102 protein-coding genes, 1 tRNA gene and 1 riboswitch are annotated in these 115,343 nt (G+C 39.9%); of the genes, 46 read left to right on the forward strand and 57 right to left on the reverse strand.

From position 1 onward, the window contains the following. Positions 1-109 precede the first annotated feature (109 nt). From B3394_RS15880 to B3394_RS15895, 4 genes are all read left to right on the forward strand, one after another. Positions 110-337, forward strand: coding sequence for a helix-turn-helix domain-containing protein (locus B3394_RS15880; RefSeq protein WP_273246975.1), 228 nt, complete (start codon positions 110-112; stop codon positions 335-337). A gap of 415 nt (positions 338-752) precedes the next feature. Further along, on the forward strand, positions 753-1,304 hold the full coding sequence (locus B3394_RS15885) for a hypothetical protein (RefSeq protein WP_286926952.1): 552 nt from the start codon (positions 753-755) through the stop codon (positions 1,302-1,304). Positions 1,305-1,366: 62 nt separating this feature from the next. Further along, positions 1,367-2,251, forward strand: coding sequence for a carboxypeptidase-like regulatory domain-containing protein (locus tag B3394_RS15890; RefSeq protein WP_286926954.1), 885 nt, complete (start codon positions 1,367-1,369; stop codon positions 2,249-2,251). A 44-nt stretch (positions 2,252-2,295) separates the two neighbouring features. Beyond that, a complete protein-coding gene (locus tag B3394_RS15895; RefSeq protein WP_286926956.1) occupies positions 2,296-2,562 on the forward strand; it encodes a hypothetical protein in 267 nt (88 codons plus the stop codon). Positions 2,563-2,597: 35 nt separating this feature from the next. Here the strand turns inward: B3394_RS15895 and B3394_RS15900 are convergent, their stop codons facing one another. Beyond that, entirely contained in the window at positions 2,598-3,773 is a 1,176-nt protein-coding gene (locus tag B3394_RS15900; RefSeq protein ID WP_177734537.1) for a proline dehydrogenase family protein, read from the reverse strand. Between the two features lie 97 nt (positions 3,774-3,870). On the opposite strand from B3394_RS15900, the gene aroB reads away from it, so the two are divergent. The 5 genes from aroB (at position 3,871) to B3394_RS15925 (ending at position 9,213) form a co-directional block, all read left to right on the forward strand. After that, the gene (gene aroB / locus B3394_RS15905) at positions 3,871-4,938 is read left to right on the forward strand and encodes a 3-dehydroquinate synthase (RefSeq protein ID WP_286926959.1); all 1,068 of its coding nucleotides are present in this window, start codon (positions 3,871-3,873) and stop codon (positions 4,936-4,938) included. Between the two features lie 302 nt (positions 4,939-5,240). Next, complete coding sequence (locus B3394_RS15910; protein WP_177734539.1) at positions 5,241-6,647, forward strand: arginine decarboxylase; 1,407 nt, start codon at positions 5,241-5,243, stop codon at positions 6,645-6,647. A 61-nt stretch (positions 6,648-6,708) separates the two neighbouring features. Further along, a complete protein-coding gene (locus tag B3394_RS15915; RefSeq protein ID WP_177734540.1) occupies positions 6,709-7,680 on the forward strand; it encodes a deoxyhypusine synthase family protein in 972 nt (323 codons plus the stop codon). 99 nt (positions 7,681-7,779) lie between these two features. Beyond that, on the forward strand, positions 7,780-8,217 hold the full coding sequence (locus tag B3394_RS15920) for a DNA primase (RefSeq protein WP_177734541.1): 438 nt from the start codon (positions 7,780-7,782) through the stop codon (positions 8,215-8,217). A 126-nt stretch (positions 8,218-8,343) separates the two neighbouring features. Beyond that, a complete protein-coding gene (locus B3394_RS15925; protein ID WP_286926963.1) occupies positions 8,344-9,213 on the forward strand; it encodes a tetratricopeptide repeat protein in 870 nt (289 codons plus the stop codon). Between the two features lie 77 nt (positions 9,214-9,290). On the opposite strand, the gene B3394_RS15930 is transcribed toward B3394_RS15925, so the two are convergent. From B3394_RS15930 to B3394_RS15940, 3 genes are all read right to left on the reverse strand, one after another. Next, complete coding sequence (locus B3394_RS15930; RefSeq protein ID WP_286926965.1) at positions 9,291-11,318, reverse strand: hypothetical protein; 2,028 nt, start codon at positions 11,316-11,318, stop codon at positions 9,291-9,293. Positions 11,319-11,377: 59 nt separating this feature from the next. After that, a complete protein-coding gene (gene fabG, locus B3394_RS15935; protein WP_177734544.1) occupies positions 11,378-12,124 on the reverse strand; it encodes a 3-oxoacyl-[acyl-carrier-protein] reductase in 747 nt (248 codons plus the stop codon). Between the two features lie 75 nt (positions 12,125-12,199). Further along, positions 12,200-13,522: a Na+/H+ antiporter NhaC family protein gene (locus tag B3394_RS15940; protein WP_286926967.1), complete on the reverse strand. Its 1,323-nt coding sequence runs from the start codon at positions 13,520-13,522 to the stop codon at positions 12,200-12,202. Positions 13,523-13,586: 64 nt separating this feature from the next. Beyond that, positions 13,587-13,684: riboswitch (SAM-I-IV-variant riboswitch) on the reverse strand. 141 nt (positions 13,685-13,825) lie between these two features. Here B3394_RS15940 and B3394_RS15945 point away from each other — a divergent pair. Both B3394_RS15945 and B3394_RS15950 read left to right on the forward strand, forming a co-directional pair. Further along, the gene (locus B3394_RS15945; protein WP_177734546.1) at positions 13,826-14,362 is read left to right on the forward strand and encodes a Crp/Fnr family transcriptional regulator; all 537 of its coding nucleotides are present in this window, start codon (positions 13,826-13,828) and stop codon (positions 14,360-14,362) included. A gap of 57 nt (positions 14,363-14,419) precedes the next feature. Then, the gene (locus B3394_RS15950) at positions 14,420-15,019 is read left to right on the forward strand and encodes a DinB family protein (RefSeq protein WP_286926972.1); all 600 of its coding nucleotides are present in this window, start codon (positions 14,420-14,422) and stop codon (positions 15,017-15,019) included. 52 nt (positions 15,020-15,071) lie between these two features. Here the strand turns inward: B3394_RS15950 and sucD are convergent, their stop codons facing one another. The 8 genes from sucD to B3394_RS15990 all read right to left on the reverse strand — a co-directional run bounded on the left by sucD (position 15,072) and on the right by B3394_RS15990 (position 22,518). Further along, positions 15,072-15,944 carry a succinate--CoA ligase subunit alpha gene (gene sucD / locus B3394_RS15955; protein WP_177734548.1) on the reverse strand — a complete coding sequence of 291 codons (873 nt, stop codon included), beginning with the start codon at positions 15,942-15,944 and terminating at the stop codon, positions 15,072-15,074. Positions 15,945-16,056: 112 nt separating this feature from the next. Beyond that, on the reverse strand, positions 16,057-16,356 hold the full coding sequence (locus B3394_RS15960) for a nuclear transport factor 2 family protein (protein WP_273246962.1): 300 nt from the start codon (positions 16,354-16,356) through the stop codon (positions 16,057-16,059). Positions 16,357-16,408: 52 nt separating this feature from the next. Then, positions 16,409-17,350 (reverse strand): UDP-3-O-(3-hydroxymyristoyl)glucosamine N-acyltransferase, encoded by a 942-nt coding sequence (locus B3394_RS15965; RefSeq protein WP_273246961.1) that lies wholly within the window; start codon positions 17,348-17,350, stop codon positions 16,409-16,411. Positions 17,351-17,414: 64 nt separating this feature from the next. Continuing rightward, a complete protein-coding gene (efp, locus tag B3394_RS15970) occupies positions 17,415-17,981 on the reverse strand; it encodes an elongation factor P (RefSeq protein ID WP_177734551.1) in 567 nt (188 codons plus the stop codon). Positions 17,982-18,020: 39 nt separating this feature from the next. Then, entirely contained in the window at positions 18,021-18,806 is a 786-nt protein-coding gene (lpxA, locus tag B3394_RS15975) for an acyl-ACP--UDP-N-acetylglucosamine O-acyltransferase (RefSeq protein ID WP_177734552.1), read from the reverse strand. 11 nt (positions 18,807-18,817) lie between these two features. Then, a complete protein-coding gene (locus tag B3394_RS15980; protein WP_177734553.1) occupies positions 18,818-20,206 on the reverse strand; it encodes a bifunctional UDP-3-O-[3-hydroxymyristoyl] N-acetylglucosamine deacetylase/3-hydroxyacyl-ACP dehydratase in 1,389 nt (462 codons plus the stop codon). 29 nt (positions 20,207-20,235) lie between these two features. Further along, positions 20,236-21,252 (reverse strand): UDP-3-O-(3-hydroxymyristoyl)glucosamine N-acyltransferase, encoded by a 1,017-nt coding sequence (gene lpxD / locus B3394_RS15985; protein ID WP_177734554.1) that lies wholly within the window; start codon positions 21,250-21,252, stop codon positions 20,236-20,238. Between the two features lie 30 nt (positions 21,253-21,282). Beyond that, complete coding sequence (locus B3394_RS15990) at positions 21,283-22,518, reverse strand: HD domain-containing protein (RefSeq protein WP_273246959.1); 1,236 nt, start codon at positions 22,516-22,518, stop codon at positions 21,283-21,285. A 279-nt stretch (positions 22,519-22,797) separates the two neighbouring features. On the opposite strand from B3394_RS15990, the gene B3394_RS15995 reads away from it, so the two are divergent. After that, positions 22,798-23,928, forward strand: coding sequence for a hypothetical protein (locus B3394_RS15995; protein WP_177734556.1), 1,131 nt, complete (start codon positions 22,798-22,800; stop codon positions 23,926-23,928). A 356-nt stretch (positions 23,929-24,284) separates the two neighbouring features. Then, complete coding sequence (locus B3394_RS16000; protein ID WP_273246958.1) at positions 24,285-24,923, forward strand: helix-turn-helix domain-containing protein; 639 nt, start codon at positions 24,285-24,287, stop codon at positions 24,921-24,923. Positions 24,924-24,980: 57 nt separating this feature from the next. Here the strand turns inward: B3394_RS16000 and B3394_RS16005 are convergent, their stop codons facing one another. From B3394_RS16005 to B3394_RS16015, 3 genes are read right to left on the reverse strand one after another with little or no spacing between them, the layout of a single operon-like run. After that, complete coding sequence (locus tag B3394_RS16005; RefSeq protein WP_273246957.1) at positions 24,981-26,918, reverse strand: OmpA family protein; 1,938 nt, start codon at positions 26,916-26,918, stop codon at positions 24,981-24,983. A gap of 12 nt (positions 26,919-26,930) precedes the next feature. Further along, positions 26,931-27,863, reverse strand: coding sequence for a PorP/SprF family type IX secretion system membrane protein (locus B3394_RS16010; RefSeq protein ID WP_177734559.1), 933 nt, complete (start codon positions 27,861-27,863; stop codon positions 26,931-26,933). Positions 27,864-27,912: 49 nt separating this feature from the next. Next, positions 27,913-35,721 carry a gliding motility-associated C-terminal domain-containing protein gene (locus B3394_RS16015; protein ID WP_286927006.1) on the reverse strand — a complete coding sequence of 2,603 codons (7,809 nt, stop codon included), beginning with the start codon at positions 35,719-35,721 and terminating at the stop codon, positions 27,913-27,915. Between the two features lie 644 nt (positions 35,722-36,365). Between B3394_RS16015 and B3394_RS16020 the strand changes: the two genes are divergently transcribed. From B3394_RS16020 to B3394_RS16055, 8 genes are all read left to right on the forward strand, one after another. Continuing rightward, positions 36,366-37,124: a Rossmann-like and DUF2520 domain-containing protein gene (locus tag B3394_RS16020; protein ID WP_286927008.1), complete on the forward strand. Its 759-nt coding sequence runs from the start codon at positions 36,366-36,368 to the stop codon at positions 37,122-37,124. Beyond that, positions 37,117-37,644 carry a KdsC family phosphatase gene (locus B3394_RS16025; protein WP_177734562.1) on the forward strand — a complete coding sequence of 176 codons (528 nt, stop codon included), beginning with the start codon at positions 37,117-37,119 and terminating at the stop codon, positions 37,642-37,644. Before B3394_RS16020 ends, B3394_RS16025 begins: the two co-directional genes overlap by 8 nt. 41 nt (positions 37,645-37,685) lie before the next feature. Then, on the forward strand, positions 37,686-38,612 hold the full coding sequence (locus tag B3394_RS16030) for a geranylgeranylglycerol-phosphate geranylgeranyltransferase (protein ID WP_286927010.1): 927 nt from the start codon (positions 37,686-37,688) through the stop codon (positions 38,610-38,612). Then, positions 38,605-39,192, forward strand: coding sequence for a Maf-like protein (locus B3394_RS16035; protein WP_273246953.1), 588 nt, complete (start codon positions 38,605-38,607; stop codon positions 39,190-39,192). Before B3394_RS16030 ends, B3394_RS16035 begins: the two co-directional genes overlap by 8 nt. Before the next feature lie 11 nt (positions 39,193-39,203). Further along, complete coding sequence (locus tag B3394_RS16040) at positions 39,204-39,731, forward strand: mechanosensitive ion channel domain-containing protein (protein ID WP_177734565.1); 528 nt, start codon at positions 39,204-39,206, stop codon at positions 39,729-39,731. Between the two features lie 153 nt (positions 39,732-39,884). Then, positions 39,885-40,550, forward strand: a complete 666-nt coding sequence (locus tag B3394_RS16045) for a hypothetical protein (protein ID WP_177734566.1) — start codon at positions 39,885-39,887, stop codon at positions 40,548-40,550. A 90-nt stretch (positions 40,551-40,640) separates the two neighbouring features. Beyond that, positions 40,641-43,139, forward strand: coding sequence for a PIG-L family deacetylase (locus B3394_RS16050; protein WP_286927011.1), 2,499 nt, complete (start codon positions 40,641-40,643; stop codon positions 43,137-43,139). Positions 43,140-43,344: 205 nt separating this feature from the next. Further along, positions 43,345-45,045: a sodium:solute symporter family transporter gene (locus tag B3394_RS16055; protein ID WP_286927013.1), complete on the forward strand. Its 1,701-nt coding sequence runs from the start codon at positions 43,345-43,347 to the stop codon at positions 45,043-45,045. Positions 45,046-45,051: 6 nt separating this feature from the next. Here B3394_RS16055 and B3394_RS16060 read toward each other — a convergent pair whose 3' ends face one another. Further along, positions 45,052-45,822, reverse strand: coding sequence for an alpha/beta fold hydrolase (locus B3394_RS16060; protein ID WP_286927015.1), 771 nt, complete (start codon positions 45,820-45,822; stop codon positions 45,052-45,054). 69 nt (positions 45,823-45,891) lie between these two features. Beyond that, positions 45,892-49,197, reverse strand: coding sequence for a T9SS type B sorting domain-containing protein (locus B3394_RS16065; RefSeq protein ID WP_286927017.1), 3,306 nt, complete (start codon positions 49,195-49,197; stop codon positions 45,892-45,894). Between the two features lie 223 nt (positions 49,198-49,420). Here B3394_RS16065 and B3394_RS16070 point away from each other — a divergent pair, with 223 nt between their 5' ends. Further along, entirely contained in the window at positions 49,421-49,630 is a 210-nt protein-coding gene (locus B3394_RS16070) for a hypothetical protein (RefSeq protein WP_177734571.1), read from the forward strand. Here the strand turns inward: B3394_RS16070 and B3394_RS16075 are convergent. The 6 genes from B3394_RS16075 to B3394_RS16100 all read right to left on the reverse strand — a co-directional run bounded on the left by B3394_RS16075 (position 49,617) and on the right by B3394_RS16100 (position 55,570). After that, a complete protein-coding gene (locus B3394_RS16075; RefSeq protein ID WP_286927020.1) occupies positions 49,617-50,669 on the reverse strand; it encodes an o-succinylbenzoate synthase in 1,053 nt (350 codons plus the stop codon). The two genes, B3394_RS16070 and B3394_RS16075, sit on opposite strands and share 14 nt — an antisense overlap. 297 nt (positions 50,670-50,966) lie before the next feature. After that, a complete protein-coding gene (locus B3394_RS16080) occupies positions 50,967-51,644 on the reverse strand; it encodes a metal-dependent hydrolase (protein ID WP_286927022.1) in 678 nt (225 codons plus the stop codon). Between the two features lie 10 nt (positions 51,645-51,654). Then, positions 51,655-52,563 carry a 1,4-dihydroxy-2-naphthoate octaprenyltransferase gene (gene menA, locus B3394_RS16085; RefSeq protein WP_286927023.1) on the reverse strand — a complete coding sequence of 303 codons (909 nt, stop codon included), beginning with the start codon at positions 52,561-52,563 and terminating at the stop codon, positions 51,655-51,657. A 34-nt stretch (positions 52,564-52,597) separates the two neighbouring features. Next, positions 52,598-54,100 (reverse strand): PH domain-containing protein, encoded by a 1,503-nt coding sequence (locus B3394_RS16090; RefSeq protein WP_286927026.1) that lies wholly within the window; start codon positions 54,098-54,100, stop codon positions 52,598-52,600. Further along, positions 54,090-54,650 (reverse strand): PH domain-containing protein, encoded by a 561-nt coding sequence (locus tag B3394_RS16095; protein WP_286927028.1) that lies wholly within the window; start codon positions 54,648-54,650, stop codon positions 54,090-54,092. Before B3394_RS16095 ends, B3394_RS16090 begins: the two co-directional genes overlap by 11 nt. An 80-nt stretch (positions 54,651-54,730) precedes the next feature. After that, positions 54,731-55,570, reverse strand: a complete 840-nt coding sequence (locus B3394_RS16100; RefSeq protein ID WP_177734576.1) for a 1,4-dihydroxy-2-naphthoyl-CoA synthase — start codon at positions 55,568-55,570, stop codon at positions 54,731-54,733. A gap of 70 nt (positions 55,571-55,640) precedes the next feature. On the opposite strand from B3394_RS16100, the gene B3394_RS16105 reads away from it, so the two are divergent. Then, entirely contained in the window at positions 55,641-56,759 is a 1,119-nt protein-coding gene (locus B3394_RS16105; protein ID WP_286927030.1) for a C1 family peptidase, read from the forward strand. A gap of 158 nt (positions 56,760-56,917) precedes the next feature. Next, on the forward strand, positions 56,918-58,108 hold the full coding sequence (locus tag B3394_RS16110; protein WP_177734578.1) for a serine hydrolase domain-containing protein: 1,191 nt from the start codon (positions 56,918-56,920) through the stop codon (positions 58,106-58,108). Positions 58,109-58,217: 109 nt separating this feature from the next. On the opposite strand, the gene ygiD is transcribed toward B3394_RS16110, so the two are convergent. Next, complete coding sequence (ygiD, locus tag B3394_RS16115) at positions 58,218-59,096, reverse strand: 4,5-DOPA dioxygenase extradiol (RefSeq protein ID WP_177734579.1); 879 nt, start codon at positions 59,094-59,096, stop codon at positions 58,218-58,220. 291 nt (positions 59,097-59,387) lie between these two features. On the opposite strand from ygiD, the gene B3394_RS16120 reads away from it, so the two are divergent. The 4 genes from B3394_RS16120 (at position 59,388) to B3394_RS16135 (ending at position 66,264) form a co-directional block, all read left to right on the forward strand. Further along, positions 59,388-62,117: a TonB-dependent receptor gene (locus B3394_RS16120; protein ID WP_286927032.1), complete on the forward strand. Its 2,730-nt coding sequence runs from the start codon at positions 59,388-59,390 to the stop codon at positions 62,115-62,117. A gap of 22 nt (positions 62,118-62,139) precedes the next feature. Continuing rightward, positions 62,140-63,489: a DUF4876 domain-containing protein gene (locus B3394_RS16125; RefSeq protein WP_177734581.1), complete on the forward strand. Its 1,350-nt coding sequence runs from the start codon at positions 62,140-62,142 to the stop codon at positions 63,487-63,489. 64 nt (positions 63,490-63,553) lie between these two features. Continuing rightward, a complete protein-coding gene (locus B3394_RS16130) occupies positions 63,554-65,116 on the forward strand; it encodes a DUF6850 family outer membrane beta-barrel protein (protein WP_177734582.1) in 1,563 nt (520 codons plus the stop codon). A 2-nt stretch (positions 65,117-65,118) separates the two neighbouring features. Continuing rightward, on the forward strand, positions 65,119-66,264 hold the full coding sequence (locus B3394_RS16135; protein WP_286927070.1) for a cytochrome-c peroxidase: 1,146 nt from the start codon (positions 65,119-65,121) through the stop codon (positions 66,262-66,264). A gap of 29 nt (positions 66,265-66,293) precedes the next feature. Here the strand turns inward: B3394_RS16135 and B3394_RS16140 are convergent, their stop codons facing one another. From B3394_RS16140 to B3394_RS16150, 3 genes are all read right to left on the reverse strand, one after another. Continuing rightward, positions 66,294-67,124 (reverse strand): CvfB family protein, encoded by an 831-nt coding sequence (locus tag B3394_RS16140; protein ID WP_177734584.1) that lies wholly within the window; start codon positions 67,122-67,124, stop codon positions 66,294-66,296. A gap of 149 nt (positions 67,125-67,273) precedes the next feature. After that, entirely contained in the window at positions 67,274-68,314 is a 1,041-nt protein-coding gene (locus tag B3394_RS16145; protein WP_286927073.1) for a PLP-dependent cysteine synthase family protein, read from the reverse strand. Positions 68,315-68,396: 82 nt separating this feature from the next. Next, positions 68,397-70,457 (reverse strand): S9 family peptidase, encoded by a 2,061-nt coding sequence (locus B3394_RS16150; RefSeq protein WP_414654276.1) that lies wholly within the window; start codon positions 70,455-70,457, stop codon positions 68,397-68,399. A gap of 145 nt (positions 70,458-70,602) precedes the next feature. On the opposite strand from B3394_RS16150, the gene B3394_RS16155 reads away from it, so the two are divergent. Continuing rightward, positions 70,603-70,926 (forward strand): YbaB/EbfC family nucleoid-associated protein, encoded by a 324-nt coding sequence (locus B3394_RS16155; protein ID WP_177734587.1) that lies wholly within the window; start codon positions 70,603-70,605, stop codon positions 70,924-70,926. Positions 70,927-71,003: 77 nt separating this feature from the next. Here B3394_RS16155 and B3394_RS16160 read toward each other — a convergent pair whose 3' ends face one another. Both B3394_RS16160 and menD read right to left on the reverse strand, forming a co-directional pair. Next, positions 71,004-71,345 carry a DUF2853 family protein gene (locus B3394_RS16160; protein WP_286927077.1) on the reverse strand — a complete coding sequence of 114 codons (342 nt, stop codon included), beginning with the start codon at positions 71,343-71,345 and terminating at the stop codon, positions 71,004-71,006. Positions 71,346-71,444: 99 nt separating this feature from the next. Then, entirely contained in the window at positions 71,445-73,100 is a 1,656-nt protein-coding gene (gene menD, locus B3394_RS16165; RefSeq protein ID WP_286927118.1) for a 2-succinyl-5-enolpyruvyl-6-hydroxy-3-cyclohexene-1-carboxylic-acid synthase, read from the reverse strand. 118 nt (positions 73,101-73,218) lie between these two features. Here menD and B3394_RS16170 point away from each other — a divergent pair, with 118 nt between their 5' ends. Further along, complete coding sequence (locus B3394_RS16170; RefSeq protein WP_273246610.1) at positions 73,219-73,713, forward strand: GNAT family N-acetyltransferase; 495 nt, start codon at positions 73,219-73,221, stop codon at positions 73,711-73,713. A gap of 46 nt (positions 73,714-73,759) precedes the next feature. Here the strand turns inward: B3394_RS16170 and B3394_RS16175 are convergent, their stop codons facing one another. The 5 genes from B3394_RS16175 to B3394_RS16195 all read right to left on the reverse strand — a co-directional run bounded on the left by B3394_RS16175 (position 73,760) and on the right by B3394_RS16195 (position 77,806). Then, positions 73,760-74,347: a glutathione peroxidase gene (locus tag B3394_RS16175; protein ID WP_177734591.1), complete on the reverse strand. Its 588-nt coding sequence runs from the start codon at positions 74,345-74,347 to the stop codon at positions 73,760-73,762. 131 nt (positions 74,348-74,478) lie between these two features. Continuing rightward, complete coding sequence (gene lpxD, locus B3394_RS16180) at positions 74,479-75,474, reverse strand: UDP-3-O-(3-hydroxymyristoyl)glucosamine N-acyltransferase (protein ID WP_286927120.1); 996 nt, start codon at positions 75,472-75,474, stop codon at positions 74,479-74,481. 410 nt (positions 75,475-75,884) lie between these two features. After that, the gene (locus B3394_RS16185; protein WP_286927122.1) at positions 75,885-76,256 is read right to left on the reverse strand and encodes a VOC family protein; all 372 of its coding nucleotides are present in this window, start codon (positions 76,254-76,256) and stop codon (positions 75,885-75,887) included. A 71-nt stretch (positions 76,257-76,327) separates the two neighbouring features. Next, the gene (locus B3394_RS16190; RefSeq protein WP_286927124.1) at positions 76,328-77,191 is read right to left on the reverse strand and encodes a WG repeat-containing protein; all 864 of its coding nucleotides are present in this window, start codon (positions 77,189-77,191) and stop codon (positions 76,328-76,330) included. 54 nt (positions 77,192-77,245) lie between these two features. Beyond that, on the reverse strand, positions 77,246-77,806 hold the full coding sequence (locus B3394_RS16195; RefSeq protein WP_177734596.1) for a DUF6642 family protein: 561 nt from the start codon (positions 77,804-77,806) through the stop codon (positions 77,246-77,248). Positions 77,807-78,069: 263 nt separating this feature from the next. Between B3394_RS16195 and B3394_RS16200 the strand changes: the two genes are divergently transcribed. Both B3394_RS16200 and B3394_RS16205 read left to right on the forward strand, forming a co-directional pair. After that, positions 78,070-78,927 (forward strand): helix-turn-helix domain-containing protein, encoded by an 858-nt coding sequence (locus tag B3394_RS16200; protein WP_286927126.1) that lies wholly within the window; start codon positions 78,070-78,072, stop codon positions 78,925-78,927. A gap of 151 nt (positions 78,928-79,078) precedes the next feature. Then, the gene (locus B3394_RS16205) at positions 79,079-79,594 is read left to right on the forward strand and encodes a hypothetical protein (RefSeq protein ID WP_286927127.1); all 516 of its coding nucleotides are present in this window, start codon (positions 79,079-79,081) and stop codon (positions 79,592-79,594) included. Between the two features lie 110 nt (positions 79,595-79,704). On the opposite strand, the gene B3394_RS16210 is transcribed toward B3394_RS16205, so the two are convergent. From B3394_RS16210 to B3394_RS16240, 7 genes are all read right to left on the reverse strand, one after another. Beyond that, positions 79,705-80,475, reverse strand: a complete 771-nt coding sequence (locus B3394_RS16210) for a T9SS type A sorting domain-containing protein (RefSeq protein WP_286927129.1) — start codon at positions 80,473-80,475, stop codon at positions 79,705-79,707. A gap of 9 nt (positions 80,476-80,484) precedes the next feature. Continuing rightward, the gene (locus B3394_RS16215; protein WP_286927131.1) at positions 80,485-81,009 is read right to left on the reverse strand and encodes an ankyrin repeat domain-containing protein; all 525 of its coding nucleotides are present in this window, start codon (positions 81,007-81,009) and stop codon (positions 80,485-80,487) included. Positions 81,010-81,011: 2 nt separating this feature from the next. Continuing rightward, positions 81,012-81,554 carry a YceI family protein gene (locus B3394_RS16220; protein ID WP_286927133.1) on the reverse strand — a complete coding sequence of 181 codons (543 nt, stop codon included), beginning with the start codon at positions 81,552-81,554 and terminating at the stop codon, positions 81,012-81,014. A 12-nt stretch (positions 81,555-81,566) separates the two neighbouring features. Then, a complete protein-coding gene (locus B3394_RS16225; RefSeq protein WP_286927135.1) occupies positions 81,567-81,926 on the reverse strand; it encodes a cytochrome c in 360 nt (119 codons plus the stop codon). 1 nt (position 81,927) lies between these two features. After that, on the reverse strand, positions 81,928-82,773 hold the full coding sequence (locus tag B3394_RS16230) for a DUF5777 family beta-barrel protein (RefSeq protein ID WP_286927459.1): 846 nt from the start codon (positions 82,771-82,773) through the stop codon (positions 81,928-81,930). A gap of 2 nt (positions 82,774-82,775) precedes the next feature. Continuing rightward, positions 82,776-83,168: an OB-fold protein gene (locus B3394_RS16235; protein WP_286927136.1), complete on the reverse strand. Its 393-nt coding sequence runs from the start codon at positions 83,166-83,168 to the stop codon at positions 82,776-82,778. 240 nt (positions 83,169-83,408) lie between these two features. After that, positions 83,409-85,016 (reverse strand): tetratricopeptide repeat protein, encoded by a 1,608-nt coding sequence (locus B3394_RS16240; RefSeq protein WP_177734604.1) that lies wholly within the window; start codon positions 85,014-85,016, stop codon positions 83,409-83,411. A gap of 356 nt (positions 85,017-85,372) precedes the next feature. Here B3394_RS16240 and B3394_RS16245 point away from each other — a divergent pair, with 356 nt between their 5' ends. Continuing rightward, on the forward strand, positions 85,373-86,458 hold the full coding sequence (locus B3394_RS16245; protein ID WP_286927139.1) for a serine hydrolase domain-containing protein: 1,086 nt from the start codon (positions 85,373-85,375) through the stop codon (positions 86,456-86,458). 154 nt (positions 86,459-86,612) lie between these two features. Here B3394_RS16245 and B3394_RS16250 read toward each other — a convergent pair whose 3' ends face one another. From B3394_RS16250 to B3394_RS16315, 14 genes are all read right to left on the reverse strand, one after another. Further along, positions 86,613-87,671, reverse strand: coding sequence for an alpha/beta hydrolase (locus B3394_RS16250; protein WP_286927141.1), 1,059 nt, complete (start codon positions 87,669-87,671; stop codon positions 86,613-86,615). A gap of 14 nt (positions 87,672-87,685) precedes the next feature. Next, a complete protein-coding gene (locus B3394_RS16255; protein ID WP_177734607.1) occupies positions 87,686-88,255 on the reverse strand; it encodes a sugar O-acetyltransferase in 570 nt (189 codons plus the stop codon). 100 nt (positions 88,256-88,355) lie between these two features. Next, positions 88,356-89,174, reverse strand: a complete 819-nt coding sequence (locus B3394_RS16260; protein ID WP_286927143.1) for an AraC family transcriptional regulator — start codon at positions 89,172-89,174, stop codon at positions 88,356-88,358. A gap of 343 nt (positions 89,175-89,517) precedes the next feature. Further along, entirely contained in the window at positions 89,518-89,964 is a 447-nt protein-coding gene (locus B3394_RS16265) for a hypothetical protein (protein WP_286927145.1), read from the reverse strand. 33 nt (positions 89,965-89,997) lie between these two features. Continuing rightward, on the reverse strand, positions 89,998-90,438 hold the full coding sequence (locus B3394_RS16270) for a carboxypeptidase-like regulatory domain-containing protein (RefSeq protein WP_177734610.1): 441 nt from the start codon (positions 90,436-90,438) through the stop codon (positions 89,998-90,000). Positions 90,439-90,573: 135 nt separating this feature from the next. Then, positions 90,574-91,029, reverse strand: coding sequence for a hypothetical protein (locus B3394_RS16275; RefSeq protein WP_286927151.1), 456 nt, complete (start codon positions 91,027-91,029; stop codon positions 90,574-90,576). A 377-nt stretch (positions 91,030-91,406) separates the two neighbouring features. Beyond that, a complete protein-coding gene (locus tag B3394_RS16280; protein WP_286927152.1) occupies positions 91,407-91,805 on the reverse strand; it encodes a carboxypeptidase-like regulatory domain-containing protein in 399 nt (132 codons plus the stop codon). Then, positions 91,805-92,182 (reverse strand): hypothetical protein, encoded by a 378-nt coding sequence (locus B3394_RS16285; RefSeq protein WP_286927154.1) that lies wholly within the window; start codon positions 92,180-92,182, stop codon positions 91,805-91,807. The genes B3394_RS16280 and B3394_RS16285 overlap by 1 nt, the downstream gene beginning before the upstream one ends. Positions 92,183-92,318: 136 nt before the next feature. Further along, positions 92,319-92,393, reverse strand: a tRNA-Val gene (locus B3394_RS16290). A 93-nt stretch (positions 92,394-92,486) separates the two neighbouring features. Further along, positions 92,487-92,861: a DUF4258 domain-containing protein gene (locus B3394_RS16295; RefSeq protein ID WP_177734614.1), complete on the reverse strand. Its 375-nt coding sequence runs from the start codon at positions 92,859-92,861 to the stop codon at positions 92,487-92,489. A gap of 59 nt (positions 92,862-92,920) precedes the next feature. Then, the gene (locus B3394_RS16300) at positions 92,921-94,114 is read right to left on the reverse strand and encodes an alanine dehydrogenase (RefSeq protein ID WP_177734615.1); all 1,194 of its coding nucleotides are present in this window, start codon (positions 94,112-94,114) and stop codon (positions 92,921-92,923) included. Positions 94,115-94,199: 85 nt separating this feature from the next. After that, on the reverse strand, positions 94,200-94,610 hold the full coding sequence (tsaE, locus tag B3394_RS16305) for a tRNA (adenosine(37)-N6)-threonylcarbamoyltransferase complex ATPase subunit type 1 TsaE (protein WP_177734616.1): 411 nt from the start codon (positions 94,608-94,610) through the stop codon (positions 94,200-94,202). A gap of 109 nt (positions 94,611-94,719) precedes the next feature. Next, entirely contained in the window at positions 94,720-96,273 is a 1,554-nt protein-coding gene (locus tag B3394_RS16310; RefSeq protein ID WP_177734617.1) for a bifunctional response regulator/alkaline phosphatase family protein, read from the reverse strand. Positions 96,274-96,405: 132 nt separating this feature from the next. Further along, on the reverse strand, positions 96,406-97,314 hold the full coding sequence (locus B3394_RS16315) for a phytanoyl-CoA dioxygenase family protein (RefSeq protein WP_286927157.1): 909 nt from the start codon (positions 97,312-97,314) through the stop codon (positions 96,406-96,408). A gap of 202 nt (positions 97,315-97,516) precedes the next feature. On the opposite strand from B3394_RS16315, the gene B3394_RS16320 reads away from it, so the two are divergent. The 12 genes from B3394_RS16320 (at position 97,517) to B3394_RS16375 (ending at position 110,060) form a co-directional block, all read left to right on the forward strand. Further along, positions 97,517-97,894 carry a hypothetical protein gene (locus tag B3394_RS16320; RefSeq protein WP_286927159.1) on the forward strand — a complete coding sequence of 126 codons (378 nt, stop codon included), beginning with the start codon at positions 97,517-97,519 and terminating at the stop codon, positions 97,892-97,894. 183 nt (positions 97,895-98,077) lie between these two features. Next, positions 98,078-98,470 carry a DoxX family membrane protein gene (locus B3394_RS16325; RefSeq protein ID WP_286927161.1) on the forward strand — a complete coding sequence of 131 codons (393 nt, stop codon included), beginning with the start codon at positions 98,078-98,080 and terminating at the stop codon, positions 98,468-98,470. Positions 98,471-98,475: 5 nt separating this feature from the next. Further along, complete coding sequence (locus tag B3394_RS16330; protein ID WP_286927163.1) at positions 98,476-99,429, forward strand: polysaccharide deacetylase family protein; 954 nt, start codon at positions 98,476-98,478, stop codon at positions 99,427-99,429. 95 nt (positions 99,430-99,524) lie between these two features. Continuing rightward, the gene (locus tag B3394_RS16335; RefSeq protein ID WP_273246633.1) at positions 99,525-99,854 is read left to right on the forward strand and encodes a DUF6660 family protein; all 330 of its coding nucleotides are present in this window, start codon (positions 99,525-99,527) and stop codon (positions 99,852-99,854) included. 96 nt (positions 99,855-99,950) lie between these two features. Continuing rightward, positions 99,951-103,094, forward strand: a complete 3,144-nt coding sequence (locus B3394_RS16340; RefSeq protein WP_286927165.1) for an efflux RND transporter permease subunit — start codon at positions 99,951-99,953, stop codon at positions 103,092-103,094. A gap of 100 nt (positions 103,095-103,194) precedes the next feature. Continuing rightward, complete coding sequence (locus B3394_RS16345; protein WP_286927167.1) at positions 103,195-103,560, forward strand: four helix bundle protein; 366 nt, start codon at positions 103,195-103,197, stop codon at positions 103,558-103,560. Positions 103,561-103,563: 3 nt separating this feature from the next. Continuing rightward, positions 103,564-104,964 carry a TolC family protein gene (locus B3394_RS16350; RefSeq protein WP_286927169.1) on the forward strand — a complete coding sequence of 467 codons (1,401 nt, stop codon included), beginning with the start codon at positions 103,564-103,566 and terminating at the stop codon, positions 104,962-104,964. A gap of 4 nt (positions 104,965-104,968) precedes the next feature. Beyond that, the gene (locus tag B3394_RS16355; protein WP_286927171.1) at positions 104,969-106,243 is read left to right on the forward strand and encodes an efflux RND transporter periplasmic adaptor subunit; all 1,275 of its coding nucleotides are present in this window, start codon (positions 104,969-104,971) and stop codon (positions 106,241-106,243) included. A 12-nt stretch (positions 106,244-106,255) separates the two neighbouring features. Beyond that, on the forward strand, positions 106,256-106,858 hold the full coding sequence (locus B3394_RS16360) for a methyltransferase family protein (protein ID WP_286927173.1): 603 nt from the start codon (positions 106,256-106,258) through the stop codon (positions 106,856-106,858). A 24-nt stretch (positions 106,859-106,882) separates the two neighbouring features. Continuing rightward, entirely contained in the window at positions 106,883-107,230 is a 348-nt protein-coding gene (locus B3394_RS16365; RefSeq protein ID WP_273246638.1) for a heavy-metal-associated domain-containing protein, read from the forward strand. Positions 107,231-107,290: 60 nt separating this feature from the next. Further along, positions 107,291-109,276 carry a heavy metal translocating P-type ATPase gene (locus B3394_RS16370; RefSeq protein WP_273246639.1) on the forward strand — a complete coding sequence of 662 codons (1,986 nt, stop codon included), beginning with the start codon at positions 107,291-107,293 and terminating at the stop codon, positions 109,274-109,276. A gap of 121 nt (positions 109,277-109,397) precedes the next feature. Then, the gene (locus B3394_RS16375) at positions 109,398-110,060 is read left to right on the forward strand and encodes a class I SAM-dependent methyltransferase (RefSeq protein WP_286927185.1); all 663 of its coding nucleotides are present in this window, start codon (positions 109,398-109,400) and stop codon (positions 110,058-110,060) included. A gap of 16 nt (positions 110,061-110,076) precedes the next feature. Here the strand turns inward: B3394_RS16375 and ettA are convergent, their stop codons facing one another. Beyond that, positions 110,077-111,771: an energy-dependent translational throttle protein EttA gene (gene ettA, locus B3394_RS16380; RefSeq protein ID WP_177734629.1), complete on the reverse strand. Its 1,695-nt coding sequence runs from the start codon at positions 111,769-111,771 to the stop codon at positions 110,077-110,079. A gap of 490 nt (positions 111,772-112,261) precedes the next feature. Between ettA and B3394_RS16385 the strand changes: the two genes are divergently transcribed. Further along, a complete protein-coding gene (locus B3394_RS16385) occupies positions 112,262-112,477 on the forward strand; it encodes a class I lanthipeptide (RefSeq protein ID WP_286927187.1) in 216 nt (71 codons plus the stop codon). A 281-nt stretch (positions 112,478-112,758) separates the two neighbouring features. Here B3394_RS16385 and B3394_RS16390 read toward each other — a convergent pair whose 3' ends face one another. Further along, complete coding sequence (locus tag B3394_RS16390; protein WP_286927188.1) at positions 112,759-115,041, reverse strand: cation:proton antiporter; 2,283 nt, start codon at positions 115,039-115,041, stop codon at positions 112,759-112,761. Between the last annotated feature and the right edge of the window lie 302 nt (positions 115,042-115,343).

Below are 115,343 nucleotides of genomic sequence, written 5' to 3' on the forward strand. Positions count from 1 at the left end.
AAATAATACCTATTTGGTATAAAATAAATTAGAATATTATTTATATTTTGATATTTTCTTTATATTGCTGTTTCCCCGCCACCATTTATTTTAAATAAAAACGATTATTATGGTTAACAGGGTACTGCTTAAAATCCGGCTGTTGCGACTTGAAAAAAAGTATTCGCAGGAATATATTGCTTTGCGGATGAATATTTCACAAAGCTATTACGGACGCATTGAAAATGGAAAAACCACACTTTCCATAAAACGATTGTTACAGTTGCTCGTTATATTAGAAACCGATTGTGCTGCCTTTTTTAATGACCTTGAGGAAGTGAATATATTTGAGGTTTGATACCTGAAAAAATGCTATTTAAAAGCCATACACTGAGTGGCTTTTTTGGTTTTATTGACAACGAAATACAGTATAATCTGACTCTATATACGCAATTATACTCAAAATAAGAATTATTGTTATTTTGGCATCCGGATGTTCCAGAATTATACTTTATTTACCACACAATTATTTTTCAAAAACGTAAAAATCAACGTAAAACAAGGCATGCAGTATTTTTATTAAGGTTGACCTTAATTTTTAAAGAACTACTAAACGGATGGATTTTTTGAACTACAATTACTTCTGAATCCAATATAGAAATGTTAGCAGATCCATGAAAATTGAAGTTGACAGGGCGGTATCGTAACCATAAAAAGTACCTGAAATTATCGTCCTTAATGGCAGCAATCTGCAAAGGGAAGTTTTAGCTATTATGAAAAATTTATTTTTAAAAGTAGCACTATTGCTGTTTTTATTAAGTGCAGGCCTATTTTTAGGCAATGAAAAAAATGAAGTAGCGGTTATAAAAAATAAGACTACTGATTTTTTAGACAATTACTACCCAAACAGGTATAACCTGGGAAAATCTCTTGAAACTACGGTCAATAAACAAACGCTTATTATTTCAGAAATTTTAAATGAATCCGGCAAAAGTATTTCCGGCTATATTGTTACCAGTAAAGATTATCAGGAACTTTTATACTTTGCTGATTATAAAAGAGAATTATTTGAAATCGTATGCTATGATTTTATACAGCATGCTACTGATCTGATTAATTTTACAACAAACAATCACTTTGAATCATTTGTCAAAACTGACTTAATTAACGAAATTGAAAAGGGAAATTCATCCCCAGCTACCGCAATGAAATTTTGGGGAACATCCTGTGGTCCTCCTTTTTCACTTGAGGAAAATTCCTGTTACAGAAACTGTTGTTACTATGTATTATGGGTCAATACCGGTTGTGATGTTGTTGGATGCTAATCCAATATTTGATATTCGAAGTTTGAGGTTTGATTTATTGTGGGTACCAACTTTAACCTAATATGATGAAAAAACATATCCTATTTCTATTCCTGTTTATGTTTACCGCAATACAATTGCATTCCCAAAAGATACTGGTTATTGACTCCTTAACCCAAAAACCAATTCCGTATATAACTGTCCGGTACAATAAAAATGACGGAACCTATACCGATGAAAAAGGATATTTTACCGTAAATAATAAATCCAATGATAGCGTAATGCTATCCCATATTGCTTATAACAATTATTCGATTAAAGCAGCTCTCATAAAGGACACCATGATGATGTCGCCAAAAACAAAGCCGCTACATGAAATAATAATTACAAACGCCAATAGTGTCAAACATATTGATTTTTTGAAAAAGAGCTTTAATCACGGTAGTTTTCCAATATCCTCACGGGTAGAACTGGTCACTTTAATAATTCCAGGTACTGAAAACGCGAATGCAATGATAACCAAACTGGAATTGCGTTTTGAAAAAAAACGCTTTGAAAAAACAGAAAAAGACATCAAAACGTTGTTCCGGATTAATTTATATACGGTGCAGCAGGAGCAGATTCATGATAAAATATTTACCAGCGCCGTTTATAACCGTAATTCTTTAAAGCAGGAAAAAGTTGAACTTGATCTGACAGATTCCGATATTCAACTACCGGAAAACGGGCTGTTTATTGGTATTGAAGTAATCGGCGATGTTGCTGTAAATGGAACTTTAACAGCCAATAACAATTCCGTAAGACCTCTATTAACCGATAAGGCAACAAACGATTATACCGCCAAAACCTTTTTAAGATACACTTTTGACGGAAGAAAAAAGCTCCAGCCCTTAAATACCGTATTGGAGAACAATGTTGATCCCAAAACAAAACGAAACCTTTCTTTTGGACTAACGCTCACTAAGTAAATCAAGGATTAAAAACACAATCATAAACCGTAAAAAACTAAAATATGAGAACATTTATATTCATCGCAAGCATCGTGTGTTGCCTGTATTTTTCAGCTTTAATTTTATACAGCTATACCGACACAACGATCCAGGCAGTAACTATTTTAGGAGAAATCATCACCATTCCTTTACTTATTGCCAACCAGGCTGTTCTAATCGTAGCTGCTCTAAAATGGATTGCCGTTGATAAACTCGTCTTTAAGTCGACTTACCTGTTTTCCTTTTTACTGTCGGTTAGCAGTAGCCTATTGCTTATTCTTGCGGATTGAAATATAAAAAAAGCCTCCAATTGGAGGCTTTTTTTTTAATTATCTTCTATTTTTCGACGTTGTCTTTCTGTTTTCAGTAAGGTTAACTCTCTGCTGGTTTGTCCGGCCACAGAAGTGTTTTCTTCTGCACGACGGATTAAGTACGGCATCACATCACGAACCGGTCCGAATGGTAAATATTTCGATACGTTATAGTCGTTTGCAGCAAGGTTATAACTGATGTTATCACTCATACCGTATAACTGTCCGAAATAAACGCGGCTGTCATGTTTCGGGATATTGTGCTCCTCCATTAACTGCATCAGGCGGTACGAACTGTTTTCGTTATGCGTTCCGGCAAAGATCGCCATTGTATCGATATGCTCGATCATGTACTGGATTGCGCTGTCATAATTAATGTCGGTTGCCTCTTTAGAAGCACAGATCGGGGTTTTATAACCTTTCTCTTCTGCTCTTTTATGCTCTTTTTCCATATACGCCCCACGAACGATTTTCATACCGATATGGAAACCTTCCGCTTTTGCTTCCGCATGCAGTTTCTTTAAGTAATCCAAACGATCCCAACGGTACATTTGCAGCGTATTGTAAATAATTGCTTTTTCCTTGTTGTATTTGCGCATCATGTTTGCTACCAACTCATCTGCAGCATCCTGCATCCAGCTTTCTTCCCCGTCAATTAGCAATACAACATCTTTTTCATAAGCCGTTTTACACACTTTTTCAAAACGTGCCACTACTCTGTCCCACTCCTGTTGCTCATCGGCTGTCAGCGTTTGTTTTTCACCCAATTTCTCATACAGGTAAAAACGTCCCAATCCGGTTGGTTTAAACACTGCAAAAGGAATCGCCTGACGTTCTTTGGCAAATTCAATCGTTTTTAAGGTCATTTCCAAAGCGGCATCAAACTGAGCTTCGTCTTCTTTTCCTTCAACAGAATAGTCCAGTACCGAAGTCACACCTTTGGTAAACATTCTGTCCACCACTTTCAGACAGTCATCCTCACTCACTCCACCGCAAAAATGGTCAAATACCGTAGCCCGGATTAATCCTTCTACCGGTAGATGTGCCTTTAAAGCAAAATTGGTAACGGCTGTTCCTATTTTAACCAACGGTTCATTGTCGATCATTTTAAAAAGAAAATAAGCTCTGTCAAGCTCTGTATCGCTTTTAAGTGCAAAAGCAACCTGCGTATTGTTGAATATCTTTTCCATTAGTAGTATTGAAAATATACATGCAAATATAACTACAGTTTAAGAATATTTCATAAAAAATCACGAATTTTGCCGTTCGATTATCAATATTTCAGCGATGCACACAATACAAGCAAATGGTTATGCCATTCATTTTAACGAAAACAGTTATGAATATTTAACGGAAACCCTTTTAAAGGAGGTGTATTCCAAAATTTTTATAATAGTTGACAGTGAAACGGCTCAATATTGCCTGCCGGACTTTTTAGCCAATCTGGCTACAGAAGTACCTATTGAAATCATCGAATTTGATGCTGGAGAGGCTTTTAAGACCATCGAAACCTGTGTGGAGATCTGGCATGCCCTCACAGAACTGGGTGCCGACAGAAAAAGCATCATCCTGAATGTGGGCGGCGGTGTCGTAACCGACCTGGGCGGATTTGTTGCCTGTACCTATAAAAGAGGTGTCGATTTTATCAATGTCCCAACAACCCTGTTAGCCATGGTGGATGCTTCCGTGGGCGGTAAAAACGGTGTGGATCTGGGCAGTCTTAAAAACCAGGTGGGCGTTATCCAAAACCCGAAAGCGGTACTGGTCGATACCCATTTCCTGGAAACTTTACCCCAGACACAAATGCGTTCCGGACTGGCAGAAATGCTGAAACACGGTTTGATTCAGGATAAAAACTACTGGGAACAATTTAAAGACTTAAGCAGCTTGGATACAGATGATTTGAATAACTTAATTCATCAATCGGTTGCGATTAAAAATAATGTGGTAGCGCAGGATCCTACCGAAAAAGGCATCCGCAAAGCGTTGAATTTCGGGCATACTTTAGGACATGCCATTGAAAGTTATTTCCTGGAAAGCGACGACAAAACCACTTTATTACATGGCGAAGCAATTGCCGTTGGTATGATACTGGAAGCCTTTTTATCACTTGAAAAAGGTTTTATAAACACGGCAGCATACCAGGAAATCAAAGCAGTAATTTCCGATATTTACCCTGCTGTAGTGTTTACCGAAAACGATATAAATGCGATCCTGAATTTACTTATCCACGATAAGAAAAATGAGTTCGGCAGCGTTCGTTTTGTATTGCTAAACGGTATTGGTGATGTAAAAATCAATCAGGAGGTCGAAAACCCCTTGATTTACAAGGCTTTTGAAGATTATAAAAACTAATATTTTTTTAATAAAATTGTTTTTAAATACGCTGTAATATTTTTTACATTTGTCGCGATGAAAAACGGTCAAAATACACACATCCCTAACAATGGTAACACCAGAAAAAACAAGTCCTTGTCAAAAATGCAGCGGATTGTTTTTTCGATTAAAAGTGTTAGAAATTTTGATATTTTCCTTTTTACCAATCCCCTGCATGAAAAACTGCAGATAATGTACGCTAATATTAGAGTTTGAAAATCAGGTTGTATTACAAATACTGTCACAGAATTTATTAATATAACTTAACGATTTACACAAAAATGAACACTAAATATTACGACTTAATCAATCAGACATTCTATTTCCCGCAAGAGGAATTCACCTTAAATAAAGACAACCTTCAATTTCACAACATCGATTTGATGAAATTGGTAGAACAATACGGTACTCCTTTAAAATTTACCTACTTACCGCAGATTTCCAACAACATCAACAAAGCCAAAGGCTGGTTTAGAAAAGCGATGGAAAAACACAAGTATGAAGGGAAATACTACTATTGCTACTGTACTAAAAGTTCCCACTTTGAATTCATTATGAATGAAGCGTTTAAAAACAACATTCACATTGAAACTTCTTCGGCTTTCGACGTTAACATCGTAGAAAACCTTATGGAGCAAGGGAAAATCAACAAAAACACCTATGTTGTCTGCAACGGTTTTAAACGCGAACAATATATTGACAATATCGCCAAGCTGATCAACAACGGTCATGCGCGCACCATTCCGGTAATTGACAACTATGAAGAGTTGGATTTATTACAGGAAAAAATCAACGGAAAATTCAAAATCGGTATCCGTATTGCTGCGGAAGAAGAGCCGAAATTTGAGTTCTACACCTCCCGTTTAGGAATCGGTTATAAAAACATCGTTCCTTTTTACAGAAAACAAATTCAGGAAAACAAGAATGTGGAGCTAAAAATGTTACACTTCTTTATCAATACCGGAATTCGTGATACGGCCTATTACTGGAATGAGCTTTTAAAATGTATGAAGGTATATATCGCCCTGAAAAAAGAATGCCCTACTCTGGACAGTCTTAACATTGGCGGCGGTTTCCCTATTAAAAACTCACTGGCATTCGAATATGATTACGAATATATGATTAGTGAGATCTTAAACCAGATCAAAATTGCCTGTGATGATGCCGATGTTCCGGTACCACACATCTTTACCGAGTTCGGTTCTTTCACAGTAGGAGAATCCGGAGGAGCAATTTATCAGGTATTGTATCAGAAACAGCAAAACGACAGAGAGAAATGGAACATGATCGATTCGTCTTTCATTACCACTTTGCCGGATACCTGGGCAATCAACAAACGTTTTGTTATGATGGCCGTAAACCGCTGGAACGACACCTACGAAAGAGTACTCCTGGGCGGATTAACCTGCGACAGTGACGATTATTACAACTCGGAACAGCACATGAATGCCGTGTACCTGCCTAAATACAACAAAGAAAAACCATTATATATCGGTTTCTTTAATACCGGTGCATATCAGGAAACTATCGGCGGATTCGGCGGATTACACCACTGCCTGATTCCACAGCCGAAACACATTTTGATTGACCGTGACGAAAACGGTATCATTGCTACCGAAGTATTCTCGGAACAGCAAACTGCCGATGATGTATTGAAGATTTTAGGATACGAGAAAAAAGAAAAATAAATTCAGGAGGTTTATACGGTTACCCAAACCGGCAAACCCTAACTTTTAAATAATTTAAGTAATGAGTAAAGGACCAATCAGTCAGTTTATTGAAAAGTATTATTTACATTTCAACTCTGCCACAGTAGTTGATGCTGCTAAAGCATACGAGCAACAATTACAGAACGGTGCAAAAATGATGGTAACATTAGCAGGTGCGATGAGTACTGCTGAACTAGGAAAGATTTTTGCTGAAATGATCCGTCAGGATAAAGTTCAGATAATTTCTTGTACAGGAGCTAACCTTGAAGAAGATATCATGAATTTAGTAGCACACTCTCACTATGAGCGTGTACCAAACTACCGTGATTTAACACCACAGGATGAGTGGGATTTATTGGAAAAAGGATTAAACCGTGTAACCGATACCTGTATTCCGGAACATGAAGCTTTCCGTCGTTTGCAAAAACACATCCACAAGATCTGGAAAGATGCAGAAGATGCCGGTGAGCGTTATTTCCCGCATGAATTCATGTATAAAATGTTACTTTCAGGATGTTTGGAAGAATATTACGAAATTGACTTAAAAGACAGCTGGATGTATGCTGCAGCAGAAAAAAACCTGCCGATTGTTGTTCCGGGATGGGAAGACAGTACAATGGGTAACATTTTTGCTTCTTATGTAATCAAAGGCGAATTAAAAGCATCTACAATGAAGTCCGGTATTGAATACATGACTTTCCTGGCAGACTGGTATAGCAAAAACAGCAACAAAGGTGTTGGTTTCTTCCAGATTGGTGGTGGTATTGCAGGAGATTTCCCTATCTGTGTGGTTCCGATGCTGTATCAGGATATGGAAATGCACGATGTTCCTTTCTGGAGCTACTTCTGTCAGATTTCTGATTCTACAACAAGTTACGGATCCTATTCCGGAGCGGTTCCGAATGAGAAGATCACCTGGGGTAAACTAGACATCAATACGCCTAAATTTGTAATCGAATCTGACGCAACAATTGTAGCACCGCTAATTTTTGCTTACCTTTTAGATATGTAATTTTTTTTAATGTACAACCTAAAAAAATAGTCAATTTTATTTGAAAATAAAGTTTTAGGATATTACATTTGAATAACAACAAGCATTAAAAAACAACGAATGAAAAGAGTAATTGTAGATTACGCTAAATTAACGAATGAAATCTTAACCCTTTTGGTTGAGAGGTTCCCGGACGGATACGATGACTCCGACGTTATCCGTTTCAAAAACGCTAAAAATGAAACTGTTGAAGCAGTTGAAGTACGTACCGAAGATACTATCTACTTAGTAAAAGTAAGTACAAAACTGGCTGACAGAATCGAGAATTTCGACGAAGACGATGAAGATATCGCAACAGACGACGCTATTGACATCAAAGGACTTGACATTGAAGACGGTGATGACGAAGAAGTGAAAAAGCCCAAAGCACCAAAAGTGAAGAAAAACGCAGACGGTGACGATGATGAAGATGACGACGAAGAAGACGATGATTATGATGATGACGATGAAGATCGTGATTATGATGATGAAGACGAGGACGAAGAAGACGAAGATTAGCATTCATTCTACAAAAACCCATATAAAAAATCCCGATTAGTAATAGTCGGGATTTTTTATACCCACTTTACTCTCAGCCCAATCATAAACCCTATTATTTTCCAGAATAAAAATTTCAAAAGAGATATGACAAAATTTTTCACATTAATAAGCATTATCAGCTTTCACCTTTTATGCGGACAAACTTTGGAAGAAAAAATTGCAATCAAATCATGCGAATGCCTGGCTTCTAAATCAAAGTTAACAGAAGAAAACACCCGGGAATGTATCGTAACATCTACTACGACTGTCGTTTTTAGTGATTCGGATGCTAAAAACCGGGAACATTTCAATACCGTTGACGGGATTCAAAATCTGTTTCAAAAAATTACCGCAATTTTACCCAAAACCTGTGACAGCATTAAAAAAAGTAATAGTATCGAAAAAGAAAAACAATTCTACACTGCTTCAAAAAATGAAAAAGCACAAAACGCATACACCATTGCAGATGATATGATTGATTTACAAAAGTATGACGTAGCAATAGAATCATTATTGAATGCTATCAAAAACGACCCTAAATTCGTTATGGCTTATGACAACTTAGGACTTTGTTACAGACAGTTAAAGGATTACGACAAAGCGATCAGGTATTACAAAAAATCGCTGGAAATATATCCCGAAGGCACTTTTGCATTAATGAACATAGGTGTAGCTTATGGTTTTAAATCTGATTTTAAAAATGCGATAATTATTTATGAAAAATTAAAAAAATACCATCCTGATAATGCCGAAGGTTATTTTGGTGCCGGAAAAAATTATTTCTTGATTAATGATTATGAAAAAGCGCTTGATAATATTTTTACGGCACATCGCATCTATACGGAAGAAAAATCAGATTATGCCAAAGACACAGAACAATTGATAGGCATCTTTTATTCCAAACTAAAAAATGAAAACAAGGAAGATGTTTTTAAAAAAATAGCCGAAAAACACAATATAAAACTTAACGAATAAGTATTCGCAAAGCTTTAACGAATTATATTAAACAAAAATCCCGCTGCAATTGTAGCGGGATTTTTTACAAGATAGCATTACAGCAATCCGTTATATTTCCTGATAAACCATTCCAGTGCCAGAGTTAATCCCAGCAGGATCAGCAGTCCTTTCCAGTCAATTAACGGCGATTTGGTAATTACCGCTTTTTCAACCGGTATATATTCCGGGTTTTCCAGTAACATCCTGATCAAGGCATCTACCTGATCCGGGTAAAACACTTTTCCGTTAGTATTAGCCGCCAATTGGTTTAATCGGGCGGTATCTGGATTGACAAACTGTTTTTCAATTTCAAAATCCAGCACTTCAAATGTTCCGGCATAAGACGTTTTGGAACTGTTTTCCTTTACCACAAAACTATACTGCCCGGCTTCCAGTCCGTCGAGATTGACTTTATATTCATTATTCCCTTTCAGGAAATCATAATTCTTAACCGCATTCGTATTTTTATTCTTTAGCTGAATTGTCAGCTGTGCATTTTCGTCAAACTCATAGTTTTTATTAAAATACTGTCCGGTAATTTCAATGGTTTCCCCGGAATTGTAAAAACTTTCATGAGTAACCACCAGTGATTTTTTTAAAGCATTCGACGCCAGGAACTGTACCGTCTTATCCATAAAAATATCAAACTGTTCGAATGATTTGGTTTTTAAATGACTTTCCACGCGCCATTTCCAGATATTCTCTCCAAAAAGATACGCATTGCGCTTTACTCCGTTTTCAGTAAACACAAAAAGCGGACTTTCCGATTTAATGTTGCGGATTCTCGCCTGCAGCAAGGTATTGGCATTTCCGGTTACCGTTATCGTACCAAAAGGATGCTGCAACGGCGGGAACGATTCAAAGCCGATATTCTCTAAAGCAAACAAATTGAATTGCGTATTAAAGTCGGCAGCATAATCTTCCTTCTGTCCGCCCATTCGAAACTGAATCTGGGACTGGTATTGGTTCAGCAAATTGAAATCGGTATTCATTCCGGTAATCACCCAGCTGTTCATCTGCACATTTTTATTCAGGTCCAGGAGCTTTTTAAACTCTGCATTAGGCTGGTACAATATTAAAACGTTGTAATCTTTTAAATCACTGATTTCATTTGGATTAACAATCGTTACTTTACGTTGTTGATTAGCTTCAACAGCACGCTTGATCGCCCCTAAATCGGGATGGCTTACCGCCGAAACCAACGCAATTTCCGAACGCTGATCCATCACTTCAACCGCAAAGTTCTTAACGTTGTTGTACTGGTTCTTTTCTTTTTCGGCCGAGGTGATAACAGCTTTAAATTTCTGTACGCCTACTTTATCGGCATTCAGTAAAACAGAAACTACCTGTGCTTTTTTACCCGGACTGAAATTAACCTGTTGTTTGTAAACCGTTCCGTTTCCCTGCTGGATACTGAAAACTGCATTTACATTTTTGTTTCCGTTATATTGCAGAAATACTTCTACCGGAAATTTATTTTTTAAAAAAGCATACTTATTTACATTCAGCTGATTGATTTTTAAATCCAGGAAGGTCGTTGTATCCCCTAAAACCAACGGATAAACGGTAGTGTTTTGCTGAAAGCTGTATACATAATCGTTTCCGATGGTCTGATTACCATCCGTCAGCAATACAACCGGATATTGCTGGTTGCGGTAAAACTGTTTTAAGTTTTGGGCTACCTGGTCAATATGGGTTTGCTTTCCTTTAAAATCCAGCTTGCCATCAGCATTAAAACCGGCATCAAAAGTATATAACTGAACGTCGTATTTGTCTTTAAGCGCACTGTTCTCCCCTATCTTTTTAGCTAAAATCCGTGCCAGGCTGTCCTGTCTGAGCTCTTTAACCGATTGGGAATTGTCCACTATAACCGGCAAAGGCGTTTTAACATCCTGGTAGTTTTTCCGGGAGATGACCGGATTGATCAACAGCACAAAAATGGCAAACAGCGTTATAAAACGCAGCAAAGCCAAAAACAGATACACTTTCGTTCTGTTTCCGGCTTTGTATAAGTATTGATAAAACGCTAAACCAAAGGCTACAATAGCGGATAATATAAGTAATACAATCGTAGATGTAGTCATTCCTGTTTTAAGGTTTTAAATGGATGATTATAAAAGAGTTCTCTTAAATAAACAAACGTTTAGGTTAACATACCGCCGTCTACGTTTAACACCTGACCGGTAACGTAAGCGCTCAGATCTGACGATAAGAATACGCAGGCATTAGCCACATCTTCAGGAGTTCCGCCACGTTTCAACGGAATGTTCTCTCTCCATCCTTTAACTACATCTTCGTTTAATTTTGCTGTCATTTCCGTTTCAATAAATCCCGGTGCAATTACATTACAACGGATGTTACGGGAACCTAATTCAAGCGCCACCGATTTTGAAAAACCGATTACACCCGCTTTGGAAGCAGCATAGTTTGTCTGTCCGGCATTACCTTTAACACCCACAACAGAACTCATATTGATAATCGATCCCGCACGATTTTTAAGCATGATCTTCTGAACTGCTTTTGTCATGTTGAAAACCGATTTTAAGTTAACATCAATAACCGTATCGAAATCTTCTTCAGAAATACGCATTAAAAGGTTATCTTTTGTAATTCCGGCATTGTTAATTAAAATATCAACGTTTCCGAATTCGGCAATTACATTGTCTACTAACTGCTGTGCTTCGTTAAAATCCGCAGCATTCGACTGGTATCCTTTTGCTTTTACTCCTAAAGCTATTAATTCATTTTCTAAAGCTTTTGCCGCTTCTGCAGAAGAACTATAAGTAAAAGCTACATTTGCACCTTGTTTTGCAAATACTTCGGCAATTCCTCTTCCGATTCCTCTACTCGCTCCTGTGATGATTGCGGTTTTTCCTTCTAGTAATTTCATATTAAAAATTAAAGTTTGTTTATTTGAAATGAAAGACAAATATAACAATTCGGTTTTAATCCTTATCCTATTGTTTTAAACTTTAAAGAATTTATTGGTTAACCTGTCCCAATGACGGTTATTAATTGCAATCATCGTAAACAGAAACAGGAATACCACATACCAGGTATTCATGATCAGGTCGGTAAAATGGAGTTTCCCGCCCGCATAGTTCAGCAGCAGCAATACCTGCGCACCATACGGCAGTATGCCCTGTACAATACAGCAGAAAATATCCATCACAGTTGCCGTTTTACGGGAGCTCAAATGGTATTCGTCATTAATCTCCCTGGCGATATTCCCGGTAATCACTATCGACACCGTATTGTTCGCAATCGCAAGATTGGTAAAGCTCACCAAAGCACCAATTCCCATTTGTGCGGATCGCTTGCTTTTAATCCTGGCTTTTATTTTGTGCAGCACATAATCGATTCCGCCGGCTTTTGCCACCAATGCCGCCAAACCGCCGGTTAACATGGACAGCAGAAAGATATCGATCATGCTGATAAATCCTTCATATATTTTCTGTACGAAAACCAAAACCGAAAAATCATGACCAACCAATCCGATAAATCCGGCAGTCAATATCCCGATCAGTAAGGTTGCAAAAACGTTCACTCCCATCACCGCCAATCCGATCACTAAAAAATAGGGCAGTATCGTTATGAATTCATAATTTCCTTTGTTGATGGCAACGGCACTGGTTTCGGTTGTTAAACCGAGGTATAACAGGATAATTACCGTTATAATGGAAGCCGGCAAAGCAATAAACAGGTTCACTTTAAATTTATCCCGCATTTCACAACCCAAAGATTGCGTCGCCGCAATAGTGGTATCGGAAATAATCGACAGATTATCCCCCAGCATCGCACCGCCTAACAGCGAACCGCAGATTAACGGTAAGGAAGCACCGCTTTTATCGGCCAGGCTTACCGCTATGGGACCCAAAGCAACTATCGCTCCTACAGATGTTCCGGTAGCGGTAGATAAAAAGGAAGCCACCAGGAAAATTCCTAACGGGAAATATTCAATATTAATATTGTTGATTCCGAGGTTTACAATCGATTCCACCGCTCCCATTGCCTGCGTCACACTGGCAAAACCGCCCGCCAGCAGGTAAATAAGACACATGGTCATGATTTTACTGTCGCCACAGCCTTTAATTAAAGTATCAATCTTATCTTCTGTCGTATTTTTAAAAAAGATAAAGGCTGCAATAATCCCAATCACTACAGCTAACGGTGAAGGGAAAGCATAAAAATCATTCAGAATGATTCCGGCACCCAGAAAAGTAAAAATAAATACGAATAGTGGCAGCAAAGCTAAAGCATTGCCCTGTTTTTTAGATTTTTTCATCATCGATTGCTTATGAATTTAATTAAGCTCACGACGACAAGCAAAACTGGTCAAGAAAGTAGTGTGTGAAAACAACATTTTTTCCAACAGAATTGGCTTATCGTTTTAGCACCTTGCTCGTTGTTGCAGGTTGCTATCTCTTTTGCGAGATTCGTGATAACGGCGGCAAATATAATTCTTTTTTTGTCTTATTTTCACAACAAATCGTTTTTTGATAAAAAAATAACAATATTTCACCCTAAAAGACGCAGCTCAGGATTTCGCATTATTCGTTTTTTTATTAATTTTATGGCAATATTCTCACCAATGACAGCAATAGAAATATTAAATTCACTACTCAACGAAAATTTACTTTGGGAAAATGAAATCGTATTCCGGCGGAACGAATACCTTGCCAGTGAAGGCACCGTAAACACTTTTGTATACTTTGTGATTAGCGGAAGCCTTCGTATTTATACCCTGGACGGTAACGAAGAGAACACCATCCGTTTTGGGTATAAAGATTCCTTTATTACAGCAATTGACAGCTTTTTCACCGAAAGACCGACCGGTTTTTACATTCAGGCGCTAAAAAAGACCACTGTGAAAGTGATTTCCAAAAAAGTTTTACTGGAATTTATCGAAAGTGATGCCAGCCGGCTGAAATTATGGAACAGCATCCTTAGCCTTTTGATTGTACAGCAAATGGAACGGGAGAAAGACTTACTGATCTTCTCACCTGCCGAGCGGTATAAAAGCATCCTGAACAGAAGTCCGCAGCTATTCCAGGAAATCCCGGACAAATACATCGCTTCCTATTTGCGGATGACGGCCGAAACTTTTTCACGAATCAAAAAGTCTTGACCTGAATCAATTTTTAATTCCTTGTTATCACTGAATTTTGCAGTAAACAATTGAATCATGAAAACAGACGCATTACTAGACGAACTTACGGCGGTAACCCTTAACAATATTGCGATTGCCAATCATTTTAAAACACTGGATACCGAAGCGCTGAATTGGCGGCAGTTCACTAAAAGCTGGACCATACTGGAATGTATCGAGCATTTAAACCGTTATGGCGATTTTTACACCAAAGCGCTGTACAACGCCATCCGCAATACAAAATTTAAAAAACCGGAACCGGTATACAAGAGCGGATTACTGGGCGGTTATTTTACCCGGACAATCAAAGAAACCGGCACCAAGAAAATGAAAACATTCCGGGCTTACGATCCTTTAGGCATTTCTTTAAACGAAATTATTCTCGATATTTTTATTGCACAGCAGGAAGAACTGCTGCAATGTCTTGACAGTGCCAGACAGGTGAATGTCATGAAAAGTAAAACCAGGATCAGTATTTCCAAATGGATCAGACTGCAACTGGGCGATACGTTCCAGTTTGTGATCTACCACAATGAAAGACATTTAAAACAGGCGGAAAGTATTTTAAAACAGTACAACCACCAATATCTTTCGGTGTTTAAAATACAGGAATTTAACCATCAGGAAGATCTATAAAAAAAGCCTTACGAAATTCGTAAGGCTTTTTTAGTATAATGAGATTAGAAAATTATCCTAATACTTCTTTTACTTTTTTACCGATTTCAGCTGGTGAATCTACCACGTGAATTCCGTTTTCTTTCATGATACGTTTTTTAGCTTCCGCTGTATCATCAGCACCACCAACAATTGCACCGGCATGTCCCATTGTTCTTCCTTTAGGAGCAGTTTCTCCGGCAATGAATCCAATTACAGGCTTACGGTTACCGTCAGCTTTGATCCAACGTGCAGCATCTGCTTCCAATTGTCCACCGATCTCACCGATCATGATGATACATTCTGTTTCCGGATCGTTCATTAATAATTCTACTGCTTCTTTAGTAGTTGTTCCGATGATCGGGTCACCACCAATACCGATAGCTGTAGTAATACCCAAACCTTGTTTTACAACCTGGTCTGCAGCTTCATACGTTAATGTTCCTGATTTAGAAACGATACCAACTGTTCCTTTTTTGAAAACGAAACCTGGCATGATACCAACTTTAGCTTCACCCGGAGTAATAACACCTGGACAGTTAGGTCCTACTAAACGACAATCTCTGTGTTTAATATAATCATAAGCTTTAATCATATCTGCAACCGGAATACCTTCTGTAATTGTGATAATTACTTTAATTCCAGCGTCAGCAGCTTCCATAATTGCATCAGCAGCAAATGCAGGCGGAACGAAGATAATTGTTGTATCGGCACCAGCCTGATCTACAGCGTCTTTAACGGTGTTAAAAACCGGACGATCTAAGTGAGTCGTTCCTCCTTTTCCCGGAGTTACTCCACCAACAACGTTACTTCCATATTCAATCATTTGAGTAGCATGGAAAGTCCCTTCACTACCTGTGAATCCTTGAACAATTATTTTAGAATCTTTATTTACTAAAACACTCATGATATTTTTTTTATATTATTTTTAAAAACTGTGTTGCAAAAATAGGGTTTTGAACGTAATAGATGAAAGTTTTTTCGAACTTTTATCTGCTATTTTTATTTTTTTAAAATGCTTAGGTTAATTGGCTCATCTGATAGACTCTGTAAAGCTGATTTTCCTTCAATTCACAGATTACCATGAAGTGGGCTAAAATCATTTCTTCATTCGGATTTTCAATGGGCGAAACATAATGGGTATAGTTAACCGAAACCACATTGTTCTCTTCCAGTATATGGCTGATCTCAATTCTTGATGCCACATACGACTTTCCTAACTCGGTAGCCAAAGCCTTTAAATCCTGCTTGTCTAATTGCAAAAAGCCTTTTGAACTGTGCCAGTTGAAAATAATTTCGTCATGAATAAACTGTTCCATTAAACTTTTATTTAATGGACCGTTTAACTGATAAAATTCCTGAACCCGTTCTTTAGCCGTCATTTTTATTTATTTGCGTTAATATTTGCGGAATTTTTTTCACGTAAGCCAATTGCTTCAGCTTTTCGCGTGATTCTTCTGCCGGATAACCAAAATACGTTTTACCGCCTTCCAGTGACTTGGAAACACCGGATTGTGCCAGAATTACCGCTTTTTCACCAATAGTGATACCGCTGGTAGTTCCAACCTGACCCCAAAGTGTTACTTCGTCTTCGATAATCACACAACCTGCAATTCCGGTTTGTGCCGCGATCAGGCATTTTTTCCCGATTACGGTGTCATGACCGATATGCACCTGGTTGTCTATCTTGGAGCCTTCATTGATGGTTGTATCTCCGGTAACCCCTTTATCGATCGTACACAAAGCACCAATACCAACATTATCCTTTATCACCACACGGCCACAGGAAATCAGCTGGTCAAAACCTTCCGGACGTTTTTTGTAATAAAAAGCATCCGCTCCCAAAATACTTCCTGCATGAATGATAACGTTATCACCAATAACGGTATCGTCATACAAAATCACATTGGGATGAATCAGGCAGTTTTTACCGATAACCACATTGTTGCCGATAAAACAGTTTGGCTGAATAACGGTTCCTTCACCAATTTTTGCCGAAGGAGCAATTGCAGCATTGGCCGCCTGAAAAGGTTTAAAATGTTTGGATAACTTATTGAAATCACGAAAAGGATCGTCAGAAAGTAAGAGTGCTTTTCCTTCCGGACAGTCCACTTCTTTATTGATCAGCACTATGGTAGCTGCAGATTGTAACGCTTTATCGTAATATTTGGGATGGTCCACAAAAACGATATCTCCCGGTTCTACAACATGAATTTCATTCATGCCCAGTACAGGGAAATCCGCATCACCAACAAATTTACAATCAATTATTTGGGCAATCTCACTTAAAGAATATGCTTTAGAAAATTTCATATGTATTTTAAATGATATGAAAAGGATAGTACCGCTTTAACAATACTATCCTCTGTATAAATAACTACTCTTTAACACGCTCGATATACGAACCGGAAGCAGTGTCAATTTTAATTTTGTCCCCTTCATTAATGAATAAAGGTACGTTAATCGAAGCTCCTGTTTCTACTTTTGCAGGCTTCGTAGCATTTGTTGCGGTATTACCTTTTACTCCTGGTTCTGCATAGGTAACTTCCAAAACAACAGAAGCAGGCATATCAACAGATAAAGGCGCTTCCGTTTCTGTATTGATCTGAACCATTACATTTTCTCCTTCTTTCAATAAATCCGGAGCATCTAAAATATCTTTATTTAATGCAATTTGCTCGTATGTTTCTACATTCATGAAATGAAAATCGTCTCCTTCTGCATATAAAAACTGAAATTTGTGTGTTTCTACACGCACCACATCAATTTTATGTCCTGCAGAAAAAGTATTATCCAATACTTTACCATTGGTTACACTTTTCATTTTTGTTCTAACAAAAGCAGGTCCTTTTCCAGGTTTAACATGAAGGAACTCTACAATTTTGTAGATATCATTATTGTATTTAATACATAATCCGTTTCTAATATCAGCCGTACTCGCCATTTTGTTTATTTGTTTATTATATTTAAATCTGTTTGCTTCCTAGTAAATACCGGTATACCCTTTCATTACTCCTCTGGATGAGTTTCTGATAAAAAGAATGATCTCATCACGTTCCGGAGTCGCTTCCATTTCTGCCTCAATGATGCTCAATGCCTGCGTGGTATTGTAATTCTTTTGGTATAAAATTCGGTAAATATCCTGTATTTCTCTTATTTTTTCTGTAGAAAATCCTCTTCTTCTCAATCCTACGGAGTTGATCCCTACATAAGACAGCGGTTCTTTTGCTGCTTTTGTAAACGGAGGAACGTCTTTACGCAATAATGATCCACCGGATATCATGGCATGTTCACCAATATTGATGAACTGGTGTACTGCAGAAAGTCCGCCAATGATGGCAAAATCACCAACCGTTACGTGACCTCCTAATAAAACACCGTTTACGATGATAACGTTATCACCTATATGACAATCGTGAGCAATGTGGGCAGCGGCCATTACCAGGCAGTTTTTACCAATTTTGGTTACTCCTGAAGCAACGGTACCTCTGTTTATCGTTACACATTCCCGCACTGTTGTATTATCGCCTATTATGGCAAGAGAGTCTTCTCCGCCAAATTTTAAATCCTGAGGAACCGCAGAAATAACCGCTCCGGGAAAAATGTTACAATTTTTACCGATTCGGGCACCTTCCATGATGGTTACATTGGAACCAATCCAGGTTCCTTCCCCAATTTCAACATTGTTATGAATTGTTGTAAAAGGTTCGATAACCACATTCTTGGCAATTTTTGCTCCGGGATGAACGTATGCTAAAGGTTGATTCATACTTTTTTTGTTTAATTCTTTCTCACGATTTGCGCCATCAATTCGGCTTCTGTGACTAATTTACCATTAGCATATGCACTTGCCTGCATATGGCATATTCCTCTGCGGATTGGTGATAATAAATCCAGTTTGAACACCAAGGTATCACCCGGCAGTACTTTATTTTTGAATTTCACATTATCAATTTTCATAAAGTAAGTCAGGTAATTTTCCGGATCCGGAACAGAACTCAAAATCAGGATTCCTCCGGTTTGCGCCATCGCTTCCACGATTAACACCCCCGGCATTACCGGTGCTCCCGGAAAATGCCCGATAAAGAAATCTTCATTCATCGTTACATTTTTCAAACCGACCACATGGGAATCAGACATTTCTAAAATTCTGTCAACCAATAGGAATGGCGGACGATGCGGCAACATCGACATGATTTTAGTAACATCCATCAACGGTTCTTTATGTAAATCATAAACCGGAACCTGATTGCGTTGCTCGTTTTTTATCACTTTAGACATTTTTTTGGCAAATTGCGTATTGACAAAATGTCCGGGTTTATTTGCGATTACTTTTCCTTTAATTCTCGTTCCGATCAAAGCCAGATCTCCAACAACGTCCAGCAATTTGTGACGCGCCGCTTCATTAGGATAATGCAAGGTAAGATTATCCAGAATACCGTTTGGTTTTACTGAGATCTTTTCTTTATCAAAAGCAACTTTTAAACGCTCCATTGTTTCCTGTGAAATTTCCTTATCCACATATACAATAGCATTGTTCAGGTCACCACCTTTAATCAAACCGTGCTCCAGTAAGCTTTCCAGTTCGTGCAGGAAGCTGAAAGTTCTGCAATCGGCAATTTCTGCTTTAAACTCGCTTATGGATTTCATCGTAGCATTCTGGGTTCCTAAAACCTTAGTTCCAAAATCAACCATAGCCGTTACCTGATAATCATCAGCCGGCATTACGATGATCTCACTTCCGGTAGCTTCATCGGTATATGAAATAACTTCTTTTACCACATATACATTTCGCTCCGCTTCCTGTTCCTGTACACCTGCTTCTTCAATTGCCTCTACAAAGTACTTGGAAGAACCATCCATGATGGGCGGTTCGGAAGCATTCAGCTCAATAATAACATTATCAATATCACATCCCACCAATGCCGCCAAAACGTGCTCTGATGTTTGAATCTTAACGCCTTTTTTCTCCAGATTTGTTCCGCGTTGTGTATTCACTACATAATTGGCATCGGCCTCAATGATGGGCTGACCTTCCAAATCCACACGTACAAATGTGTAACCATTATTAACAGGCGCAGGTTTAAAGGTCATGGTAACTTCCTGACCGGTATGTAATCCTACTCCTTTTAATGAAATCTCTTTTTTAATGGTTGTTTGCTTAACCATAATATTTAGTTTTGAATATTTGTTTGCTGTTATTTTCTTTTTTTCAAGTCGTCAATATCTCTGGCCATCTTCGGTAAATTTTTAAAATTCACATACGATTTGCTAAAGTCGCCATAACTAAATGCCGGACTGCCCTGAATTGTTTCATTATCTTTTACACTTCTGGAAACACCGGACTGTGCCTGGATTTTAACGCCATTACCGATAACGATATGCCCTACAATACCAACCTGTCCGCCAATCATACAGTTTTTACCGATTTTGGTTGACCCGGCTACTCCGGTTTGTGAAGCAATAACGGTATTCTCCCCGATTTCCACATTGTGTGCAATCTGAATCTGGTTGTCCAGTTTCACACCTTTTTTAATAACGGTCGATCCTAATGTTGCCCGGTCAATAGTAGTGCACGAACCGATATCGACATTGTCTTCAATCACGACATTGCCAATTTGCGGTACCTTATTATAGATCCCTTCTTCATTCGGAACAAAACCGAATCCGTCCGAACCGATAATGGTTCCGGAATGGATCACACATTTTTTTCCGATTTCCGTTTCAGAATAAATACGTACACCGGCAAACAATATGGTATCGTCGCCAATAGTAACATTATCACCTACAAAACTGTTGGGATAAATCTTTACATTGTTTCCGATTTTTACATTGTTCCCAATATAGCAAAAACTTCCCAAATACAGGTTTTCCCCGTATTCAACATTTTCCGATATTACCGAAGGCTGCTCAATTCCGGATTTCATCAACTTTACCTGGTTGTAATATTCCAGTAGTTTTGAAAAGGATTTGTAGGCATCTTCTACTTTAATAAGTGTAGTTCTTAATTCCTGTTCAGGCTCAAAAGTATTATTTACGATTGTTATCGTAGCCTGTGTTGTATATATATGATTCAGGTATTTCGGATTGGCCAGAAAAGTTAAAGAACCTTCCGAACCTTCTTCGATTTTAGCCAATTTATGGACTTCCGCTGCAGGATTACCAACAACTTCTCCTTCTAAAATACCTGCTATTTGTTCAGCTGTAAATTTCATCCCGACAAAAATATAAAATTTAATTTAATCTTAACTTTCTAAAAGCACTTTTGGAAAACAGATATAATATTTCGTCACTGGTTTGGACAGGGCTTTCAGATTCATCTGATCGGAAGCTTCCACTACGTCTTCAACCGTTTTGTCTTTCTTTAAAATACGGATAGGCTCTCCTGCTTTATTGTAAGCCTGATTCTTGATTTTTCCTTTAAATACAAAATAATCCGCTTCTTTTTCCGACATGGGCTGTAGTTCAATCAGCTTCTTTCTAAGCGCTTCCACGTCACCCTGCTCTACTTTTTCAGACACCATTCTTATTTTTAGCAAATCGCGGTTGATCAGCATTTTACTCAAAGAAGACAGTACAAAATCGTCATGGAACTGCCATGCTTTTATCGCACTCATGATGTCAAAATCGTCTAACTGAGCGAATTTATCAAGTATTTTTTCATCAAAATCATCATGGGTAATTTTGTGCAGCATAAAAAACTGTAACGGCTCACTGCAATTCGGCAAATCGCCTTTGTGCGTAAGCTCTTTCGCTCTCTTTAATATTTTTGTCAATATTAATTCGGCAACCACACTGGTTTTATGCAAATAAGCCTGCCAGTACATCAACCGGCGTGCTCCTAAAAATTTCTCTACCGAATAAATTCCTTTTTCCTCGATGACCAACAGGTCGTTTTCCACATTCATCATTTGGATCAAACGTTCCGAATTGATGTTTCCTTCGGCAACACCGCTGTAAAAACTATCTCTTTTCAGGTAATCCAGACGGTCCATATCCAGCTGGCTTGAAATTAGCTGCAGCATGAATTTCCGGTGGTATTCGCCTTTAAAAACCTGAATGGCAAGATCGAGCTTCCCTTCAAATTCTGCATTGAGCCTGTTCATAAACAACATCGAAATTTCTTCATGATGCACTCCTTCCACGATACTGTGTTCCATGGCATGCGAAAAAGGACCATGCCCGATATCGTGCAATAAAATCGCAATATATAAAGCATTTTCTTCCTGCTCTGAAATTTTCACGTCTTTAAAACGCAATACCTGAACCGCTTTTTGCATAATGTGCATGCAGCCCAGCGCATGGTGAAAACGGGTATGATGTGCTCCGGGATAAACCAGGTAAGACATTCCCATTTGCGAAATGCGGCGCAAACGCTGGAAATAAGGATGCTGAATTAAATCGTAAATAAGAGTATTAGGGATGGTTATAAAACCATAAATAGGGTCATTTAGAATTTTAAGCTTATTGATTTGGCTCACAGATATTTTTTTAGTGAAACAAATATAAAATAAAAAACATGAAACTATTTTCAATTTAAATCATATTTAGCATTTCTGCTTCCGCCCCGAATTATCAACTTCCCAAAGAAACAATTAAAAAAATCAAATAATGCGATTATTTTAATATAAAAACACACTTTTTGTATTGTTTTTTTCTTTAAATTAGTAGCAGTTATCCATAAAAATAGTTCAAAATGCGCATAAATTTAATAGAAATGACCAATTCCCCCTTATTGTCCAAATCTAACCAATACGATTATGAAACAAAACTTCCCTTTCGCCCTCCTATTAATGGCTGCTACAAGCGCCTACTCACAGATTGGTATTGGTACCACGAATCCAAAATCAACACTTGACATTGCCCTTTCCAATAGTCTTACCCCAAAAAATACGGACGGAATACTGATTCCCAGAATAAACAATTTTCCTTTAACGCCACCTACCGTTGCCGGATTACTGGTTTATCTGGATGATACCGATAATAATGACGCACAACCGGACGGATTTTATTTCTGGAATCAGACACAAACAAAATGGAATTATGTAACCGGCTGGAATTATTCCGGTAACGAAGCCACCTCTCCTTCTACCGCTGCCATCGGGGCAGCACTAAACGGTGACTTTTTAGGCACCAAGGACAATGCCGATTTTGTGCTGGGCACCCAAAACCTAGAACGATTGCGAATAACAGCAAGCGGCAACATCGGTATCGGAAAAATCAACCCCACCAAACGACTGGAAGTAAATGCCAACAGCGACTACCTCAAATTTGAGAATTTAGCCACCAAGACCGTCAGTGCCAAAACCTACTATATGGTACGCGACAATTCAAACAGCGAAGTAGGCCTTTCTGAAGTTGAAAACGTGGCCGGACAAATTCTGAGAATAGGCCTTAATACCGCGGCTTACGACAATACCGAAAGAGCCATTCGCTTTAAAGACAACAACGATGCAACCGAAATGGGCGCTTCCAATTTTATCAACACCATTACCGGCTCTTCTTTTACCGAAGGCGGCAACCTTGCCACCGATAAAGACCTGATCAATCTGCCGGCCGGAACCTACAAGATAACGATGAAAGTTTCTTATGCTAACGGCAGCAGCGGATTATTGAGCCTTACCACTACAAATAACCTGATGTTTCGCCTTTATGTGAACGGAGTCGAATATTCCCGGCAATATTCCACCTTTAATGCCAGCGGCTTGCTCGGATTAGGAATTGCAGGCGACGCCGTTAAAAACGATTGCGTCTTCAGCGACTTTGTCACCTTAACCGGAACAACCCCGCTTTATTTTTCTACCATTACCGAAGGCAATATTCCTTATAATATTAACGGTAAAGTTTCTTCAAGTTATCGCTCTATCATCCTGGTAGAAAGACTCCGATAAATCATTCAACCCCTTTTTTGACATTCCTTTAGGTTCAAAAAACTTAAAGGAATGCTTATATATACATATTTTTCTTATAAAAAAAGACTAAAAATACCTTTTAGCATTAATTTGTGAAAATTATATCCGTAAAAACCAAAAAAGTAATTATTTTTGTTCTGTTATTAAAAAATGTGGAAAAACCGTAATTGTAATTCGTTTTTTATTATATAAGTAAACTAAATCTACTTATTAACAGAATAAAAAAAATGCACCCAAATTACTTAAAGAATAATTTTTTCTGTAATTATGGCATATTTTTTGACAAAATAGTTTAGGAACAGTTAATGAATTGATAATTATATAGAACCTGAAAAATGCAAGAGGGAAATATCCAAACCGCGAAAAGTATCTTAACGCGTGTTAAAAAGGTCTTTAAAATAAAAACAGACGCCCAGCTGGCTGAATTACTTAGTATTAAACCCAATACTATTTCAAGCTGGAAAAAAAGAAACACTCTTGATTATGAATCCATAATTGAACAGTGTAACAAAGCAAACATTGATTTGAATGAAATTTTTCTTGGAAACGAAAGTTTTAGCTTTAAGAAAAAAATCACGCCAATCATTACCAAGGAAATGTTATTTCAGTATACCACAGGCGAATTGAACCTGGAAAGAAGTGACATCCCTACCATCAACATCCCTTTTCTGCAGCAAAAAAACTCTATGGTTTTCCAGGTGAACACCTCAGAATTAGAGCCTTCTATCAAAGAGAACACGTTTGTTATCTGTGAAGAAGCAACTGCAAATGATATTACGAACGATTCTTTCGCCGTAATTATCAGCAAGGAAAAAGGATTATACATGTCCAAAGTGGCTCAAAACGAAAATGACGAATCCATCTTAAATCTTATTTCCCGAAAAGAATCTGTTTTTTCCGGTAAAAATGAGATCAAAAAGAGTAAAATAGATGAGATCTGGAAAATAAAAGGTGTTTTAGATATCTTTAGTTAATATATAAAAAGGAGTTCCGTTTGGAACTCCTTTTTTAATTTGGATACGATCCGTATTTTATTTTTCTACAATAATAAAATCAGAACGCCGGTTTATGGCATGTTCTGCATCGGTACATTTTACACCGTTGCGGCATTTGTTTTTCAACCGGGTTTCGCCATAACCAATAGCGCTAAGAATACGATCCGGAGCAATTCCGTTTTCCAGTATGTATTTTTCAGTCGCTTTCGCTCTGTTGTCTGACAATTTCAGGTTGTACGAATCACTTCCTCTCGAATCGGTATGCGATTCTATTCTGATCTTTACTTTAGGGAAGGTCTTCATAACATACACTACCCTGTCCAGTTCCACAACTGCCTGTGGGGTAATATTCCATTTGTTGTATTCGAAATAAATCGGATTAATGTCAATTTTTTCATTGGCACCGTCTTTAACCGTAAAGTCTTCCAGTTTTGCCAATTCAAAGTCAACCACCTGTTTTTCTTCGTTTTTAGCCGTAGCCACCACTGGTTTTTCCTGGCTGGCAAAGTTTTCTTTTGCCGCTTCAAATTTATAGGTCGCTCCGCAGGGAACCGTAAGCTGATACCTGCCATCTTCGCCCGTTGTGGTTTCCGTTTTTAAATCGCCAAACGAATCATATACTTTTACAGTGGCACCGGCAATCGGTATTTTTGATTTGGAATTGGTTACCCTACCGGATACAAACTGGTTACATTCTGCTTTTGCTTTGGTAAAATAGTAAATATCATCATCTCCTTTACCTGCATCCCTGTTTGAAGACACATAACCGTATTTCGATTCCAGATCAATAATATAGGAGAAATCATCTTTATTACTATTTACCGGCTGCCCGACGTTTTTAGGTTCCGAAAAGTTCAGCTTACCGGAATGCTTGCTTTCATAAACATCCAGTCCGCCATATCCGTAATGTCCGTCAGAAGAAAAATACAACACACCGTCATTGTAATACGGAAACATTTCCCTGCCAACGGTATTGATTACCGGTCCTAAATTTTGGGGCGAATTGATACTGCCGTCTGCAAAAACCTCAGCCACATAAATATCCGTTTCGCCATAACCTCCCGGCATGTCGGAAACAAAAAACAACCATTTTCCATCCGGACTTAATGTCGGATGGCCAACGCTGTATTCTAGGCTGTTAAAGAATAATTTTTCGATATTGATCACTTTGCCGTTCTCTATCGTTCCTTTAAGAATCTGAAAGTTGTTTACTCCTTCTTTATCGTTCTTTAATCTATTCTTGTTTTTCCGGGTTGCATTGGTGGTAAAATAAATTGTTTTCAGATCCGGTGAAAAGGTTAAGGTTGCATCGTGATAATTTGAATTCACTTCGCTAAAAAACGGCTGTTCGTTAAACAAAGCTCCGGTTGCCGCATTCCTGTCGGCCACATAGAACGATAAAAACGGCTGTTCATTCCAGGAATAAAGCCTTTTTATCAGCTTTCCTCCTTTTTTACTGGACGAATAAACCAGCTGGTTCCCGTAGAATGTCGATCCGAAATCGGAATACGAAGTATTGATCTCAAGCGGCACCACCTTATATAAAGACGGTTTTCCGGCCAGGCTGTCCATATACTTTTGCTGCCGTGCAAAACCTGCTATCTTATCCTGATCGCCTTTTCCTTTCAGGTATTCCTTGGTTATTTTATTCGCGTCATCATAATCCCTGACTCCTCTTAAAGCCTGGGTATACCGCAACAGGTATACATCATTCAGGTTCTGTCCCTGCACGCTGTATAATTTCTTATACCAGGTTACGGCTTTTCTCATATCGTTAAGATAATAGTAGGTATCCCCTACATTCATCAAAGTTTGTATCGAAGGATTTTGTTCTTTTTCCAGATATTCTTCATAGGCTTTTGCAGCATCCACATACGACATATCTTTAAAGAGCTTGTCTGCGTCTTTTAACTTCTGCTGGGCATAAGTAAAATTGATACAAATTAAAAAACTGAAAAATAGTAATTTCTTCATATGCTTTCGGTATTAGAAAAATCTAGGTGATTTAATGGCTGATGACTTGTGTGGCATTTGAAAACGCAATATAATTTCGTGCGTTCCGTCATTATATTTATTCAGTTTTGTTGTTGAATAATCAAATGCATACCCAATAAAGAAATTATCTAAGAACTGTAATCCCACAAGAGCACTTACGGAATCGTCCCAGCGATAGGACGCTCCCAGCGTTAGTTTCTCCTGCAAAAGAAAGTTGGCCGAAACATCCGCTGCCAACGGTGATCCGCTTACCGCTTTTAACATTGCCGATGGTTTGAATTTCAAACCTTCAGAAATATCAAAAACATAACCTCCGATAAGATAATAGTGCAGTTTATCGGCAACCACCGATTCCTGGATGTCATCATAATAATCCTGCTTGATAAAATTGGGAACGGAAGCACCAACATACCATTTTTCACCGTATAAATACGCTCCGGCTCCAATTAGCGGCATGATCCTGTTCGAAATATTGTTATTCAGCAAGACATCATTATTATCCAGATAGCGTCCTTTGGACCAGTCGACATTTAACATTCTTGCCCCGGCTTTTACACCAAAGGCAAGTTTTGTTTTATATCCGAAATTCAGCGTATAGGAAAAATTTCCTGACGCCGAGGTTTCCGTTGACGGTCCGATCTTATCGGCTATAACATTAAGTCCCAAACCGATTTTATCGGATACCGGGGAATGAATCCCGAATGTTCCGGTTCTCGGAGCCCCGTCAATTCCCACCCATTGCGAGCGCAAAAGCAAGTTGGCTTCCAATACTCCCGGAGATCCCGTATATCCGGGATTCACAGTGATTGTATTGTACATATACTGCGTATATTCCGGATTTTGCTGTGCCTTTACAGTAAGTGGAAATAGAATGGTTCCTCCTAAAAAGCACGTTACTAGTATATCTTTTATATTTATTCTCATGTTGTGTATTATTAAATTGATAAAAAACTTATGGAAGGGTATATCATGATTATCTCATGATATATACCCATCCGGTTTTAACAGTACCGGAATTATCTCCTGTATCAAAAACATAATAATAAGTTCCCGTTGGTAAAACAGTTCCGTCAAAAGTTCCGTTTACATTTGAAACGCCTTTCCAGTCGTTTTGATAACCTCTGGTTTTGTATACCAGGTTTCCATATCTGTTAAAGATTTCCAATGTGTTATTTGGGAAATGTTCGGCACATTTAATGGTGAAAACATCGTTAGAGCCATCCTCATTTGGAGTAAACTCGTTATAAACCACCAAACACATCGGTTCAACAGAGGCACTTGCCGTATTATTATTAACATCAGCATCTACCGGGTCGGAACTTGCTATCGTTACTGTATTTAAATAATCACCTGAGAATAAAACTTTTACAGTGATCGCTAATGTTGCAGACTGATTTGGTCCTAAAGCCGGGATTGTCCAGATTCCGGTGTTGTTATTGTAGGTTCCGTTTGAAACGACCATACTCACAAAGGAATATCCGCTCGGAATCACTTCATTAACCACAACATTCTGGAACTGTGCCTGTCCTGTATTGGTTACCGTAATGGTAAATACAACATTATCGTCAATAAATGGTGCAGGATTGTCTACCGTTTTCGTAATGGTAATATCCGAACAGTTGGACACATTCAGATTCAGGGTTGCCAGACTAAGAACGGTACAGCCATTTGCATCGTTATAGCTAACATTAACCGAATTGGCTCCTACCTGCGACCAGACAACCGTGATTGTATTATCTGCGGTTCCGCCGCCACTCACAACCTGTCCGCCGTTACCAACCGTCCAAACATAGTTGGTCATACCGGCGTTTGTAGTGTAGGTCACCTGATCCTGAAGACATACGGTAGCCGAACCACCGCTCAAAGTTGCCTGTGATCCGCTGTAGAACTGAACCGCAACGGCTAAACGAATCGAACTTTCACAGCCCGAAACCGGATCCACTAAAACACCATAGTATGTTCCGGCTGCCGTTATAGGCGTATTTGATGCTAACGGCGTTCCGCCTGCAGGAACGTTATACCAGATCACTCCGGCTTCGTTTACCTGAATGGAAGCCACTGTCGGATTAGCCGTCGGACAGAATTCCTGTACCGCATCGTTAGTAGTTGGTGTTGGGGCATCATTAACCTGAACCGTAACAGCCAGACGAACAGCACTTTCACAGCCGGTTACCGGATCTACAATTACTCCATAATAGGTCATACCACTGGTTAGTGCCGTAGCAGCCGTAACAACAGTTCCTCCTGTTGGAGCAGTATACCAGATCACTCCGGTTTCATTCACCTGGATGGACGCTACTGTTGGATTGTTTACTTTACAGAAATCCTGAGTGGTGTCGTTCGTTGTTGGTGTTGGGGTATTGTTAATAGTCACCGCTACCGCCAGGCGAATAGAACTTTCACATCCGGAAGCCGCATCCACCAATACACCGTAATAGGTTATTCCGCTAATTAACGGTGTGGTAGAAGCTAATGGCGTGCCACCGGTTGGTACATTGTACCAGATCACACCGGTTTCGTTTACCTGGATGGACGCTATTGTTGGATTACTTTGTGTACAAAAATCTTGTGTTGTATCATTTGTTGTTGGCGTTGGCGCATCACTTACCTGAACGGCAACCGCCAAACGAATGGAACTTTCACAGCCGGAAGCCGCATCTACTAATGCTCCGTAATAGGTTCCGGTTACTAATGGTGTGGTCGAAGCCACTACACTGCCTCCTGTTGGTGCAGTATACCAGATCACTCCGGTTTCATTCACCTGGATGGACGCTACCGTTGGATTATTTACTTTACAGAAATCCTGAGTCGTATCATTCGTTGTTGGCGTTGGGGCATCATTTACCTGAACCGCAACGGCTAAACGTACCGAGCTTTCGCAGCCCGAAGCTGCATCTACTAATACGCCATAATACGTTCCGGTTACTAATGCCGTGGTGGAAGCCAATGGTGTTCCGCCGGTTGGTACAGTATACCAGATCACTCCGGTTTCATTTACCTGAATGGACGCTACCGTTGGATTGGTCGACTGACAGAAATCCTGGGTCGTATCGTTTGTTGTTGGCGTTGGTGCATCATTTACCTGAACCGTAACAGCCAGACGAATGGAACTTTCACAACCCGAAGCGGCATCTACCAATACGCCATAATAGGTTGTTCCGCTGATTAACGCCGTAGTCGAAGCTACAACACTACCTCCTGTTGGCGCAGTATACCAGATCACTCCGGTTTCATTCACCTGAATGGACGCTACTGTTGGATTTGCCGACTGACAGAAATCCTGAGTGGTATCGTTCGTAGTTGGCGTTGGCGCATCGTTTACCTGAACCGCAACCGCTAAGCGTACCGAGCTTTCACAACCTGAAGCCGCATCTACCAATACACCATAATAGGTTCCCGTTACTAATGCAGTGGTAGAAGCCAATGGCGTTCCGCCGGTTGGTACAGTATACCAGATCACTCCGGTTTCATTTACCAGGATCGAAGCCACCGTTGGATTATTTACTTTACAGAAATCCTGAGTCGTATCGTTTGTTGTTGGCGTTGGCGCATCGTTTACCTGAACGGCAACCGCTAAGCGTACTGAGCTTTCACAGCCCGAAGCAGCATCTACCAATACGCCATAATAGGTTCCGGTTACCAATGCCGTGGTGGAAGCCAATGGCGTTCCGCCGGTTGGTACAGTATACCAGATCACTCCGGTTTCATTTACCTGGATCGAAGCCACCGTTGGATTATTTACTTTACAGAAATCCTGAGTCGTATCGTTCGTTGTTGGTGTTGGCGCATCGTTTACCTGAACGGCAACAGCCAAGCGTACCGAGCTTTCACAGCCGGAAGCGGCATCGATTAATACACCGTAATAGGTTCCGGTTACCAATGGCGTTGTGGAAGCTAATGGCGTTCCACCTGTCGGCACATTGTACCAGATCACGCCGGCTTCATTCACGATAATCGATTCCACTATCGGGTTATTTGCTTTACAAAAATCCTGGGTCGTATCGTTTGTTGTTGGCGTTGGGGCATCGTTTACCTGTACGGCAACCGCTAAACGTACCGAGCTTTCACAACCCGTTACCGCATCTACCAATACACCATAATAGGTACCGGTTACTAATGCTGTGGTCGAAGCTAACGGCGTTCCACCGGTTGGCACATTATACCAGATCACGCCGGCTTCATTGACGATGATTGATTCTACAATCGGATTATTTACTTTACAAAAATCCTGAGTGGTATCGTTTGTTGTTGGCGTTGGTGCATCGTTTACCTGAACGGCAACCACTAAGCGTACCGAGCTTTCACAGCCCGAAACAGCATCTACCAATACACCATAATAGGTTCCGGTTACTAATGCCGTGGTCGAAACTAACGGCGTTCCACCGGTTGGCACATTATACCAGATCACACCGGCTTCATTAACGATAATTGATTCCACAATCGGATTATTTACTTTACAGAAATCCTGAGTGGCATCGTTTGTTGTTGGCGTTGGCGCATCATTTACCTGAACGGCAACCGCTAAGCGTACCGAGCTTTCGCAACCAGAAACGGCATTCAGCAAGGCTCCGTAATAGGTTCCGGTTACCAATGGCGTTGTAGAAGCCAATGACGTTCCACCTGTCGGTACACTGTACCAGATTACGCCGGCTTCATTAACGATGATTGATTCTACTATCGGATTATCTACTTTACAGAAATCCTGAGTGGTATCATCGGTAGTTGGCGTTGGTGCATCGCCCATATTAACAACTACATCCTGTAAGGTTCCCGGTAAATTCGGGCAGGTAGTATTGCCCGACACCGACACATAATAGGTATACGGGCTATTTGTTGTGGTTAAACCGGTTACCGTCAGAGTACCGTTTGCCGCTATGGCATAGGTTACACTGCCAACGGTTCCGTTGGTTATTGGTTGCGTAATATCATTTGTAAAATACCAGGCAAAAACCGGATTGGTTAACGTCGTGGTTGGCTGAATGCTAACCGGATTCGGATTACTCATACAGGTCTGTATATCGCTCACGGTAATATCCGTAGCTACTGACGGCGGTAATATTATGAACGTAACCGAAATTCTGTCTGCCGGCAGCGTTTCACAAAACTGATCGGAGCTTACACCCACATAATAGGTGTGTGTTCCCGGAGTTAATCCTGTTAACGAAAGCGTACTGGTTGTTTGTCCCGGAATCAGGGTCTGAACCGTTCCGTTAAAACTATACCAGTAATAAACCGGATTGGTTACCGCCGGAGTACTGTTCAACTGTGCTGTTAAGGTAACCGCACCGCCTGGAGCGCACAATGTTGTGTTATTCCCGGAATTAATTAAAATACCGGTAATCGAAGTCTGTGGCGAGGTAGGTCCCACGATCAGTGTTATCGCCGTTCTGGCCATCACTTCACAACCGCTTCTCACAGGCTGCAGATAAAAGACATGCGTTCCCACAGCTAAACTGAAAGGCACTGTATAGGACGTTCCGCTGGTGATCAGATTGCCTCCTGTTGCCGCATCATACCAGTTAAATGTGGTACAATTCTGAGGAGCAATGCTCACAAGATCACCATAACATACTTCTATTATTCTGTCGCCGCCGCTGTCTACTACGTCAACAGCTGCTTCTCTTGTAACGGAATGTATCTGTAAACTATTCAATACGCTTGCCACACCGCCCATTCTGATACGAACGCGGTCGTATGCCGGCGACTGTGCATTGGTAATGATCACGGCTTCTGTTCCGCCGTTAAGCAGCTGTACCAACAGTACGGAACTGCTGGTATCCAACGCTCCTCCAACCGGGTTATTCCCCATATAACGCTGAATATTCAAACCGGATAAAAGCCCTGCATTCAATAAGGTTCCCGGTTTGGAAATTCTGATTTTGATAACATCATTTTCCTGTGACGGGCTTCTGAATTTCACGGTCATCTCTGCCGCTGCCAAAACACCTACACCGCTGGACATCGTAGCAAATGTAGTTTCACTGTTATCAACGGCATTCCAGGCATTGGTTACTCCAACGGTACTCGTTAAAGCGCCGATACCCAAATCGATATTACCATAAAATACGTCTTCCACATCGCCCGGCTGACAAACCACCGGATTGGAAACTTTTGCATAATAGGCCTCATAAATACGGGCACTTTGCGCCACGCTCAATATAGAGCCGATAACAATTCGTATTCCGTCATACGCTTTTGGTCCGGTAGTATTGGACGGTACAAAAGTATATTCAAAACTGTTCTCTCCCGGTAATAAGTTCAGCAAGCTTGCCGAAAGCGGTTGCAGGGTTCCGATATCTACAGGATTGCCCAAACCGTCTTTTTTAGTACCGATAATCGTAATGGCTCCCAACAGCGTTAAGCCGCTGTATTCCGTACCTACTTTAATGGTAACCGGTGTACCTGCCGGAATAGTCGTATTCCATTGCAGATTCTGCCAGGTGGTCCCGATACCCAAAAGTCCGATACCGGTAGTAATGGTTGAGAATGACTGCGGGTTCTGATCGATTGCCGAACCGCCATTCATAACACCACCTGTAATAATCGAACCGGAACTTTGTGTATTGGCATACACCCTATCCATAAACGGCGGACAGTTGGAAGGATCAATAACGTTAACCGTTACGGAGATATTAACCGCACACAGTCCGTTATTGGCCACAGCCGTAAAAGTATAATAACCGGCTGTTGTAAACGGTCCGGCTACGTTAGCCGCTAAAGCAACACCGTTTTGGTCAAACCAGGTTACGGTTGCATTGGATGTTGACAGTAGGGTTACCGAATCGCCAAGATTCACCGTATAGGTTAACGGTACTACCTGCAACTGCGGTAACGGATTTACCGTTACTACTACCGCTTTTCTTTCAGACGGGCAGGTACTACTCGCATTTAAAGCTTCAATATAATAAGTCCCTCCTACCGTTATATTGGCTGCCTGATCCGGCGTTAAAGGAGTGTTCGTGCTATCGAAAAAAGAGTATGTTGTATTGCCGGTCGTATCAAAATTTACAATGGCATTTCTAAGGTTTACAAATCCGCAGCCGGAAATGGCCGTCTGAACATCAAGTGTTGTAACAGACAAACCAACCTGTACTTCCGCTAAAGTATTCGCTGCATTTTCACAGGCTCCGGCAAGTTCCACTGCTATAAAATAACTTCTGGGTGTATTGGTTGCGTTTAACCCGCTAACCGTTAAGGCGCCGGTAACAGGATCTTTCACATAGGTAATTCCCGCATGACCGACAAAACCGGTTGTAATTTCCTGTGTTTTTAACTGATCTGTAAAATATTTGAATGTACCGCCAGACAAAGCTGTTGTTGGTGCTAAAACAGCAACACCCAGACAGGAAGCGGCTACATTTGCATTGATGGTTATATCTGTTGCTATCGGAAGGGACGAAACGGTTATCGTAATCGGAACCCTTTCTGAAACAGCGGTACAGCCTATTTGTCTTGCCGCAACATAATAGGTTGCTGTTGCAGACACGTTAGAAATCAGATAAGGTACGTTATAGGCCGTAGTCGCTACCGGAGCGGTACTGGTAAGACTGTTGTACCAGAGCAATTGATTTGTGGAAGCGGTAGTAGCCGTTAAAGATACCGGCTGACCGCTGCAAATGGCCAGATTCTGGTTCGCAGAAGTTACATCAGGCTTAGCCGGAGAACGATATACATTAAATATTTTGACCGTTTTGGTCACGTTTAACTGTACCAGTGAGGAGATTGTCAACTTAACCCTGTCGAACGACTGTCCGGGAGAAAAAGAAACATTGGTTTTCTGTCCGGCACTGAGCAGTCCCAAAACATCTGCGTTGAGCAATGCACCTAATCCGGTCGAATAGACTACATTTTGCCCGAGCAGCGCTTCTATTTTAATACCATCTGATACACCTAAATTCAATAGTGAAGGATCATCCAGCTGCAGGGTTAAATGAAACTGGTCTGTAGTACTGGACGGCGTTGCAAAATAAATTGTCTGACTTATGGTTCCTGCAACGGTCAGCGCTCCCATACTTACCATGGAATAGCTGTTGTTATCCGTATCAATGGCATTTTTCGGATCTGCTACACCTGCACCGCCAACGCCTAAGATATCTACAGTACCTCCGGTACCATCGAAAGAAGTGGTAAATGCCGGATTACAAACATCACTGCCTGAAAAATAGAACGCGCTGTATACTCTCATGGTATTGATTGTACCCAGCAACAAGGTGTTTGTTAAATCCTCAATTTCAATACTGTTATAGCTCACATTGGGTGTTACTGCAATGTAATAATTACCATTGACATCATAAACAAGTCTTGCACTTTCATTGGCAAAACCATTAATCGAAGAAGCAGAAAATACCGGGGTCGCATTTCCTGTTTGCTTGACATTAACATTAAAGTAGTGATTTCCCAGGGCCAGTGTTCCTGTCAAATTAGCCAGAGCACCACCTAAACCACCTCCTAATAAGGTGTTTAAAAGGGTGTTATCGGTCTGGATTCTGATATAGGAAGTTGTTCCTGCCGGTACCGTAGACGGGAAACCCAGTTCTATTCTTCCGGTATAGGAACCTAAATTAATAGCAATACCACCATAAGATTCCAGCGTGGCATAATCGGTAGTACTCACTGAAACCGCGTTACCAGGGGCAGCTACATGGCTATTATTAGCCAAAAGTTGATTGGCATACACATACGATACCTGTGCGCTGCTATCAACATGAACGAAGAGAAAAAACATTAAAAAAAGCAGGTAGAGCCTTTTAAAACATTTTTTCAGAGTAAAATTCCAATTCATAAGCAATAGATTTATAGGTTGTTTTTTTATACAGTATATTAAATAGCACTGTAAGCTCCCTTATACAAAGGCGCTAACTGCTGGTTAATCATTCATTTATGTTGTTTTTTTCAAGTGTTAAACCTAAACTTCACGAAACAGAAACGGCGATTACAATAATTACATGGATTTTCAAAAAGAATCAATTGTACTTTCACTGGGGCACTTCAAATACAATACATTTTGTACAATCAAAACAAATCTATTCTAACAAAATATTACAATAAATAAACAGAACTTTCTAACACTGATTAAATCAACTTTCAAAAAACATAAAAAACATATTATGCGAACATTTATTTACTTTTATAAATGTATTACACATTTTGAGAATATACAAGAAAAAAATACACATAAATTGCAAACTCCAAATAAACTCCTACAAAAACATCTAATTTCCTGTAAAGCAATACTGTTAAAAATGAAAAAACTTAAAAAATGCTTACAAAAATTACCTAAAAGCAAAAAACACAATATTCTCATATTGCGAATATTTATAAAAAAGAAGCCGGAAGCATCCGTTCAAACAAAATCGCCACTTCCCTCTTGCAGCGAGATTCATTGGAATTGTTTACATAAAGAAGTATTTTTATTACTTTAGCATCATGATTAAAGTAGCTATTATCGGATCGGGAAATGTGGCCCGGCACCTGATTTCCGTTTTTGAAAAAACAGAAGCCATAACTTTAGTGCAGGCATTTGCCCGAAAAGCTGAAAATTTATCCGATTTACTGCCGTTAACGAAGATTATTTCAGATTATTCGGAGCTAAAAGATGCCGACATATATATCATTGCCGTTTCCGACGATGCCATTGCCGCAGTATCCGAACAACTGAATTTTACGAATAAATTTGTAGTCCATACTTCCGGCAGCAGCGGACTGGATATTCTGAGCCCTAAAAACAGAAAAGGAGTGTTTTATCCGTTACAGACTTTTTCAAAAACCAAAGCGGTCAATTTCAGGGAAGTTCCCTTTTGCCTGGAAAGTGAAAACGAAGCCGATTTTGCCATCATGGAGGCTGTTGCCAAAGCAATATCCGATAAGGTTTATGCGGTTAATTCCCGGCAGCGCCAGAGCCTTCATATCGCAGCGGTCTTTTCCTGTAATTTTGTAAACCACCTGTACCAGATCGGAAATGAAATCTGTACCGAAAATGAAGTCCCTTTTGAAATTTTATACCCGCTAATACAGGAAACTGCCGATAAAATCAAAACCCTGTCGCCAAAAGCGGCACAAACCGGTCCGGCAAAACGCAACGACCGCAACACAATTGAAAAGCAACTTTCGTTCCTGGAAAACCATCCGGACAGAACAGCAATATACCAACTACTAACAGAATCCATACAGAAAAACAATGTCTAAGAGTTACAAAGAATTAATGAACGACATCACTACTTTTATTTTTGATGTCGACGGGGTATTAACCGATGGTACCATTCACGTTACCCAAACCGGAGAAATGCTCCGCAACATGAACATCCGTGACGGCTATGCTATGAAAGCCGCTGTCGAAAACGGCTATACCGTTTGCATCATCTCCGGAGGAAGCAATGAAGGAGTGCGTGTCAGGCTGCGCAACTTAGGAATTACCGATATTTATTTAGGGGTACCGGATAAAGTGGAAACCTTTGATGAGTTTACCGACATCTACAACATAAAAGCCGATCAGGTACTTTATATGGGCGACGATATTCCGGATTACCACGTGATGAAGCTGGTAGGACTGGCTACGTGTCCGCAGGATGCCTCACCCGAGATAAAAGAGATCTGCCAGTACATTTCCCATAAAAACGGCGGAAAAGGCGCTGTGCGTGATGTTATCGAACAGGTTATGAAAGTACAGGGGAAATGGATGGAGCATTTTGATGCCAAATACGACTAATTCACACTTATAAAACAACCCAAAGCAATTCAATACCGCTCATGCTCAATTTCTTAAAACTAATCCGCTACCAAAACCTGATCATGATAGCCTTAATGCAACTGTTGTTTCGTTACGGCTTCTTAAAGCAACAATCCGGCATTGCACTGGCCTTATCCGATTTTCAATACCTGTTGCTGGTTCTGGCAACCGTTTGCATCGCTGCCGGCGGATTTGTGATTAACAACATCATGGATCAGGAAACCGACAGTATTTCGAAACCCGATGCGGTGGTTGTGGGCAGATCCATTTCAGAAACAATGGCCTATAATATCTATATCGCCGTTACCGTACTGGGTGTCGGCATTGGATTTTACCTGTCTAATATTATTGGGAAAGCCAGTTTTTCGACCTTGTTCATTGTAATTGCGGCTACCTTATATTTATATGCCACCAGTTTAAAGCAGAGTCTTTTAATCGGCAATATCATTGTTGCATTGCTTTTGTCTGTAAGCGTGATCATCATTGGTGTTTTTGATTTATACCCGGCTATCAACGACGGGAATCAGGCGCAGATGAGTGTGCTTTTCCAGATACTGCTGGATTATGCTTTATTTGCTTTTATCATCAATTTTATCCGTGAAATCGTAAAAGATCTGGAAGACATGGACGGCGACTATAATGCCGGAATGAGTACGCTTCCTATCGTATTGGGCAAAGCCAGAGCGACAAAAGTAGTTTTTGCACTCGCTTTTATTCCTGTGTTGGCCCTTATTTATTATATCAACAAAAACCTTCTGGGATTACAGTTTGTACTGTATTATGCCCTGCTGTGTATATTAGGACCACTACTCTATTTTATCATTAAAATATGGAGTGCCAAAACTAAAACCGAATTCCGTTTTTTAAGCAGTCTTCTTAAAATTATCCTGCTTTTCGGAATACTGTCCATCGTGGTCATTACCCTTAACATGAAATACAATGCTTAAAGAAATTTTTAAGAATCATACGATCATTCTGGCTTCCGGATCACCAAGACGTCAAAACTTTTTTAAAGAACTGGATCTGGATTTTGAAATCCGTCTTAAAGAAGTAGACGAAATATATCCCGATTCCCTGAAAGCCGAAGAGATCACGGATTTCTTAGCCGAATTAAAAGCCGATGCTTTTAACGGAACCCTTTCCGATAAGGATATCCTGGTAACCAGCGATACGATTGTCTGGCACGAAGGCAAAGCATTGGGTAAACCAAAAGATTATGACGATGCTTTCCGGACCTTACAGTCCTTATCCGGAAAAACCCACGAAGTAATCACATCGGTAAGCATCCGGAGCAATGCAAAAACCGATACTTTTCACGAAGTAACCAGAGTTACGTTTAACGAACTGCCGGATGCCTATATTAAATATTACCTGGACAACTACAGTCCTTTTGATAAAGCAGGTTCCTACGGCATTCAGGAATGGATCGGACTGGTTGCCATTGCACGAATTGACGGTTCCTATAATAATGTGGTCGGACTTCCGGTGGACAAAGTCTTCCAACATTTGCTTACATTTGTAGTATAAACAATGTTGAAATGATCAATAACGAGTACACTACCCAAATCATCAGCTCCGTCATTACGCTTCTTTTCTTTGCCATTATCCGTTATCTGGCTACAAAAATTGTGAAGCGGTTTACCCTGTTGTCCCACACTATGGAACGACGCAGTAATCTAGTTATAAAATACATCAGTATCCTTATAGGTTCCCTGACGGTGTTATCGCTAACCGTAATCTGGGGGGTTAAGGCTGATGATATTCTTCTTGTGGTTTCCTCTATGTTTGCCGTAATTGGCGTTGCCATGTTTGCCCAATGGTCCATACTAAGCAATATTACCGCAGGGGTTATCCTGTTTTTTTCTTTTCCGTTTAAAATTGGCGATATTATTAAAATTCACGATAAAGATTTTCCCATTGAAGCCGAGATTGAAGACATTACTACTTTTCACGCACTCTTAAAAACAAAAGAAGGCGAAAGAATCACCTATCCCAACAACCTGCTGCTTCAAAAAGCCATCTCGATAATCACTCTTCATCATGAAGAAAAGGAATTTACAGACTAATTTTTAAAAAACAACAAACCCTTGTTTTTAAAAGGGTTACAGCACAAAAAAGGCTTTTTTCATTCTGCGAAATCACCACTTAATATTTTTTGGCACAATACTTGGAAATGGTTAAACAACCCAAATAATTTGTTTAATCAAAAAACTAAGATCATGAAAGCTATAAAATTAGTATTGTTAGGGATTTTATTCTTTACAAGCAGTATGAATGCCCAGGTTTCTATAAATGTAAATATAGGGACACCTCCGGCCTGGGGACCTACCGGGTATACCGACATCCGTTATTATTATTTACCGGATATTGAAATGTATTATGACATCAACACCGCGATGTTCATTTATTTCAGCAATGGCGGCTGGGTAAGAACGGCTTATCTGCCGCGACCTTACAGACACTATGATTTGTACAGCGCTTATAAGGTTTGCTTACATGATTATGGTCCCAACCCATACGTTTACTATAAAAGACATAAAGTAAAATATTACAGAGGTTACAGAGGTACACCACAGGTAGCCATCAATCCAAGACCAAGAGATGTAGAATACCGCGTGATTAACGACTCCCGAAGAGATTACGAATACAGAGACGACAGAAGGGACAATAATTACAGAGAACGAAAACACAACGATTTCCGAACCGAATACAGAACTGCCGACAACGGTAACAGCCGTAACGATGGAAAAAGTTTTGACAACGGAAACGGACGCGGAAACGGACGTGACTACAACAGCGGCGACCGCGGAAACAACGGCAACGGACGTGAATATGGCGGCGGTGATCGTGGTGGTGACCGCGGAAACGGACACGGAAGAAGATAATTTAAAAGCAAAGGCGTTTTTTTAACGTCTTTGCTTTTATTATTTAACAGAAGGAATAGTATATTTGAAAAGCCAACCTTAATGAATATTATGACAAAAAAATTACCTTTCTATTTTATATTTTTTATCTTCCTTACCCAGCATACTTTTGCACAACAGCCTAAAAAACCAACTCCTTCTGAGATTTATAACCAGATAGAAAAATTAAACTTTTTAGGATCCGCACTTTATATTGCAGCCCATCCCGATGACGAAAACACCCGTCTTATTTCATTTTTAGCCAACAGCAAAAAAGCCCGTACCGGTTATCTTTCGCTTACACGCGGTGACGGCGGACAAAATCTTATCGGAACAGAACTACGCGAGCTTTTAGGCGTTATCCGTACTCAGGAATTAATCGAAGCCCGAAAAACAGACGGCGGTGAACAGTTTTTTTCCAGAGCAAACGATTTCGGCTATTCGAAAGTGCCCAATGAAACGCTGGAAATATGGGATAAGGAAAAAGTTATGAGTGACATGGCGTGGATTATCCGGAATTTTCAGCCGGACATTATCATTAACCGTTTCGACCACCGTTCCCCCGGAACAACACACGGGCATCACACCTCTTCGGCCATGCTGTCGCAGGAGCTTTTCACCTTAGCGGCAGATGCTTCATTTGAGCCTTCACAACTGAAATTTGTAAAACCATGGCAGCCCAAACGTTTATTCTTTAATGTTTCCTGGTGGTTTTTTGGCGGAAAAGACAAATTTGAAAAAGCAGACAAATCAAAATATGTCAACTTAAGAACCGGTGTTTATTATCCTTCACTGGGGAAATCCAATCAGGAAGTTGCCGCTTTGAGTCGCAGTAAGCACCAATCGCAGGGATTTGGTACTACCGGTGCCCGCGGGGAAGACATGGAATACCTGGAACTGATTAAAGGAAGTCCGTTAACGGATCAGCAAAATTTATTTGAAGGCATTGATACCTCCTGGAATCGCGTTAAAGGCGGTGCCCGCATTGGAGAAACCATCGATTTTATCTTAAAATGCTTTGACTTTAAAAATCCTTCCGCTTCGGTATATGACCTGGTAAAAGTGTACCAGCAGATTCAGAATTTAGAAGACAACCATTGGAAAACCATCAAACTGGAGGAAGTAAAAGCCATTATAGCCGAATGTTCCGGTTTATACCTGGAAGCAGTAGCCGAAAATCAATCGGTTACCCCGGGAAGCAATCTGAAGGTAAAATGGGAAGCCATTAACCGAAGTACGGTTGAAATGAAGCTGTTAAGCCTGGTTATACAGCCGGACAAGCAAACCATTGAGCAAAGTTTTCCGTTAAAGAACAACCTGTTTGAAAGCGAAACCATCAGCATTTCGATACCTAAAGATACTCCTTACACCTCGCCTTACTGGCTGAATGAAAAGGGAACCACCGGAATGTACTCGGTGAACGACCAGCAAAAAATAGGGATTCCGGACATTATCCGTAAAATTGCTGTTACTTTCTCCATACTGGTGGAAGGCACCGAAATTCCGTTTACGAAAGAAATCATCTATAAATACAACGATCCTGTAAAAGGAGAAGTGTACCGTCCACTGGATGTAGTGCCGGAAGTTACTACCGAAATTTTAAACAAAGTACAGCTGTTTAAAGACCGGAAAAAACAATTGGTAGCGGTAAAAGTAAAAGCCGGAAAAGACAATTGCAACGGTACTTTACAACTGGAACTTCCTGCCGACTGGAAAGTGGTTCCCGAAACCATTCCGTTCCAGTTATCCCGGAAAGGAAGTGAAAAAACAGTAACTTTTGAAGTAACGCCGCCCAATTATGCATCGGAAGCTGTAGCCAAAAGCATTGCAGTTGTTAATGGCGAACGCTTTGATAAACAGCAGATCCTGATCGATTATCCGCACATTGCCTTACAACAGGTTTTATTGCCTGCCGAAGCGAAATTTACCAAAGCCGATGTGGAGATCAAAGGAAAAAACATTGCCTATATTATGGGTGCCGGCGACCAGGTTCCGCAGAGCCTGCAACAAATGGGTTATACGGTGACTATTGTAAAACCGGAAAAAATAACCAGTAGTTTACTGGAAACTTTTGATGCGGTAGTGGTAGGCATCCGTGCTTATAATGTTGTGGAAGCCTTACAGTTCAAACAGCCTTTATTGTTCGAATATGTTCGCAACGGCGGTACGATGGTAGTCCAGTACAATACAACCGGAAGCCTGATAACACAGGATATTGCACCCTACCCGCTTGAAATTTCTTCCGATCGTGTAACGGAAGAAAATGCCACGGTTACCTTTTTAGATCCAAAACACAAAGTCCTCAATTTCCCGAACAAAATAACCGCTGATGATTTTAAAGGCTGGGTTCAGGAACAGGGTTTATACTATCCGGACAAATGGGGCAGTGAATTTACGCCTGTACTGGAAGCTAATGATAAAGGAGAAACCCCTAAAAAAGGAGCTTTATTAGTAGCCAAATACGGCAAAGGATATTATGTCTATACAGGACTGAGCTTTTTCAGAGAACTGCCGGAAGGCGTTTCGGGAGCATTCCGTCTTATGGCAAACATCATTGCTGTAGGGAAATAGTGTTAATAATCGAAATAGCGTAAATCTTTTTCGTATTTTCGAAACCAAGTATCGTAATACCGGATGCGCAGAAATCCGGTATTAAATTCAAAACAACATGACTGAAAAACCGAATTCCTGGAAAAAAAGCTACACTTTGGTATTAATACTAAACGCTTTCTATATACTGTTGTTTTATTTTTTAATGCAAATGTACGCCTAAACCATGCAGAGTATTGACTGGATAGTATTATCAGCAACCCTTTTATTCATTGTAATTTACGGTTCTTTAAAAACCAAAGGAAGTAAAAATGTCGAAGAGTTTATTCTCGGCAATAACGAAACACCCTGGTGGACCGTTGGTCTTTCCGTAATGGCCACCCAGGCCAGTGCAATTACTTTCCTCTCTACTCCCGGACAGGCTTATCATGACGGAATGGGATTTGTACAGTTCTATTTCGGTTTGCCCATCGCGATGATCGTGATCTGTATCACCTTTATTCCGATATACCACCGTTTAAAAGTTTTTACGGCTTATGAATTCCTGGAACAGCGTTTTGATGTCAAAACCCGTTCGCTGGCTGCTTTTCTATTCCTTTTTCAGCGTGGATTGGGAACCGGACTAACCATTTATGCTCCGGCTATTATTTTATCCTCCCTGCTGGGCTGGAACCTTACTTTAATGAATATCATTATCGGTTTACTGATTATTGTCTATACTTTTTCCGGTGGAACGAAAGCGGTGAATGTCACGCAAAAACAGCAAATGTTTGTGATCATGACCGGAATGTTCATCACCTTTGTGCTCATTTTAAGCTATTTACCGGACGAGCTTAGTTTTAGTAATGCGCTGGGTATAGCCGGTGCCAACGGGAAAATGAATATTGTTGATTTTTCTTTTGATCCGGAAACCCGATATACGTTCTGGAGCGGTATTACCGGCGGTTTTTTCCTGGCACTTTCCTATTTTGGTACCGACCAGTCACAGGTTGGACGTTACCTTACCGGAAAATCCATTAAAGAAAGCCAGATGGGCTTAATCATGAACGGATTGCTAAAAGTCCCGATGCAATTTTTCATACTGTTAACCGGAGTTATGGTTTTTGTATTCTTCCAGTTTCACTCGGCTCCGCTGCACTTTAACCCGAATAACATCAAGATTGTAGAGCATTCCCCATACAAAGCGGCATATAAAAAACTGGAAGCACAGCTCGACCAGGTACAGGAAGAGAAAAAAGAGATCAGCATGCTGTATGTGGGGCAATTGCAGCAGGATTTTGACAATCCTATCTTACAGCAGAAAATGGTTTCCTTATCCAGTAAAGAAAAAGACCTGCGGGAAGATGCCAAAGAACTGATTAAAAAAGCGGATGTTAAAACCGAAACAAACGATAAGGATTATGTATTTATCCACTTTATCCTGAACTACCTTCCAAAAGGGCTTATAGGCTTGTTATTGGCCGTAATCCTGTCGGCAGCAATGTCTTCTTCCGCTTCGGGATTAAATGCATTAGCTTCCACGACAACGATTGACCTGTACAAAAGGAATTTAAAAACGGAGAAATCCGAAAAGCATTTTGTAAACGCTACCCAGCTTTTTACGCTTTTCTGGGGTTTAATTGCCATCCTGTTTGCCTGTGTGGGTACTTTATTTGAAAACCTGATCCAGCTGGTAAATATTGTTGGTTCCATCTTTTACGGAACCGTATTGGGTATTTTCCTGATTGCGTTTTATATCAAGTTTATTAAGGCAAAAGCCGTTTTTTGGGCGGCTATGACCAGTCAGCTGCTTATTTTTTACATCTATTATCTGGATGTGGTGAGTTTCCTGTGGCTGAACATTATCGGTGCTTTCCTGACGATCGTGCTGTCTTCCATATTACAGGGTTATCTGAATATGATTAAGAAAACACCGGAAAACGCATAAGATTTTCTAAGACTGTAACGACTGTAGGAATCGGATCACCGGTTCCAGTGTCTGCTCCGGATTTTCTTTGTGCGGCGAATGTCCAACAGCCGGAATAAGGCATTGCTGTGCCCTGCCGCTCACCTGTTCTGCTATGGCACTCACTTGTTTTGTGCTGCCAAATTCATCGTTTTCGCCCTGAAGCACCAGTACCGGGCAGGTAATATTGGGTAAATATTTTTCAATATTCCAGCTTCTGAACCGGTCCGAGAGCCAGGTTTCCGTCCATGCGCGGAACAGTCCGTCTACGTTATCGCCATGGTATTTGAACAGTTTTTCTTTCAGATTGGTGGTTGCATACGCTTCCACAGCTGCCCTGATGCCGTTTAGCGTAATATCTTCTACAAACACGTGAGCTCCTTCGGTAATCACCGCTTTAATCCGTTCAGGAAACATTGCCGCCGTTAGCAAAGCTATCGAACCGCCATCGCTATGCCCGAACAGGATTGCTGCATCAATAGCCAGCGCTGCCAGAAGACTGTCCAGCGTTTGGGCTTCCTTTTCAAGATAGTCGTTATGGCGTTCAATGGTTGTAAAAGCATCCGATTCGCCATAACCCTGCCGGTCATAGACCATCACATTGCACTGCGCTGCCTGTGCCAGTATATCCGGAAAGTTGCGCCATAGGGTGATGCAACCCAGGGAATCGTGTAGAAAAACGATATACGGTTTCGTATGGTCAATAGTGGCCGTGTACACGTTTAAGCGTACCCCGTCAACAAGTATGTGTCTTTTCATTTTCTGAATTTATTCCGGTATACCGCCTGTTAGCTTACGGCCATACCTGTTTTGAATATTGAAAAACAGTTATCTTTTCAGCGTAAAATGGCCTTTTACTTCTCTTCCGTCCTGCAAATAAACCACATACCAGTAATCGGTTGCCGGAAGCGGCTGGTTGTTGTAAATACCATTCCAGCCTTCGGAAGCTTTCATCTGTCTTAATAATTTACCGTAACGGTCAAAAATATTGACAATGCTGTTTTTATACAGGCTATTTGCAGCGCCTTTAATACGCCATAAATCGTTGTAACCGTCTCCGTTTGGCGTAAAGTATTTCGGAATGCCCAATACAGCCACCTGTTTTGCAATCGTACCGCAGCCGTTAAAATCCCGGATATAAACGGTATGGATACCGGTAGCAACATTGTCAAAAAAGTTGCTGTCCTGGAAAGGTCCGTCCGGTGCATCAATTCCATAAACATAATGGTTACTGCTTCCCGTTACATAAACCGTTATGGTATTATTTTCTGTTAAGTCTTCCACTTCTATAGCCGTTACCGTAGCCACATTGGACGGTTCTACCGTTAATGTCCTGATAGCCGAGCAGCCGTAAACATTGGTCACCGCAACCGTATAGACACCCGGCGTGATCACACTGATCGTTGGAGTTGTCGCTCCGGTTGACCACAAAAACTGATAACCGTTAGCCGAGACAATACCGCTTGTTAATAATAGCGGGGTTACCGGCTGGTCTGTGCATAATTTTGGTGAAGCATCAACAGCCAGTGCCGGCAATCTTCGTATGTATAATTTTATTTCATGCAAGCCTTCACAATCGTTATTACTCTCAACGCGGGCATAAACCGTCTGGAAGCCAACGGTTGTATTGGTAAAGGCTGTATTCAGTTCGTTTTGCTCCAGCAGAGCATCGGTAACCGAGCTGTAATATTTAACGGTATTGGTACTGGTTTCCAGTCCTAAACCTGTCAGGTTAAAAGTATAATAGCCATTATCCGAACAGCCATTCATAACCAGTTCCTGTGTAGCTGTCGTATTCACGTGCAGCGAAAGTGTTGTAATGCTGTAGCAGCCGGTTTGGGTATCGGTAACTCTTACTGATATTTGCTGCGGATTGGAAATATTGGTATAAACCGGATTTAAAGGAGCGGTATTCGCTACTGCATCAGCATTGTTTAAAAAGAAGGTTGTTATCCGGTTAGTATTTCCGTTCGTCAGTACGGCATCGGCTTCATTCAGATTAAAAGTGGTAAACCCGTCCGGATTTAATCCGAAATCACATTGTACCAAGGTAGCCGGTGACACGACCGGAGGTGTATTGACCTTTAAAAAGAAGCTTTTGGTACTATAGCAATTGGTATTAGTGGTATTTTCTATCCGCACATAAATTTCCTGACTGTTTGCATTGGTATTTGTAAACAGATACGGCAGTGCATTCGATCCGGCATCGGCATCGGCCTGCGTTGCATGAAAACTAATGGCGTGATCTGCAGCATTCTGGGTTCCTAAAATTCCTGCGATTTTTGTCTGCAAATCAAATGTTTCAAAACCATTACTGCTGCTGTCGTCACAAAGGGCATAATCGGTTAGTACTGTGATGACCGGTTTTGGTGTTACCGTAACCTGGAAAGAAGTTGTAGCAAAACAAGCGGAATTACTTCTATTCTGTACCCGGGCATAAAGCGTAAACGACGGCACTGTATTGGTAAAATTCGTCGGGTCTATTGCATTCTGATTACTGGCAGCATCTGCCGGAGACAGAAAATACAGTACTTCAAAAACCGTAGACGACTGCGTTCCTAAAATACTGCCGGTTTGCTGCTGTAAATTGATTTGGGTCAGGCCGTCGCTATCGGAATCACAAAGCTGCAGGTTTCCAACCGGATTTGCCACCGGAACCTCATAGATGGTAATCGTTTCGGAATTGGTTACCGCATTACCATTGATCACTACGGTCACCGAAACCGGATAATCTCCGGGTGCCGCATACACATGCGTAGGCGCTACGGCATTTGAAACCGGTGAAGCATCTCCAAAATTCCATTCGATACTGGTATAGGCCTGATTGGTTAGTGAGGCCGGCATAGTGAAAGTTGTCGTATCGCCAAAACAGGTATTGGCAACCTGAAAACTCGGATAAAATACCGAGGTTATAAAAGGCGGCAATCCTAATGTTGCCAGTCCGCTGCTTAACGTAATGGCATTCATAACAAAACCGGCAAGACTACCCGTCTCTTCCGGATTGTTGATGACGCTCAGGTGTATGGTTGCGGAATTGGTAAAGTATATTTTTTTATCCGGTCCCAGCTGCAACGCTCCTGTAGCCGTAGTATTCGAAATATTCAATATCGAACCCGGAATATTAGCGCTTTCCAGATCAAACTGGGCAATACTATTAACATTGCTTTCTCTAATACTGGCGTATAGTTTTTTGGTTTCTGCCGAAAATTCAATTCCATACGCATTAACGGAATTAATCAGGGCAACAGGATTTGAAACTATTCCGGTATTTTTATCAAAATCGTATAAATAAACCGATCCGTCATTAGTTGTCTCCCCTGTTTCCGTACCGTTTTGAGAATGGGCTATGGCTAATTTCTGACCATTGGGCGATGCTTTTAAATACCCGATAGCGTTTCTCCTGTAACCACTTAGTGTAATATACGGATCAACTGTCGAGACCACCGGTGTTTGTGAAACTCCGGTACTGGTAACTCTGAAAGCATAAAAACGGTTTATGAAATGGGTAATAACCCAATAACCGCCGGAAGCGTCTTTTACTGCCGTAATTTTTTCGGAGCATTTGTATTTTATTTCATCACCGTTAGGATTGGTATCATAAGTAATAAGGTGCTTGTTCCGGTTGGTAATATTACCGATACTTCCGTTACTTCCCGTTAGCTGCAGGTTAACCGTGGAATAATTGAATCCGTTATTGTAGCCATCGTCCTGGCTTTCTGTAAATCCCGTATTACGGGCCGGATAGGTGGCAGCATTATCATGATGCGGCTCATCGACCGTAAAAATATAGTAGGTATTCGGGTCATTCGGTTTGGGAACAATTATCCCCGATTGTGTACTGGACGGGTCGCCAAATAAACCTTTACCACCAAAGTAGTCCCCGTTTGGCATAATCACGTGATTTCTGTCCCAGACAGTACGGCCATCGGTATAAAAAAGTAAATCGCCGTTTGCGTTAGAAATGGAACTGCATCCTTCGTTGGTCTGAATCTGTCCGTTCGTGAGAGAGGTTACCACTCCATTGGCATCAAAATGTATTCCGGCTCCGGCGCCAAAAAACCAGTTGTTGGCTTCTCCCTGGGCAAATAAGCCTGATGTATATAAAAATAGTATCAGAAAGTATTTTTTTATCATATAATTATAGAAAGGGATCAAATATAAAGTATTATCTGTTATTGTCTGCCGGTATACTTAATATTCACTAAAACATTAAAAACAAACAATTTGTAGTGTTAATTGTTATTATTCTCTGCTTTTCAGGAAAAATTAATAGCTAATCCATAAAAAAAGGGGATTTTTCCCCTGTTTTGTCTTTTAGTGATCCACTATTTTTGTTCTAATAAAAATCGAATTTACAATGAAATCAAGAGGACTAACGGTTGTATACTTTTTAATGGCTATCTATTCGTTTACGCAGCTTTATTTTTATTTTGATAATCTGGATTTTACGACCGAATTATTCAATACATTAATCATACTGCTGACGATCATTATTACGCTGATTATTGTAGCTTCCAATATTACTGTTTTCATCATCCGTAAAAAACGATATCTTAACCGGAAATAAAGACGCTGCTTGTTTCCCAGCCGGTTTTACCCTGGTTATACCAAAGCTGGCCGTCAACTACTTCTAACGGGCATTCAAAATTATTCGTATATAGAGCACCAGTACCTAATCCTTGCGGCATCGGATTTTGTAACGTAAACGTCCACTGGGCAATAGCATTCAGCCCGATATTGCTTTCCAGTGCCGAGGTTATCCACCAGCCGATATTATGCTTTTCCGCAAGGTCTATCCATTCCTTTGAGCCGCGGAAACCGCCAACCAGACTCGGTTTTAAAATAATATACTGCGGTTTTATCTGTACCAACAAAGCTTCTTTATCTTCCGGTTTAAAAATACCTATCAACTCCTCATCCAGCGCAATCGGAAAAGGAGTTTCCCGGCACAATTGTGCCATTACGGCAACATTGCCCTGCTTAACCGGCTGTTCGATACTGTGCAGTTCAAATTTGGACAGTTGTTGTAATTTCTCCAATGCCTTATCGTTAGAAAAAGCACCGTTAGCATCTACCCGGATCTCAACCGTTCCGGCATCAAAGTTATTCCGGATAAAAGCCAGCAGATCCAGTTCTTTCTGAAAATCAATAGCACCAATTTTCAGCTTGATACAATGGAATCCCTGGGCCAGTTTTTCTTCGATCTGGGTTTTCATAAAGGATTCTTCCCCCATCCAGACCAGGCCGTTTATCAGGATGCTTTTCCGGGATCCGGTAAAATCAGACGGGAATAATAAAAAAGGATCCTGAGCGGCTAACGACCGGAATGCCATTTCCACTCCAAACTGAATGGACGGAAATTCCTGCAAAGATTCCCAGAGTTTGTCTGCTCCCAAATGAATGTTCCCGCAAACCCAACGCAGTTTTTCTTCATAGTCCGGCCGGTCATCCACACTGAGCGTTCGCAATATGCCACACTCGCCTATTCCTTTTTTACCGTCTTTTTCAAGCAGGATAAACCAGGTTTCTTTTTCAGTCAGTATACCGCGGGATGTCCCGGATGGTCTTTTGAATTGCAGGGTATATTTTTGATAAGATGCTTTCATAGGGAAGATATACGATATATGATTTATGAGGGATGATATACGAAGTTTGATTTACGAAGTTTGATTTATGAGGTTTGATTTATGAGGTTTGATTTACGATATACGATATATGAAGTTAGGATACTTACTTCTAACTTCATATATCAAATATCAAACTTTATCTATGAATACGAATTTAGAATACTTCTAACCTCATATATCAAATATCAAACTTTATCTATGAATACGAATTTAGGATACCTCTAACCTCGTATATCAAATATCAACCTTAATTTATGATACTTCTAACTTCTAATATCATAAATCAATTGAAGCCCCTATTTCCAGCAGCATCAGATCTTTTCCTTTATTGAAAAACTTGCGGATGGATTCTTCGTGGTTGATTTCGATATAGCCGAACGTATCAAAATGATAGCCTAAAACCTTATCGCATTCCAGGAAATCGGAAGCAATAATGGCATCTTCCACATCCATCGTAAAGTTACTGCCAATCGGTAAGATTGCCAGGTCCAGTTTGGTGCGCATCGAGATCAGTTTCATGTCCATCGTCAATGCGGTATCGCCGGCAATATAGATGTTTTTATGTTCGCCTTCAATGACAAATCCGCCCGGTTGTCCGCCGTAACTGCCGTCCGGGAAGGAACTGGTGTGTAAGGCAATTACATATTTTACGGTACCAAAATCAAATTTCCAGCTTCCGCCGTGATTCATCGGGTGATACGAAAATCCTTTATTGCCAAAATGACTGGCGATTTCATAGTTCGATACAATTACCGCATTCGTTCTTTTAGCAATGGCTTCCACGTCCAGGATATGATCGCTATGGGCATGTGTCAGCAGGATGTAATCCGCCTGAAGTGTATTAATATCAATATGTGCCGCTTTCGGGTTTCCGGTAATAAACGGGTCAACAAGAAGGTGTTTACCGCTGATCTCGATTCCTAAACAAGCGTGTCCGTAAAAAGTAATTTTCATAGTCGTGAGGTTAAAAGGTTAGTACTACAGATAATAAAACCGCAAAAAAGAAGGTGCTTAAAGCGACCTTTTTAAGTTCCGGATCCAATGCTCCGGGTTCTTTATTGGCGGCTACTGTTTTTAAATGTTTCAATAAGGGAATATAGGACAGTACAAACAGGTATTGTTTCCACTCAAAACCGGAAAGGTAGGCAAACAGCAATCCTAAAATCATGGCTGTTACCACTATAAACAGGTGGTAGTTTTTAGCATTTTGAGCACCAATTTTAACCACCAGTGTATTTTTACCTGCTTTTATATCCGATTCCCGGTCTCTCATATTGTTCAGGTTTAGAACGGCAACACTCAACAGGCCAATCGCAACAGCCGGCAGTAAAAGCTTATAATCAACCGCCTGTTCAAAAAGGAAATTGGTTCCTAAAACACTTACCAGTCCGAAGAAGATAAAAACAAACAAATCGCCCAATCCTCTGTATCCGTAAGCCGATTTTCCAACGGTATATTTGATCGCCGCCGTGATCGCCGCTAATCCCAATACAAAAAAGAAAAGTGAAAAGCCAAAGTTATCTTTCCCGAAAGAAGCATAAATCAGCGCTACAGCAATAATCAGCGTAGCAACAGAAACGATTATGATCCCTTTTTTCATCTGTTCCGGCGTGATCGCTCCGCTCTGTATCGCACGCTGCGGTCCTACTCTGTCCTTGTTATCGGTACCTTTTACCCCGTCGCCATAGTCATTTGCAAAATTTGACAGCACCTGTAAGCCCAAAGTAGTTAAAAATGCTAATCCGAAAATCAGCCAGTAATTCGCGTTATCCGAATATTGTTTGTAAGCATAAAAAGTGCCCACTAATATTCCTGAAATGGAAAGCGGTAATGTTCTTAATCGTGCGGCTTCAAGCCATATTTTTGCATTCATTTTTTATTTTTTACAACTTATAATTTCTTTTTATTTACATCCAGTTTTTATCTGATGCTTCCACCTGATACAGCCAGAGGTTAACCAGCTCTTTAATGTGAGTATAATTTCCCAGATGGAACGACACATTACCACCGGCGGTATGCAGCGTTACACTTCCGATATTCACACTTTTATGCCAAAATAGCTGACTGGTACTGATGGCCTGTATTTTGTGCGGTTCGATAATCTGATGTTCTATATCCCAGGCGCCCAGCTGACTGATTATAAAATTTTCTGTCACAAACAGGCGGCTGTTTCTAAAGCTGAAATACAGCAATATTCCCGTAAACGTAATGTATAGCGGTACAAAAATAAGATATTCCTGAATTGGTAGTATGGTATACCGGTCTAAGAAAAACAAAACCGTTAGCGGTAGTACAATATAAAGAACCACAGCTACTACCAATCGTCTGTAATTGGGCAGTAATGCCACTCCTTTTTGGGGAATTTCCCGGAACAGCAAGGTTAGTATTTCATCGCGTTCCCGTTCATTACATCCCGGTATTTCAATTGCCGATTTGTCTTTTTCGTCATGCGCATCGGCATTACCGGAAGCCTGACGGATTTTTATGTTCAGTACATTCATTTTCTTTTGCAGAAAATTTCTGCTGGTGGTAACCAACTGTACTTTTTCCGGCCGGATGATGGTGTTTTTTGTATTCAGCAGTCCGTAAGACAATAAAAGCGAGCGTCCCTGTTTGGCCATTTTAAAGTCAAAATACTTGATGATGGTTCTGCCAAGGTTGATAACCAGTAGTAATCCAAGCAGCATGACAATAAAAATAGTTGCCGAATACATCGCTAAACTTTCATCAATATAGTTATTGATCTGGCCGCCTTCTATTTCGTTGCTTTTGGTGAAGTTCTGAATGTTTTCATAAACCGTTCCGAAGAAGGCAATCAGTAATGCCAGGCTTCTAACGTAATTAGACGTCAGTCCTATTTTGACAAGGCTTAAAAAACTGATACTGATAAAAGGTTCCTTTTCCGGAAAAACTGTGGTTTCCTCACTTTCCTGTACCGTTTTTGCAGCGGTTTGTTCTCCTTTGAGTAATCTTACTTTTAATGCCTGTGCCAGTTCTTCCGAAACCGCTTTTATGACTGCTTCTTTTTTGGCACTTCCGGCAGTATCCACATCCAGCGCATGCACACCTATTATTTTTTGTATAAAGGACTGGTTAATATTGACCTGCTGGATTTTGTTGAGCTGAATGGCAATCTTTGTTTTATTCAGTACACCTTTATTGATGATAAACTCTTCGTTTTCTTCATCAATATGAAAGGTAAAGTTCCGGTATTGCAGGTAGGCAAAAACACCGATCACCGCTATAATTCCCACAATACCCAGCACCACATATACTTTGTTTACCTCGTTAAATTTAAAAAGCCAGACAAGCAGTATCGGCCATAAACCCCTGATTATTTTTTGGAACGAATCGGTAAACATGACCAACACGCCAATAAGTGACTGTCTTTGCGGTTGGTTAAAGTTCATCTTCAGACGGCGTTATGGCAGTTGTTTCTTTAGTGGTATGATTCAGTTTTGTCATCAGCAGTTGCTTGATGTTTTCGGCATGCTCTTTTTCAATTCCGGGAATATTAATGTCGCTGTCTCCGCCACCGGCAGTAAAGATCTCAATAGCGGCCAGTCCCAGTTTTCCGGAAACGAATCCCTGATGTAAGGCAACGTGCTGCACTCTGCTGTAAGGAATGATGATTGTTTTGGTGGCAATGACCCCGCTTCGGAACAATACATCATGCTGGCGGAAAGCAAATCCTTTTTTACGGAAGCTCAACAGGGAAAAGAAGGTCACAATTGCTCCGAAAACCGCTATTCCGATTCCTGTTCCCAGCAATAATTCCCGGGAAACCAATTCCGGATTCACCACCAGCAATATCCCGGCTATCGCTACTAAAACGAGTATAAAAACGGCAATATGCAGTATGATGACCTTTTTATAATCCGGATGTAAAGCGGTAAACGGTACGGTTTCAAACCTGGGCAGTGTGGTGGTATCGATAGGGGTATTGGTAAATTGCTCCATTCTTGGGTCTGTATTTGTTATAAAACAATTGGCTTATGAAAATTCACAAGCCAATTCTAATGTTATTGCTTTTCACGCTGTTAAGGCAGCCATTTCTTTTCAAAGTTTGGCTTACGTTTTTCTAAGAACGCATCTCTTCCTTCTTTAGCTTCGTCTGTCATATAGGCCAAACGGGTCGCTTCACCGGCAAAAACCTGCTGTCCTACCATACCGTCATCGGTTAAGTTCATAGCAAATTTCAGCATTTTTATAGAGGTCGGCGATTTGGCTAAAATTTCCTGCGCCCATTCATAAGCGGTATCTTCCAGTTCGGCATGCGGGATTACCGCATTGACCATTCCCATTTCGAAAGCTTCCTGTGCCGAATAGTTACGGCCTAAAAAGAAGATCTCACGGGCTTTTTTCTGACCAACCATTTTGGCAAGATATGCAGAACCGTAACCACCGTCAAAGCTGGTTACATCGGCATCCGTTTGTTTGAAAATAGCGTGTTCCTTACTGGCTAACGTTAAGTCGCAAACCACATGCAGACTGTGTCCGCCGCCAACAGCCCAACCCGGAACCACCGCGATAACGGCTTTCGGCATAAAACGGATTAAGCGTTGTACTTCTAATATATTTAAACGGTGCATGCCGTCATCACCAACATATCCCTGATGGCCTCTTGCTTTCTGGTCACCGCCGCTGCAAAATGAGTAAACACCGTCTTTAGAAGATGGTCCTTCTGCAGAAAGCAACACTACTCCGATGGAAGTATCTTCCTGGGCATCATAAAATGCCTGGTATAATTCACTGGTTGTTTTAGGACGAAAAGCATTACGGACATCCGGACGATTAAAAGCGATACGCGCTACTCCATTGCATTTTTTATAGGTTATATCTTCGAATTCCCGAACTGTCTGCCAGTTTATTGTATTCATATTTTTAAATTTTACCGTAAAAATAAATCATTTTTTGCATTATCTTGCACTTCCAAAAAATTATAATGTAATGAAAAAAATTTTTGTTTCAGTAGCGTTCTTAGGGTTGATTTTTTCAGCACAGGCTCAAAAATATGAATTCCAAACAGTTACTGACTTAGAAGCTTTACCGGTAATCAGTCAGGGCAATACCGGAACCTGCTGGAGTTTTTCGGCTTCGTCTTTTTTAGAGTCGGAAGTAATCCGTCTGACCGGAAAGAAAATCGACCTTTCGGAAATGTACCAGGTGCGCAACACCTATCCGAAAAAAGCGGAAAACTATGTAATGCGCCAGGGAAAAGCACAATTTGGAGAAGGCGGTTTAGCACATGATGTGATTAACAGTGTTGCCGAATACGGAATTGTTCCGAATGAGGCATTTACCGGATTAAACGGTACGTCAGACACCTATAATCACGCCGAAATGGTTGCCGTTATCGAAAGTATGCTAAAAACCTACGTTGACAATCCGGCAAAAAAGCTTTCCCCAAACTGGAAAAAAGCCATCAGTGCCGTTTTAGACATCTATATAGGTAAGAATGTAACCGAGTTTACTTATGAAGGTAAAAAATATACGCCGAAGAGCTTTTTGGCAATGACCAAAATCAATCCTAAAGAGTATGTTACCATCACTTCTTTTACCCATGTACCCAATTACAGTACGTTTATTTTAAATGTGCCGGATAACTTTTCTAACGGAAGTTTTTACAACATGCCGCTGGATGAATTTATCAGCAATATCGACAATGCGCTGGCAACAGGTTATACCGTTGAATTGGATTGTGACGTAAGTGAGCCTACCTTTTCCGGAAAATACGGTGTTGCCGTGATCCCGGAAAACAGCGAGGATAACAAAACGATCTTAACAGAGATCAAACCGGAAAAAGCAATCACTCCGGAATTCCGTCAGGCAGAATTTGAAAACCTTTCTACCCAGGACGACCATTTAATGCACATTGTTGGAAAAGTAAAGGATCAGAAAGGAACTGTTTACTATAAAGTGAAAAATTCCTGGGGAACCGATGCCAGCAGAGTTGCCAATGGCGGTTATGTGTATATGAGCGTTCCTTATATGAAATTAAAAGCGATATCGGTAATGGTTCATAAAGATGCGCTTTTAAAAGACACCAAAAAGAAATTAGCCTTATAACAATAAATTGTTTCAAAAGTGAAATTTAGCCTGTATGTAATTACAGGCTTTTTTTATGTGTTGAAAATTTAACAGAAATTAATTCCTTTTAGGATTTTAAAAACAATTTGGGTTATTTATATTTGCCTTTACCAAAATTTTACAAGGAACACTTTTCAATGAAACTGACTAAATATATCCCCCTATTTTCTATATTATTAATATTATCGTGCAATAAAAAAGATAACTCCAGAAACTCCGATAACAGTACCAACGATACTGCGCTTTTAGCCGGTAATTTTGAGATCAAATTACCTAAAATCTCTGCCAAATATGCTTCTGATAATAAAGCTTATGTGGAGCGTTTTTACAACAAGCATTTTAACAGTAACGATTACAGCGGCGGTTTCCTTGTTGCCAAAAACGGGCAGATTATCTATGAGAACTACAGCGGATATGCCTATAAAGAGAAAAACGACAAAATAACGGCAGACACGCCTATCCATATTGCCTCCGTTAGTAAAATGCTTACGGCCGTTGCCGTATTAAAACTGGTTGACGAAGGGGAATTAAAACTGGACCAGACGGTAAAAAGTCTGCTACCGGCTTTCCCGTATGAAAAAACAACGGTAAGAATGCTTTTGAGCCACCGAAGCGGTTTGCGCAATTATGCTTATTTTACTGCCGATAAAGGGGTGTGGGATAAGAAAAAGACGCTGACAAATCAGGATGTACTGGATTTATTAGCGACCAAACCCATCGGTCTGGAATCACAGCCCAATACCCGTTTTGGCTATTGTAATACCAACTATGCCTTACTGGCTTTGATTATCGAAAAAGTAACCGGTAAAAGCTATCCGGTGGTGATGAAAGAAATGATTTTCGATCCGCTTGGCATGAAGCATACTTTTGTTTTTAATAATCTGGAGAAAAAAGATAATGTGAGTCAATCCTATAAAGGAAATTATTTGCGTCTTGCCTTTGAGTTCCTGGATCAGGTTTATGGCGATAAGAATATTTATTCCACCCCGCGTGATATTTTAAAATTTGACATCGCTACCTACAATGATGATTTCTTAAGTAAAGAAATGAAAGCCGAAATGTATAAAGGTTACAGCTATGAGCGCAAAGGAACCAAAAATTACGGTTTGGGTGTCCGTATGTATGAGTTTGAAACCGGTCAGAAATATTTTTTTCACAACGGCTGGTGGCACGGGAACACGTCTTCTCTGGTAACCCTTAGAAAAGACACCGTTTCCATTATTGCATTGTCGAACAAATACAGCAAAAAAACCTATCAGACTAAAAAATTAGCGCCGCATTTCGGGGATTATCCTTTCAAATTCAGCAAAGAAGAGATGGAGGAATAGTTTGGAGGTGTGATTTATGAAGTGTGATTTATGAGGTTTGAAGTTTGAAAAACGAACATATAAAAAAGGGAGAATGATTAATATCGTTCTCCCTTTTTCTTTTCGGGTCTTATCCGATTTTTACAGAAGTCATTGTTAAGGAACCGCCCACTGCCTTATCATTAAAAAAGCTTGTTTCGTCTTTACTGTCCTGTAATGCCAGTGTGTACAGCATCGGGTAATAATGATCCGGCGTAGGGATTGCTAATTTTGCCGACTTATCCAGTTTTTCATAGTCAATCAGTGCTTTGTGGTTACCGTCGGTGATTTTGTTTTTAAATATGGTATTCATTTCCACAGCCCAGTCATAGCCATATTCCGGCTCCGCCAGTTTATCCCAGGCGACCATACGAAGGTTGTGCACCATATTACCGCTTCCGATAATCAGTACGCCTTTTTTACGCAGGCTCGCCAGTTGTTTCGCCAGGTCATAATGGTATTGCGGGGGTTTGTTATAATCGATGCTCAGCTGCAAAACCGGGATATCCGCGTTGGGATACATGTGCCGTACAACGGTCCATGTGCCGTGGTCCAAGCCCCAGTCGTGATCCAAACCAACATCGGTAGTGGTGATCAGGCCGGACGTTGCTTTCGCCAGTTCCGGATTTCCGGGTGCCGGATACTGCACATCGAATAATGCCTGTGGAAAACCGCCAAAATCATGAATCGTTTTCGGATGGTTCATCGCAGTAATATGCGTACCTCTGGTTAACCAGTGTGCCGAAATAACAATCACGGCTTTCGGCTTCGGAATGTCCTGCCCCATTTTGGTCCAGGTGCGTGAAAATTCATTGTCTTCAATACCGTTCATCGGTGAACCGTGACCGATAAATAACACCGGAAGTTTCACATCTTCTTCTTTTAAATCCTGTGTCCAGTTGTAAAATGGATATAATGTTGCCATACCTGCTCCTCCAATTATAGTTTTAATAAAATCAAGTCTATTCATTACTATACAATATTTGTATATACAAATTTACAATAAAAGTCGAAATGATTCTTTAATTTTGTGATATTTAACATTTTATAGCCTATTCTGCTACTATCAAAAAGAGAAAATGAAAATATAATCCTTATATTTTTTAATTATCTTATTTTAAACTCAAAAAGAAAGGGAATATTTAAGATTCTGTTGTTAATTCTTTAAAAAAAAGTCATAAATACTGCTTATTCTTATCTATTATTAGTCTAAATAAAATAATGATGGTATTTTTGCACCATATTAAGATATTTGATAGACGTGAGGTTTTTATACATTATACTACTGCTAGGCATTAATACGCTATATGCACAAAAACATATAACCGGACAGGTTCTGGATAAAGACACTAAAAAACCATTGCAAAGTGTATTCGTGCTGAACCCGGAAACGAATGACTGGGCCATTACAGACGATAACGGTTCATTTGAACTGCGTATGCCGGCTTCGAAAGATATTAGTATCAGTTTCAAACTGTTGGGTAAGCAGGAAATGACCGTTACCTACAAAAAAGAAAACTTAAACACCAAGCTTACCGTTTACCTTCAAAACCGTGACTTGCGACTGGATGAAGTGGTCGTAACGGCAAGAAAAGGAAAAAAATTCTCCGAGATCACTATCGGGAAAGAAGTAATCGAACAGGTACAGGCTTTCTCCCTTAATGAAGTACTGGAGCAATTACCCGGCCAGGCGGTTACGAATTTTAATCTTAATGAGTTCAAACCAATTGCTTTCCGGACCGTTAAGCCATCCCTGGTGGCTAATGCTGCTTTTGGAAACAAATCGTTTGGTACAGCAATCGTTGTGGATGGTATTCCCATTTCGAACAATGAAAACATGCAGTCCTATTCCGGGAATTATGGTGTGCCGTTCTCACCGAACCAGTTAGGTTTTGGCGATCCCTCCTCTTCCTCCGGTTTTAACGGGTATTTTTCCAATGCCAATTTTGGTGCCGATTTAAGAGAAATTCCAGCCGATAATATTGAAAAGATCGAAGTGGTTCAGGGTGTTCCTTCTGCTAAATACGGGGATCTGACTTCCGGATTGATTAAAATTGAACAAAAAGCCGGAAAATCTCCTTACCGCGTGTACACTTCTTTAAGAGACGGTACTACCGAATATGGTTTTTCCAAAGGTTTTAAAGCCAGCGACAAGATCGGCTTTATCAATCTATCGGTAAATTATTTAAAATCGAACGCCGAGCCGAGAGTTTCCTATACCGAATACGAACGTATCACGACTAATTTAATGTGGAGCTGGGCGAGCAAAAACAAAAACATCCGCAACTCTTTTTCTGTTGATTATGGTTTTAACAACGATAATGTGAATTATGAAGAAGAAGACACCGACGATAAAATTGTAAAAAATAAAAAGAAAGACCTGTCTGTTTCCAACCGCTTCAAATGGAAGTTTAAGGATACGAGCTTTTTCGACAACCTGGATGTGAATTTTAATTTCAGATACAGTGATCAGTACACCTATGAATCAAAGTTTGTGAACATTGGCGGTAGTATTGTAGGAACCAGTACGGAGGAAGGTGTTTATACCGGAACGTACACATTACCGAGTTATACTTCTGTAAAAGCCGTAGAAGGTATTCCGGTCTCTTCTTTCCTGTCTGCAGACTTATATAAGAGTTTTAACACCGGCGACTGGTCGCATTCGGTACTAATGGGTACTTCTTTCCGTACCAGCGACAACAAAGGCCGCGGGCGTTTGGGAAGTCCGGAAACGATGATCAGTACATTCGCTTCTACAAACGGTGGATCCGGACAAGGTTTCCGTCCGTATAACTATGGCGAAAACATCCGTGCCGAATATCAGTACTCCTTATATGCAGAAGACAACATTACCCGCAACTGGGAAAACAGTATTTTATACATAAACAGCGGTTTACGCTACGATAACCAATACGGTTTCTCCACTTTGGCACCCCGAATCAACAGTTATTTTCAATATGATAACTTTAAAATCCGCAGCGGATTTGGTATCACATCGAAAGCGCCTTCTTTAAACCAGATTTATACCGGACCAAGATATTATGATGCCGTTTTAGGAGATTATCGTTACCCGGGTTACTACAATTTAGGAATTGTTCAGACCTATATTGATTATTCCGATAACAAAGGTTTGAAGCCTACAAAGAGTATGCGTTCGGAATTAGGCTTTGATTATAAACTGCCTTTCGGAAACCTGAACTTTACCGGTTTTTATAATAAGATGTATGATGGAATCACCAATGAAGGAATTCCGACTACCAGAGCCATGGCAAACCTGGACATACAGTTTAACGGAACCCAGACGCCAACCTATCAGGTAACAGGCTATACTCCTTTTTATTACCTGCAAAACAGATTGGTAAACAAAATGGAATCAAAAGATAAGGGTGTGGAATTCTTTATGAGTTTTGAAAAAACACCTTTTAAAAATGTCACGTTTGACATTCAGGGAAGCTATACGGAAACGGTGAACACCGATAACCGTGATTTCTATGAAAAGATTGCCGGCACAACGCCAAGAACGGAAAAATTTGCGATCCTGGCACCATATTCCGAGAATTATAAAAGTTTCCGTCTGGGATCTAATATCAATTACCATTTACCTAAAATCGGATTGGTTATTGCGGTGCGAAGCGAGCATTTTATCATTGAAAACAATACCTATAAAAGCGGTAACCGACTGTTGGGCTATATCGATGAAAACCTGAACCGGTTTATCATTCCGGAAGCCGAAAGAGATACCCACCCGTTGTTAGGGGTACTGGTACAAAACTATCCGGAAAGAGACAGATCCCTGCAAAAAGTGTATCACAATTTCCATTTGCGGGTATCGAAAGACTTTAAAAACGGATTCCGTTTTTCATTCTATGCCAACAACTTTCTGGATTTAAAACAAACGGAAGATGTTATAGACAACGGCATTCCAACAAAAAGAACAAAATCCGATATGGTACAGTTATCGTTCGGAACCAAAATAGAATATCAATTTTAATAATTAATTATATATAACTTACATGAAAAAAATACTTCTATTACTTAGTGCGGCTCTAGCTTTTTCATCTTGTTCAGATGACGATTTCGGAGATGGAAATAATGGATTACAACCCGTTAATTTTTCGGTAAATCTTAAATATGATACAACAGCATTTAATGGTGAAGCAGTACAACAGGGTGCAGTTATTTTAACCAATACCAATACCGGAGATACCTATACGGTACAATCCAATACCAGTGGTGTGGCTACCTTTAATGCGATCATCCCGGGAACCTATAACATTACGGCTACAAAAACACTGACCAGCGCTGAATTCAATACGCAGTTCGGTTATACTCCGGAAACGCCATCGGTTTTATTTAACGGTGCTCAGGAGCAGGTTATCGTAAACGCAAATGTAAGCGGTACCGAACTTAAACTAAAAACAATCCGAATTGGTGATCTGGTAATCAAACAAATCTACTATGCCGGTTCCCATGCACAACAGGGGGCTGTTTTCAGAGATCAGTTTATTGAGATCTACAACAACTCTAACGAGAAGATCTATGCAGACGGTTTGTGTATCGGTCAGCTTTACGGAAAAACATCCACTACTTCAGCTTCTTACACCCTGTCTAACGGACAGTTCGACTGGAGCAAGTCAATTGGAATGACTTCCGGATCTGCTGCCAATACAGATTATGTTTATGCTGACTATGTGATCAAAGTACCTGGAAACGGAACAGAATACCCGATTTTACCGGGAGAAAGTATTGTAATTGCCCAAACGGGAATCAACCACAAAGCGCCTTTAGTAGACAATAGCAATGAACCGTTAACGGTACAGAATCCTGATTTGACAGTCGATTTAAGCAATGCTGAATTTGAAGTATATTTAGGAGATTACAGATTATCACTTGGTGAAGAGGTTTATCGTTACGACATCCAAAACCCAGCTGTTAAAGATATGAATATCGCCTACTGGGGAAGACAAGGATACAGCAGCCCGAATAAAGATTTCTTAATGGACAACTTAGGAAGAGACAGTTTTGTAATTTTCCGTGAAGAAAATTTAAATGCTTACCCTAATTTTTCAGATCCTTCTGTAACAAACATTATCAATACAACCAAGTTTTTCATTCAGATTCCAAAAGTTAAAATCATTGACGGTGTAGAATTACAACACTACAACCCAAGCAGCCAGCGTCCGAAAATGTTACAGGCAGAAGTAGATGCTTCTTTCATTAACTGTGATGCTGCCTACAACTCTCAGGCGGTAATCAGAAAAACAAAAACTATCGTTAATGGTCGTAAAATCTTAGAAGACACCAACAATTCTTCTAACGATTTCATCAAACAAAAAGCAAATCCTAAAGGTTTTGCAAACTAGTCTGTAACCCGTTACAGCAGTTAAATCTTAAAACGTTTCTTATATTTTTAAGAACCATTATAATATGACTTCAAAAAAAGTAATATTCTATTTTATACTATTGGTGAGTTGTGCAGCAAATGCGCAACTCACTGATAGTTTATCGGTACAACAGAATTTGTTTTACAACGATGTACAACAGCATTTTTGGAAAAACCCGTTATTCTATACCACCCAGCATTTAAATGATTTTACGCTGACTCAAATTGATTTCAGTCAGAAGAATCTGAATTTAAAACGCGTTCAAACGGCAGACAGAACCACACAATATAGTTTTTCTACTCAGGGAATCTATAATGTAAAACCGAGATTACGCCTTTTTGGCGGTTTTATATTCAATAAAATTGCCGAAAAAGGTCTGGGCTACAACTTCTCTACCCAGCGAACGGAAAACCAGAATGTTTTGTCTCCAAATTATTTTTTCGCCCCTAAAAAAGGAGACTGGGATATTCAGAATTATAATTTAGATGGCGGATTTGCTTATCAGTTTGACAGCAATATTCTTTTAGGAGCCAAAGCTTTCTATAAAAACGGAAAAAGTTACAGAACCATCGATCCGCGTCCGGAAATTCAGCAGAGTAACTATGGCGGAGAGCTGCAAACCGGTTACAATTTCAACAATAACAGTTTGTTTGTTAGCGCAGGTATTGCCAAAAAAACGGAAACCTCAAACATCACTTACGTGAATGATGCCCAGAATGCTCCGGCCTATCCGGAAACATTCACCCGTTTTGCATCCGGTTATGGGCGGATCATTTTTAACTCCTCCTATAACAGGTATATTTTTAATACTATCGATAAAAACTTCGGTTTTGGCTATCAATACCAAAACAGCAGAAACAAGGTAAGCGCCACCTACAAATACAACAAATCCTTGGAAAGCTTTTATCGCAAAAATGCCCGTGGCTATGTGTATATCGATGATGAGCTGAAAATGTATATGTACAGGGTTATAGCGCATACCGGAGAGCTGAACTATTTCTATGATGGTGAAAAAGTCGATTATAAAGCCGCTTTTGGATATGAAAGACAAAAAGGTGATAATTTTTCAGTGATCGAAAACGGTCAGAATTACCGGATGAACCTGGATATTTTTACCTTCAGTAATGGCGTGATAAAGAAAGACAAGGATCGTGTTGTTTATGCTTTTGAACTGGGAGCCAACTATATCAAACATAAATATATCGACCTTTTGGGTAATACCGACAAACGATTGAACACGCTGGAAATCCAGACTTCTTTTAACAAAGACATACTGGCTAAGGAGAAAAACAAAATAAACCTGTCTGTTGGAGTGAAATATTATATGGCGCTGGATGAAAAATTAGTTTTTATTCCTATTTCTTCTTCCAACACTTCATTTGCAGACAATGTAATCCGACCGGATCAGGCTTTTGATGCGACTTCGAAATTACAATCGAATATTATGGCACAATACTTTTATAGTCTTTCAAAAACTAAAAAGTTACGTATTTTTGCCAATTATAACACACTGGTTGCTTTAGGGGATCAATACAAAACCTATACAACCGATTTTAATACCACAGAAAGCAGCTATTTTAATGGCGGAATCTCTATAATTTATTAGGCATGAAAAAGATTATTGGACTAACCTTCCTCAGTTTTTTATTCGTAGGCCTGGTTTCTTTACAAAACCATACAGACGATGAAAAATACTATTCCATATCTGAATTAAAAAAAATATACAGCGGCGGTGATATGGCCAAATGGCCAAAAGCCAATGTGGACAGCACCGTTATCAATTTCCAGGATTTAGGGGTTTTGCCAAAAGTTCCCTTCCCTGCCGAAAATCCGTACTCTGAAGCAAAAAGAGAGTTGGGTAAAGTATTGTTCTTTGATCCGCGATTGTCAAAATCAGGACAAATTTCATGTGCTTCCTGCCACGATCCGGAATTGGGATGGGGCGACGGAAAAAGAGTTTCCCACGGTCACGACAGAACTCCGGGCAGCCGAAACTCAAAACCGATTATCAACGTGGCCTATTCCACCATCTTTTTCTGGGACGGACGGGCAGCCAGCCTGGAAGAACAGGCTAAATTCCCGATAGTCGATACCAAAGAGATGAACAATCACATGGATATTGCCGTAAAAACGATTAAAAAGATAAAAGGCTACCAGCCGCTTTTTAAAGAGGCTTTTGGTGATGAAAAAGTTACCGAAGAGAAGATCTTTAAAGCGATCGCTACTTTTGAACGTACGGTGGTGAGCCGCAAAAGCCGCTTTGACAAATTTATTGAAGGCGACAGTACGCAGCTTTCCAATAAAGAAGTAGAAGGTTTACACCTTTTCAGAACCAAAGCAAGATGCATAAACTGCCACAATTCTGCTTTGTTTTCCGATAACCAGTTCCACAATGCAGGACTGACTTACTACGGCCGAAAATATGAAGATCTGGGCCGTTATAACATTACTAAGAATGCAGAAGATGTTGGGAAATTCCGTACGCCTTCTTTACGGGAAATAATGAAAACCGGGCCTTATATGCACAATGGTTTATTCCCGGAAATCAGAGGAGTGCTGAACCTGTACAATATGGGGATGCCGAATCTAAAACCAAAAGGCGAACAGGTAAACGATAAATTGTTTCCAAAAACGTCGCCTTTATTGCAAAAACTGGACTTAAACAAAGGAGAGCTTGATGCTTTAGAAGCTTTTCTGGGAAGCATAACTTCAGTAATTTACCGGGAACCGGCTCCGGAAAAATTACCACAATAAAAAAAGGGAGAACATTGTTCTCCCTTTTTTTATTTTACCAGATAAATTCCATCTTCTTTTATTTCAATGAGCTTTTGCTTATATAAAACACCAATCGCTTTTTTAAAGGTCTTTTTACTCATTTTAAGCACCGTTTTAATGTCTTCCGGATGACTGTCGTCATTTAACCGCAGAAAACCGCGGCTGGCTTTTAATTCATCCAGAATATACTGGGAACTCGGTTCTAATTTTTCAAATCCCAGTTTGGTAGCCGACACGTCAATTTTACCGTCAGGACGGATATTTTTGATATAGCCTACAATACGGTCGCCGGTTCTGAGATCGTCATAAACTTCATTTTTATATAGCAGTCCTTTGTGCTTTTCATTAATGATCACGTTGATCCCCACTTCTGTGATGTGCGAAATAATAAGATCTACTTCCTCGCCTTTTTCAACCGTGATTTCTTCGTTGTTTAAAAACTGATTGGTTTTACTGGAACCCACCAAACGGTTTGTTTTTTCATCCAGATACATATACACCAGATACCGTTTTCCCTGCTCCATAGGACGCGCCTGTTCTTTAAACGGTACAAACAGATCCTTTTCCATGCCCCAATTCATAAAGGCACCGAATTTATTGGTATAGTTCACCCGCAGCAATGAAAATTCGTTTAAAAAGATATACGGTTCCAAAGTGGTGGCAATCGGACGTTCCTCATGGTCGAGATACACAAAAACAGCCAGCTCCTCACCTATTGCATAGGCTTTCGGAACATATTTATTCGGCAATAAAATATCTGTTGTTCCATCTGTCAGAAACAAACCGACTTTCGTTTCACGGTCAATTTTTAGTGTATTGTATTTCCCTATCTCAATCATTATATTCTGTAATAGAAATTTTATAAGCCACAAAGGTAAAAATAGAATTAGTTATTCAATATTTTAATGCCTGAAATATTATCATAATCGTTAAAATAAAAAGGCTCCGGGATGTTCCGGAGCCTTTTTATTCGTATTAGCGGAATCCGCTATTTGATAAATTCTATTTTTTGTACTTCTTCTGCATTAACGCTGTCAAAGAATCCCTGTTCGTTCATCCATTCATCGCTAAATACTTTACTCATATAGCGGGAACCGTGATCCGGGAAGATTACCACAACATTGCTGTTTTGGGTAAACTCGTTTTCTTCGGCAAATTGCTTGATGGCCTGCATTGCTGCTCCGGAAGTATATCCTACAAACAATCCTTCTTTTTTGGCAATCTCACGTGCCGTGTGGGCACTTTCCTCATCATTCACTTTCGTGAATTTGTCAATTGCTTCAAAATCGGTTGCAGACGGAATTAAATTCTTTCCTAAACCTTCTATTCTATATGGATAGATTTCTTCGCTGTCGAACTCTTTTGTTTCGTGGTATTTTTTCAATACCGAACCAAAAGCATCCACACCAAGAATTCTGATATCCGGATTTTTTTCTTTCAGAAAGCGTGCTGTTCCGGAAATCGTTCCTCCGGTACCCGAACAGGCTACCAGGTGGGTTATTTTTCCGTTAGTCTGTTCCCAGATTTCCGGTCCGGTGGTATTATAATGTGCATCTACATTCAGGTCATTAAAATACTGGTTTATATAAACCGATCCTTTGGTTTCTTCGTGCAAACGTTTTGCAACATTGTAGTAAGAACGGGGATCATCGGCAGAAACGTGAGCGGGACAAACATAAACTTTTGCTCCCATGGCGCGTAACATATCAATTTTATCTTTCGAAGATTTTGAACTCACGGCCAAAACACAATTATAACCTTTAATAATGCTTACCATTGCCAAGCTGAATCCTGTATTTCCGGATGTCGTTTCTATAATTGTATCGCCCGGCTTTAAGATTCCTCTTTTTTCCGCTTCTTCAATTATATATACAGCGATTCTGTCTTTTGTGGAATGACCCGGATTGAAAGCTTCTACTTTAGCATAAAAATTACCTTCTAATCCTTCTGTAATTTTATTGAGCTTAATTAGGGGTGTATTTCCTATTAATTCCAATACATTATTATAGGCTTTTATGTCTTCTTTCATAAAATATAAATTAGTCGAGGTCGATATTACCTAAAGATTTAAGTAACCTCAGAACTCTGCAAATTTAACAAAAAAAATTTATCTACTTTTTAATTCCTTCTAAATCTAATAAAAAAGTATATTCTTTCGCTACTTCTTTAAGGGATTCAAAACGTCCGGAAGCACCTCCGTGACCGGCATCCATATTGGTATCCAGATACAACTGGCTGTCTCCTGCTTTCATAACCCGCAGTTTAGCAACCCATTTCGCCGGTTCCCAGTACTGAACCTGTGAATCATGAAGCCCGGTTGTAACCAATAAATTCGGATATTTTTGTTTTTTTACATTGTCATACGGCGAATAGGATAACATATAGTCATAATAGGTTTTATCGTTAGGATTACCCCATTCGTCATATTCTCCTGTTGTTAACGGAATCGTATCGTCTAACATCGTTGTCATCACGTCCACAAAAGGAACCTGTGCGATTACTCCATTATACAGTTCCGGTGCCATATTTACAATGGCGCCCATTAACAGTCCTCCGGCAGAACCGCCTTCGGCATATAAGTGTTTGGCTGATGTATATTTACTGTCAATTACAAATTTTGAACAGTCGATAAAATCAGTAAATGTATTTTTCTTTTTAAGCAGTTTTCCGTTTTCATACCACTCTCTTCCCAAATCTTCTCCACCTCTGATGTGTGCGATGCCATAAATGAATCCCCTGTCCAGCAGGCTTAAACGAATCGAGGAGAAATAAGGATCCATAGAAGCACCATAGGAACCGTAAGCATATAACAGGAACGGATTGCTGCCGTCTTTTTTAATTCCTTTTCTGTAAACAATGGAAATAGGCACTTTAGTACCATCCTGAGCCGTTGCCCAGGCGCGTTCTTCGATATAATTGTTTTTATCGAACTTACCGCCTAAAACTTCCTGTTCTTTACGGACAACCTTTTCCTTAGTCTTCATGTTAAAGTCGATAACCGATGATGGTGTCGCCATTGACTGATAACCATAACGAAGCACATCTGTATTGAAGTCTACATTGGTCGTGGTATAAGCCGTATAGGTTTCGCTTTCAAAAGGCAGGTAATACTCCCCTTTTCCGCTCCACGGCATGATTCTGATTTTATTAAGTCCGTTAGCACGCTCGGATACCACCAGATAATCTTTAAAGATTTCGATATCTTCCAGTAAAACGTCTTTGCGATGCGGAATCAGGTCTTTCCAGTTTTCTTTACCGGTAGCCGATTCCGGCGTTTTCATCAGTTTAAAATTGGTTGCTTTATCTTTATTCGTAACCACATAGAAACTATCGCCATAATGCGAAATACTATACTCCAGACCTCTTGTTCTCGGCTGGAATACTTTAAACTCGCCATCAGGACTGTCTGCTCTAAGTATACTGAACTCGGAAGTCAGCGTACTTGTAGAACCGATAACAATGTATTTTTTTGATTTTTCTTTATAGACAAAAACAGAGAATGTATCGTCTTTTTCATTGAAAACCACTTTATCGTCCGTAGGTTCAGAACCTAATTTGTGTTTGTAAATTTTATCGGAACGAAGTGTTACCAGATCTTTACGGGTATAGAACAAGGTTTTGTTGTCACTTGCCCATGTGGAACCACCGGTTGTTTTCTCTAATTTTACCGGAAGGATCTCTCCGGTTTCAAGGTTTTTAATCTGAATGGTATATTCTCTTCGGGATACCGTATCCACTCCAAAAGCACACCATTTGTTGTCTTCACTGATGCTGATGCCGCTCAACTGAAAATAAGCATGTCCTTTGGCCATCTCATTACAGTCAAACAAAATTTCTTCTTTAGCGTCTAAAGATCCTTTTTTTCGGGCATGTATCGGGTAATCTTTTCCTTTTTCATAGCGGGTTATATAGTAATACCCATTATAAAGATACGGAACGGAGCTGTCGTCTTCCTTAACTCTTGACTTCATCTCTTTAAACAAATCCTCCTGGAATTGTTTTGTATGTGCTGTCATTTGCTGATAGTACTCGTTCTCTTTTTTCAGATAATCGATTACCTCAGGGTTTTCTCTTTCATTTAACCAATAATAATTATCTGTTCTGATATCTCCGTGCTTCTCCAATTGCTTGGGTTTAACAGCGGCTTTAGGCGGCGTTATTTTTTCTACCATATTCGGTTTTTTATTTTGTGCGTTTCCCGTTACAAAAATAAGACAAACACAGCTCAAAATAATTTGATTTTTCATTTAGTTTTTTTTACTAATCACTCTGCAATTTAATAATTTTGCAGTAACATTAACTATTAATTTTATTAACATGTTTGGAGACATAATGGGTATGATGGGGAAACTTAAAGAAACCCAGCAGAAAATTGAAGAGACTAAAAAACGTTTGGATACGGTTTTAATAGATGAGCAAAGTAATGACGGGCTTTTAAAGGTAACTTTAACGGCTAACCGCAAAATAAAATCGATACAGGTTGACGATGCTTTATTAGAAGATAAAGAGCAATTGGAAGACTATTTGGTACTTGTTATTAACAAAGCTATCGAAAAAGCAACAAATGTAAATGAGGCAGAATTGGGTGCTGTGGCAAAAGACGGCATGCCTAATATTCCGGGAATGGACTTATTTAAGTAATTTCCAACAGGATAAACATAAAATAAAAAAGGCAGATTGTACAATCTGCCTTTTTTATTTTATAGTAATGGTGCTTTTTATTTATACGCGCTTTCTTTTTTGAAATGTACCGTTAATAAGTAATACACAACCGCTCTGTATTTGTTTTTATTGGAACGGCCGTACTTTTCGATTACGGTATCGATACCTTTATCCAGATCCGGGCCGTCTTTTAATCCTAATTTTTTAATTAAGAAGTTATTCTTAACAGTAGCCAGCTCCGTTTCGGAAGTTCCGGAAACCGTCGAAGAATCCGCATTGTAAATGGACGGACCGCAACCGATGGTTACTTTTGTTAATAAATCCATGTTGGGAGTTACGCCACACTTCTCTTTTAAATCCGCTGCGTATTTTGCAATTAATTCATCTCTTTTACTCATAATATAAATTATTTTGTGTTATATAAATGATTTACTCTCTTTCAAATTTAACAAAATAAAACCAAAACAAGCCCCATTTCAAAACTATTTTCTTGAATTCTATGTTAAGTTTTTGAAATATTCCAATAATACACTGTCATTTACTGTTGTTGGTGTATGAATTTCAAACAGTACAGGCTGCGAATTTTCCTGTAAGACATCCGGAAGCACCGTTTCTAGTGCCTCAAGGTCTGTAGCCTGATAATATTTAAAATGATACATTGAAGCCAGTTGCTCCGCCGTAAAGTTATGGGTGGTTTCAAAAAAGGTATTGAATACTTCCGTTTCCTGATGTCCGGGTAAAATCCTGAAAATACCACCGCCCTGATTGTTGATCAGAATGATTTTAAAATTTTTAGGGATATAGGCATTCCAAAGTGCATTACTGTCATAAAAGAAGCTGATATCTCCGGTAATCAGGATGTTTTCTTTCTTACTGGCAACAGCTGCTCCAATGGCTGTAGTAGTACTACCGTCGATTCCGCTGGTGCCGCGGTTGCAAAAAACCTCGATAGACGGGTCGATAGCAAATAATTGTGCATAACGGATAGCCGAACTGTTACTGATTTGCAGCTGGCTGTTTTGCGGTAATGCCGGCAGTATCGTTTCAAATACTTTAAAATCGCTGTATGGAATCCGGGCACTATACTCCTGGTGTTTGACTTCCCGCAAGGCTTTAAGCGCTACGGCATTTTCCAGGTAATCACTGGCAACCGCTGCTGTACCCGGTAAAAATCCGTTAAAAAACGTATTGGGTGTGCATTCAAAATGTCTGGTCAGGCTGCCAAAAGTATCGTAAGCCCTTAAAGTATCGATATGCCAGTGGGCTTCCGGTTTGTATTTTCGTAAAAAGGCTTTTACCCTTTTGGAAACAACCATACCGCCAATGGTAATTAAAATTTCAGGCTGAAACGCTTTAAAATCATCTTCTGAAAACGGGGTAATAATAGTATCGATATTGCCGATAAAATGAGGATGATGCAAATTCGATGTTGCTTCTTTCATCACCACTACCGAAGCATCAGCCGCAAGCCGGTCAATAATAGCCTGATCGATACTGTCCGGGTCATTGACACCAACTAAAATCAGTTTCTTTTTAGCCTTGTTCCATTGCTCCGTATAAGGTTTTAAATCCGGGAGCTGTTCCGGTAGCGGCACCGGAGCCAAAACCTGTGTTGTTACCGTAGCCACCTCAACCGTTTCATATAAAGGTTCTTCAAAAGGCGCATTGATATGAACCGGACCTTTTTTAACAATAGCCTGATTGATGGCTTCATTAATTTCCAGATCATTTGCTTCCGAAGCTTCCTCGGTAAGATTGGCACTGTACAGTATATGGTTCGCATAAACATTACGCTGGCGAATGGTCTGTCCGTCGCCAATATCAATTTTTGAAGTAGGACGGTCCGCCGATATGATAACAATAGGCAACTGGCTGTAAAACGCTTCCGCAACTGCCGGATAATAGTTTAGCAGTGCCGAGCCCGAAGTGCAAACCACGGCAACCGGACGCTTTAACTGCTGTGCCATACCCACTGCCATAAAAGCAGCACAGCGTTCATCGGCAATACTATAACAGTTAAATTCTTTATTTCCGACAAACCCTATTGTTAAAGGTGCATTTCTGGAACCCGGAGAGATGATAATATCAAGTAATCCTTTGGCTTTACAAATTTCAATAATACTTTGTGCCAAAGGTATTTTAGGATACGACATTTTATATTTGAAGTTTAAATTGAGCGTCTCAAAAACGCAAAACAAATTTAGTGTTCTATTATCAATTTCTTTCAAAAAAAGTGTGAAACTTTATATCTTTGATGGTATAAACACAGCCATGAATATATCCATCAGACCCTTTACAGACAGCGATTTGCCGTATGTCCTTGAAATCATAAATCATGAAATCAAAAACAGTGTTTCCATATACGATTATGAACCCAGAACACTACAGGAACAGGAAATCATCATACAGGACAAAAGAAAACACGATTTTCCTTTCCTGGTAGCCGTTATAAACGATGTGGCTGTAGGTTTTGGTACCTATGGTTTTTTCCGCTTTAAAGAGGGCTATAAATACACTGTTGAACATTCTATCTATATCGATCAGCAGCATACCGGAAAAGGTATCGGAAAACTATTATTGGCCGAATTGATTGCGATAGCCAAAGCACAAAACAAACATACCATGATCGGGGTCATCGATACGGAAAATACCGGAAGCATCCTGTTTCACCAAAAATCCGGATTTGAAATGGCAGGCATCCTAAAGGAGAATGCCTATAAATTTGACCGGTGGCTGGATACGGCATTCCTGCAGTTAATGCTATAAAAAAAGCTCCCGTTGCGGGAGCTTTTCTTTTTTGTTTTTATCGTAATTAACCTTTAATCCAGTTCACTACTTCCGGGCTGTCCGGTAATGTTTTCGGGTGGATTACCTTAACCAGCTGTCCTTTTTCATTAATCAGGTATTTCTGGAAATTCCATTCCACCTGGCTGTCTTCCAGACCGTTTTTCGCTTTTTCGGTCAGGAAATGGTATAACGGATGCATGTCCTCCCCTTTTACAGATATTTTTTCCATCATTGGAAAAGTCACACCGTAATTTTTAGAACAGAACGTAGCGATCTCTTTATTGCTTCCCGGTTCCTGAGCACCAAAGTTATTGGCCGGAAATCCGATAATCACGAAGTTCTTGTTTTTATATTCCGTGTACAGCTTTTGCAATTGCTCGTATTGTGGTGTCAATCCGCATTCTGACGCGGTATTTACGACCATCACTTTTTTTCCTTTCAGGGACGCAAAATCAAAAGTTTTACCTTCGATATCTTTTACTTTAAACTGGTAAATGTTTTCAGTGTTCATCGTAGTCATTTTTTCGGTTGAAAGTGGTTTGTCTTTATGCTGCGCCTGATTCTGGAAACTGAACAAAAAGAGTGCACAACACGTTAATATTACTTTTTTCATGGTTGATTTTTTCCAAAATTAATCATTTTATTATTTCGCAAATACTAAACAAATCATAATTATTCTGCCGGATTTTCACTAAAAAACAGCACGGAATAAGCCACTCCGGTTACCCATCATCAACAAGCCAGTTAACTGCACTGAGAGGCCATTTTTTTCAATATTGCCCACTGTTTCAGGGCTTTTCTGGCTTCAACCGCCGGATAGCCCAATACCGTTATTCCAGCTTCCACATCGCCGGTTACCCCGGAACCTGCTCCCACTACGGCACCATCTTTAATGGTAACATGGTCTTTTATCGAGGCACTGCCGCCAATAATCACACCATTGCCTAATGTTACGGAACCTGCCAGACCGCTATTGCCGGCCATGATACAGAATTTACCCAACACACTGTTATGCCCTATCTGTACTAAATTATCTATTTTACAGCCATCACCAATAATGGTTGAACTGAACTTCCCTCTGTCTACACAGGAACCGGAACCAATTTCGACACCATTGCCAATAACTACATTTCCGATTTGCGGAATTTTTACCAAACCACGCTCCGGACAGGCTCTGAAACCAAAACCGTCAGCTCCTATAGTCGCATTGGGATGCAGAATACAGCAAGCGCCAATATGACAACGCTCGCGGACAACCACTCCCGACCATATAATGGTTTGAGCACCAATGGTACATTCATCCAGGATGGTTACATTAGGATAAATCGTAACATTCTTACCTATAACAACGCCGGCACCAATATAGCAACCTGCCCCGACCTTTACTCCTTCTTCAAGAATGGCATCCGGGTGGATAACCGCTGTATCATGTATCGGATTGTCAAAAACCGGAGCCGATTTTGCAAAAAGCTCCAATACCTGCGACATGGCTAAATCGGCATTCTGAACTTTAATAAAAACACGGTTCTCGCCGGGCTCAATAGAAATTTCATTATTGACCACCGCTACAGAAGCTTTGGAAGCCATCCAGAATTTTTCATATTTTTTATGTCCGATAAACGATATCTGATTTTGATCAGCCAGTTCCAGCTGTTCGGGTGAGGAAATACTATGAGTGGTATCGCCTATGATACTTCCCCGAAGTACTGCATTGATTTCTTGTACGGAGTACGATTTCATAATTTGGAAAAATTAAATCTGCTTGTGCAGAATAGTAAAACAAATACTACATATTACTGTTTTCCAAATTAAATAAGTATAAGAGGAAGTCAATATTATCTGTGTGTATAACGCGTAAAGATATATTTTATTATAAAGGATTCACTATAATTTCTAAATTATTGCAACAAAAAGAACAAATCATTATCAATTATTTAAAATTTACCATTTCTTAATAGTAATTTTATTACTGATCGTAACCGTTACTGATTTACATTTCTTATAGACTTCTCCTGATAGCCATCCCTTTACAGCAGCAGCTTATCGTCCTTCCTGTGGGTTGTAAATTAAAAGTGTTTCCGGAAACAGACAAAGTACATTTTTCTATTCCCGGAAACACTTTTGTAGTTTTCGTTATATTCAGCCGGCGTTTAAATGTGCTGGTCCAGCAGCACGACATTGCCATCCGGATCCATTACCATCAGGCTGGCCGGTCCGGAAGTGTTTTCATCGGCTTCTGTCATTAACGCAATATTTTTGCTCTTTAGCTGCTTCTGAATAACGCGGATATCATCAAATTGTTCCATCGTATTCGCATTTTCATCCCAACCCGGGTTAAAAGTTAAAATATTACCTTCAAACATGCCCTGAAACAAACCGATCAGTGCATTCTCATTTTTCATGATAAGGTATTTTTTCTCCAGATCTCCGGCAAAAACCTTAAATCCCAGTTCTTCATAAAATTGTTTGGAAACAGTAATGTCTTTTACACTAAGACTCATTGAAAAGGCTCCTAATTTCATATCTTTATTTTTTAATGTTTATCACTAGTCTGTTATTCAAAAAATGGCATGATCCTATAATAGCTTCTTCATTATAACACATAGCTAATATAGTTTTTTTCCAAATCTACAGATGCTTGTGTAGCTGTTTTATCCGAATCTTCCTGTAGCAGTATTTTATCCTCATAAAAGCTCATCCGGTTATAGTGTACCGGTATTATAGTTTTGTTTTCAGAATCGACAATTCCCCATTTTCCGCCTTCAACAAACCAGGTTCCGTTATCATCCTGCACCTGCTCCAGATAGGTCATGGCGCCTCCTTTGTTCACTACAAAAACCTGTTCGTTTCTGGTACCGTAAATCCAGTCGTACTCAAATGGAATTTTAATTTTATGATCCGAATCCATAACACCCCATTTCCCGCCGGTTAGTGTATAATAATTTATAACCGACCGGAATTTATGTTCGTCTTCCGGTGTGTGCATTTCAAAATTGTCGCCTTTATAAAGAATATAATCCTTATTGTGAATACTGATCCATCCGTATCGGGCCGGTAGCCGCTGTTCCAGCTTAGCGTCAATCAAACCGAATTCTCCCGTCATTTCATTTTTGGGATCAAAATAAAAAGTATCAAAATCACTATCCGCTTCACTAAACAGATAATAATCCTGATTGCTGAAATAATCAAACCAGATGTATGAATAATGCAGCTCTTTTAAAAAGGAACCGTTTTTATCAAAACAATAATAAATGGTGTCCTTACTTTTAAAAAGCTCCTTTCTGCAAAAAAAGATACCGGTATTATTCCTGTAAATAATCTCTGCATAATCCGCCGGAATGATTGTTTCCAGGTCGTTCGAAAGAATGCCGAAGGTGTTGTTACGCCTTACCTTATAATGATTGGCGGTCTTTTCGTAACCATCAAAATCGGAAAGGTGCTGTTTTTTGTTATCCATCTTAGCGGTTAAAATTCATATTACGATACTTTCCAATAAAAATAAACAATTCCATTAGTAGTACAGCCTAAAATCGAGTAGTTTGCAAAGTGCATAATGCTTTTCATGCAATTCTTCCACGATTTCAGTTACATCATCTTCATCCTGACACAGACTAAAGAAAACATTGTCCAGTTTATCGCTTATCATTTTACTGAACTTTGTTCCATAACCCGAAACCGCTTTTGCCCTTGTAATGTCTAAAAAGTATTGGGCTTCTTCCTCACTTAAATCCAACGTCTTTGTATTGGCAAAATGTACGATCTTACCGGTCATTTTTCCTTCAAAGAGTTCTGCTATTTCTTCAAAACTATAGTAATAGTCGTTTAAGCAAATGTTGTTTCCGTCGCCCTGCATCACTAAATAAATGATTTCATAATCCTTAAAATAATGATCCTCATACAGCAGTGCATTCAGGCTTTCTTCCAGACCTTCAATAGTATCGCAGGTTTTGTGGATGCTGGCAATACCCTGCTCCAGCGCTAACTGTTCCAGACTTTTAAACACTGCTGTGGTCGTATCCGTTTCGACATCGGGAACCGCTTCGAGACAGAAAATAAATTTATCCTGATCCATGGAATTACATTTTTTTTTAGAATAATCGGAAATCAAACAAAAGTAGCAGGAAAATATAAATATAAAAAGTGCTTTCATTGCATAATACCGCCGTGACAGGTCCTTTTGCAATCCCGGATTTAAAATGAACCGTTGCTTTTTTTACTGTTAAAGCATGGAGCCATATCCGCATCATTAGCTATATTTGAATATCAATTAACGCCCCGAAAACAGCTGTTTCAAAAAGCTATTGAAGCAGTAATACAAATAAAGAAGTCTCCCGGATGAACAAAATTACGACCTACTCCCTTGAACATCACAAGAGTCTGTTTACTACCGCCAGCAATAAAGACGGCTATTTCTATATTCAGGCACAGGATCATCCTTATATTACCGAACCGTACCGGGCGGAAAGTTATGCGGTGGAGTTTCTGAGAAAAGGCAGTATCGTGATGCAGACCAGGCTTTCAAAAACGGTCATCCATGCACCGGCAATCATTACGTTAAGTCCGTCCGTTATCCGAAGCTTTAGCAAAGACAGTGAGGAAATCCTGATTGATATTATCTTTTTTAAAGCGCCGTTTTTTCTTGAAAGTCAGGTTAATATTTTTTTCCTGACCCAATTTGATTTTTTTGAAAATGACGCGATGCATGTATCAGCGCTCGACAAAACGGCTGTTACCAAATTTGAGCCTATTTTTAACCAGATCAAAGCCGCACTTAACGGTACATATCCCCACCAACCGGCTATTTTAAGGAGCTACCTGTATATCCTGATATACGAACTCGACACGCTAAAACAAAACATTCCGCATCATACGGCACAGAACCCGTTATTCGAAAAATTCAAAGCAATTCTTGCCAAGGAGTTCCTGGAACAACGCGCTGTCGGTTATTATGCCAACCGCCTGCATGTAACCCGTAAATACCTGTCGGAAGTCGTTAAGAAGAACAGCGGCAAAACGGCAAAGGACTGGATTGATGGTCTTATTATTCTGGAAGCAAAAGTATTGTTACAAAACAAATCCTTAACGATCAATCAGGTTAGTGACATCCTGAATTTTTCCAATCAATCGGTTTTCGGGAAATTTTTTAAGAAGCATACCGGTCTTTCTCCTTTAGCCTATCGCACGGAATCCTAATACCGCTTGACACTACCGCCTTTTTGACCAACATCCAGGCAATCCGGCTCTTTACAAACACGCCGGATAAATGCAGTTTTGTTACCTGATAATATATGCTGCAATGCCGCAATAAATGCCGGTTTAGCAGCGTAGCTCAATAGGAATAAATATGTCTAAAGTTGTAAAATTTGTCGTGCTATTAATCGAAAATGCGCTCTGGATGGAAAACAAAGCCATCGGTTTCTATACTGCTGTATTAGGGGACAAAGCATCCGGTGAAAAATATGTTACCGAAAATCTTTCCCATCAAAAGCTCATCAGGATACAGAATGATTTTTCGGTTGAAATGCTGATGGTTTATGAAGCGGAAACACCGCTATCGTTTATGAAGCTTAATTCTTCAAGGCTTTACAATCAAAATACCGGAGCGAATAAACCAATGGGTATTGAACAGGTTGTTTATTTCAATTCGGAAGAATTATCGCTGCTGCTTAAACGTGCCGAAGCGATTGCTGTTCAGCGAAAGCATGATCTGATCTGGATAAAGGTCTTTGAAAAAGACATGGTTTTAAAGGAAATACTACAGTCTTTTGACTACCGGGAATTCCATTTTGACGAACAGGCGAATGAGGACAATCAACACCAACAGCTTTATTTTAAGAAAGAACTTCTGTATAGCAGCTGATCCGTATAGCGGAAACGCCTGTTTCCGGAATTTTGAGTATTCCGGAAACAGGTGTACTGTTATTGATAACCTTCGCAGTACCAAATGGATTGATACGCTCAAAAAGTTGCTTATTTTTTGATCAGCTTTTCAAAAAAGGTCTGATTTTCAGCATTCTGAATTTCTATAAAATATAGCCCTGCCGGTAAAGCAGCAATGTTTAAGGCTTCTTTTTGGTTGGTGAATTTTGCCAATTGTTTTCCGTTTACATCATACACAATTACCGATTGAACAGCCTCGTTTGATTGGATCGAAAAAGTATTGTTTGCCGGATTTGGAAATAACGCCACTTTTGCCTTTTCAAATTCACCTACAGCCAAAGCGGTTGTAACTGGTACTCCAATCACATATCCTCTGTTTCCACCGCCATGGTAAGCCAGTGAAAAGCTTGCCGAACTCATTTTGGCAAACGCGAAATCAATCGTTCCGTTTTGATAGACAAATGTATAATCACCGGACGATCCGGTATTGAATGCACGGTTAGCCACGATGGTACGCGTTCCGGACGCTACGGTATTGGAAGTAACGTTCCAGTTATTGGTATCGGCTGTTGGCGCAGAACCAATGCCGTTGTGAACGGCATCAATCAGCGTTGTTCCGTTAAAGTAAACAACATCCTGGCCGGCTTCCATTCCCTGTCCCTGGCTAAATGCCCCGAATTGTAAGGCAAACCAGCGGTCAGACGGCCCGGTCAGCGTTAATGTCGCCGTGGAAGTAGTATTGTTCAAGTCCAGTCTGGCAGTCATTCCAGCCATTAAATTGACCACACCGGTAGATTTTGTCTGTGCGTAAGAACTTAGTGCGGAAATGCTCCAAAATAACAATAGTAGTGTTTTTTTCATTGTTGTATATTAGTTTTTAAATAGGTTAATGATTTCCTCGTTTTTAGTAAAAACCGCGTATTCAAACGGTGATTTGCCGCTGTTATCGGCCTGTTTTTTATCGGCTTTGAATTTTAGCAGCAGTTCCACCAGTTCTTTATTCTTAAATTGAATCGCATATAGCAAAGGCGTTACTCCGGACACATCGGCAAGATTCGGATTGGCTTTGTTCTCCAAAAGCAATCTGGTCAGCGCAACATTCCCTTTCATACAGGTTGCCGCCAGTGCCGAACCGTTTGCCGTGTTGAAATTTATGTTTTTCACTTTTGGAATCAGGTAAGCTGCAACGGCGTTATTACCTTTATAACAGGCCAGGATCAGCGGGGTAAATCCGCCCGGATTTACGGCATTTATCGTATCCTGTTTTTTAGCTTCCAGCAGTTTCATTTCTTCTACAGTACCAAATCGTGCGACATTAAAAACGTCTTTATTTTCTTTGTCCTGGGCATTTGTAAATGCCGAAACCAACAGGAAAAACAAGAGTATTCTTTTCATGGTTATTTGTTCATTAAGGGTAAATTATAAGTGACCTGAATTTTATCGGCCACTTTTTTGCGTACCAGACCCGGAATTTCTATTGCAAAATCTGCCGGCGTAACTTCAAAATTCCCTGCCAGGGTTATCGTATTGCCGGACCTTGTTATTTTTGCCGTGGTCGTAATTTTTCTGGTTTTACCGTGAAGGGTCAAATCACCGGAAATCCGGCAGCTTTTTGCATTTACCGTTTTTTCAAGATCAAAATCCTCGATTTTTCCTTTAAAGGTTGCTTTTGGAAATTTATCGGATTCCATATAGTTTTCATTAAAATGTTCTTCCATCAACGCCACTTTAAAGCGAAAACCCTTCATCAGCGCCAAAACGGCAACCTCTCCGGTGGAAGCTTCTAAAACGGCAGAAGTGTTTTTATTTTCGGCCGCAACTTCCTCAAACGAAGCTACAGAGGCTTCAAATTTTAAATTTCCTGTTTTGGTAATATACTTTTGTCCATAAAACGAAATGGAAGTCAGCAGCAAAAGCATTAAAAAAAAGTTCTTTTTCATCGTTACAAGTGTTTAGTTTTCTAATAAACCATCTGTTCCCCACTGGATAATCGTATTTATTTTATCCTGAGGCATTCTTCCGGTCTGGGGCATTTGTCCGGATTCCCCGTTTTGTCTTTGAATCCTGCTCACCAGGTTGGTTGTTTCAAAAGCTGCCTTTACTTCCGGGTAAGTTGTCATAGGGCGGAAAGAAGCGCTTCCGGCAGCGGAATGGCAGCTGATACAATTGGCATCAATGATTGCTTTCACCTGTGCCGTGTAGGTTACTTTTCCAACAATTACCGTATGTTCCTGAAGATCTTCGTAAGTATCCGAATCACAGCCGGTCAGCGAAAAGAGTATGATTGTTACGAACAGTGCTATTTTTTTCATCTTAAAAAACTCTATATAAATTAAATCCAAAAAAGAAATCTCCCTTACTCCAATTACCGGCTGCATTGGTCAGATAACCGCTTTCGGTCATGGACTGCGAATTGGTAAACAATAGTTGGAAAATATGACCGCCGGTCTCCACATCAAGGCCTACAGACAACGGATTGCTGTAAAAACCGGGTTTGTTGAAATTATAGGCATATTCCATATTAAGCGAAAGCCTTTTGGTTAGTTTCATTCTGCCTCCGGACGCAATAGAAAACTGGTTGTCGTTCTCAATTTCCGGATTGTATAAATTCCTGTGTATGAATGACGGCGCCAGCTCAACGGACAGTTTTTCGGAGATCTTTCTCGAAATCAGTAGCTGGTGGATAAATGCCAGTCGGTCTGAAAATTCAATTTTGGGATAGTCTTCTTTTTTCAGAAGGCTGTTAATATCAATGGTACTATAGCCTACCACTTCAAAAGGGAAAGCGTCATTTTGCCGTAACACCCTGTATTTTGCGCCCACTTCATACATTTTCGATAGCGTGTGGCGCGATCCACTAACAGAAAGCCAGTCGGTCACTCCATAAATCCCGCCTATTTTTGTAGTTGCATGGTCAAATCCGAAAAACTCCGAAATTCCATCTTTTACCGTTCCGAAGCGATGGGAAACCACAAAATAAAATTCTTTCTTGGCGGCCATTTTTGTAGACTGGAGCGTAATGATCTGCAAGCCTTTAAAGACCGCTGTAACATTGGTATTTTTTGCCTGAGTGGCATCCAGACCGGAAAGCAGGTCTTCCTGGGCATTTGCGACAAACCCGGAAAAAAGGGTCATCATAAGGAAATAAATAGGTTTCATGGTTATTCTAAAATTATGCATTGGTCAAATTTTACTTCGTTAAACATTTCATCAAAACCAATGCATCTTCCTTTAATCCTCACCTTGCCGTTTTGATTTTTGGGATTCACTTTTTTATCAAAACCACAAAAAACGGTACTGTCCAGCGTAATGGCTGAATCGGAGATTTCGGTAATCTTCCCTTCTATTTCAATGGTCTTGTTCAGGTATTTTTTATCCGATCCCGCTATATCCGATTTATATTGGCTGATCAGCCCGGAAGCGGGCAATACAAAAGCGGAAGTTTCCTGGCCAACATTCCGGCCTTCTTTATACAGTACCTTGTTGTAGATATAAAATGATCCGAAACCGAACAAAAGGATGATTCCGAAAATTGAAAGTCTTTTTTTATTCATCTTTAAAGGGCTTTGAAAATTGCTTTTGAAAAAGATGCTGCGCTTCTTACCAATAGCAATTCCCGGTAATTACATTCCTGATTTTAATACGGGTTCTTATTCCTTCCAAAGCAATGAACGCAATTAGAGGAACCGTTTCAAAATTATCAGGAAACAGCTGTAAAGCCACTAAAATCAAGGTAGACAAAAGGTAGACAAACCCGGAAATACCTGTAGAAATCAGGTAGACAATTCCGATTTTTATACCGAAAGAATAAAATTGGTCAGGTTATCGTCTGCATTCATCTGGAGTTTTTTGCGCAGGCGGTAACGGGCAGTTTTGACACTGTCGGGAGAAATATTCAGGATGGAAGCCATCTCTTTTATCGACAGGTTTAGTTTAATCAGTGCGCAAATTTTTAAATCGTTGGCACTGATTTCCGGATAGATTTGCTTTAAGCGGGTGTAGAAATTTTTGTTGATGCTTTCAAAATAAAGATTAAAATCCTCCCAGTTATTTTTTTGTTCAAAATGGCGGTTTACCATTTTTACGAGCTGCTGTTCCGACAAGGGCTGCTGCAGCTCAATAGTTGTTTTAATCTCGTTTAGCAATTCATTTTTCTGAAGCATCTGAAGCGTAATTGCGCTCAGCTGGCTTTCCTTGTGGTCCAGATCATTCTTAAACTGGATTTCTTTCAGTTCTTTTTGCTGTTCCAGTGCTTCCACTAAAGCTTCTTTTGTTTTGAGCAGCTGTTTATCGCGCTTGTTTCTGTTTTTCAGGTAGTAATATCCTGTTATAAAAACGACCAGCAGGACAACGATGCAAACCGCCAGTAAATAATTAGTCAGTCTTGCGATTTCCTTTTCCTGGGAAATTAAAGCCAGTTTTCTATTCTTTTCGGCTGTTTCAAATTGTACTTCAAGGCTCTTCCCTATTTTGGCTTTTTCCAGAGAATAGGATTCTTCTTTGATGGCCATTACCCTTTTTTGAAGTTTCGAAACTTCCGCAAAATGCTGCTGTTTTTCGTATAAGCCGATCAGCTGTTCGAGTGTTTTCATTTCGAACGTCTTGTCCGAAAGGGTAACCGCAATTTTATTGGCTTCCAGGAAATAATGCTGTGCTTCTTTCAGATTATTTGCGTTGCGGTACCATTTTCCCAAAGCATTTAAAGACGATACATGTGCCTGGTCATTTTCGGAACGGACAGCAACATCCAGCGCTTTTTTAAAATGTTGCAATGCTGCGCTGCTGTTTTGCTTTTTAAGTTCCAGTTCACCCATGCGGATATAAGTAGTGGGCAGATAGGCTACATTATCCGATTTTTCGAAATCCTCCAAGGCCAGTTTGTAAAAATAGGCTGCTGAATCGGAGATTTTCCCGGAATCGTATAAACTTCCAAGGGTTGTATAAGCCAGGCCTAAAGTGCCGCTTTTATCGTCATGATTGGTCAATATACTGACCACTTCCCGGCTAAGCGGAATGGCTTCCTTAAATTTTCCCTGGCGGGTATAAATCGTCCCGATCAGCTGCAGGCATTTGCTTCTGCCAATTTCAAATTTTACGGGATGTTTTTTTTCCAGACGGCTATAAATATTTAACGACTGCAACGCATAATGCAAGCCTTTTTCGAGGTTGGAACCATACGTACAAATTCCTAAATACAATAAGGATTCTGCTTTATCCTCATCACTTTTATCATCTTTTGCTTTTTCGTATGCCTGAAAAAAATAACGGAAGGCTTCGTCATCATTGTCTTTAACAAGTGCCGCCCACCCTTTTTGTAATAAAACATTTTTAGTAGGTTGTGCAACCATACTGACAGCAAAAAGAGTAATCAAAACAATCCCGAGAAGTTTTCGACCTGACATGAGCGCTTGTAATTTTTTCAGTAAAGATATGTATATTCATATATCTGACGGATTCCGGAAATCATAAAAATAACACCGTAAAAACAACAAAATATAGCTCATTATACAATACCGTTTTGCGTTTAATTCCAAATCTACCTTTAATATGGCTTTTAAAAAGCACACCGGTTACACGCCTAAACCTCATCATAAAACACTACAATACAACACTTTGTAATTACTCGTACTTGTTTTTTTAAAATATTCGTACTCCTTTTTTATAACAAATGCGTCCGACTACTTTTATTCGGTCGCATAGCGCTGATTTCTTCCACACATTTGTATCGAAATATTTTTTAACCTAAAAACACGATACTATGAAAACTTCATTACACTTTTTAGCAGTGCTATTATTAACAGGCACTTTTTCTTTCGGACAGGACATCTCCAAAAAAATTGATTCGATAATAAAGGATAATTATCAAAAAAATCCTGACGTAGGTATCAGTGTTGGTTTTATCAAGAACAATACGGAATACTATACTGCCTATGGCAATCTGAATGCCGAAAGCCCGATTGAAATTAATAAGAATTCTATATTTGAAATTGCCTCGATTACTAAAATTTTAACCTCAAATTTAATCGCACAGGCGGTTATTGATCATAAAATAAAAACAGATGATTATATCGACAGCTACCTTCCAAAAGAATATGTATTGCATAAAAATCTTAAAAACAGGATAAAGATTTCAGACTTGGCGTCTCATCAATCAGGTTTACCCGATATCGACTTTGGAAAGTTAATTGAATTAGATCCGCAACAGCCCGTAAATAGCGTAACCCAAAAAACACTGGCTACTATAATCAATAATTGCAGCGAACTTAAAGACTACGGCCGTTACCGTTATTCTACAATTGGATATACATTACTCGGACAAATCGTAGAAAAAGTGTATGGCAAAAGTTATGATGAAATTATCAGAGCCCGAATAATCGAGCCGCTACAAATGACCAATACCTTAACTAAAGATTTTAATGTCAAAAACCGCACAGTTGGCCATAATCCGAATGGCGGAACTCAGGAATTCATGAAATGGAATATTACAGCAGCAGCCGGATTAATAAAGTCCAGTGCTTCAGATATGGTTACGTTTTTAAAAGCGGCTTTAAATACCGAAAATACAATCGGTAAAGCGGCTCTGATTACCGAAAAGATTTTCTATAAAGATGAAAACCGGGAAATGGGATTGGGCACCAACATTCTAACAGATGATGCAAACACCATTTATTTAAAATCGGGTGATTCTATGGGGCAGTCTTCCATTATCTGCTACAACAGGGCTAAAAACTGGGGGATCATAATACTGCTGAACCAAAGAAATTCAAAAATGAGACAAAACCTGCTGAATAAAATTTATGACAACGTTCTGAAACATACAAAATCCGGAAGTATGGATTTATAAGCCGGTAAAAATATCCCCAAACAAAAAACTCCTTAAATACTTAAGGAGTTTTTTTGTGCGTGTCGGGAATTACAGCCGAACACCTGATTAATGTTTTAACCTTTATGGACATTCTTTAAGATAAATACTGTACCTGATTTTATTTGAAGTGCTGTTATTTCAAATTATTTTTGAAGAATAATTCCAGTTTCTCAAAAGGGATTACATCAATTTTATCATACAAATCCACGTGTACAGCATTAGGAATAATCATTAATTCTTTGGGTTCGGAAGCGGATGTAAAGATGTCCTCACTAAAATAACGGGAGTGTGCATTTTCACCTGCTATGATTAATACTGGCCGCGGGGAAATTTCTGTAATGTATGTCAGTATTGGCAAATTCATTAAAGAAAACGGACTGGTGATTGTCCAGGCACCGTTTGAATTGATTGAACGCGGGTGAAAGCCCCGTTTGGTTTTATAGTAATCAAAATAACTTTTTACAAATTCGGGTTCATCACCTTTCAGTTTCTCCGGATTTGGGCACTGCCCATAGGCCGGTTTTCCTTTCTCTGCGTCTCTCCAGCGTTGCGCGCTCATCTGCTCCAATGTTTTTGTACGCTCTGCTAAAGTTACTTTGTCGAAATAACCTTTAGATGCTGCTCGCGGTATATCATACATGCTTGTTGTGGCTACAGCTTTCACACGTTTGTCAACCGCAGTAGCGTTTAATGCAAATCCTCCAAAACCGCAAATACCAATGATCCCTATTTTGTTGCGGTCAATGTTTTTTTGAATGCCCAGAAAATCTACTGCGGCACTAAAATCTTCCGTATTAATATCGGACGATGCAATATTACGCGGCTCGCCACCACTCTCGCCTGTATAGGACGGATCAAAGGCCAGTGCTGCGAAGCCACGTTCCGCCATTTGATTCGCATACAGTCCTGATGATTGCTCTTTTACAGCACCAAAAGGCCCGCTGATGGCAAGTGCGGCTAACGGTTCTATATTGTTTTTTGGAAGGTATAAATCACCTGTAAGCTCAATCCCGTAACGGTTTTTAAATGTTACTTTTTGACGGGTTACCTTATCGCTCAATTTAAACGTATAGTGTTCATTTATATCCATTGCTGCTGTGTTACCGGTTTGTTTCTGCTGATCTGGTTTAGGTTTCTGGCAAGAGCCCAACATCAACAAGGCTGCTCCCAGTAGTAATACTGTTTTTTTCATTTTATTGCTATTGTTTAAATTGTCTTTATAATTTTTGCCGGTACTCCGCCCACAATTACATTATCCGGAACATCTTTAGTCACAACCGCACCGGCTGCAACAATGGAATTTTCGCCTATAGTAACCCCAGGTAATATCGTAGCTGCCGAGCCTATCCAGGCATTTTTCTTAATTAATATATGTCCCGGCACAAGGGAGTGCCTGTCTTGCGCCGATAAAGGATGTCCTTCTGAAAGCAGGCTGACCCTTGGGGCTATCTGTACATTGTCTTCAATAGTAATTCCTCCCAAATCCAAAAAGACGCAATCAAAATTGATAAATACATTTTTGCCTATTCTGGTGTTTTTGCCGTAGTTAATATATAGCGGGGTAAACACATCGGAAGTAACATCAATTTCATTTGCGGTGATAAGGCTTAACAAGCTCCTTATCTCAGACGGATCTGACGAAGCGTTCATCTGAAGGAGTATTTTCTTCGTTTCGAATGAAGCCTCACGGAGGCTGTGTATCTGAGGATCGTTTGACGGTATGGTTTCCCCGGCTTTTAGTCTTTCAAAGATACCGGTACCTGCTGTTTGTTCCATTATTGCTTTTTTGATATCAGCAAAATTAAAAAAGAAGCCCCGCAGTGGCTTTACTGCGGGGCTCAAATAACTTTTCTTAAAAGCTCAATCCTGTTACATTTCAGGCTTCTGTTGGAGGAAAACCATATTGTTTTTTAAATGCTGTTGAAAAATGAGAAGGATTTTTAAAACCAACTTCCACATACACATCCTGTACCTTTTTGCCTTCTTTAAGTTTGCCATAGGCAGCTTCCAAACGCCTTTTTATAAGCCATTTTTGAGGGCTTAGGTTACTTACTTTTTTAAAATCTCTTTTAAATGTTGCTAAGCTGCGTCCTGTATAGGCTGCAATTTGTTCCATAGTGAGATCATCAGCAAAGTTTTCATTCAGAAATTCCAGAATATCAATTTTCCACGGTTCAGTAAAGTCAAACAGTATCGGATAAAAGACTTCATTATTATTTAATAGGGCATAAATGCCTTCCAATAATTTCAAATGCACCACGCCTTCCGTTGGTTTTACATCTTCATCGAAGTAAGGTGTCAATGACTGAAACAGGCTTGTTATATCCGGACGCGGATTTACATTAAAAACAACTTCATCCGTTACTGCTACACCGGCCGGTATTTCGGACTTATTCATTTTACTGTAAAACTCCCGCAGGACATTTCTACTGAATGTAAGGGATATACCCTTATACAACTCATCACCGCTGCTGTTTTTATACATTACAAGACGATGGTCGCGACGGATCAGGACACACTCACCTGCCTGTATCCGGTATTTCTTATTTCCATTTTCGACAAGCTGTTCTCCGGAATATAAGTATACTAATACATGCTCAGGAGTAGCGTGGATGCATTTCTCACTCTCCTCTGCAAAACAGGACAAGAAAATTCCCGAGTAACTGATCGTCTTCAATTTATCATCTCTTTGCATAGCCGTATCTTGTTCAAGTGAATTATAAAGAATTTATACAAATATAAAAGATAAGGCCACATACTCATATTGTTCACAGGCTCATTTAGCTTTACTAACAAGCTCAATGCCTGAAATATGTGTCATGCGGTGAATTCTATTGATATAGAACTATACCCGGGAAAAGGTTTTTAGAGAGAAATACTCCCTAAGAAATTAAGGATTGTGGATTTTCTGGGCTTACAATCGAACACTTGCTACCTGTTTTGATGTTTTTCGAAAATATGCAAGGAAGTCTTTCGTAAGGTTTCGCCGTAATCATCAGTTACGGATCCAAGCGGACTGAGTTCGCTTTGCTGTTTTATTAATGATTTGCTCTTTGGTAAATATTGCTCAATTCATTCTCTAAAAATTCCATGAAATGAAAAACTTTTTTGTTTTGAACCTTGTCTATATTTCCGTTTAAAAAGGAATAACTGTCTCCATCTGTTTCAACTTTAATAGAAACATTTGTACCGTCTATTTCAAGAAGACTTTTTCCGCTTTTTATTTCCTTGAAATTTTCTAATGTGATTGAATGAGTTAAAGAATCCCATGTGTTTTTTGGTGTTTTTTCTTTTATTATAATTCTCTGGTTCAGACTTTCAAACATTCCATTTATAGAATCCTTAGTTATTTCTATTTTTATATAGTGTCCTGTTTCTCCACCAGCAAAATTATAAGAAATGCTATTGATCGATTGTGAATTGGATGAACATCCAGCAAATAGAACTATAATTATAAACATAAAAAATTTAGAAGCGATATTCATATTTAAGCTTTCGTATTAGTTGTGTGTCGTATTTTAATCTAAACAATCATAAAAACCCTCTTGTGTTTTTCGTTTTACAGTTTGTTCAATCTTGCGTGCTTTCTTTGCATTTATTCTAGCGATCCTTCTGGTAATACTAATCGGATAATCTTCCAGATCTGTATCTAAAGTGATTTTATAACAATTTTTAGTTTCAATTAGAAGTTCTTTAGTTTTAATTCCCAATCCTGTAACGATCAATTTTTCACCTTCTTTAGCTTCAATTTCAAATTTTCCGTCTGTATCCGTTTTCGTTTTTCTTTCCGTTCCTTCTATTATAATATCAGCCTCAACTACCGGAATGAGCGTATATACATAAATCGAATTTTCAAAAACAAAACCAATTATTTTTTTAGAATTACTATCTGGTAATTGACCAAATGAAAAAGTAGAAATAATTAAAAACGATAAAGTAATTATATATTTTTTTGGCATTAGGTTATGTTTTTGATTTAGCTGTTAATTTCTCATTTAATCTCCTTGCTGTGTAAAGTTTCCTGACTTCGAACCCTCATTATTTTCAATGCATTATTCTATTTATTGTATGCCAAGTCGGGAGAGGGTTTCATTTTATTCCTGTATGTAATCTATTGTAAGTTCTCTGTAATTTGGATATTTTGTTTTATCCAATTCCATACATATCATTGTTGATGCGGCTTCGCCTACTGGTTCACGGTTCCATTTAGGTTTGTAAATTATAAAAAGTGTATCGTTTTTAATTTCGGCTCTACAATTTTTTGCCTGAACCCAAATTCCACCGCCACCAATGATAAAAAAGTATTGAGCTTTTGTTTTGTAGAGACTATTCAAATTTCTTTTATTTAATTCTAAATCGTTAAAATGGACTTTCAAATTTATTGCGTCTTGTTTGTTATCAACCCACTTATTATATTTATCAATACTGTCAAATGGATTGCCAGCCACCTCTGAAAAAAGGAATTCACATTCATAAAATTTAAAATCTTCGTTTTTTGGTTTGCAACAAAAGAAAGTAAATACTATAAATAAAATTAAAATATTTTTCATAAACAAAATTTTAGTTTAGCATTAAAAATTGCCTTTTAGTTTCTGTTCTTCAAAAATAGCACACAAAGCCGACAGTTGGGAGAACGTCGCGCAAAAGTGGCGATGGTTTCCCGACTTATATATATCCGTTACTTTATTATGGGTGTATATGCTCACCATAATCAAGCACAGGTTTTTACAATAATACACAAAAAGGGACAATACGAGTGATCTATTTTGGTAAATTGAATTTTCTTTTTTTGAGAAAGTAAAAATTAAGCGATAAATTACATAAAAAAACATAGCCACTGTAATACAGTGGCTATGTTTTAATTTCTGTGGGCGATGAAGGGTTCAAACGCTCACGCCAACAGGATGTTGTGTACTGTTTTTATTCATCAATCTGGAACTATATAAAAACCTCCATTTTTTCTTGCCAATCTTTTTAAATCGCGTTGCCTTTTTTTATCGCTAGTTCCGTCATTCCATTTTAACTTGATTTTATATTCATTACTATCAGTAATTATAATTTGCTCAGAATAGAAACCTACACAGCTAGTTTCTAAAATTTCGCCTTTTTTTACTTCCATTTCAAAATTTCCGTCCCAATCAGTTAATGTTTTTCTAACTGTGGTATTTTTATTTATTACGAGTATTTGTACAAATGGTAAAATGCCTATGTCATCAGAAACAGTACCTTTTACTTTTTTGGTTACCGCATCATTGTTTAGTTTTTGAGTAGAACAAGAAAATAAAAAAGAGAAAAACAGAAATAATATATAAATATTTTTCTTCATTATTGTTTGATAAATGCCGTTCCGCAGCAACCGCGTAATGTATCCCCAACAATTCTCATTGTATCAAAATCAACAAGCATATAATCCTCTGTGTTTCTTTTGATATATATGTAATTATCTTTCTTTGAGTATTTAAAAGATTTTTTATAACCATTATTCCTATGGTTCGAATCCTCTGTATAATATAGGACATCGTCTTTAGAAAATTCGAGTATCCCATATGTTGTTGTCATTTCACCACCACCGTTTGAATATTCAGCACAACTTTCTCTTTTTTCAACGAACTTTTCAATCCCAAGTATTTTATATCCGTAAAAATTGAATACCAGAACAGCAATTAAAAGAGATACAATAAACATTAATATTTTTGATTTCATTTGAATATTTAATTTTTCTATAAATTTTACAGCGTTATGATTAAGCAGTTTCATAAAATAGCATACAGCTACTAAATAATGTTGTACCAAAGAAAAAGCCTCACTAGGAAATCCTAGTGAGGCTTGAGTTTTCTTGTGGGCGATGAGGGGTTCGAACCCCCGACCCCCTCGGTGTAAACGAGGTGCTCTGAACCAGCTGAGCTAATCGCCCTATTTTTGTTGTTGTCATCAGTAATTGTGTTCCTGATTACGAGTGCAAATATAGGCAAGATATTTAACTCTGCAAGCTTTTCGGGAAAAAAAATTATTCTTTTTTTACATCTTTTACAATCACCTTATCCGAGTAGTTCACGATGGAAACCGTAATATTTTCATTATTAGCGTTTTTGCCTTCCACTATGTATAATTTACCTTTGTCAAGCGGTTTGTTACTTTTTGAAAAATCAACGTCACCATACTCCAATGTTTTCTTAATATCGTCCATCGACACCCATTTTTCATTGAATTTAGCAGTCGTTTCAGCCGAATAACTGATCGGTTTGCTTCTCAAATCTTTTAAAACTCGGCAATTTGGCAAATAACAAAACTCGGCTTTCTTCTCTTTTAAGAAAAAAGTAAGGAACATTGAACCTATTAACAATCCAAATAAGTAATAGGCTAAACGGAATTTAAATTTCATATTTTTTTAATTTGTGCAAAAGTAATCATTTGTTTCGGGCTAACCCAGAACAACTTACTTTAAAAAACGATAAGGTTGATATCCCGGTACGGAATTGAAAACCAATCGGCAACCGACTTGTTTGTTAAGATGCCGTGGTAAAAATAAATCCCGTTTTTAAGCCCCCTGTTGCATCGGATAGCGCTTTCTATACCGCCGTCTTCGGCAATCTGCAAAAGAAACGGACTGATGATGTTGCTAATCGACATGGAAGCGGTCTTGGAATAACGGGAAGGAATATTGGGAACACAATAATGAACAACATTGTGTTTTATAAACGTTGGTTTTTCGTGGGTGGTTACTTCAGAAGTTTCAAAGCAGCCGCCGGTATCAATACTTACATCAATGATGATGGCTCCTTTTTTCATGTTCTCCACCATCGTTTCCGAAACAATAATCGGTGCGCGGTTTTTTCCTTTCATGCAGCCAATAGCCACATCACAGCGCATTAACGATTTCAGCAATGATTTTTCCTGTATGGTCGATGTAAATATTCTTTGATTTAAAGTATTCTGAAGGCGTCTCAGCTTCGTTATCGAATTGTCGAAAACCTTGACACTTGCACCCAGGCCAATTGCTGTACGGGCTGCATATTCGGCTACCGTTCCGGCTCCTAAGATCACAACTTCCGTTGGACGCACACCGGTGATATTGCCCAATAACAATCCTTTTCCAAAAGACTGGTTGATCATTAATTCGGCAGCAATCAGTACGGAAGCGGTTCCTGCGATCTCACTCAGCGATTTTACGGCCGGATAGGAACCATCTTCATCTTTGATAAATTCAAAAGCCAAAGCGGTAATCCGTTTTTCTGCCAGCGCTTCAAAATAGGTCTTTTTCTGCGTTTTTAGCTGAATGGCTGAGATAACGATTGTCTGCGGGTTCATCAGGTGGATCTCGTCTATTGTAGGCGGTTCCACTTTTAAAATCATCGGACAGCTGAAAACTTTCTTGCGGTCTTTGGTGATCTCCGCTCCTGCTTCACTGTATTCCTTATCTGAAAAACTGGAGCTTTCTCCGGCTCCGGCTTCCATCAGTACGCGATGTCCGTGATAAGTCAGCGAATTAACCGCATCGGGTGTCAAACAAATTCTTCTCTCCTGATAGGAAACTTCCTTAGGAATTCCGATGAAAAGTTCACCTTTTTGTTTCGCTATTTCCAGCTTTTCTTCTTGGGGAAGTAATTGTTGTCTTGTAAATGGACTTAATGACATGATTTACGCAATAATTTGCACTAAAGTACAACTTTTTTTGTGATAAATTATTTTTAATGAAATACTTACAAAGTAAAAATTCCGCTTAATTTTTCAGCTCTAAAAAACGTTTTCCGTTTGGCAGTAATTTAATATGAATGGCAGCATGGTCAATCGGTATCAGATTTGGTGTTTTTTCCGGCCATTCAATAAAACACCAGTCACCGGAATAGAAATATTCATCAATACCCATATCGTAAGCTTCTTCTTCGCTGTTTAACCGGTAAAGGTCAAAATGATAGATCTTCTCACCGCTTTTGCCTTCATATTCGTTGACCAATGAAAAAGTAGGACTGCTCGCCATATCCTGAACGCCCAGTTCCTTAACCAATACCTTAATTAAGGTTGTTTTCCCTACGCCCATTTCGGCATGGAAAGTAATTACTTTTTTCAGGTTCTGGGATAATATTTGTTTGGCAACATCTTGGATTTCATCCAATGAGAAGGTTATTTGCATAGAGGTATCGATAAAAAACAAATATACTTATTTTATTGAAATCACATTACATAATTTCTTACACAATAACTGTTTAAGGGATAGCGGCTATCCCTTAAACAGTTAGTCTTTATTTCGGATTAAATATCAGAAACGGAATGATCATTTCTTCAAGCGAAATACCGCCGTGCTGATACGTATTTCTGTAGTAACTTACGTAGTGGTTGTAATTGTTCACATACGCCAGGAAGAGGTCGTTTTTAGCAAATATATACGAACTGCTCATGTTGATTGCCGGCAATCCGATCTTTTTAGGATCTTTTACCGCATAAACATCTTTATCTTCATAAGTAAGGCTTCTTCCCGTTTTGTAACGCAGGTTCAGGCTGGTATTTTTATCCCCGATCACTTTGGAAGGATTTTTACAGTTAATCGTTCCGTGGTCGGTCGTTAAAATCAATTTAAAGCCCTGCTGTTGTGCCAATTGAATAATTTCCAGTAAAGGGGAATTCCGGAACCAGCTCAGCGTTAAGGAACGATATGCCTTATCATTGGAAGCCAGCTCTTTTACCACATCCATTTCTGTTTTGGCATGCGATAACATGTCTACAAAATTATAGACAATCGTGGTCAGGTCATTTCCTTTTAATCCTTTAAAATTATCAACCAGTTTTTTACCGTCTTTAAAATTGGTAATCTTATAATATTCCTGTTTAATATCGATACGCAGTCGTTTTAACTGCTCGGTAAGGAATTCGCCTTCAAAAAGGTTTTTTCCGCCTTCGTCCACATCATTTTTCCAATACTGCGGATACATTTTCTCCATTTCCAAGGGCAGTAAGCCAGAAAAGATAGCATTACGGGCATATTGCGTTGCCGTTGGCAGAATCGAATAGTAGCTTACTTCTTTTTCCAGCTTGTAATGATTATTCACCACACTTTCAAAAGCCTTCCACTGGTCATACCGCAGGTTGTCGATCACAACGAACAGTATCGGCATTTCTTTTTTTCGCAGTTCCGGTACCACCAGTTCTTTGAATAACTGGTGAGACATGATAGGTGCCTCTTCTTTCGGGTCAAACCAGTCCTCGTAGTTCTTTTCGATAAACTTTCCGAACTGCGAATTGGCTTCCAGCTTCTGGCTTTCCAAAATTTCAACCATACTCTGGTCTTCAATATTTTCAAGTTCCATCTCCCAGAAAATAAGACGCTTGTACATTTCTATCCAGTCTTCATACGAATTTACCATGGCCATATCCATCGCAATTTTCCGGAATTCTTTCTGGTAGTCTAAGGTCGTTTTTTCCGATATCAGTCGGGAGTGATCCAGATTTTTCTTTAAACTCAGCAGGATCTGATTCGGGTTAACCGGCTTGATCAGGTAATCGGCAATTTTGGAACCTATCGCCTCTTCCATAATATATTCTTCCTCACTCTTGGTAATCATAATTACCGGAACTGAGGATTTCTTTTCTTTAATTTCCGCAAGGGTTTCCAGTCCGCTTAACCCCGGCATATTCTCGTCTAGAAAAACGATGTCGAAGTTTTCATCATCAAATATATCAATAGCATCCTGCCCGTTGTTACAGGTTGAAACGCTATACCCTTTTTTCTCTAAGAATAATATATGTGGCTTTAACAAATCGATCTCGTCATCTACCCATAGTATTTTTATGTTGCTCATATTTTTCTTTTTTTATTGGAATTCAACTGCAATTTATGTTTTTAAGAACTCCTCGAGGTTAAAATTATTATAAAACTAATCGCAAATACCTGTGATTTTTATTCGTGAAGCGATTAAAGCCTCCCAACGGCACTACAGCCATTCGGCCGCAGTTTGGTAATCTTCCGGAAAATAGGTCAAATACTGAACCATTCTGGGTGCTTTTCCGTGATTCGGACTGGCACAATGCGGCAATGCCTGATGCCAGATGATAAAATCGCCGGTTTTCCCGGTTATTGGAACCGGCTGTAATGTTTTTAGTGCTGTTTCTCTCAGGTTACTACCGGGCTGCTGGGCATGAATCCAGTTTTCAATCCGGTTGTGAAAACCCGGCACACAATGAAAAGCACCGTCCTCCGGACCACAGTCTGTTAAATACAATAATCCCTGCAGGCCAAACGGGATCGGTAATTTCAAACTTACATCCCAATGCAGCGGACTGCCTAAAAAAGTATAATGAGCCGTTTCCGGCGGATTAAAGCTAACCTTATCGATGGTCTTGTAAATCCGGTCGGTTTTGTATAACTGTTCGTAAGCTTTTTTGATCCGGGGTGACAGCCGGTTTTTATTCAGTGTCGGATGATCCGAAAAAGTAAGCATCAGTCCCCGCTGTTCGTCATGGCTTTTATACCAGCTTGCCTCCTGTTCCGGATGCATGCCTAAAAACTCCCATATTGCCTGTTGAGTTGCCTCACAATCCGGATCGGAAATAGCATTTTTCACAATCACATAGCCGTTTTCTTCCCAGAACTGTAAATCTTCGGCTGTCAGCACATCCGCTGTTGTAACATCTTCAGCATCCGGATCGATATTGGTACGCGTTTTTACCCATTCCTGAAAGGTGTTCAGGTCTGGTTTTTCAAAATACAGATACCGTATGGCTTCTTCCATACTTATTCCCAGGCGATACAATGTTTCTATCTCCTGGTTCCACAGATTATCATCCGTTGGTTCCGGTGAAAGCGCCCGCTTCCAAAGCTGCTCCAGAATTAACTGTTCCATAAGTTCGGAATATAAAAATTTAACACTCAAATGTAAAGAATTTAGTACTAATACGATTGATCGGACGCAATAATTTATAAGAATATTTCTTAGCCCTTTTAGTGATTATATTGGCAATAATATACTGAAATACCCAATCGATTTTTAAGATACCAAAGACTTAAGCAACAATTAATATATTTGTCAAATAAGCTTCCATACTATGAACGATACGTTTACTCCAAAAATAAACCGGCAGGAGTTTCAAAAAACCATTTTGAAATTTCAAAACAACGAAGGTGCTAACACTGCTATTATCAATACCATAGCATCCGAAATTAAGAATGCTGAAACAGCCATTTTTTATGATGCGTTTATCACTCTTTGCAAACAGTATCACGTTGATGTAAAATGTTATGAAGAAACGAAAGAGGGACAAACTTCCTATACAATCATAATCAAAAAAGACAATTACGATTATTATTCCATGTCCTATGCAGTCCGTGATAAAGACGTCACTCTTGCATTAGCCACAAAATTATATGAGGTCCTTTCCATTCAGATTCAGAATGAGCAGTTTATCAAAAGTATAAAAAGATAAGTCCTGTTTATAAGGCTTTGCTACCTAATCCAAAGGAATAATATGCCCTGCCTGTTTTCCCGGATATCGCTGCTGTTTTAACCTACTCCGTTACTTTACCCCAAAAAGTACAATTAATTCCCATAATTATACCGTTTTTTCCATTGTTACCGTTCGAACTTTGTCCTACTAAAACGGATAATAATGAATACAACTGCCTTTTTATTGCTGCGCCTTGCCATTGGGGCAAGTATGTTCGGACATGGCCTGGTACGGTTACCAAAACTTAACGCTTTCAGTTCCTGGATGACGGGAAATTTTGAAAACACCCTGTTACCCCAAATAATAGTGCTGCCGTTCAGTTATGTTTTGCCCATAGCCGAATTTGGCATCGGACTGCTGCTATTATTGGGATTATTTACAAAAACTGCAGCAACACTGGGTGCCATCGTGATGATCCTGCTGCTTATCGGCACTGCTTTAATCGAAAACTGGGAAGCAATTCCTTCCCAGCTGATACACGTATTGTTTTTTGCGCTGTTACTGCAATTTACAGACCGCAACACTTTTGCAATGGATATGCTTATTAAAAAATAATTATTATGGAAACCCGAAGAAATTTTATAAAAAAGGGAAGCCTTATAGGACTTGCCGGCATGGTACAGCCTATGGATGCTTTTTCGGCTCTCAACGGACAGTCCGAAACAACAGCACAGTACAACGACTCCAGATGGGCAGACGGTTCCCGATTGGTCGTTTCGGTCTCCATGCAGTTTGAAGCCGGCGGACAACCGGAAAATGCCGAAAGTCCGTTCCCGCAAAACCTGGACAAAGGATTCCGGGATTTGCCTGCCAATACCTGGTATGATTACGGTTATAAGGAAGGGATTCCGCGCATGCTCGACAACTGGGACAAACTGGGTATTAAAGTTACTTCCCACATGGTTGGAACCGCCGTTTTAAAAAATCCGCAATTAGCAAAAGAAATTGTGCAACACGGACACGAAGCCGCCGCACACGGCATGAGCTGGTCATCCCAATACAATATGCCGTATGAAGAAGAAAAAAAGTTCATCCTGGACGGTGTTAATGCCGTAAAAAAAGTAACCGGATTTACCCCGGTAGGTTATAATGCCAACTGGCTGAGACGAGGAGAAAACACGCTGAATATCCTGCAGGAACTGGGATTTTTATACCATATAGACGATTTAAGCCGTGACGAACCTTTTATCATTCAGGTAAAGAACAAAGATTTTGCAGTGGTACCTTACACGCTGCGCAATAACGATATTGTATTGGTAGAAGGTAAAAACTTCTCCGCCGATCAGTTTCTGAACCAGGTAAAAATGGAATTCGACCAGTTATATGCCGAATCGGAATTCCGACGCCGGCAGCTTTCGGTAAGTTTTCACGACCGTATTGGCGGAACGCCCCAAATGGTACAGGCCGCAAAAGAACTTTTCACCTATATGCAAAAACACAAAGGAGTGGCATTCAAACGCAAAGACGACATTGCCAAAATGGCTTTAGCCGATAAAACAACCCTTAGAGAATAAGCATCAAAACCCCGGATTACGGGGTTTTATTATTAATTTTCTCATAAAAAAGTAAAGAGTACCCAACGCAATAAAAATATTTTTATCTTTACATCGTGAAATGGTTAACCCTCATATTATCTTTTTACTTTGTACTGCTGGCAAGTATTCCTTGTGCCGATGCAGCCGTTAACCATACCCATAACACAACCTCTAAAGAAACAACTTCGAATCACGATAAACACACACACGATCAGCAAAACGATTTGTGTTCCCCTTTTTGTGTTTGTAATTGTTGCGGTGCCCAGATCATGAACTATGCGCCCGAGATTGTTTTTAACCTTTCAGTAGTTACTGCCGAAATCGAAATTCAATTGCCAAACTATCAGTCGGTATTTACTTCTGATTTTTATGATACTATCTGGCAACCCCCTCAAATAGTATAATGAACCCGAACTTCATCGGGTAAGAAAGTGCTGTAGCATTGCTGCAAAGTACAACAGCGGTTTGCTGTTACTGTTCTTATTCATTATATATACAAAATGTTAGATAAAATAATTCATTTTAGTATCAATAATAAATTTATTATTGGTCTTTTCACGTTGATACTGATTGTAGTAGGCGGTTATTCTGCCTATACGCTTCCTATTGATGCCTTACCGGATATTACAAACAATCAGGTACAGATCATCACCAGTTCGCCCACTCTGGCAACACAGGAAGTCGAACAGTTCATTACCTATCCCATCGAGCAATCGGTTAAACCCATTCCTAAAATTGTGGAGCTTCGTTCCATTAGCCGTTTCGGATTGAGTGTGGTGACCGTTGTTTTTGAAGAAGATGTGGATATTTACTGGGCAAGAGCCCAGATTTCCGAACGCATTAAAGAAGCCGAAAATGCCATCCCGAAAGGTGTCGGTACACCCGAAATGGCACCGGTGAGTACCGGTTTGGGCGAAATATACCAATATGTGGTATTTCCCGAAAAAGGATATGAAAACAAATATGACGCTACCCAGCTGCGCACCATCCAGGATTGGATTATCAAACCGCAGCTCATTGGTACCAAAGGAGTTGCCGAAGTAAACACCCTTGGCGGCTATCTGAAACAATACGAAATTGCCGTTCAGCCGGACAAGCTGAAAAGCATGAACACCACCATTTCCGAAATCTTTGATGCTCTGGAAGTGAATAATGAAAATACCGGCGGTGCCTATATTGACAAAAAACCGTATGCCTATTTTATCCGCGGTATCGGTATGGTCAACGGTATAGACGACATCAATAAAATTGTGGTTAAAAACCAAAACGGTATTCCGATCCTGATCCGTGATGTGGCCAAAGTACAGATTGGCAGCAGTATTCGCTATGGTGCCGTAACCAAAGACGGAAAAGGCGAAGAAGTGAGCGGTATGGTCATGATGCTGAAAGGAGAAAACAGCGGCCAGGTGGTTACCCGCGTAAAGGAAAAAATGGAACAGATTAAAAAGTCGTTACCGAAAGGTGTGAGTATCGAACCTTTTATGGATCGTACCAAACTGGTAAACAAGGCCATCAGTACCGTTGAAAAAAACCTGATTGAAGGAGCTTTAATCGTAATCTTTATACTGGTATTGCTGCTTGGCAACTGGAGAGCCGGACTGGTCGTTGCCTCCGTTATTCCATTATCCTTGCTTTTTGCCATTTCGATGATGCGTCTTTTCGGTGTGAGCGGTAACCTGATGAGCCTCGGAGCTATCGACTTCGGACTGATCGTTGACGGTGCCGTTATTATCGTAGAAGCCATTATCCACAGGCTGCAGGTGAGCAATAAAGGAAAGCTCACCACAAAACAGATGAATGAAGAGGTCTTTGAAGCCGCCTCAAAAATAAGAAGCAGTGCCGCTTTTGGCGAAATCATTATCCTGATCGTTTACCTGCCGATTTTAGCTTTGGTAGGCATCGAAGGAAAAATGTTCGGACCAATGGCACAAACGGTTTCATTTGCTATTCTTGGTGCTTTTATATTGTCCCTAACATACGTGCCGATGATGAGTTCCTTAGCTTTAAAGAAAGAAACCGGACACAAGAAAAACATCAGCGACAGGATAATTACCGGCTTATACAACTTTTATGCCCCGCTTTTAGAAAAGGCATTGCGGGTAAAAGGCGCCATAATAGCGGTTGCCATTGGCTTATTTGCCGCAGCATTATTCGTTTTCAATTCGTTGGGAGGCGAATTTATCCCGACCTTAGATGAAGGGGACATCGCAACCCATTTGATCATTGCTTCCGGTAGTTCGCTGTCGCAGGAAATTGAAGCGACCACTAAAGCGGAACAGATCTTAAAAGCCAAATTCCCGGAAGTTAAAATGATCGTAACCAAAATCGGTAGTGCTGAAATTCCAACCGATCCGATGCCGATCGAAGCCGGCGATATGATTATTTTACTGAAAGATAAAAGCGAATGGACATCGGCGAAGACCAAAGAGGAATTAATGCAGCAAATGGAAAAGGCACTGGAAGATATTCCGGGAGCTACAACCGAATTCTCCCAACCTATTCAAATGCGTTTTAACGAGTTAATGACCGGTGTGCGGAGTGATGTTGCCATTAAAATATTCGGGGACGATATCGAAATGCTGGTTAGCAAAGGTGACGAAGTCATGCAGCTTATCAACGGAATTTCGGGAGTATCGGATGCCAAACTGGAACGTGTGGCAGGATTACCGCAAATTACCGTTCGTTACAATAAAGACAAACTGGCTTTATACGGTTTAAAAATCGGCGATCTGAATAAGGTAATCCGAATGGGATTTGCCGGGGAAGCTGCCGGACTGGTTTATGAAGGCGAAAAGCGATTTGATCTGGTGGTACGTCTGGACAGCGACAGCCGTCAGGATATTTCCAATTTAAAAGCACTGTTTATCACACTGCCTTCCGGAAATCAGATTCCGTTAGAACAGGTTGCCGATATTAATTTTGAAGACGGCCCGATGCAGATTAGCCGTGAAGACGGAAAACGCCGTATTGTAGTTGGCTTTAACGTTCGCGGTGACGATGTGAAATCGGTAGTGGAAAAAATCCAGGCAAAACTGGATGCACAGCTAAAACTTCCCGATGGTTATTTCGTGACTTACGGCGGTCAGTTTGAAAACCTTATTGATGCCAACAAGCGTTTGGCGATAGCCGTTCCGGTTGCTTTGGCGCTAATTTTTGTTTTGCTGTATTTCACCTTTAAATCCGTTAAACAATCGATCCTGATATTTACCGCAATTCCGTTATCGGCTATTGGTGGTGTTTTTGCCTTATGGCTTCGGGACATGCCGTTCAGTATTTCGGCAGGTGTAGGCTTTATTGCCCTTTTCGGCGTAGCCGTATTAAACGGAATCGTGCTGATAGGCTATTTCAACCAGCTAAAAGCAGAAGGCATGCACAATGTTTACGATCGTATCAAAGAAGGAACGAAAGTCCGCCTGCGTCCGGTTATCATGACTGCTTCCGTAGCCTCTTTAGGATTCCTGCCGATGGCGATTAGTTCCAGTGCCGGTGCCGAAGTGCAAAAACCGCTGGCAACCGTAGTTATCGGCGGACTGATTACCGCTACACTGCTCACTTTAATCGTATTGCCGATACTGTACCTTTATTTTGAAAAAGGAATCGGGGAAAAGCAAGAGGCAATTAGCAAAGAGCAAGGGGATGTGTAAGGGGCGAAAAGGCAAGAGGCAATTAGTAATTGGCAAAAAGCAAAAAAGCAATTGGCAAAGGGCAATTGTAAAACAATGAACAACATTAAATTCAGGGCTTATGGGAGCGACAGGTTTTAAACAAACAACCGTATATAAAAAGGCTTTTTCACTGGCGATGGACATTTTTGAAATGTCAAAATCTTTTCCGGTCGAAGAGCGTTATGCGCTGACCGATCAGGTGAGAAGAAGCTCGAGAAGTGTCTGTGCAAATCTTGCTGAAGCCTATCGGAAAAGGCAGTATCCTGCTCACTTTGTTTCAAAACTTTCCGATTGCGATATGGAAAATTCCGAAACTTCCGTCTGGATCGATTTTGCCTTTTCCTGTAATTACCTGAAAGAAGAAATAAAAGCAGCCTTACTATCCAAAAATGAAGAAGTCGGACGATTGCTACACCACATGATAAACAATCCTCAAAAATATTAAACAATGAAAATGATATTCAATATAAAAACAGACCATTGGCAAAGGAACATCCATAAAGACCAATCTGCGCAAAACAATGAGCACAAAACGAACCGGAATTATACTATTTATTCCCGTTCCGGCTTTGCCCCTTGCCCCTTGCCCTTTGCTTTTTACTCCTTGCCTTTTGCCATTTACCTCTTGCCCTTTGCTATTTGCCTCTTCCTCCTCCCGTCAAAAAGCATCGCGCAGACAGCACAGCCACTGGATCTAAAACAGGCGATCGAACTGGGTTCTAAGAATAACCTGGATATTCAGGCTTCCGAACTGGAAAGCAAAATGCATGCACAGCTCAAAGGTTCTGCTTTTGAAATTCCCAAAACAGAAGTATCGGGTACATTCGGACAAATCAACTCGAATGCAAAAGATAAAAGTTTCAGTATTTCACAGAGCTTTAATCCGTTTCAGTATGGCGCCAAAAAGAGCCTGCTGAATGAAAACAATGCTGCCGGACAGTTAAAAGTGAAAGTGACCAAACAGGAAACAACTTTTAATATCCGTCAGTCCTGGAATGCGATGCTGTATTATACCAAACAGAATCAGTTGCTGGAAAACCAAAACAAGCTGATGGAAAAGTTTGTCAAAGCTGCTTCACTAAAGTTTCAGACCGGTGAAACCAATTCGCTGGAAAAAACCGTCGCCATTGCCAAACAACAGGAATTGCAGCAGTTAATCAAACAGAATGATGCCAAAATATGGGTTGAAAAATCCAGAATAAAAGCGCTGATCAACCGGGATACCGACTTCACTCCTGCCGATACTGCTTTTGTTGCCTTATCTGCTTTAAGTATTGCCGACAGTTCAATGATCAAGCAAAACAGCGCAATACAGCTGGCAGCCAAACAGGTACATATCGCAGAGGCTTTCAAAAAAGTGGAAAAAGCAACCTTATTTCCCGATATCACTGCCGGCTATGCCATTCAGTCCATCACCGGAAACCAGGAAGTAAACGGACAGGCGGTTTATTATGATGCCTCTCCCCGTTTTCAGACATTCTCGGTAGGATTGGCATTGCCTATTTTTGCCGGAAGTTCCATCGCTAAAACAAAAGCAGCCCAAACGAATATCGATGTTCAGAAAAAAAATGCTGCCTATCTGGAAAACCAGCTTAAAAGTCAGTTCCAACAGCAAATCCAGGAGCTGCATACCTATCAGTCTTTAGTGGATTATTACAAAAACACTGCCTTGCCCAATGCAAAGAAAATCAGTAATAATGCAACCAAAGCCTATCAGAATGGCGATATCTCCTATGTGGAATATGTGCAAAGCATTGAAACCGCACTGAACATCCAGCTGAACAACAGCAATGCGATTCATAATTTCAACCAGACGGCTATCAACATTCAATACCTAATCAACAATTAAAACGATGAAAAAATCAAATCTAATATATTTAAACATTGCCGGATTAGCGATCATCGGCCTTGTCCTCTATTTCGCCTTACGCCATACCCATACGGAAGGCGATGGTCATGAACACGGTACGGAGAAAACTACCGGAAAAGAAGCGGCTACTGCTAACAAAGAAGTAGAACTAAACGAGGCGCAGTTTAAGGCTGCCAATGTAGAATTGGGAACTTATGCCTTAAAAAACCTGAGTGAAGTTATTAATGCCAACGGTTATACCAAACTGCCACCGCAAAACCAGGCGGATGTTTCCGTGCACATGCCGGGTGTGGTAAAGACCATTACGGTTATTGAAGGGCAATATGTTCGGAAAGGACAGGTACTGGCCACTATAGAAAGCCCGGAATTCACTAAATTACAGGAGGCTTACCTGACTTCAAAAAGCAATCTGGAGTTCTTAAGTCAGGAGTTTAACCGACAAAAAACACTAAGCGAAGAAGAAGTCAATTCGAAAAAGGTTTTCCAGAAAACAAAAGCCGAATATCAAATTGAAAAGGCCCGTTTTAACTCCCTTCAAAAACAGTTAGGTGTGTTGAACATTCAATCGGGAAATACTGCGGTAACTTCGGTTCCGGTATTGGCGCCCATTTCAGGTTATACCACCGAAATCAATGTTAAGATCGGCAGTAATGTCGAAGTGGGCAAACCGATATTAAGTATCGTTGACAATTCCAAATTGCATGTGGATCTGCTGGTATATGAAAAAGATCTGCACAAAGTAAAACAGGGACAAAACGTTCAGCTGGTATTGACAAATCAGAACAATACCGCTATAAAAGGAACTATTTTCAGCGTTGGTAAAGCTTTTGAAAATGAAACCAAATCGGTAGCGGTTCATGCCGATATCAACAATGAGAAAAATGCACTGATTCCGGGTATGTATGTAAATGCTTTAATCGACATCGGAACCAATGCCGTACAGTCACTTCCGGTGGAAGCCATCGTAAAAGCCGACGGTCGTGAATTTATGTTTGTACTGGAAGAAGGTCATGAAGAAGCGGCCCACGACAGCGAAAAAGGACATTCGCATGAAGACGGCCACCAACATGATGACAACGAAGGAAAGACATTTCATTTCCAAAGGGTTGAAATTAAAACGGGTACTTCCCAGTTAGGGTACATCCAGGTTACTCCGTTGCAAAAAATAGATCCAAAGGCTAAAATTGTTTTAAAAGGTGCCTATTACTTACAAAGCCATTTAATTAAAAATGAAGGCGGTGGCGGCCATTCACACTAAAAAAGAACGACAATGATAACATTTCTCAGATTTTATCTGCCCCTATATTTGGTCCTGTATTTACTGGTAAGCTTTTTAGTGCCTACTTACAAAACATACCGGCAAACCGGGATTAATCCGGTTACTTTCGGTAAAAGCGATTCCGCTCACGATTATATCGGCGGTGTCATGAAAATATTAATCGGACTGCTGCTTGCTGCGGTGCTGTTGTTTTCATTCGGTTCCGATGCCTACCTGTTTACATCACCTGTGCTGTTTCTGGAGCATTCCAGTCTGCAGCTAACCGGCTTAGTGCTTATTCACGTTTCGCTGATCTGGATTGCAATCGCCCAGTATCAGATGAGTACGTCCTGGCGCATTGGCATTGACGAAACGCATAAAACAACCCTTCGTACGAACGGTTTATTCAGCATCAGCAGGAATCCTATTTTTCTGGGAATGATTATCAGTGTTTTCGGGTTGTTTTTAATTCTTCCGAATGCTATTACGTTCTTCTGCACGTTGATGACCTATTTTATGATCCAGATACAGGTCCGGCTGGAAGAAGTTTTTCTGACACAGCAGCATGCTTCGGAATACAGCCTGTACAAACAAAAAGTAAGACGATTTCTTTAATTTATAACGATAAAAACCTAAACAATGAGACCATTTTTAAAAAGTATTTTAGTAGTTGCGTTCCTATCCTTTTCCTCTTTAACAGCCAAAGCCCAGGTTCAGAAAGCTGTTATAAAAACTGCTATCGTTTGCGATCATTGCAAACAATGTGAAACCTGCGGCGGTTTGCTGGAAAAGAAATTAATCCGCCACAAAGGAATACAGATGATTACATTAGATGAGACCAAAATGACGATCACGGTTATTTATAATTCTAAAAAAACCGATTTAAACAGCATTAAAACCGCAATCAGTTTATTGGGTTATGATGCTGATGATATCAAAGCCGATCCGAAAGGATATGAAAATTTAGACGGTTGTTGTAAAGCATAAAGGAAACATTTTTGTTAACTTTAGGACAACTCCAAGTACTCATTCATAATACCGAAAATTATGAAAAAAGAACACCAATATCATTCAGAAGCCGAACAAATATGCTGTGCGGTTGATGAAAAAGTAAATTCAAAAAAACATCATGACCACGATCATGATCATGATCACGACCATAGTCACGATGGCGATGGCGGCTGGAAAATGTTCCTGCCGGCTATCCTTTCCTTTGTGCTGTTAATGATTGCCATCGGGATTGACAACTATTTTCCCATAGCAGTCTTCTCAGGCTGGGTACGCATCGGCTGGTATATCCTTGCCTATTTACCGGTGGGATTACCGGTTTTAAAAGAGGCGTTCACCGCGATAAAAAGAGGCGACATTTTTACGGAATTCCTTCTGATGTCCATTGCCACTTTGGGTGCTTTTTATATCAAACAGTATCCGGAAGGTGTAGCGGTAATGTTATTTTACGCTATAGGCGAATTGTTTCAGACTCTGGCCGTAACCCGTGCCAAATCGAATATTAAAGCCTTATTGGATCAGCGTCCGGATACAGCTACTGTAATCGTTGATGACAATGTGGTCAGTAAAAAAGCGGAGGAAATTAAGATCGGAGAAATTATTCAGTTAAAACCGGGAGAAAAACTGGCTTTGGACGGGAAACTGCTTTCCGCTTCGGCTACGTTTAATACCGCAGCTTTAACCGGAGAAAGCAAACCCGATTCCAAACAGCAGGGAGAAACGGTACTGGCCGGAATGATCAACCTCAACACGATTGCTTTAGTAGAAGTGACTACCGCTTATACCGACAGTAAACTGTCCAAAATCCTGGAAATGGTTCAGGATGCTACTGCTAAAAAAGCACCTACAGAGTTATTTATCCGCAAGTTTGCAAAGATCTATACGCCTATAGTAGTTTTCTTAGCCATTGGGATCTGCCTGTTGCCGATGCTTTTCGTGTCCGATTATGTTTTTAACGAGTGGTTGTACCGCGCCCTGGTTTTCTTAGTGGTTTCCTGCCCCTGTGCACTGGTTATTTCCATTCCATTAGGCTATTTTGGCGGAATTGGCGCTGCCAGCAAAAACGGCATCCTCTTTAAAGGTTCTACCTTTCTGGACGTAATGGCTTCCATTCAGGCAGTCGTGATGGATAAAACCGGAACATTGACCAAAGGCGTTTTTAAAGTGCAAAAGGTGGTTGCGGCTACCGTTTCGGAAAAGGAATTGATACAGTACACCGCAGCACTCGAAACGAAATCGACCCATCCGGTTGGAACTGCCATTATTGAATATGCCAACGGACTGGAAAAAGGCGTTACCATTACCGATGTGGAAGAAATTGCCGGACACGGTTTAAAAGGTAAAGCAAACGGTAAAACCATACTTGCCGGTAATGTAAAACTGCTTAAAAAGTTTGGTATTGCTTATGATACTGCTATTGAAAATACGCCTTATACCATTATCGTTATTGCGATAAATGAGCAATATGCGGGTTATTTCCTGATTGCCGATGAAATAAAAGAGGATGCCAAAACGGCTGTTGACAGCCTGCACCGTCTGAATATTAAAACGGTAATGCTTTCGGGCGATAAACAGGCGGTGGTTGATGCTGTTGCCCGGGAGTTGAATATTGATGCTGCCCACGGTGATTTACTGCCAGAAGACAAAGTCCGAAAGGTAGAAGAACTGAAAAAACAAAACCTGAAACTGGCTTTTGCGGGCGATGGTGTTAACGATGCTCCTGTAGTGGCTTTAGCCGATGCCGGTATTGCCATGGGCGGTCTGGGCAGTGATGCTACGATAGAAACAGCCGACATTGTCATTCAGAACGATCAGCCTACAAAAATATTTACCGCCATATCCATTGGTAAAAAAACCAGGCAGATCGTCTGGCAGAATATCAGCATGGCCTTTATTGTGAAAGCCGTTGTCCTGATTTTAGGTGCCGGAGGATTAGCCACCATGTGGGAAGCTGTTTTTGCTGACGTTGGTGTGGCATTACTCGCCATTTTAAATGCCGTAAGAATACAGAAAATGAAATTTTAAAATACAAAGTCCGCTATACAGCGGACTTTTTTATATCCTGAAATCTTATACAAATTTGCCGGAATTTTATAAGTCCCTTCTGTTTGGTCACTCTTATTTTTATGGTTCTAAAAAACAACCTATGAAACCCCTACAACCAAATGAAACAGGCAGGCAGTTACGCAAACCGGAAGGTGAAAACGGCATTACTGTCGGGAATGATATGAATACATCCAACAAACAGCTTTACCTGGATTTGTTTGCCCTGCTGGAAATTCAGGATAACGATCGTATACTGGAAATCGGTTTTGGCAATGGCAAGCACTTTCCGGAGTTTTTTAAGCCACACACAAACGTTACTTTGTACGGTCTGGACTATTCGGATGTAATGTGTGCCGAAGCGGCTAAAAATAACGCCGAACAAATCACTAAACAACAAATAAAGCTGCAATGCGGCGATGCCAAGGATACATTCTATACCGAAAATCAGTTTGACAGTATCGTTGCGTTGAACACGATCTATTTCTGGGAACCTTTGCCGGATTACCTAAACGCAATATACCGCATTTTAAAACCGGGCGGAAAACTGTATATCGGCTACCGTCCGGAACGGGCACTTGCCGGTGTAGATTTTGTACAGGAAGGTTTTTCGCTATACAATGAAGCTGTTTTAAACGGCCTATTGGAAAAAACAGGTTTTGAAATTGAGCGGGAAAACAAGAACTGCTATGCTAAAAAAACCATTACCGGAAAAGATATCACTATTGTAGACATTATAACGGTATGCATAAAAAAAGAGGCTTAATAAGCCTCTTTTTTTATTATCCTCTGATCAGTTTTTTATACTTGATACGTTTTGGCGTTAAATCACCACCCAGACGTTTTCGCTTGTTCTCTTCATATTCTGTAAAGCTTCCTTCAAAGAAATATACCTGAGAATCGCCTTCAAACGCTAAGATATGCGTACAGATTCTGTCCAGGAACCAACGGTCGTGGGAAATCACCACCGCACATCCTGCAAAGTTCTCCAAACCTTCTTCCAAAGCACGAAGTGTGTTGATGTCCAGATCATTCGTTGGCTCATCCAGTAACAATACGTTTCCTTCTTCTTTTAAGGTCATTGCCAAATGCAGACGGTTACGCTCTCCTCCGGAAAGTGTCGATACTTTTTTGTTCTGATCGCTACCGCCAAAGTTAAAACGGGACAAATATGCTCTTGAGTTTACCTGGCGGCCACCCATCATGATTAACTCCTGTCCGTCGCAGAAATTCTCCCAGATGGATTTATCAGGATTAATATTCGAGTGTGACTGATCCACATAGGCGATCTTAGCTGTTTCTCCAATTACAAATTCACCGCTATCCGGTTTTTCCTCACCCATGATCATACGGAAGATGGTCGATTTACCGGCACCATTCGGACCGATAATCCCTACAATTCCCGCTTGTGGCAAGGTGAAGTTTAAATCTTCATATAATAGTTTGTCCCCAAATGATTTTGCTACATTTTTAGCATCAATCACATTGGTTCCTAAACGAGGACCATTCGGGATGTAGATTTCTAATTTCTCATCCAATGCTTTTTGGTCTTCGTTCAATAATTTATCGTAGTTCTGTAAACGCGCTTTCTGTTTGGTCTGACGCCCTTTGGCTCCCTGACGTACCCAGTCAAGCTCACGTTCTAATGTTTTTCTGCGTTTTGAAGCAACTTTTTCTTCCTGCTCCATACGTTTTGATTTCTGATCCAACCAGGAAGAATAGTTTCCTTTCCATGGAATACCTTCACCTCTGTCCAGTTCTAAAATCCATCCGGCAACGTTATCCAGGAAATAACGGTCGTGGGTTACGGCAATTACCGTTCCTGCATATTGTTGTAAGTGTTGCTCTAACCAAAGTACGCTTTCCGCATCCAGGTGGTTGGTAGGCTCATCCAGTAACAATACATCCGGCTGCTGTAATAACAAGCGGCATAAAGCCACACGGCGGCGCTCTCCTCCTGACAATACTTTAATCGGGGTATCCGGCTCCGGCGTACGCAAAGCATCCATCGCGATTTCCAGTTTGGTATCCAGTTCCCATGCTCCTACTGCATCGATCTTATCCTGAAGTTCCGCCTGACGGTCCATCAGTTTCTGCATCTTATCGGCATCTTCATATACTTCCGGTAAACCGAACATATCGTTGATTTTATTGAACTCATCCAGAATCGCTACCGTCTCGGCAACACCTTCACGAACGATTTCAATAACCGTTTTGTTTTCATCCAGTTGCGGTTCCTGCTCCAGATACCCTACAGTATAATTTGGTGCAAAAACAACATCACCCTGGTAGTTCTTATCAACTCCTGCAATAATTTTTAATAAAGACGATTTACCCGAACCGTTTAAACCTAAGATACCAATTTTAGCACCGTAGAAAAAACTCAGGTAAATATCTTTTAAAACCTGCTTATTCGTGCTGGAGTAAGTTTTACTTACCCGCGACATCGAAAATATTACTTTCTTATCGTCTGACATATTATAATGTGTTTATTGTCTATTTTGAGCACAAATATAGTTTTAAAAAATGGATTTATGATATTTGATTTACGAGGGTTGAGGGTTGATTTGTGAGGGTTGATTTGTGAGGGTTGATTTGTGAGGGTTGATATTTGAGGTATGAAGGAACTTCTAAGAAGCATCTTCTTATATAATACCTCTAACCTCTTATTTCAGATTTGTGAGGGTTGATATTTGAGATATGAAGGAACTTCTAAGAAACACCTTCATATATCATACTTCTCACTTCTTATATTAGATTGACGAGGATTGATATTTGAAGTAAGAAGCAGCTTCCAAGAAACACCATTCGTATATCATACTTCTTACATCAACCATTAACTACCTGCATATTGCCTTATTACAATAAAACAAAATAGGGCAAAATACCCTAAATAAGGGTAAGCAGTTATTATTTAATTGGTTACTTTTAAAATCCTTAAAAGAACAACCCTAAAACAATTATATAATGAAAAAGCTTAACCTTAAAAAGAAAGTAATTTCTGTGTTAACAGATAGCGAAAAAGGCGCTATTAAAGGTGGTGGTGTAAGTCCTGCACTACCGTATACTTATACACAATCTGTAATGATCTGCATTGACCCGATGGGTCCGCCGGAACTTACCCGAGCAATCGGTTGTGAAATACCGGTATTAACCAAAGACTGCGATCCTATACAGCCATAAGGAAAAGCTAACTACCAGCCTTTTACAACATAACAAAACACCCTGCTGATTTAAAACCAACAGGGTGTTTTTATTTACGCATTAGTAAGATGGTAGTGTTTTTTTAAGGTTGATATTAGAAGTGGGATTTATGAGGGTTGATATTTGATAGTTGAAGTACGAAAGAAACTCCATTCATATATCATATCTCTAACCTCTTATATTTTTTGATATTTGAAGTACGAAGGAACTTCTAAGAAACACCTTCTTATATCACACCTCTTATATCATATATCGAACTTCTATACCGTTTTTTCATCAGCGATAATCAAAGTCGATGGAATTTCAGACAACCACGGTTTTTTAGATTCCAGCAATCTTTTCCAGCTTTCAGAACTGATCAGCATTAAATCCTGCTCTTTCAGGAATTCTTTTTCAACAACCTGTTCTTTTTGCAGCATGATATGGCTAGGGGCTACCTGCTCTATTGCTCTGATTTTTTCTTTGGTTTCGGCATCATTCTTTATTTTGCCTTCAATATCCAATATGATTACCTGCGCACCGGAATTGTGAATCAGCTTCTGGGCATAACTAATCAGGTAATTATCCTGTGTTGTAAACAACGGAATAAAAATACGTTCTGCTTTTACAAAGTTTTTATCGATAAAGATGCCAACCGGAACACGGGATTTCGACAAAATATGCTTGGTTCCTTCATCAAAAATAGCGTTGTCAAAAATATTCTCTTTTCCGGTTACCGTGTTCAATAACTTCTCCGGGTTGATAATTCGCGTGGTAAATCCTAATAATTTCCCCAGTAAACTTCCTTCATAAATGGATTGTCCTAAGCCAATTAACAGCAAGTCATAATCCCCTTTATTGACAACATTAGTGATTTCATTGTCAATATCGGCTGAAGCCTTAAACATCGTTGTCACCTGTCGGTTCAGCGTTTTCGACTCTTCAATTACTTCTTTAAAGCTAACCGTTTCATATTCTTCCGTATCATAATGGTGCAGCTCATTCGTCGGTGCGATATGCATAGCCGTTAGCTCCGAATTGTCCTGTAATTTTTTCGTCAGACTGTCAGCCAGTTTGAATAAGGTTTTCCCGGATTCCGGTTTCCCGAATGACAATAGTATTTTGTATTGGCTTAACGTTTTCATATCCTGCGGCACTTCTTCCTCTTTGGACTTAAAAATCCAGTTGATAAGGTCTAAAGTAGGTCCTGTCATAAAAGTAGTTGCCAACGCCATGATAACCATCATCGAGAATAATTGCGGACTCAACACGCCCAGATCATACCCGATATTCAGTACAACCAGCTCCGTTAATCCTCTGGTATTCATCAGGGCACCGATTGACAAACTGTCTTTCCAGTTTTGCCCGACAAATTTTGCGGCAAACGTACTGCTCACAAATTTTCCGATTACGGCTACCAGGAAGATCATTCCGGCAACTTTCCATAAATACGGATCGTTTAACAATCCTATTTGTGTTCTTAATCCTGTGAATACAAAGAATAACGGTAATAAAAGTACCAACGCAACATCTTCTACTTTTTCAATAAACAGGTTTCTGAATTTGATATTTTCCGGCATGATCGCTCCGGCAATAAACGCTCCGAACAAGGCATGAATACCGATTACTTCCGTAGCATAAGCCGAAATGATCAGCGTTAAAAAGAAAATGGCTACTATCGGCTTGCTTAAACTTTCCTTAGTGGAATATAAATCTCCGATTCGTTTCAGGAACGGACGCACTACTTTTAACATAATGCTCACATAAACCAATGCCATTACAATAGTGTACAAAGCACTTTCAAACGAACCGGCTTTTACAATCGCAATAACGGCTGCCAATATACACCAGGCCGTAATATCATCGGCAGCGGCACAGGTAATAACAATAGTTCCCAATCGGGTTTTATGAATACCGCGTTCCTGTACAATTCTTGCCAATACCGGGAAAGCCGTAATACTCATCGCAATTCCGGTAAACAATCCGAAAGAAGCGAACTGTACATTCGCCGGAGCAAACTGATCGTAAATAAAATAAGCCAGTCCCATTCCTAAGGCAAAAGGGATAATAATACTGGCATGACTGATTACAACTGCATCATGGGCTTTGTTTCGCAATATCTTCATATCGATTTCCATCCCCACGATATACATAAACAGTATCAGTCCTATCTGACTCAGGAATTGCAGGTTTCCTAATGACTGAGCCGGGAATAAGGTTGCGGAAAATTCCGGGAAATACATCCCGATTAACGAAGGTCCCAACACAATACCGGCAATCATTTCTCCGATTACCGCCGGCTGCTTCATTTTTATACAGATCCATCCGAATAGACGGGCGACAAAGATAATCGTGATAATCTGTGCCAGTAAAAGCGCCAACGGATGTTGTAAATTATGAACAAAAGAGTCTACAAATTCAGCCCATTGTGCCTTATCGGATTGGGGAACGGTGATGTTTCTTCCCACTTCCAGTTTTGCTCCCAATAAAATAATCCAATACATTAGCACGGAAAATCCGCCAATGATACTGACGTAAAAAATACTGTTTCTAATTTTTTTCATTCGTTACTTTTTTATTTATGCTTCTATTATCTGCCGTTTATAATAAACCGCAGTGCAAAAAAAGAAAGTATATCCCTGCAAAAAAGCTTGTGTGAAGTATAGCACACAAGGAATGTAATAAGTCCGGGAAATAATGTAACGATATGGTTAAGTATGAGGTTTGATTTACGAGGTTTGATTTACGAGGTTTGATATTTGAAGTAAGAAGTAGCTTCTAAGAAACATATTCGTCTATCGTACTTATAACTTCTTATATTAATTTATGAGGTTAGATATTTGAAGTATGAAGTATCTTCTAAGAA

The sequence above is a fragment of the Flavobacterium sp. UBA4197 genome (assembly GCF_002379575.1).
GTDB classification, from domain to species: Bacteria; Bacteroidota; Bacteroidia; order Flavobacteriales; family Flavobacteriaceae; genus Flavobacterium; species Flavobacterium inviolabile.

Excerpts from the sequence above, each read along its gene's own strand:
- B3394_RS15880 (WP_273246975.1), top strand. The coding sequence starts at position 110 with ATGGTTAACAGGGTACTGCTTAAAATCCGGCTGTTGCGACTTGAAAAA.
- B3394_RS15885 (WP_286926952.1), top strand. The coding sequence starts at position 753 with ATGAAAAATTTATTTTTAAAAGTAGCACTATTGCTGTTTTTATTAAGT.
- B3394_RS15890 (WP_286926954.1), top strand. The coding sequence starts at position 1,367 with ATGATGAAAAAACATATCCTATTTCTATTCCTGTTTATGTTTACCGCA.
- B3394_RS15895 (WP_286926956.1), top strand. The coding sequence starts at position 2,296 with ATGAGAACATTTATATTCATCGCAAGCATCGTGTGTTGCCTGTATTTT.
- B3394_RS15900 (WP_177734537.1), bottom strand. The coding sequence starts at position 3,773 with ATGGAAAAGATATTCAACAATACGCAGGTTGCTTTTGCACTTAAAAGC.
- aroB (WP_286926959.1), top strand. The coding sequence starts at position 3,871 with ATGCACACAATACAAGCAAATGGTTATGCCATTCATTTTAACGAAAAC.
- B3394_RS15910 (WP_177734539.1), top strand. The coding sequence starts at position 5,241 with ATGAACACTAAATATTACGACTTAATCAATCAGACATTCTATTTCCCG.
- B3394_RS15915 (WP_177734540.1), top strand. The coding sequence starts at position 6,709 with ATGAGTAAAGGACCAATCAGTCAGTTTATTGAAAAGTATTATTTACAT.
- B3394_RS15920 (WP_177734541.1), top strand. The coding sequence starts at position 7,780 with ATGAAAAGAGTAATTGTAGATTACGCTAAATTAACGAATGAAATCTTA.
- B3394_RS15925 (WP_286926963.1), top strand. The coding sequence starts at position 8,344 with ATGACAAAATTTTTCACATTAATAAGCATTATCAGCTTTCACCTTTTA.
- B3394_RS15930 (WP_286926965.1), bottom strand. The coding sequence starts at position 11,318 with ATGACTACATCTACGATTGTATTACTTATATTATCCGCTATTGTAGCC.
- fabG (WP_177734544.1), bottom strand. The coding sequence starts at position 12,124 with ATGAAATTACTAGAAGGAAAAACCGCAATCATCACAGGAGCGAGTAGA.
- B3394_RS15940 (WP_286926967.1), bottom strand. The coding sequence starts at position 13,522 with ATGATGAAAAAATCTAAAAAACAGGGCAATGCTTTAGCTTTGCTGCCA.
- B3394_RS15945 (WP_177734546.1), top strand. The coding sequence starts at position 13,826 with ATGACAGCAATAGAAATATTAAATTCACTACTCAACGAAAATTTACTT.
- B3394_RS15950 (WP_286926972.1), top strand. The coding sequence starts at position 14,420 with ATGAAAACAGACGCATTACTAGACGAACTTACGGCGGTAACCCTTAAC.
- sucD (WP_177734548.1), bottom strand. The coding sequence starts at position 15,944 with ATGAGTGTTTTAGTAAATAAAGATTCTAAAATAATTGTTCAAGGATTC.
- B3394_RS15960 (WP_273246962.1), bottom strand. The coding sequence starts at position 16,356 with ATGGAACAGTTTATTCATGACGAAATTATTTTCAACTGGCACAGTTCA.
- B3394_RS15965 (WP_273246961.1), bottom strand. The coding sequence starts at position 17,350 with ATGAAATTTTCTAAAGCATATTCTTTAAGTGAGATTGCCCAAATAATT.
- efp (WP_177734551.1), bottom strand. The coding sequence starts at position 17,981 with ATGGCGAGTACGGCTGATATTAGAAACGGATTATGTATTAAATACAAT.
- lpxA (WP_177734552.1), bottom strand. The coding sequence starts at position 18,806 with ATGAATCAACCTTTAGCATACGTTCATCCCGGAGCAAAAATTGCCAAG.
- B3394_RS15980 (WP_177734553.1), bottom strand. The coding sequence starts at position 20,206 with ATGGTTAAGCAAACAACCATTAAAAAAGAGATTTCATTAAAAGGAGTA.
- lpxD (WP_177734554.1), bottom strand. The coding sequence starts at position 21,252 with ATGAAATTTACAGCTGAACAAATAGCAGGTATTTTAGAAGGAGAAGTT.
- B3394_RS15995 (WP_177734556.1), top strand. The coding sequence starts at position 22,798 with ATGAAACAAAACTTCCCTTTCGCCCTCCTATTAATGGCTGCTACAAGC.
- B3394_RS16000 (WP_273246958.1), top strand. The coding sequence starts at position 24,285 with ATGCAAGAGGGAAATATCCAAACCGCGAAAAGTATCTTAACGCGTGTT.
- B3394_RS16005 (WP_273246957.1), bottom strand. The coding sequence starts at position 26,918 with ATGAAGAAATTACTATTTTTCAGTTTTTTAATTTGTATCAATTTTACT.
- B3394_RS16010 (WP_177734559.1), bottom strand. The coding sequence starts at position 27,863 with ATGAGAATAAATATAAAAGATATACTAGTAACGTGCTTTTTAGGAGGA.
- B3394_RS16015 (WP_286927006.1), bottom strand. The coding sequence starts at position 35,721 with ATGAATTGGAATTTTACTCTGAAAAAATGTTTTAAAAGGCTCTACCTG.
- B3394_RS16020 (WP_286927008.1), top strand. The coding sequence starts at position 36,366 with ATGATTAAAGTAGCTATTATCGGATCGGGAAATGTGGCCCGGCACCTG.
- B3394_RS16025 (WP_177734562.1), top strand. The coding sequence starts at position 37,117 with ATGTCTAAGAGTTACAAAGAATTAATGAACGACATCACTACTTTTATT.
- B3394_RS16030 (WP_286927010.1), top strand. The coding sequence starts at position 37,686 with ATGCTCAATTTCTTAAAACTAATCCGCTACCAAAACCTGATCATGATA.
- B3394_RS16035 (WP_273246953.1), top strand. The coding sequence starts at position 38,605 with ATGCTTAAAGAAATTTTTAAGAATCATACGATCATTCTGGCTTCCGGA.
- B3394_RS16040 (WP_177734565.1), top strand. The coding sequence starts at position 39,204 with ATGATCAATAACGAGTACACTACCCAAATCATCAGCTCCGTCATTACG.
- B3394_RS16045 (WP_177734566.1), top strand. The coding sequence starts at position 39,885 with ATGAAAGCTATAAAATTAGTATTGTTAGGGATTTTATTCTTTACAAGC.
- B3394_RS16050 (WP_286927011.1), top strand. The coding sequence starts at position 40,641 with ATGACAAAAAAATTACCTTTCTATTTTATATTTTTTATCTTCCTTACC.
- B3394_RS16055 (WP_286927013.1), top strand. The coding sequence starts at position 43,345 with ATGCAGAGTATTGACTGGATAGTATTATCAGCAACCCTTTTATTCATT.
- B3394_RS16060 (WP_286927015.1), bottom strand. The coding sequence starts at position 45,822 with ATGAAAAGACACATACTTGTTGACGGGGTACGCTTAAACGTGTACACG.
- B3394_RS16065 (WP_286927017.1), bottom strand. The coding sequence starts at position 49,197 with ATGATAAAAAAATACTTTCTGATACTATTTTTATATACATCAGGCTTA.
- B3394_RS16070 (WP_177734571.1), top strand. The coding sequence starts at position 49,421 with ATGAAATCAAGAGGACTAACGGTTGTATACTTTTTAATGGCTATCTAT.
- B3394_RS16075 (WP_286927020.1), bottom strand. The coding sequence starts at position 50,669 with ATGAAAGCATCTTATCAAAAATATACCCTGCAATTCAAAAGACCATCC.
- B3394_RS16080 (WP_286927022.1), bottom strand. The coding sequence starts at position 51,644 with ATGAAAATTACTTTTTACGGACACGCTTGTTTAGGAATCGAGATCAGC.
- menA (WP_286927023.1), bottom strand. The coding sequence starts at position 52,563 with ATGAATGCAAAAATATGGCTTGAAGCCGCACGATTAAGAACATTACCG.
- B3394_RS16090 (WP_286927026.1), bottom strand. The coding sequence starts at position 54,100 with ATGAACTTTAACCAACCGCAAAGACAGTCACTTATTGGCGTGTTGGTC.
- B3394_RS16095 (WP_286927028.1), bottom strand. The coding sequence starts at position 54,650 with ATGGAGCAATTTACCAATACCCCTATCGATACCACCACACTGCCCAGG.
- B3394_RS16100 (WP_177734576.1), bottom strand. The coding sequence starts at position 55,570 with ATGAATACAATAAACTGGCAGACAGTTCGGGAATTCGAAGATATAACC.
- B3394_RS16105 (WP_286927030.1), top strand. The coding sequence starts at position 55,641 with ATGAAAAAAATTTTTGTTTCAGTAGCGTTCTTAGGGTTGATTTTTTCA.
- B3394_RS16110 (WP_177734578.1), top strand. The coding sequence starts at position 56,918 with ATGAAACTGACTAAATATATCCCCCTATTTTCTATATTATTAATATTA.
- ygiD (WP_177734579.1), bottom strand. The coding sequence starts at position 59,096 with ATGAATAGACTTGATTTTATTAAAACTATAATTGGAGGAGCAGGTATG.
- B3394_RS16125 (WP_177734581.1), top strand. The coding sequence starts at position 62,140 with ATGAAAAAAATACTTCTATTACTTAGTGCGGCTCTAGCTTTTTCATCT.
- B3394_RS16130 (WP_177734582.1), top strand. The coding sequence starts at position 63,554 with ATGACTTCAAAAAAAGTAATATTCTATTTTATACTATTGGTGAGTTGT.
- B3394_RS16135 (WP_286927070.1), top strand. The coding sequence starts at position 65,119 with ATGAAAAAGATTATTGGACTAACCTTCCTCAGTTTTTTATTCGTAGGC.
- B3394_RS16140 (WP_177734584.1), bottom strand. The coding sequence starts at position 67,124 with ATGATTGAGATAGGGAAATACAATACACTAAAAATTGACCGTGAAACG.
- B3394_RS16145 (WP_286927073.1), bottom strand. The coding sequence starts at position 68,314 with ATGAAAGAAGACATAAAAGCCTATAATAATGTATTGGAATTAATAGGA.
- B3394_RS16150 (WP_414654276.1), bottom strand. The coding sequence starts at position 70,457 with ATGGTAGAAAAAATAACGCCGCCTAAAGCCGCTGTTAAACCCAAGCAA.
- B3394_RS16155 (WP_177734587.1), top strand. The coding sequence starts at position 70,603 with ATGTTTGGAGACATAATGGGTATGATGGGGAAACTTAAAGAAACCCAG.
- B3394_RS16160 (WP_286927077.1), bottom strand. The coding sequence starts at position 71,345 with ATGAGTAAAAGAGATGAATTAATTGCAAAATACGCAGCGGATTTAAAA.
- menD (WP_286927118.1), bottom strand. The coding sequence starts at position 73,100 with ATGTCGTATCCTAAAATACCTTTGGCACAAAGTATTATTGAAATTTGT.
- B3394_RS16170 (WP_273246610.1), top strand. The coding sequence starts at position 73,219 with ATGAATATATCCATCAGACCCTTTACAGACAGCGATTTGCCGTATGTC.
- B3394_RS16175 (WP_177734591.1), bottom strand. The coding sequence starts at position 74,347 with ATGAAAAAAGTAATATTAACGTGTTGTGCACTCTTTTTGTTCAGTTTC.
- lpxD (WP_286927120.1), bottom strand. The coding sequence starts at position 75,474 with ATGAAATCGTACTCCGTACAAGAAATCAATGCAGTACTTCGGGGAAGT.
- B3394_RS16185 (WP_286927122.1), bottom strand. The coding sequence starts at position 76,256 with ATGAAATTAGGAGCCTTTTCAATGAGTCTTAGTGTAAAAGACATTACT.
- B3394_RS16190 (WP_286927124.1), bottom strand. The coding sequence starts at position 77,191 with ATGGATAACAAAAAACAGCACCTTTCCGATTTTGATGGTTACGAAAAG.
- B3394_RS16195 (WP_177734596.1), bottom strand. The coding sequence starts at position 77,806 with ATGGATCAGGATAAATTTATTTTCTGTCTCGAAGCGGTTCCCGATGTC.
- B3394_RS16200 (WP_286927126.1), top strand. The coding sequence starts at position 78,070 with ATGAACAAAATTACGACCTACTCCCTTGAACATCACAAGAGTCTGTTT.
- B3394_RS16205 (WP_286927127.1), top strand. The coding sequence starts at position 79,079 with ATGTCTAAAGTTGTAAAATTTGTCGTGCTATTAATCGAAAATGCGCTC.
- B3394_RS16210 (WP_286927129.1), bottom strand. The coding sequence starts at position 80,475 with ATGAAAAAAACACTACTATTGTTATTTTGGAGCATTTCCGCACTAAGT.
- B3394_RS16215 (WP_286927131.1), bottom strand. The coding sequence starts at position 81,009 with ATGAAAAGAATACTCTTGTTTTTCCTGTTGGTTTCGGCATTTACAAAT.
- B3394_RS16220 (WP_286927133.1), bottom strand. The coding sequence starts at position 81,554 with ATGAAAAAGAACTTTTTTTTAATGCTTTTGCTGCTGACTTCCATTTCG.
- B3394_RS16225 (WP_286927135.1), bottom strand. The coding sequence starts at position 81,926 with ATGAAAAAAATAGCACTGTTCGTAACAATCATACTCTTTTCGCTGACC.
- B3394_RS16230 (WP_286927459.1), bottom strand. The coding sequence starts at position 82,773 with ATGAAACCTATTTATTTCCTTATGATGACCCTTTTTTCCGGGTTTGTC.
- B3394_RS16235 (WP_286927136.1), bottom strand. The coding sequence starts at position 83,168 with ATGAATAAAAAAAGACTTTCAATTTTCGGAATCATCCTTTTGTTCGGT.
- B3394_RS16240 (WP_177734604.1), bottom strand. The coding sequence starts at position 85,016 with ATGTCAGGTCGAAAACTTCTCGGGATTGTTTTGATTACTCTTTTTGCT.
- B3394_RS16245 (WP_286927139.1), top strand. The coding sequence starts at position 85,373 with ATGAAAACTTCATTACACTTTTTAGCAGTGCTATTATTAACAGGCACT.
- B3394_RS16250 (WP_286927141.1), bottom strand. The coding sequence starts at position 87,671 with ATGAAAAAAACAGTATTACTACTGGGAGCAGCCTTGTTGATGTTGGGC.
- B3394_RS16255 (WP_177734607.1), bottom strand. The coding sequence starts at position 88,255 with ATGGAACAAACAGCAGGTACCGGTATCTTTGAAAGACTAAAAGCCGGG.
- B3394_RS16260 (WP_286927143.1), bottom strand. The coding sequence starts at position 89,174 with ATGCAAAGAGATGATAAATTGAAGACGATCAGTTACTCGGGAATTTTC.
- B3394_RS16265 (WP_286927145.1), bottom strand. The coding sequence starts at position 89,964 with ATGAATATCGCTTCTAAATTTTTTATGTTTATAATTATAGTTCTATTT.
- B3394_RS16270 (WP_177734610.1), bottom strand. The coding sequence starts at position 90,438 with ATGCCAAAAAAATATATAATTACTTTATCGTTTTTAATTATTTCTACT.
- B3394_RS16275 (WP_286927151.1), bottom strand. The coding sequence starts at position 91,029 with ATGAAAAATATTTTAATTTTATTTATAGTATTTACTTTCTTTTGTTGC.
- B3394_RS16280 (WP_286927152.1), bottom strand. The coding sequence starts at position 91,805 with ATGAAGAAAAATATTTATATATTATTTCTGTTTTTCTCTTTTTTATTT.
- B3394_RS16285 (WP_286927154.1), bottom strand. The coding sequence starts at position 92,182 with ATGAAATCAAAAATATTAATGTTTATTGTATCTCTTTTAATTGCTGTT.
- B3394_RS16295 (WP_177734614.1), bottom strand. The coding sequence starts at position 92,861 with ATGAAATTTAAATTCCGTTTAGCCTATTACTTATTTGGATTGTTAATA.
- B3394_RS16300 (WP_177734615.1), bottom strand. The coding sequence starts at position 94,114 with ATGTCATTAAGTCCATTTACAAGACAACAATTACTTCCCCAAGAAGAA.
- tsaE (WP_177734616.1), bottom strand. The coding sequence starts at position 94,610 with ATGCAAATAACCTTCTCATTGGATGAAATCCAAGATGTTGCCAAACAA.
- B3394_RS16310 (WP_177734617.1), bottom strand. The coding sequence starts at position 96,273 with ATGAGCAACATAAAAATACTATGGGTAGATGACGAGATCGATTTGTTA.
- B3394_RS16315 (WP_286927157.1), bottom strand. The coding sequence starts at position 97,314 with ATGGAACAGTTAATTCTGGAGCAGCTTTGGAAGCGGGCGCTTTCACCG.
- B3394_RS16320 (WP_286927159.1), top strand. The coding sequence starts at position 97,517 with ATGAACGATACGTTTACTCCAAAAATAAACCGGCAGGAGTTTCAAAAA.
- B3394_RS16325 (WP_286927161.1), top strand. The coding sequence starts at position 98,078 with ATGAATACAACTGCCTTTTTATTGCTGCGCCTTGCCATTGGGGCAAGT.
- B3394_RS16330 (WP_286927163.1), top strand. The coding sequence starts at position 98,476 with ATGGAAACCCGAAGAAATTTTATAAAAAAGGGAAGCCTTATAGGACTT.
- B3394_RS16340 (WP_286927165.1), top strand. The coding sequence starts at position 99,951 with ATGTTAGATAAAATAATTCATTTTAGTATCAATAATAAATTTATTATT.
- B3394_RS16345 (WP_286927167.1), top strand. The coding sequence starts at position 103,195 with ATGGGAGCGACAGGTTTTAAACAAACAACCGTATATAAAAAGGCTTTT.
- B3394_RS16350 (WP_286927169.1), top strand. The coding sequence starts at position 103,564 with ATGAAAATGATATTCAATATAAAAACAGACCATTGGCAAAGGAACATC.
- B3394_RS16355 (WP_286927171.1), top strand. The coding sequence starts at position 104,969 with ATGAAAAAATCAAATCTAATATATTTAAACATTGCCGGATTAGCGATC.
- B3394_RS16360 (WP_286927173.1), top strand. The coding sequence starts at position 106,256 with ATGATAACATTTCTCAGATTTTATCTGCCCCTATATTTGGTCCTGTAT.
- B3394_RS16365 (WP_273246638.1), top strand. The coding sequence starts at position 106,883 with ATGAGACCATTTTTAAAAAGTATTTTAGTAGTTGCGTTCCTATCCTTT.
- B3394_RS16370 (WP_273246639.1), top strand. The coding sequence starts at position 107,291 with ATGAAAAAAGAACACCAATATCATTCAGAAGCCGAACAAATATGCTGT.
- B3394_RS16375 (WP_286927185.1), top strand. The coding sequence starts at position 109,398 with ATGAAACCCCTACAACCAAATGAAACAGGCAGGCAGTTACGCAAACCG.
- ettA (WP_177734629.1), bottom strand. The coding sequence starts at position 111,771 with ATGTCAGACGATAAGAAAGTAATATTTTCGATGTCGCGGGTAAGTAAA.
- B3394_RS16385 (WP_286927187.1), top strand. The coding sequence starts at position 112,262 with ATGAAAAAGCTTAACCTTAAAAAGAAAGTAATTTCTGTGTTAACAGAT.
- B3394_RS16390 (WP_286927188.1), bottom strand. The coding sequence starts at position 115,041 with ATGAAAAAAATTAGAAACAGTATTTTTTACGTCAGTATCATTGGCGGA.